We start from the raw sequence: 114,171 nt of genomic DNA, 5'->3' as shown, positions 1-114,171 counted from the left end.
AAACTGCCGCGATTAGGGCTTCGACGGCATCAGCCAGATAATTTCCGCCGGAGCCGCGCGATCGCGTCTTCAAGGCGGCGTCGGCCCGGACCAGATTCTCCAGCTGCATCTCGATGCCGACTTCCGAGCATGTCTTTGCATCGACCAGCGCATTGAAACGGGGCGCGATTTCACCTTCCGGTGCATCAGGGAATTTCTCGAAAAGCATATCGGCGACGACAAGACCAAGCACGCGGTCGCCAAGGAATTCAAGACGCTGATTGTTGCTTGCCGCCTTGACCGCGCTGGAATGCGTCAAGGCGGTCTCAAGTAAGCGGATGTCCCTGAAAACATGGCCGGTCCTGGCCATCACCAAACCGGCCAGAGTCTCGCCTGTCGGGCGCTTCAAGGCCATCAGTTGACGAAGTGGAACAGGCGCGAAGCGCGCATCAGCGACGGCCATTTCCAGATTTCGAGCGGGCTAGCCTTGCCGGCGATCGAGAAGAAGACAAGGTTGGCGCGGCCGACCAGGTTCTCGGCCGGAACATAACCGACGGTGAAACGGCTGTCGGCGGAATTGTCCCTGTTGTCGCCCATCATGAAATAGTGGCCGGGGGGCACGTCGAATTCGCGGGTGTTGTCGCCAATCGAGTTCGGCGACAGGTCGAGCGTGTCATAGCTGACACCATCGGGCAGCGTCTCGCGATAGACGTCGATCGGATAATCCTTTTCCGTGATGTCGGGATTGTCGATCTGGCCCGTCTTGACGCGCGGCACGCCAACGCCATTGATGAAGACTTGGCCATCCTTCATCTGGATCTTGTCGCCGGGCAGGCCGATGACGCGCTTGATGTAGTCGACGGACGGATCAGGCGGGAACTTGAACACCACCACGTCGCCACGCTTGGGCTCGGAGCCCCAGATGCGGCCCGAGAAAATGTCCGGTCCAAAAGGCAGCGAATAGCGTGAATAGCCGTAGGACCATTTGGTGACGAACAGATAGTCGCCTTCCAGAAGCGTCGGCCGCATCGAGCCCGACGGGATCGAGAACGGTTGGAACAGCAGCGTGCGAATGACCAGGGCGAGCAAAAGCGCCTGGACGATGACGCTGACGGTTTCGCCAAGCCCGCCGGATTTCTTCTGAGATTTTTCAGCCACGCTCATGTCGTCCTCGATTGTGCGTTGGATGGTATAGAGTCTCGGCGCGCGCTGGGCAACGTCCATGCCGGTCGTCAGATGCAATCAATGTGGCGCTTCTTCGACCGGTAACGCCTCTATGATCACAAAGGCTTGAGCGAGCGGGAAATCATCCGTGATGGTGAGGTGGATCGCCGCCCGATGACCTTGAGGCAGGATCTTTTCCAGCCGCGCCAGCGCCCCGCCGGTCAGCGCCATCGTCGGCGCACCGCTGGGCAGGTTGACGACACCCATGTCACGCCAGAAGACCCCTTGTGCCAGACCAGTGCCCAGTGCCTTGGCGCACGCCTCCTTGGCGGCAAAGCGCTTGGCGTAGGAAGCTGCGCGGGCGCGCCGGTTCTCCGAACGCGCCTGTTCCACCTCGGTGTAGATCCTCTGGATGAAGCGCTGGCCGTGACGCTCAAGCGATTTCTCGATGCGTGTGATGTCGATCAGGTCGCTGCCGATGCCGATGATCATTGGGCGGCGGAACCGACGCTTCCGCCGGGATGAGGCGAATGCTCACGGCGTCTCGCGCGCTCGGCCAGCCGCTTGCGCCGCTGTTCGCGGAAGACATTCATGCCCCAGCGCGTGATGCCGTAGAACACCAGGCCGAACACCAGCCCGAGCGGCACCGCGCCGATCAGCATCGGCTCCAGGACGGGATGCCATAGTTTGGCGAAGGACAGCGTGTGCAGCATCTCGCCCAGATGCGCCGGCGGACCGTGTGTCGGCAGGCGATCGTGCAGGATGAGCTTGCCGGTTTCCCAGGATGCGCCCCACAAGAGCGGAAAAGTCAGCGGATTGCCGAAGAATACGGCTCCCAGAGCGGCGGCCACCAGATTGCCGGCGATCACCCAACACAGAACGGCGGCAATGATGAAGTGGAAACCGACGGGGAAGAACGAAGCAAAGACACCCGCGGCGACGCCGGCCGCCACCGCATGCGGGGTGGCCTTCAGCCGCAGAATGCGCTTGGAGAAATATTGAAGCGAGCGCGAAAACGAACGGCGCGGCCACAGATAGGTACGCACCCGCTCGAAAAGGCCATCAGGCTTGCGGCGACGAAAAAGCACTCTCTTCCTATTCCCGACAGTTCACAGCTTACACGCCGGCTGTTTCCAGCCAGGCTTCGACCGCCACATCTTGCGCTTTACGGTCGCCAGAAGGCAATCGCGACTTTGATATAGCCATCCGCAAGCCCAACAACAACCGAAGGCCGTACGCTCAGCGTCCGCAGCGCCAGATTTTTGGTCAGATCCATCTTCTCCACATCGGACAATCGCGGCGAATTTGAGAAGTGGTTTCGGCTAATTGTCGCAGCCGGATGACCGATATGCGGCCAGGGGTTCCGGCCGGCGCGGTGCCTACTTCAGATATTCGCTGACCTCGACCAGATTGTCGTCGGGATCGCGGAAATAGACCGACATCATAGGTCCTCGCGCGCCGATGCGCTCAACCGGACCGACTTCGATGGCAACGCCGTCGGCCGCGAGGCCGGCCTGGATTTCGGCGAGAGGCACCGCCGACACGAGGCAGAAATCGCCAGAACCCGGCGTCGGCGTCCTCGCCTTTGGCTCGAAAGTGCGGCCGACTTCGTGCAGGTTGATCTTCTGCGAACCGAACAGAAGCGCTGTCGGCCGGTTCGGCTGATCCAGGCGCCGCATGCCAAGCACGCGCCGGTAGAAGTCGCAGGTCGCTTCAACCGAGCGGACCGTCAGCACGAAATGGTCGATGCCGGCGATCATTTCGACCTCCTCGTCAGATGTTGCGGCTGCCCGGCTTGATGGCCGGGATGGCGGCAAGCTCCGGCGGCAACCTATCCGGCGGGTAGGCTGGAACTTCATATTCGGCAAGCGCGATCAACGGCACGCCGACATGGGTCTTGCCGGCCGAACGGTCGATGATGCAGGCGGCCGCGACCACCTCTGCGCCAACGTCGCGCAGGCAATCAATGGTTTCGCGGATCGACAGACCGGTGGTGACGATGTCCTCGACGATGACGACGCGGGCGCCTCGATCGATCTCGAAGCGGCGCAGGCGGAACTCGCCCCCTTCCCGCTCCACCCAGATCGCCGGCACGCCAAGGTGGCGCGAGGTTTCGTATGCCGGGATCAAGCCGCCGATCGCCGGCCCGACGACATAGTCGATCTTGCCTGGCACGGCGGCGCGGATCTTCTTGGCCAGCGCCTTGCACAGCCGCTCGGTCTTGTCGGCATGCATGAAGACGCGTGCCTTCTGCAGGAAAACTGGACTGCGCAGGCCCGACGTCAGGATAAAATGACCCTCGAGAACAGCGCCAGCCCCGCGGAATATGTCCAGCACTTCGTCGGTATTCATCTCGTCCCCCATGGTCGGCTATCGCTAGCCGTTGACGCGCCGCGCATCGCTGACGCTCGAATTGTCCTTGAGCTGCGACAGCAGCCGGTTGAGATGCTTCAGGTCCCAGACTTCGAGATCGATCAGCATTTCGGTGAAATCGGGCGCGGTGCGCACCATCGACAGCGTATGGATGTTGGCGTCGTTGGAGGCAACGACCTGGGCGATATCGGCAAGCGAACCCGGCGCGTTGATGGCGGTGACCGAGACGCGCGCGGGGAACCGTTCCTTGGTGCGCTCGTCGATGTCCCAGCGCACGTCGATCCAGCGCTCCGGCTGATCGTCGAAGGCCTGCAGCGCCGGAGACTGGATCGGGTAGATGGTGATGCCGGTGCCCGGCTGGACGATGCCGACGATACGATCGCCAGGGACCGCGCCTTCCGGCGCGAAGCGCACCGGCAGGTCGCCGCGCACGCCGCGGATCGGCACGGCGCCGGCGCCTGGCTGGTCCTTGTCCTTGCGCGCGGCCCGGCCAGGTATCTGGAACAGCATGCCTGCGGCGTTGCGGATCTTCGACCAGCCCTCCTCGCGCTGCTTGGGCGCTGCCGGCGTGACGCGCTCGTCCTTGTAGTCGGGGAACACCGCCTTCATGACATCGGTTGAGGCCAGTTCGCCGCGGCCCACGGATGCCAGCACATCCTCGATGTCCTTGCGTGCCAGCCTGTGCAGCACGGGCTTCAGGTTTTCCCTGGTGAAGGTCTTGCCGGCTCGTTCGAAGGCACGCTCCAGGATACGCGCGCCAAGGCCAGAATACTGCTTGCGGATCGCATTCTTGGTGGCGCGGCGGATGGCGGCGCGCGCCTTGCCGGTGACGACGACCGATTCCCATGCGGCTGGCGGCACCTGCGCCTTGGAGCGGATGATCTCGACCTCGTCGCCATTCTTCAGTTCCGTCATCAGCGGCATGATGCGGCCATTGACCTTGGCGCCGACGCAGGTGTCGCCGACATCGGTGTGAACCGCATAGGCGAAATCGATCGGCGTGGCGCCGCGCGGCAGGGCAATCAGCATGCCTTTCGGCGTGAAGCAGAACACCTGGTCCTGGAACAGCTCCAGCTTGGTGTTCTCCAGAAAATCCTCGGGATTGTCGCCCTCGGCCAACTGCTCGATGGTACGGCGCAGCCAAGCGTAGGCGTTGGTCTCCTTCGAGATCGCATGGCCGGCGCCGTTCGTCTTGCCGCCGGTGTCCTTGTAGATCGAATGGGCGGCGACGCCGTATTCGGCGATCTTGTTCATCTCGCGGGTGCGGATCTGCAGTTCGACGCGCTGGCGCGAAGGCCCGACGATGGTGGTGTGGATCGAACGGTAGTCGTTCTGCTTCGGGGTCGAGATGTAATCCTTGAAACGGCCGGGCACCATCGACCAAGTGGTGTGGATGGCACCCAGCGCGCGATAGCAGTCCTCGACGCTGTCAACGACAACACGGAAGCCGAAAATGTCGGACAGCTGCTCGAAGGACAGCGCCTTGGCCTCCATCTTGCGGAACACCGACCATGGCTTCTTCTGCCGGCTCTTCACGCCGGCGTTGATGGCGTGCTTTTCAAACAGGGCCGACAGCGCCTTTTCAATGTCGGTCAGCACGCCCTTGTTGCGCTCGAATATCTCGGCGAGCCGCGCGGTGACGGCCCGGTAGGCTTCCGGATTGATGAAGCGGAAGGCGATCTCTTCCAGCTCCTCGCGCATGCCTTGCATGCCCATGCGCCCGGCCAGCGGCGCGTAGATATCCATCGTCTCCTCGGCGATGCGCAGGCGTTTGGCCTCGGGCATGTGATCGAGGGTGCGCATGTTGTGCAAACGGTCGGCGAGCTTGACCAGCAGCACGCGAACATCTTCCGAGATCGCCAGCAAAAGCTTGCGCAGGTTCTCCGCCTGCTCGGCCTTCTTGGAGACGAGGTCGAGTTTCTTGAGCTTGGTCAGGCCCTCGACCAGCTTGCCCATTTCGGGGCCGAACAGATCGTCGATCTCGGCCCGCGTCGCCGTCGTGTCCTCGATGGTATCGTGCAGCAGGGCGACGGCGATGGTCGCCTCGTCCATGTGCATCTCGGTGAGGATAGCGGCGACTTCGAGCGGATGCGAGAAATAGGGATCGCCGGAAGCGCGCTTCTGGTGACCATGCTTCTGCATGGCGTAGACATAGGCCTTGTTGAGCAACGCCTCGTTGACGTCAGGCTTGTAGCGCTGGACGCGCTCGACAAGCTCATACTGACGCATCATGGGCTAAATCTCTCGGCGATGAAATGAATCATGCGCCGCACTGTTGTACGGCGCATGCCGGTACCAACTGTCGCAAATACCAGATTCACGCATTATGCCAAGTGCGGCCAAAGCTGCATCTGGTATTTGCGACAGTTGGTACTAGATAGCCACGAAACCGCCGGGACGGAAGTGCCGGAAGATTGTTCCAGCGACCGCCGGAACGGAGGGCTTAGTAGTCGTCGCTCTTTTCCGGGGGCACCAGGCCTTCGATGCCAGCCAGGAGATCTTCCTCGGTCATCCGGTCGAAGGTGACGTTCTCCTCGGCGTCGTCGGCTTCGGCGGCCGCAACAGCGCCGCCGGTCTGATCGGCGATCACTTCGCCATCGGCTTCGGGCTCGTCGACCTCGACATGCTTCTGCAGCGAATGGATCAGATCTTCCTTGAGATCATCGGGCGACAGCGTCTCGTCGGCGATCTCGCGCAGTGCGATGACGGGGTTCTTGTCGTTGTCGCGCGGGACGGTGATCTGCGCGCCCTGGCTGATCTGACGGGCGCGGTGGCCGGCCAGAAGCACCAGCTCGAAGCGGTTGTCGACCTTGTCGATGCAATCTTCAACGGTTACGCGGGCCATGGACTGCCCCTTTCATGCCTGGATTTGATGGAAAACAGGCGCGGTCCATAACCCGAACGGCGCCAAAATACAAGCATCATGGCAATGCGGGCCCACAGGGCACTCAATCCCAATATCGAACTCCCGATCTAGCAAAGCAGCCGGGTCCAGGGTTCGGCGCCACGATCACAATTGCTTGCAGTGCGCCACATGCCCTTGGATTGCCACCAAACTGGCGTTATCTCGATTGGTCCAAGGTCGGCCGGTTATTAGAGCCTGACCGATAGTCGCTACCGCATTTCGTTTAGACGGCCGTTTTTTCGAAAAGGATTATTTCCATGTTCGACCCTCGTGAAAAAATCGCCCTGTTCATCGACGGCGCCAATCTCTACGCCACATCGCGCGCGCTCGGGTTCGACATCGATTATCGCAAGCTCCTGGCGAGCTTTCACAAGCGCGGTTACCTGTTGCGCGCCTACTATTACACCGCGCTGGTCGAGGACCAGGAATACTCCTCGATCCGGCCACTGATCGACTGGCTCGACTATAACGGGTTCAAGGTGGTCACCAAGCCGGCCAAGGAATTCACCGACTCGACCGGCCGCCGCAAGATCAAGGGCAACATGGACATCGAGCTTACCGTCGATGCGCTGGAACTCGCCGATGTCGTCGACCACTATGTCATATTCTCCGGAGACGGTGATTTCCGAACGCTGGTCGAAGCGCTGCAACGGCGTGGCCGCAAGGTGTCGATCGTCTCGACCATGGCCTCGCAACCTCCGATGATCTCAGACGACCTGCGCCGGCAGGCCGACCATTTCATCGACCTAGCGACGCTGAAGAACGAAGTCGGCCGCGATCCCTCCGAACGACCGGCACGGCGGCCCGAACCGGCTGAAGTCGACGAGGACGACTACTGAGGCCGGTCGACTTGACCGCCCCTTCACTTTCCGAACCCAGCCGCGATTGCCCGCTCTGCCCGCGGCTGCATGATTTCATCGCCGAATGGCGGCAGCGCGAGCCGTCATGGTTCAACGCGCCGGTGCCGACCTTCCTGCCACTGGGTGGCGAAGATACCGTCCAGCTTCTGATCGTTGGTCTGGCGCCTGGCCTGCGCGGCGCCAACCGCACCGGGCGCCCCTTTACCGGCGACTATGCCGGCGACCTGCTCTATTCGACACTGATTGCCCACAACTTCGCACGCGGCGAGTTCAAGGCGCGGCCCGATGATGGGCTGGAACTCCTCGGCACTGCGATCACCAACGCGGTGCGCTGCGTGCCGCCGGAGAACAAGCCGGTCGGTGCCGAGATCGCCACCTGCCGGACATTCCTGGTGCCGACGATCGCTCGCTTTCCCAACCTGCGCGCCGTGCTGGCGCTGGGATCGATCGCGCACCAGTCGACCGTGCGGGCACTGGGCGGGCGCGTCGCCGCCTATCCGTTCAAACATGGCGGCCAGTTGGAAGCCGACGGCATCATGCTGTTTTCGAGCTACCATTGCTCGCGCTACAACACCAATACCGGTGTGTTGACCGAAGACATGTTCGTCAGGGTGTTTGGCGAGATCGCGGCATTCCTGAAGAACTGAGCTCTCGGATACCGTGCGGTCTGCGGTGCGAGCTCACACCGGCAGCAAGGCATCCGGCTTCACGTCGCCGATCGAGGCATAGGTATGTGTCTCCTTCACCCCGGGCAGCGGCAGGATGACGCGTTTGAGAAAGTCCTGATAGTCGGCCATCTCGGCAATGCGGGCCTTCACGAGATAGTCGAAGCCGCCGACGACCATATGGCATTCCAGAACCTCGGGCGCCTTTGCCACCGCCTCGGCGAAGCGGTCAAAGATATGCGGGGCCGCGTGATCGAGCCGCACCTCGATGAAGACAAGCATGCCGCGGCCAATCTTTGCCGGATTGAGCACCGCCCTGACGGCGGTGATAAACCCGTCGCGAAACAGGCGTTTCACGCGCTGGCTGGCGCCGGTCGGTGACAGGCCGACGCGCGCTGCCAGGTCGAGCGTGGTGCGGCGCCCATCTTCCTGCAGCAGTCGCAGAAGACTGCGGTCGACGGCGTCCAGGTCGACTGGTTCAGGATTCACGTTCAAGTCCTCCTATTTGCGTGAATTACACTTCAAATTCTAAAAAACAGCGTATTTTGTCGCGACCATTTCGACCATAGGCTGCGCTTCATCGCAAGGTCGGGGGCTGTCTCCTCCTGGCGGCATGAACATGCGGCGGAACTGACATGGCGGACGGACGAGACACGGGAGACACAAGACTGGCGGTGATCGCCGGCCTTGTCATGATCGCCATCTATGCGGCGCAGTTCGTCGCCGCCCGCTTCAGCCTCAGGGAGCATCTGACGGCCACCGACATGGCCAGCCTGCGCTTTGCAGGTGCCGGCGCGGTGTTCCTGCCGATCGTCTGGAGACGCGGCCTGGCGACCATGAAGGCGCTGGGCTGGCGGCGTGGACTGACGTTGGCTGCACTGGCCGGATTGCCCTATCCGCTGATCATCAACTGGGGTCTAACCCACGCGCCCGCCGCCCATGCCGCGGCGCTCTGCCCGGCCTCGATCGTGTTCTTCTCGTTCCTATTGTCGCTGTTCCGGGAAAGCGCGTCGCGTCGGCGGATCATCGGTGTCGTCACGATCATCGCCGGCTTGTTGCTGTTCATAGCACCGGCGCGCACCGGCGCCAGTGATGTCCTGTTCGGGGACCTGCTGTTTATCGGATCGGGCGCGATGTTTTCCACATATGCCATTCTTGTGCAGCGATGGCGTGTCGACCCGGTCACGGCGACCGCGAGCGTCGTGCTTTTGTCCTGCCTGCCGCTGCCACTTCTTTATGTCTTGGCGCCAAGCGGCCTCCATGCCGCCGCAGGCGCCGAAATCGCCAGCCAGATCGTCATTCAAGGTCTTCTCGCGGGCGCTGCGGCAATGTTCCTCTACACTTACATTGTCGACCGATTGGGCTCACAGGCTGCATCGCTGTTCCTGCCGGGTGTGCCGGTCGCCACCGTGATGGTCGGCATGGTCGTGCTTGGCGAGACCCCGCTGGCTATCCAATGCGTGGCCATCGCCATCATGGCCGCCGGGATGGGTTATTCGGCGATGGGTCGACGCAGCACCAGGGAAAATCTGGCTGTCTCGACATCAGCTGGATCGTGAATGGTTTCAGGGGCATGGCAGGCTGCCGAAGAACGGGACCGGCATCGGATCGGGCCTGTTCATCAAGGTGTGGAGGCGAGCAGCGCCGCCAACTTCTCCGGCCCGCCCTGCAAAACGTTCAGATCGACGTCCCCCTCGATGCCGTTCACGCGCCCCTTGTTGTGGTACTGCCAGTAGATCCAGTCACGACGGTCCGGTTCCATGAGCAGTGAGCGTAGCCAGAGTGGGCGAGCGGCGATTTGCCCGGCATAAGCGGCCTCGGCTTCATCCGTAAGATAGACGATCGCCGGCTTGCCGAATGCCGCCTCGACAAGTCCGAGGAAGGCCTGGAGTTCGGCATTCAACTGTTCGGGCGACGGACGCCGCGGACAGTTGCCGCCGAACTCGATGTCGACCACGGGCGGCAGCAGCGGCTGATCGTGCGGCACCACCGAGATGAAATTCCTCGCCTGGTCGGCGCCCGGCCGGCAGAAGGTGAAGAAATGATAGGCGCCGACGGCGAGGCCGGCGGCGCGGGCCTCGCGCAGATTGCCGGCGAAGGCGTCGTCGACATGGTCGCCGCCTTCAGTCGCCTTGATGACGACGAAAGCCACATCATCGGCGGCAACACGCCGCCAGTCGATCCGGCCCTGATGATGGGAGACGTCGATGCCCCTGACCGGATATCGGTCGCGGTCGGGAGAGTAGGTGCGGAAATAGGCCACTCCTCCCACAGCAATGACACATGCCAGGGCAAGACTGGCCGCGCCCCAGAGAACAATCCGCTTCTTCAAGACCACCCCTGTTGGACTTGCCGGTTGTTCGGCGTTGAAAACCCGACCGTTGGCTTTCCAGGCTATCTCCCGATCACCCGCGCTCCTTCAGCAGCCGGCCTTTTTCGCGCGACCAGTCGCGTTGCTTTTCGGTCTCGCGCTTGTCGTGCAGTTTCTTGCCGCGGCCGACGGCAAGCAGCAGCTTGGCGCGTCCCTGGTCGTTGAAATAGATTTTCAGCGGCACCAGGGTCATGCCTTCGCGGTCCACGCTCTGCGACAGCTTGGCCATTTCGCGCTTGTTGAGCAGCAGTTTGCGGCGGCGGCGCGGCTCGTGGTTGAAGCGGTTGGCCTGCAGATATTCGGGCAGATAGGAATTGATCAGCCAGATCTCGCCGCCTTCGACCGAGGCATAGCTGTCCTGGATGTTGGCCTGGCCCTGACGCAGCGACTTGACCTCGGTTCCGGTCAGCACAAGGCCGGCCTCGATCGTGTCGAGCACCTCATAGGAAAACCGCGCCTTGCGGTTTTCGGCAACGGTCTTGTTGTTGGGATCGGCTTTTCTGACTTGGTTCATGAGGTCTAGAGTCCGTTTCGAAACCCGCTCCCGCGAGTCAGATGATGGTGCTACCGAGAACCGGAGCGGAGCGTACATATAGTACGGGAACACCGGAAGCGCAGGTGGCGCCTTCAGATGACCGCGGGAGCAGACTTCCCAAACGGGCTCGCTAATTGATCAAGCCGGCGTGCTTCATGGCCGCATCGATCCTCTCGGCCGTTGCCGGCTCGACAGTCACCAGCGGCGAACGCAGCACGTTCTCGACCTTGCCCAGCTTCGACAGTGCATATTTCGCGCCGGATACGCCGGGCTCGATAAAGATCGCCTTGTGCAGCGGCAAGAGACGGTCCTGCAGCTCCAGCGCCTTCGCACTGTCGCCCGAAAGCGTTGCTTCCTGGAATTCGGCGCAGAGCCGTGGCGCGACGTTCGAGGTCACCGAGATACAGCCGACACCACCATGCGCGTTGAAACCCAGTGCGGAAGCGTCCTCACCCGAAAGCTGGATAAAATCCTTGCCGCAGGTCATGCGCTGCTCCGACACGCGCTCGACCTTGCCGGTGGCGTCCTTGACGCCGACGATGTTCTTGAAGTCGTGCGCCAGCCGGCCCATCGTCTCCGGCATCATGTCGATGACCGAACGCGGCGGAATGTTGTAGATGATGATCGGCAGCTTGGTCGCCCGGGCGACAGCGGCGAAATGCTCGTAGAGGCCGCGCTGTGTCGGCTTGTTGTAATAGGGCGTTACGACCAGGGCAGCATCGGCGCCGGCCTTTTCGGCATACTGCACGAGCCCGACGGCTTCCTCGGTGTTGTTGGAACCGGCGCCGGCAACAACCGGGGCGCGGCCCTTGGCCACCTCGATGCAGACCTTGACGACGTGGCGATGCTCGTCATGCGACAGCGTAGGCGACTCGCCCGTTGTGCCGACAGGAACCAGGCCTGTCGTGCCCTCGCCAAGCTGCCAGTCGACGAACGCGCGAAAGGCTTTCTCGTCGAAACGCCCGCTCTTTTCGAACGGTGTCACGAGCGCGGTAAGCGAGCCTCTCAGCATGTCGTCCAACTCCTTGGGACTTCTCGGTTCACGCATGTCGCTGTCCCAAAACCGGTATCCACTTTTGGGCGCCATGCACTTTGTTGGTTATGCATGTCGTTACCCCCAAAACCGGTATCCACTTTTGGGCGCCATGCACTTTGTTGGTTATGCATGTCGTTACCCCAAAACCGGTATCCACTTTTGGGCGCCATGCGTCGGTGTTTCGTGGTGCGCGCCTTCTAACCGAAAGCGAAGCCGCGCACCATAGTCTCGACATTGTTGCGCGGCAAGCATTGCCATGGTGCCAGCAAGCGTAATTCGAACGGCCTCGATAACCCTTTGTTTACGAGCCCTTCACGACCTAAGTTTAGGCTTCAAGGCTTCTTCGCCGCCGGTAAAATACTGGATTAAGGAAAGACACGCGATCATGCCGACCAGTCGGCCCCATCTCTTCGCGCTGCTTGGCGCCGTCGCCGCGCTGATGCCCGGCGTGGCGATCAGCGGCAGCGTCGATGTGCGGGTCACCTCGGCCATCCCGGTGCCTGGTGTACAGGACAAGGCGCAACAGGCCCCCTCACCCAGCGTCGCGCGGTTGAAAAGTGGGCTGGATGCGCTGGCGGCCGGCGATATTGCCGGCGCGCGCGGCGTGCGTGATGCACTGCCCGCACAATCGCTCGACCAGCACATATTGGCCTGGGCGATCGCGCTTTACGGCGGAGACAAGGTTCCGAGCGGCGACATCGCGGCGGCCGCGAAGATGCTGCCCAACTGGCCGGGCACCGTCGCCTTGCGCAAGAACAGCGAGCGCGCGCTCTACCGCGAAAACCCGGCGGCGGATGTCGTCGTCAAGGCATTCGACGGCAGCCAGCCGCAGACATTCGAAGGCGTGATGGTTCTCGCGCGCGCCTATGTGTCGTCCGGCAACGCCAAGGCGGCGCGATCGGTGCTGTCGCCGTTCTGGCGCACCGCGATCCTGGAGGCCAAGGACGAGACGGCTCTGATCAAGGAGTTCGGCAGCCTTGTTCCTGCCGCCGACCACCGTTTTCGCATGGAGCGCATGTTCTATGCCGACCGGGTGAGTTCCGCCTTGCGTGTCGCCGGCCTCGCCGGCGCCCAGCAGCTTGCCGACGCCTGGGCGGCGGCCGACAGGAGCGACAAGAATGCCGCCAACCTCCTAAAGGCGGTACCGGCGGCGCAGCGTTCGGCCGGCTATTTCTTCGCGCAGGCCGAGTATCTGCGCAAGCAGCAGGATTTTGCGGGCGCCGCGGCGGTTGTCATGAAGGCGCCGGCGGACCGTGACTCCCTGGTCGATCCGGATGCCTGGTGGGTCGAACGCCGGGTGCTGTCGCGCGAACTGGTCGACCAGGGCGACATGAAGACGGCATACAAGATAGTCGCCACGCATGCCGCCGAAAGCGCGGCCAATGCGGCGGAAGCCGAGTTCCATGCCGGCTGGTACGCGCTGCGTGGCCTGAACGATCCCAAGCTCGCGGCGACGCATTTCGCGCGCATCGCCGACCTTGCCCAGGGACCGATGACCCTGTCGCGCGCCTATTACTGGCTCGGCCGCGCGGCGGAAGTCGGAGGCCCCGGCAATGCCAAGGATTATTTTGGACGTGCGGCGACCTACGGCACCACGTTTTACGGCCAGCTCGCCGCCGAACGTGTCGGCCGGCAGGCGCTCAACATCGTCTATCCCCAGCCAAGTGCCGCCGACCGGCAGAGCTTTGCCGGCCGCGAGGCCGTCTCCGCCATCAAGCGACTGCAGGAGGCGGGCTACGACCGCTATGCCGAAACGCTCTACCGCGACCTTGCCGGCCAGTTGACCAGTCCGGGTGAACTGGCGCTGCTCGCCGTCCTGGCGGAAAAGCAGGACAACCATTTCATGGCGCTGAAAATCGGCAAGATCGCCGGAGCGCGGGGCATCGACGTCGGAGCGCTGTCGCATCCGCTCGGCGTCATCCCCGATTCGGCCAATATTTCCGGTTCCGGCAAGGCCCTGGCCTACGCGATCGCCCGCCAGGAAAGCGAATTCAATATCGGGGCCATATCCAGTGCCGGCGCGCGCGGGCTGCTGCAGCTGATGCCGGCAACCGCCAGGCAATTGGCGAAGAAGGCTGGATTGCAGTTTTCGCAGACCAGGCTGACAACCGACGCCGCCTATAATGCAACGCTTGGTTCGGCCTTCCTCGGCGAACAGCTGGATCGCTTCAACGGCTCGTACGTATTGACCTTCGCGGGCTACAATGCCGGCCCGGCCCGGGCCGGCCAGTGGGTGGCGAAATATGGTGACCCGCGCGGCAAGGACATCGATGCGGTGGTGGACTGGATCGAACGGATTCCCTACACGGAAACAAGAAGTTACGTGCAGCGCGTGATGGAGAATTACGAGGTCTACCAGATGCGTATCTCCGGCAAGTACGACATCGTCGGCGATCTCGTGAACGGGCGGAGTTGAAGTTTTTGCTCTTCCTTCGTGAGGAGAAGGAGGAGCCTTTCCCATTTGACCCTCCCGCGCTCCGTCTATAGCAGACGTGGACGATCCCTTCGGCTAGAGAACCCGTCCCATGTCGAGCAACCCAGGTTTCTCCGACTTCTTCTATGCCGCGCCAGATGGGCTGAGACTTCACGCGCGCGTCTATGGCAAAGCGAATTCCGCACATTGGCCGGTCGTCTGCCTGCCTGGCCTGACACGTAATGCGCGGGATTTTCACGAGCTGGCGCTCTATCTCTCAACGCGATCCGCCTTGGCGCGCAAGGTCATCGCCTTCGACTATCGCGGACGCGGACAGTCGGCCTACGATCCCGATGTCAGTCACTATAATGTCGGCGTCGAGGCGGGGGACATCCTTGCCGGGCTGACGGCGCTCGGCATCGATCAGGCGGACTTCATTGGCACCTCGCGCGGCGGGCTGATCATCCATGTGCTTGGCGCGATGCAGCCGGCGGCACTGAAAGCCGTCGTGCTCAACGACATCGGGCCAGTGATCGAAGCCGCCGGCCTTGCCCATATCCTCACCTATCTTGATCCCACGCCAAAACCGAAGAGCCGTGCCAAGACTGTCGATGCCCAGCGCGACACGCATGGCGGCGACTTTCCCGCCCTCGCTTCGGCGGATTGGGAGCGGATGGCGTCAGCGCTCTATCGCCAGACGGATCAGGGGCTGATGCCGGATTTCGACCCGAGGCTGGTTGAAACGCTCGCCGCCCTCGACCTAAGCAAGAAACTGCCGGATTTGTGGGCGCAATTCGAGGCGCTGGCCGCCATGCCTATGCTGGTCATACGCGGCGCCAACTCGAGACTTTTGTCCGTCGAGACGCTTGAAGAAATGAAGAAGCGCCACCCAAACCTCGAGGCGATCACGGTCGAGGGCCAAGGCCACGCGCCTTTCCTAGAGACCGGCAGCCTGCCCAGCGCCGTTGCTGTTTTTCTCGATCGCGCCGAGAGGCAATAAGCGGCAAATAAGCCCCAAGACCAGATCAGATCCCGGGGCTGTTACGGCAGCAAAGGCAAGCTGTCGGAACTACTTGGCCTTGGAGCTTTTGCGGGTCGCTTTTGGCGGCGCCTTCGCCGAAGCGCCCTCATCCGCCTGCTTCCGCTTCGCCGACGGCGTCGTCACCGGCGACGAAAACAGAGAGCTTTCCGCGTTGCCGGCCGGTTGCTCGCCGCGAGGCTTCTCCAGCACGACAACGCAGCCATCGAGATCATTGGTGGCCAGATGCGCGTAGCGCATGGTCATCGACAAGGTCTGATGGCCAAGCCACATCTGAACGCGGCGGATGTCGATGCCGCCCTGGACAAGACGCGAAGCGCAGGTGTGGCGCAGGATGTGCGGCACGACCTGGTCGTCGGCACCGAGGCCGACTTCCGCCTTGGCATCGTTCCAGATGGCGCGAAATTGTGCCTGGCTGAGCTTGGTGAACGGCCCCTTAGGCCGGCGCCCTTCGGCCGGAGGCAGCTTGATGACCTCCTTGACCCGCTCGGTCATCGGAATGGTGCGGCTGCGACCGGACTTGGTGATCCAGAAGGAGACGCGATGTTCCTGGATATCGTTCCAGATCAGCCCGAGCGCCTCTCCGAGGCGGCATCCGGTGTCGACCAGGAAGACGGAAAGCCGGTAAGCATCCTCGCTGCGGCTCTTGATAGCGGCAAACAGCCTTGCCTCTTCCTCCCTCTCGAGGAAACGAATTCGTCCCGCCCGCTCCTTCTGGCGGCGAAACTCGGGCAAGCTGTGGATATCTCCCATCTTGTAAGCCTTGCGCAGCAGTTTGCTGAGAGCAGCCATCTTTCGATTGATGGTCGCGTTGCTGTTGCCGCGCTGGCGCAAGGTGCCGATAAGGTTGTCCAGGGTACTCTGGTCAAAGGCGCTGAAACGCTCCCCAAGGAGGATCTCGTCTATCTCGCCGATGAAGGAGCTGACATTATATTTATGTCGCCCATCATCCCACAATATGTCTCGATAAGCTGAAAAAAGCTCTCCGACCCGGTATGACTTTACTTCTCTTATCTTATTATATGTGTAGTTGATCTTCGAGTTCTGAGAAGAAAACGTCGAAAACTGATCAGAGGGGTATCCCTCTTGAATCGCTTCGTTGGTCATTATCCGTCACTCCCCCGAGTGGATTGGGATCAGCCCTATCCGCTTGGGAGCGTCCTTTCAAGAGATTAAATCACGCAGTTGTGATCTCACCCGCCGACCGCGGATCCCACGAGACCAGCCTACGGATCTGTTCAGCTACCGATTCCCCCTCTTCCTTCGTTTGCGTTGACCCAGTCACGAAACAAAAACAGCCCGGGCGTTTGTGCGCCCGGGCTGGATTTCACCTGTAAGGAACCAGCCCTTAGAAGGAGCGCTGGAAGCGGAGGATACCCGCGATGTTGCTCTTCTTGTCGGCGCCGACCCAGCCCTGCGACAGGTCGTCAGCACCGCCGACGTTCTGGTAATCGACTTCGGCCGTGACCGTGAAGCCGGGAACCACGTCATAGGCGATGTTCGCCGCGATGCCGAGGTTCTTCCAGTCGTCATACGAGATCTGAGCGTTGAACGAGGTCTTCTCGTTGAACTTGTAGGTGCCACCGCCCCACACTGCCCAGTTGCCGCCCCACTGCTTGTAGAAGCCGCGGCCCGTACCAAAATCGTTGAGGTTATCGTCAGTGCCATAGCCGCCCATGATCCAGAGCGACAGTTCGTTGGAGACGTTGACGTCCAAACGAACCTTGCCGGCAACTTCTTCGTAGTTGCTGTCATAGGAGACGACGCCGGTCAGAGCGCCCCAGCCCTGGGTCCACTTCAGACCACCGACGACATGCGGAACGTAGCTGTCGATCGTGTCGTCGCCAGCGCCTTCTTCGAGCGAGACCACGGCCGAGAAGCCGTTGCCGGCGTCGAAGTAGTACTGAACGACGTTGGTGTCGAAATTGCCGTAGGGGACGATCGTATCCTGGATGACGTTGCCGGCGTAGCCGATGAACGTATCGAAGGCCGATTCGTCTTTACCGACGCGGAGACCACCGAGCTGGATCCAGGCGAAGTTCAGCGAAACCGGCTTGTTGTGTGCCTGCCAGCCGTCGCCGCCAGTCAGCGGGCCGGTACCATCCGGATCCGCGTAGTTGCCGTAGCTGTTGCCGAAGTTGAAACGGGTCTCGGTGTAGGTCTTCAAGGTGCCGAGTTCGGTTTCCTGGCCGGTCCAGGTCTTCAGCGTGAAGCGGGCGTTCTTCCAGTAGGTGTCGTGATCGCCATCGTCCATGTGGTCCGGAACGTTCTGGGCGCCACCGAACGCACCATGATCACCCACGCCGATGTCGTAACGGATATAGCCGCCGATGCGCAGGCAGGTTTCGGTGCCGGGGATGTAGAAGTAGCCAGCGCCGTAGACGTCGCAGATCTTGACGTATTCAGCGGGCTCCGGCTCGGCGACGACGACGGCGTCGGCGGCGCGCGCACCGGAAACTGCGATCAGGGCCGCAGCGGAGCCGAGAAGAAGGCTCTTGATGTTCATTTTCTGACCTCCAGTCAAAAGTTAAAAAACGGGTCTGGGTATTCTTTGCTGAAGGACAGCGTTCCCTGCCCCATCCCCACTACCGAAAAAGATGCGCACCGCGCCGCTTCCTCGAAACCGACATTACCCATGAGCCGGCGGCGTTCAACAACGATCGTACCGGCGAAAGGGCTGTTCGGCTGCTATCCCCCAGCGTTGTTGCACAAATGACACGATTTGGCCTCACTCAGAAAGCTCTCGTTAACCATCAGGCCCGCCATAGCCGGCTATTTCCGGCCGAATCCGGCACTCGGCCGACGGAATCATGGCGAGGCCGCGAGTCACCGGCCAGGGATTTGCCGCATAACCGCCGCATCGCGGAAAATCCGCGGCGCCGGCGCGCCGTTATTTTCCATATTAATGACGCGAGCTTGTTGATTGTGCCGGCGCTTTTCTTTATCCAGCGCCTCAACGGAGAGGTGGCCGAGTGGTCGAAGGCGCTCCCCTGCTAAGGGAGTAGAGGTCAAAAGCTTCTCGTGGGTTCGAATCCCATCCTCTCCGCCACCCTACGCCCTGCGGGCTTTGGGTGGCAGGCCACCCGGAACCGCATTTGGGCGTAGGAGTGTCGCCCGAAGCTACGAAGTAGCTTAGGGGGACCATGTGGTACGTCTATTTCCTGGAGCTCCGTAACGGCGATATCTATGTCGGATCGACAAACGACCTTCGACGCCGCACCGAATCGCACCGATTGGGCAATGTTCCATCGACAAAGGCCTACCTGCCCGTAGCCTTGAAGAGCTACATCGCGGTCGAAACCGAGGCCAACGCTCGCCAACTCGAGAGATATTTCAAGACCGGATCGGGCAAGGCTTTCGCGACCAAGCGTTTCTTGCAGACCGCGCCTCGCTGACCGCCACCATATTATCTACCTGAAATAAAAAGGAAAGCGGCTCTCCTGGCAGCTTTTCGTCGGCCTTCGCTCGCGATTCTGACTGGAGGTCAGAAAATGAACATCAAGAGCCTTCTTCTCGGCTCCGCTGCGGCCCTGATCGCAGTTTCCGGTGCGCGCGCCGCCGACGCCGTCGTCGTCGCCGAGCCGGAGCCCGCTGAATACGTCAAGATCTGCGACGTCTACGGCGCTGGCTACTTCTACATCCCCGGCACCGAAACCTGCCTGCGCGTCGGCGGCTATATCCGTGAGGATATCGGCGTGGGCGACGGCGGCTCGTTCGATGGCGTAAATCACGTCACGGATCACCAGCACGGTGATGACGACTCGACCTACTGGAAGCAGACCCGCTTCACGCTGAAGACCTGGACCGGCCAGGAAACCGAACTCGGTACGTTGAAGACCTACACTGAGTACCGCATCAACTTCGGCAACAGCTACGGCGACTATGGCACCCCTGGTCTCGCAGGCAACACCGAAGCGAACCCTAACGCTGGCGGCGACGGCTGGCAGGCGCGCAACAAGACCAGCGCCTTGGAATTTGCCTGGATCCAGCTCGGCGGTCTGCGTGTCGGCGCTGACGAATCAGCCTTTGATACGTTCATCGGCTACGCCGGTAACGTCATCAACGACACGATCGTCCCTTACGGCAATTTCCAGACCAACGTCATCCAATACTACTTCGACGCTGGAAACGGCTTCTCGGCCGTGGTCTCGCTGGAAGAAGGCTCCGGTGAGGTTGGCACCATCGACAGCTATGTCCCGCATGTCGTCGGCGGTGTGAAGTGGACGCAGGGCTGGGGCGCCATCACCGGCGTCGTTGCCTATGACAGCAACTACGAAGAAGTCGCCGGCAAGGTTCGCCTGGATGTCAACGTCTCCAACGAACTGTCGCTGTTCGCTATGGTCGGCTATGGTTCGGACAACAATCTCAACGACCCGACCAACAACATCGATGCGCTCGGCCGCGGCTTCTACAAGCAGTGGGGCGGCAACTGGGCAGCGTGGGGCGGCGGCACCTACAAGTTCAACGAAAAGACCGCGTTCAACCTCCAGGCGTCGTATGACGACTGGAAGAACCTCGGTGTCGCGGCGAACGTTGCCTACACCGTCGTTCCCGGCCTTACGGTTACGGCCGAAGTCGACTGGCAGCGCGTCGGTCAGGGTGCCATCGACAACCAGTCCGTGTGGGTCAACGCGACCAAGAAGGACAATGTCGGCGGTCTCCTCCGCTTCCAGCGCGACTTCTAATCAGTCGCCTAGGCGAAATCGAAAACCCGGCGGGCAACCGCCGGGTTCTTTTAAGCCGCTTGCAACTATCGCAGGTAGGGGGCCTGTTTGTCGCGCGCAGGAAGTCAGTTCGAGCAACTGAGAAAGGCTAGCCTTCAGCCAGATCCCCCAAGGCATCGATCAATGGCCGGAGCCTGCTTTCGTAGTGCTTCCAACGCTTGACCGATGATTTGTAAATCGGCTGACGAACCTGCCAGCGGCTGAGTGTTCTAACGGAGCCAGCCCTTTCAAAGAAACGGAGGCAGGCATCGTTCCACTCCAAACCAAGATGCTCCACAAGCCGACGTGACTGCCCCTCCTGGTCGGAAACAAGGTCTTCATAGCGATTCTCGAAAATGCGTCCCGGAAAAAGCGACTTCCAATGGCGCATGAGGCGATCGTACTCGCGGTAGTAGAGCCCAAGCACTGCAAGATTCGAACTATACTGATGCGCATCGTTGAGATTCGAGGTGAAGCAAGAAAAACAATTATCGACGGGATCGCGTACGCAATGAACAATCCGTGCGTTAGGGAAGAGAAGGGCGATGAGGCCCAAACGTTCGAAATTGTGAGGCATCTTATCGACGATACGCAATGCGTCGGGCGCGTTGAGACGCAAGCTGGATAGATATTCGCTGGCGAGCGCCATGGATTGCGGTCGCGTCATCGATATGACCGGCCGCCCCAACGGGCGCCCTGGCTGCAATTTGAAACCGTTGACAACCGCGATTCGCCTCAGCTTGGAGAGTTCCCCCGCGCCGTGGACATCGGGATGGCTCGAGCAGATCTGTTCCGTCAGCGTTGTGCCGGAACGCGGCATTCCAAGCACGAATACAGGCGTTTCGGATGGATCACCATATCCCGCCCTCGCCGCGAAGAACTCCGGATTGAAGAGCTCGATCCACGCATCCACCTGTCGACGATAGGATTCGATGTCAAAATCGAACCCCTTGTTCGTTGCGGCTCGAAGAAAATGGTCCATGGCCTCATCGTGGCGACCAAGATCATCCAAGACCTTACCCGCGGCCATATGAAGCTGATACGGCGCATCGGCGGGATTCGCCGTTTTTTGAAGCTCGTCCAGAATGGCTTTGAGTTCAGGCGGTTCGGCGGAGAATTTTCGAACCGCCACAAGCGTATTGTAGGAGGATGGCACGCTGATCCGCCTAGCTATGCTCTCCTTCAGGTAGACCGTAGCTTCGTCCATGCGGCCGAGGGCAACGAGAGTATCCGCAAGGGCCATCCGGACGAATGCGTTGTCGGGCTCTATTTCGAGCGCTTTTTCATAGAGCGGCACAGCCACGTCGGCCTTTTCGAACATGAAATATGCTTCGCCAAGCCGGCGAAGGGCATCCGTGAGATCCGACTTCAGCTCGCAGGCACGCTGCAAATGATGAATCGCAAGCGGATAATCGCCGACCTTTAGAAAGGCCTCCCCCAGACTGAGCTGATAGTATGGATTGTTCGGCTCCTTCGCTGCCGCGCGGGCGAAATACTTGATCGCCAGTTCGTCGTCGAAACCGAGCCCCAGCGTGCCAAGAATGTAGAGGGCAAGCGCGTGATTGGGCGAGCGCGTCAGAACACGATGGCAGAGTTCTTCGGCTTCCGGCAGCTGTCCGGCTTTCTGTAGTTCCAGCGCTTGTCTAAGCAGCATGTCATCGGTTGGCCCAAGCAACGATCCAGGCTTAGCCGGTTGGGCGAAGGGTCTGGCCTTTTGCACTGGCTGTGCCTTGAGATGCTTGGACCAGGTTGGGGGCAGCCGTGAGTTCATCGTGCCTCGCTAGCAAAAACGGCCGACAGAATCCAGCATGGGATAGACCACCGGCCGTTGCCTGGAGACTTGCCAGAACTATTTGATACCGAAATCTTACTCCCCTACGCCTGCAGATCTGATCCAGTCCTGCACTCGCGTGCATCTACCCGCTTAACGGATTTAGGCCAGAGGGGCAGGACGTCTCGCGCAGCCACGGCCAAATCTCGACATCGTTCCGGCGCAAGCGTGCCAGACTAAGTCTCAGCCAAGTCTCCAAGGGCCTCAATCAGCGGCAGGATTGAACTTCCATAGCCCTTCCAGCGATTGACAGACGAGGTGTAGATCGGTTGTCGAACCTGCCAGCGGCTAAACGTGTTCACCGAACCTGGCTTGTCAAAGAACCGCAGACAGGCGTCGTCCCAGGGCAGCCCCAGATGGTCGATCAAGCGGCGCGATTGCGCTTCCTGGTCGGAGACCATGTCCTCATAGCGGGTCTCAAGCATTTGGCCTGGAAAGACCTTATCCCAGTGCCGCATAAGCCGGTCGTATTCGCGATAATACAGTCCGAGCATATGGAGATCCGCGGTATAACTATTGTCGTCATTGAAACCCAGGAAATAACACGAGAGGCAGTTGTCGATAGCATCTCGACGGCAGTGAATGATGCGTGCCTTGGGAAACAGAAGCCTTATAAGGCCGATAAGTTCGAAATTATGCGGCAATTTGTCGACGATACGCTGGGCGTTGGGGGACCGTTGACGGATATGGGCAAGATAGTCTTCAGCCAAAGCCTTCGACTGATTCACCGTCATGGTCAGGATCGAGCTTCGCAATTCTTCGGGCGAGCGCGTTTTGGGCGCGAGACTGTTTGTGATGCGCCGGAGTTTTGTCAGCTCGCCAGCGCCATAAGCATCGGGGTGGCTCGCACAGATTTGCTCGGTCAAAGTGGTGCCTGAACGTGGCATGCCAAGCACGAAGACAGGCACTTCCGAAGAGCTTCCATGTCCTGTCTTGGCGGCCAACATCTCGGGGCTGAACAGTTCGATCAAGAAATCGATGCCGCGGCGGTAAGCCTCAAGGTCAAAGCCGCGGGTCGAGCGCTTTGCCTGCTGAAAATGGCCCATCGCCTCCTCATAGCGCCTGATATCGTTGAGCACCTTCCCGGCCGCGTAGTGGAGTTGTTGTATACTTTTGTTATCAAGCGCCGGATTCTTCAGTTCAGCCAGAATGGATTTTAACTCCGTCGGCTCTTCCTTGAATTTTCGTATACCGACCAGGCCGTTGTAAGCAGCGGCGACATCCTGGCCACGGGCGATCGCCTCTTTCATGTAGTTTGCCGCCTCATCCATCCGGCCGAGGCTTACAAGCGCGTTGGCCAACCCTATTCGGATAGCGGAACGGCCGTCATCGATCTTGAGCGCTTTCTCATAGAGGGGCACCGCGAGGTCGGCTTTGCCGAATCCGGTGTAGGCGCGGCCCAGCGCACAAAGCGCCTCGACCCAGTTGGCCTTCAATTCGCAAGCACGCTCGAAATGCCTGATTGCATCCGTATGCTCGCCGACTTTCAAATAGGTTTCACCCAGGGTCAGATGGTAATGCGGATTTTGAGGTGCCTCCTTTACCGCTCGCTCAAAACAGCGAATGGCCATCTCGTCATCCAGCCCGAGCGCAAAGGTTCCAAGCAGATACAAGGCAAGGGGGTGTCGCGGGGCATGAGCCAATACACGCTGACACAGCGCCTCCGCCTCCGGCAACCGATTTGCCCGATGAAGTTCTACCGCCCGCCTGAGCAGTGCGTCATCGGCCTGCGCGTGTGATAGCGACCCCGCTTTGGGTTCGGCGATTTTCGACTGCGGGTTTTTCGGTCCGGACGGAGTTTTCAGATGCTTGGACCAGGCAGGCGGCAGACGATTGTTCATCGTGTCTGGCTACCAAAAAGACACGGCCGAATCCAGCATGACAAATTGCTGCCTGCGAGCAACTTGCACCTAATAAGCCGGCGCGTTAGCAAGAAGGTCCCTTCGAAGCGAGCTTCCGACATGCCTGTGCGCCCTGCCCTCTCACCCCTCATCGCAGCGCTTCCGTCGACCGTGCCGTTTGTCGGTCCCGAAGCGCAGGAGCGTGAGCGCGGGCGCGCTTTCCGTGCCCGCATCGGCGCCAATGAGAGCAGTTTTGGCCCCTCGCCGCGCGTGATCGTCCGCATGGAGAGCGTCGCGCGCGACCAGTGGATGTATTGCGACCCCGACAATTACGATCTGAAGGTCGCGGCTGCCGCGCATCACCATGTGGCTGTCGAGAACGTCGTTGTCGGCGAAGGCATTGACGGTCTGCTCAGCCTGGTGGCGCGCATGTACGTGGCGCCTGGCGATGCCGTGGTCACCTCGCTCGGCGCCTATCCGACGTTCAACTTCCACATTGCCGGTGTCGGCGGCCGGCTGGTGACCGTCCCTTACGAGAATGACAGGGAAAGCCTGGACGGTCTGCTCGCGGCAGTCGTCAGGGAGAAGGCGCCGCTGGTCTATCTATCCAACCCGGACAATCCGATGGGCAGTTGGTGGGAAGCCGACGAGGTCATCCGCTTCATCGAAGCCTTGCCGGAAACCACCATGCTGGTGCTCGACGAGGCCTATGGCGAATTGGGACCAGCCTCGGCCCTGCCGCCGATCGACATCTCGCGGCCGAACGTCATCCGCATGCGAACCTTTTCGAAGGCCTATGGACTTGCCGGAATACGCTGCGGCTATGCCGTCGCGGAGACGCAAGTGATCAGCGACTTCGAGAAGATCCGCAACCACTATGGCGTCAACCGCATGGCGCAGATCGCCGGCGTCGAGGCGCTCGCCGACCAGGCCTATCTCGAGACGGTGGTGGCCCGGGTCGCCGCCGGACGTCGGCGCATTGCCGATATCGCCGAACAGAACGGGTTGAAGCCGCTCGCCTCGGCGACCAATTTCGTCACCATCGACTGCGGCCATGACGGTGCTTTCGCCCTGAAAGTGCTGCAGGGGCTGTTGTCGCGCGACGTCTTCATCCGCAAGCCGATGGCGCCACGGCTCGACCACTGCATCCGCGTCAGCGTCGGTCTCGCCCACGAACTGGACATCTTCGCCGAGGAATTGCCTGGCGCCTTGGCAGCGGCGCGCGGAAACTAGGGCACGTCGCGGCGCTCGGGAGCCATCGCGGCGCCGAGCAGATGCCCGGCACGCGCCAGCACATCCGACAATTCCGCGGCTTCCCTGTCATTCAAGCCCGCGGTCAGGCGGGCGAGATCACGATCCGTGGCCGCATGAAGTGCCGCAAGCGCGGCCTGGCCGCGCGCGGTGAGCGAAAGAACGCGCGGCCGGAGTGGCGCGGGACCGGTACACATCTCGGTCAGGCCGGCGGCAGAGAATTTGGAACGGAGGCCCTCGATTTTCATCGCGGTCACCGTTTCAACCGTTGCCTTCGTTCGATGCTGCGCCAGACTCTATGGAACGGGAGCGAGCCCATGAATGATCGGAAAAGGGCAGTGCAGGCGCACATATACGGCACGGTCCAAGGGGTCGGCTACAGGGCGTGGACGCGCGATGAAGCGACAAGGCTCGGGCTGTTGGGCTGGGTGCGCAACGAAAGAGACCGCTCGGTGACGGCATGGCTTACCGGCGCCGACGCGGCGATTGCGGCCATGATTGAACGGCTTCGGCAAGGCCCGCCGGGCGCATCCGTCTCGCGGATCGATGTGGACGAATTGGCGACCTGGACTACGCCTGGAGATTTCAGAATCATAGCATAGGCGGATTTCCGCCCACTTGAATTAATTGAACGTTTGTTTTATTATTCTGCCGTCAACGAGGCGACGATGGCGCGCACCACAGGATCACACGGCGAGCGAACCGAAGCGGCAGTCCGTGAAGCGGCGGCCACCCTGATTGCGCGTTACGGTTATGAAGCAATGTCGATGCGCCAGCTGGCCGCCGAGGTCGGCGTGCAGGCGGCCGCGCTCTATCGCTATTTTCCGACCAAGGAAGACCTGCTGTTCACGCTGATGCGCGACCATATGCAAGCGCTTCGCGAGGCCTGGGAGCGTTCCAGGCCGGCCGACGCGGATCCGGTGCGGCAGCTTGCCGCCTATGTGCGCAACCACATCGCCTTTCATATCGGGCGCCGCCACGCCACGCATGTGTCGAACATGGAATTGCGCAGCCTGTCGCCCGACAGGCTGACACAGATCCTGCGCATGCGCACGGCCTACGAAAAGGACCTGCGTTCGATCCTGCGCGATGGCGCCGAGGCGGGTATTTTCCGCATCGAGGACACCGGCCTGACGGCCATGGCTCTGATCCAGATGATGACCGGCGTCATCGTCTGGTTCCGGCCGGGCGAGCGATTGTCGATCGCCGAGGTCACGCAGACATACCTTTCGATGACAATGCGCCTGGTCGGCGCGAACATCGGCGTTGGTACCGGGGAGGAACGGCATGTACACGAACACGCTCAGCTTCGGGCATGATGAGGACGTCGAGGCGTTGCGCGACCTGGTGCGCCGCTTCGCCCAGGACAGAATCGCGCCGATAGCCGCTGACATCGATCGCGAGAACGAATTCCCGGCGCATCTATGGGGAGAACTCGGCACTCTTGGCCTGCTCGGCATAACCGCCGATCCCGATTTCGGCGGCAGCGGCATGGGCTATCTCGCCCACGTGATCGCGGTCGAGGAAATCTCACGGGCCTCGGCATCGGTCGGCCTTTCCTACGGCGCCCACTCCAATCTCTGCGTCAACCAGATCAACCGCTGGGCAACGCCGGCACAGAAGGAAAAATACCTGCCGCCGCTATGTTCAGGCGAGCACGTCGGCGCGCTGGCCATGTCGGAGCCCGGCGCCGGCTCCGACGTGGTGTCGCTCAAGCTGCGCGCCGAAAAGCGCAATGATCGCTATGTGCTCAACGGCACCAAGATGTGGATCACCAACGGCCCGGATGCCGAAACGCTGGTCGTCTACGCCAAAACCGACCCGGACCGGAAATCGCGCGGCATCACCGCCTTCATCGTCGAAAAGGCGATGCCGGGGTTTTCGGTGGCGCAGAAACTCGACAAGCTCGGCATGCGGGGGTCCAACACCGGCGAACTGGTCTTTTCGGACGTCGAGGTGCCGTTCGACAATGTGCTGCACGAGGAAGGACGCGGCGTCGAGGTGCTGATGTCCGGCCTCGACTATGAGCGCACCGTGCTTGCCGGCGGCCCGATCGGCCTGATGGCGGCCTGCCTCGACGTAGCGATCCCCTATGTTCACGAGCGCAAGCAGTTCGGCCAGCCGATCGGGGAATTCCAGCTGGTGCAAGGCAAGCTTGCCGACATGTATACGGCGATGAACGCCGCGCGTGCCTACGTATACGCCGTCGCCGCCGCCTGCGACCGCGGCCAGACCAGCCGCAAGGATGCAGCTGGATGCGTGCTGTTCGCCGCCGAGAAAGCGACGCAGATGGCACTCGACGCGATCCAGCTGCTTGGCGGCAACGGCTATATCAACGACTATCCGACCGGCCGGCTTTTGCGCGACGCGAAGCTCTACGAGATCGGCGCCGGCACCAGCGAGATCCGTCGCTGGCTGATCGGCCGCGAGATCATGGCGGAGGGGGTGTAGCATGGCTATCCTCCAAACCCAGATCTCGCCCTCCTCCGAAACCTTCCGTGCCAATGCCGAGCGCATGCGCGCGCTGGTTGCCGACATCGCTGAAAAGGCCAGGACAGTCGAGCGCGGCGGCTCGGATGAGGCCCGCGATCGCCATGTCGGTCGTGGCAAGCTGCTGCCGCGCGAACGCCTGGCGCAATTGCTGGACACCGGTTCGCCCTTCCTCGAGATCGGCCAGTTCGCGGCATGGTCCATGTATGGCGAGGAGATTGCGTCGGCCGGCCTGATCGCCGGCATCGGCCGCGTCGAGAGCACCGAGGTGATGGTCGTTGTCAACGACGCCACGGTGAAGGGCGGCACCTACTATCCGCTGACGGTGAAGAAGCATCTGCGCGCGCAGGAGATCGCGCTGCAGAACAATTTGCCATGCGTCTATCTGGTCGACAGCGGCGGCGCCAACCTGCCCAACCAGGACGAGGTCTTTCCCGACCGCGAGCATTTCGGCCGCATCTTCTACAACCAGGCCAACATGTCGGCGGCCGGCATTCCGCAGATCGCCTGCGTCATGGGCTCCTGCACCGCTGGCGGCGCCTATGTGCCGGCGATGTCGGACGAGACGATCATGGTGCGCAACCAGGCGACCATCTTCCTCGGCGGACCGCCGCTGGTGAAGGCGGCCACCGGCGAAGACGTCAGCGCCGAGGAATTGGGCGGCGCGGATGTACACACCAGGCTTTCCGGCGTCGCCGATCACTATGCGCTGGACGACGAACACGCGCTCGCCATTTGCCGGCGCATCATCAAGAACCTGAATCGGAACAAGGCTGTAAGCCTGAGCTTACAGAAAGCTCATCAGCCGCTTCATCCCGCGGATGAGCTCTATGGCATCGTCCCGACCGACCTGCGCCAGCCCTATGACGTGCGCGAGGTGATCGCGCGCATCGTCGACGGCTCCGAATTCGATGAGTTCAAGCAGAACTACGGCACCACGCTGATTACCGGTTTCGCCCACCTCCATGGCATGCCGGTCGGCGTCATCGCCAATAATGGCGTGCTGTTTTCCGAAAGCGCGCTGAAGGGCGCGCACTTCATCGAGTTGTGCTGTCAGCGCAAGATTCCGCTGGTTTTCCTTCAGAATATCACCGGCTTTATGGTCGGCCGCAAATACGAGGCGGGCGGCATCGCCAAGGACGGCGCCAAGCTGGTGATGGCGGTGGCGACCGCCAGGGTGCCGAAGGTGACCGTCATCATCGGCGGTTCGTTCGGCGCCGGCAACTACGGCATGTGCGGCCGCGCCTACTCACCGCGCTTCCTGTGGATGTGGCCGAACGCGCGCATCTCGGTGATGGGCGGCGAACAGGCGGCAACCGTGCTCGCCATGGTCAAGCGCGAAGGCATCGAGCGAAAGGGCGGCGAGTGGAGCGCCGAGGAGGAAGCGAAATTCAAGAAGCCGATCCTGATGAAATACGAGCATGAGGGCCATCCGCTCTACTCGTCCGCCCGCCTCTGGGACGACGGCATCATCGATCCGGCGAAGACGCGCGAGGTGCTGGCGCTTAGCCTGTCCGCCGCGCTCAACGCCGAGATCGAGGAGACACGCTTCGGCGTGTTCAGGATGTGAGATGAGCAAGGCCCAAGACAGGATTCAAGTCCACACCGGGGACATCACGAAGCTCGACGTAGACGCCATCGTCAATGCCGCCAACACTTCGCTTCTTGGTGGCGGTGGAGTCGATGGCGCCATTCATCGCGCGGCAGGCCGCGAGCTCGAATTCGAGTGCCGGATGCTCAATGGCTGCAAGGTCGGCGATGCCAAGATAACCAGGGGTTACAAGCTGCCGGCTCGACACGTCATCCATACTGTCGGGCCCGTCTGGCAGGGCGGCGGTAAGGGCGAAGCCGAGCTGCTGGCGTCCTGTTACCGGCGTTCGCTTGAACTAGCCGTCGCCAATGATTGCCGCTCAGTGGCGTTCCCAGCCATCTCGACCGGTGTATACCGCTATCCGAAAGATGACGCGGCCAAAGTCGCCGTCTATGAGGTCAATGACTTCACCAAGCGCAACGCGCTTCCCGAAATCGTTGTTTTCTGCTGCTTCGACGAAGCGATGGCGGAACTATACCGACAACATCTGGCAACATTGGGTGGAGATTGAATTTTATAGACCAGGCCTTTCGTTCGCTCACGAAATCGCGAGCTCATCCCGCAGCTCTGGCGGCGCCGGAGAATATTCGCTATCGCTCCTGCTGCACTTTGCAATGGGGATGGGGTGAGAATGAAACGGAAATATTCACGGAATGTGTCTACTTTAATACTTTCGGCATTGCTGCTAACCGCCGCGCATGGCGCGGGCGTGGCCGGATCGCTGGCGGGAAGCGAGGGAGACAAGCGTTTCCCGCCCTATTTGCCACGAAATTTGAAAGATCCATGTACCAAGACCTACAAGGCCTATGTGGCGGCCGGCGGCCATTCGGCCTACGCCACCACGCCCTATGCCCGGATCATGTCATCATACATAATCTGCGGCGGGCATCTGAACGCGCCGTCACAAAAGGCAGCGGAAGAACTGGCTATGAAATCCTGTCTGACCACGCGCGCGCACTACAAGGTAACCACCGGCGGCGCCTGCGAGATCGCCGCTTCGAAATAGGCCGGTGCCTACCAAAATGGCGCCGCCCGATACTGACCCGGGAGGCTCCATGTTCAGCAAAATCCTGATCGCCAATCGGGGCGAGATCGCTTGCCGCGTCATCCGCACGGCTCGCAAGCTGGGCGTGCACACTGTCGCCGTCTATTCGGATGCCGACGCGAGATCCCTGCATGTCGAGATGGCCGACGAGGCGGTCCATATCGGTCCTTCGCCCGTCGGCGAGAGCTATCTGCGCGGTGACAGGATTGTCGCCGCGGCCCTGGCCACGGGTGCGCAGGCTATCCATCCCGGTTACGGCTTCCTGTCGGAAAACCCCGATTTCGTCGACCAGGTGGTGGCGGCCGGCCTCATTTTCATCGGCCCGTCGGCGACCTCGATCCGCGCCATGGGGCTGAAGGACGCCGCCAAGCGGCTGATGGAAAAAGCCGGCGTTCCGGTCGTTCCGGGCTATCATGGCGAGGCACAGGAAATCGTGCTGCTTGCGTCAAAGGCCCGCGAGATCGGCTATCCCGTGCTGATCAAGGCGCGCGCTGGCGGCGGCGGCAAGGGCATGCGCCGCGTCGAGCATCCCGATGACTTTTCCGAGGCACTCTCCAGCGCCCGGCGCGAAGCAAAGGCCGCTTTCGGCGACGACCGCGTGCTGGTTGAGAAATATGTCGACAAGCCGCGCCATATCGAAGTGCAGGTGTTCGGCGATAATTTCGGCAATGCGGTGCATCTCTACGAGCGCGACTGTTCGGCGCAACGCCGCCATCAGAAGGTAATCGAGGAGGCCCCCGCCCCCGGCATGACGCCGGCTTTGCGCAAGGCAATGACCGAGGCGGCGGTAAAAGCCGCCAAGGCAATCAACTACTCCGGCGCCGGCACCATCGAATTCATCGTCGACGCCTCGCAAGGCCTCGAGGCCGATCGCTTCTGGTTCATGGAAATGAACACCCGGCTGCAGGTAGAGCATCCGGTCACCGAGATGGTCACCGGCACCGATCTCGTCGAATGGCAGTTACGGGTCGCCAGCGGCGAAAAACTGCCGAAGACACAGAGCGAGATCACGCTTTGCGGCCATGCTTTCGAGGCGCGCATCTATGCCGAGGATGCGGCCAAGGGGTTTCTGCCGGCGACAGGCACGCTGCACCACCTTAGATTTCCGGACGTTGTCCCCGAAGGCGCCGCGATGCGCATCGAGACCGGCGTGCGGGCTGGCGATGCCATCTCGCCCTACTACGACCCGATGATCGCGAAGCTGGTCGTTCATGCCGGAGACAGACGGCAGGCGCTGGAAGCGCTCCGCACCGCGCTCGCGCAAACCGAGATTGCCGGCTCCACCGTCAACACCGCTTTTCTTGCCGCTCTTGCCGCCGATCCGGATTTTGCGGCTGAAGACATCGATACCGGCCTGATTGGCAGACACCAGGAGGCGTTGACGGCGGTCGCACCGCCGACCGGCGAGATCATCTCGGCTGCCGCCATGGCGGCCTCGGGTGCCGGAGCATTGCCGCCGTCGAACGACCCATGGTCGGCACTCGCCGGCTATGCGCATTTCCACGGCGTGGCGCGGCGCATGCGGCTGACGTTCGGCGATGAAGCCATTCAGGCAAAGATTTCAGTGCGATCGGACGGGCGCTTCCAGGTGGCGCTCGATGCGCCTTATGACAGCACCAGTTCGCATGATATTCGCACCGTTCCCCGCCTCGCCCGCTGGCCTGGCCACATCACGGTGTTCGAAGGCGCCGTCGGCTATATTTTCGCGGTGCCGGACCCCTTGGCCAGGAGCGATGAAGCGGCCACCGGCAGCCTGCGCGCGCCAATGCCGGGCCTGGTCAAGCTTGTGCGCGTGGCGAAAGGCGACGCTGTGATCAAAGGGCAACCTCTGCTGATCCTCGAGGCGATGAAGATGGAGCACACCATCGCCGCCCCGCATGACGGGGTGATCGCCGAGATCGCCGGGGAAGGCGCACAGGTCACCGACGGCGCGGTGCTGGTGCGGTTCGCCGAGGACCAGAACGCATGCACCGCGGCCGCCGGCGGATAGAAGGAGCGACCGCAAACTGAAATGGCCGGGACGAACCCGGCCATTCCCTTGGATTACCCGAGTGCCAGGGCGATTACTGCGCGATCGGCGCGTACTTGCCGTCATGCCACTGGTTGATGTCGTAGCTGGCATTCTTGAGGTCGCCCTTCTCGTCGAAGGTGACGTCGCCGACAACGGTGCTGATCGCCGTGCCATTCTTCAGCGCCTCGGCAACCTTGGCCGGATCATCGCTGCCAGCACGCTTGATGCCTTCGGCGAATGCCTGGACCACGGCATAGGAGAACAGCGTGAAGCCTTCCGGCACGAAGCCGCCGGCCTTGATCTTTTCGACGGCTGCCTTGGCTTCCGGCTTTGCCTGCGGATCCGACGGGAACACGAACATCGTGCCCTCGCCGGCCGGGCCGGCAACCTGCCAGAATTCCGGCGACGCGATCGAGTCCGGCATGATCAGCTGGAACTTGAAATTCTGTTCGGCCGACTGACGCAGGATCAGGCCCGCCTCGGGGTGGTAGCCGCCGAAATAGACGACATCAGCCTTGAGATCCTTCAGCTTGGTGACAAGCGCCGAATAGTCCTTCTCGCCGGGGTTGATGGCGTCATAATAGACCTCCTTGAGGCCACCGGCATTCATGGTCGCCTTGACGGCATCAGCCACGCCCTGGCCGTAAGCGCTCTTGTCGTGCAGGATGACGACGTTCTTGCCGGCGTATTTCTTGGCGATCCACGGGCCGATGAAGGCGCCCTGTGCGTCGTCACGCGTATAGAGACGCATGATCGTCGACCAGCCGGCCTTGGCGGCCGCATCGGTCAGCACCGGGTTCGAGGAAGCCGGGCTCATCATCAGCGCGCCGGCTTCGGCATAGACCGCCGAGGCCGGAATGCTGGAACCCGAGCAGGCATGCCCGTCGATGAACTTGACGCTGTTGGCGACGATGCGATTGGCGACCGACACCGCCTGCTTGGGATCGCACTGGTCGTCCTCGATGTCGAGCTTGATCTGGGAACCGTTGACGCCGCCAGCCGCGTTGATGGCATCGGCGGCGGCCTGTGCGCCCTGCTTGAACTGATCGCCGATGGTGGCGAGCTGTCCGGTCATCGGGCCGACCACCGAGATGGTGATGTCATCGGCGAACGCGACCGGCGCGCTCATCATCAGGCCGAAAATGGCCGCGCTCAAAACACTCATTTTTTTCATGACAATAGAACTCCTCCACTCACGCGCGGCCGCCCGGCCGCGCTTCTTCCAGAGAGGCGGGACAATTTCATCCTTCATCGGACCTGTCTAGGCGCATTGGCGCCACTCGATTGGGCCTGCGCGGCCTCATCCACGCAAAAAGCCACGCCAGCCTTGTTCCGGCCGGTCGTGGCTTTTTTTGCCGGTCAGGCTGTTTCCCCGGCGCCCCCGCGCTGTGAACCCAACCCACCTTTCCTGTCTTCCTGTTGGCCATGATCCTTCCGAAAACCGGAGTCTTCGGGATCATGGTCCGTCGCGCGGCTTGGACCTGTCGGCGTGCCGCATTCTCGTTGTCGATGGCCGTGGCCTGGCTGTCTGCGCAGCCTTTTCCCTGTTGGCCCGACCGTCTTTCTGCGGTCTTGGCCGGAGCGTCCCCGTCTGGCGGAACTCAGTGCATGGTCATCCATTCGCGGGCTTCGCGCAGCGCCTTGGCGATCTCGACCTTCGACATGGCCGCCGAGAGTTCCGAGCGCAACTCGGCGGCGCGGGCCGATCCCTTGATGGCGGCGATGTTGAACCATTTGTGGGCGGCAACGACGTCGGTTTCGCAATCGCGGCCGGTCGCATACATCATGCCCAATTCGAAAAGAATGTCGGCCTGGGCAGTTGCCCCCATGGCGCCGAAGCCTGCTTCAAGCATTTCAAAACGTGCCATTTTTAGTCCCCTGTCTGGCTCCCGAGAGCTGCCTCCGTTCGTCTTGTCCGGGCCGCTCTTTCGATGCTTTCGAGAATGCCGCGCAGGCTTGAATCCGTCGTTAAATGGCGTGCTTAATTTGAGGAAAACAAAGCTAAAACAAGAGGTAAACGCGAAAATTCGTTAAGGATACGAAGCCAGCAATTCAGCTGGTTTTCGCCAAATTTGACGAAAATTTTCGAGCGCGCGGTCAACACTCTGCTAACCCTCGAAAGCAAACACGAGGCGCTGGTCGTTTTCATTTCCGGGCCGACAGGGCGAATTCAGGCGCTTTCGAAATGCCAAAACCTTCCGTCGCGGCACCGCTTTCGTTTTGACGGAAGCTGGATTAGCTTACGTTTGCGTAAGCGGCAGACCGGCGAGGCGGAGCATTCGGCCGGCTATCCAAAGGGAGGAAGACATGTCTCGAAAAGTGAGCCTGGCCCTGGCGGCCACTTTGATCCTGAGCGGCGCGGCGTGGGCCGATCCGATCGAGGGCAACTGGAAAACGCAAGCCGGCGACACCGCTGCCATTTCAGGCAGCAGCTCGTTCTCCATCACGCTCAAATCAGGCAAATATGCCGGCAAGACCATCGGCTCGCTCAAGGCGGCCGGCGACAACAAATACACCGGCAACATCACCGATCCGGCAAATGACAAGACCTATTCGGGCAAGGCAACCTTGTCGGGCGCCTCGCTCAAGATGAGCGGTTGCGTGCTCGGCGGACTGATCTGCAAGAGCCAGACCTGGCACAAACTCTAAGCGACCATTTCCGTGTGATCTCTAAACGGGGCCTGGCGGGCCCCGTTTCCGTTCTGTCGACGAGCAGGCAGCGCTCGGTCGGCATTCTGGTTGCCGCAACCCAGTCAACATCCCTTCAATCAATTTGAACGGCAGATGAACGCCGGCATCAGAGCCGGTTCAGAGGCGTCAGGGCATTCTCATGCGTGTTGAAGGAGACACGGACCCAATGCTTGCTCGCCGCTTCACCATCGTCTGCCTGCTGATGAGCCTGTTTGGAATGCTCTTCGCCATCCTCGTCGCCGAAGCGGGCCGTTCGCGCTCCTGGGACGACGCCGCCAGAATGTGCCACCTCGCCTGCCCGACCGATTTTCGTCACTGAAACAGAGAACCGGACCTCGAAAAGAAAAGCCCAGAGATCATGAACCGCATCGCCGCCAACCTCTCCAAGACCCTCCGGCTCCTGCCGCGGGCGGCGCTCATCCTGATACTTCTGGCCGCTCCGGTCCTGGCGGTGCCGATGATGCGCGCCGATAGCGGCTCGACGATCGAGGCGCCGGCGCTCAGAAAGTCCGGCGTCGGGTTCGTGCTGCTGGTCAGCCTGCAGCGGGGTTGAAGAAAAAAGCGCGCTTTGAGCGCCTTCGGCGGCGAGCCCCCTCCCAACCGCCCGTCCAAGTCTCTATATTGAGCCATGGAAAAGCGAATCTATCCCCAAGCCATCGAATCTGTCGTCATGCCCGAGCCCTTTGGCCGGCAAAGCTTCGATAACGCCGAAAAGGCCGTTGCCGCGCTGCAGGTGCTCTACGACCGCAATACCAAGTTTCTGCGCGATTCCTTCGCGGCCCTAGCCGCCGGCGGCGACAGCAGCAAGCGCTACCGGGCCTTCTACCCCGAGATCGGCGTCACCACGAGTTCGTTCACCCAGGTCGACTCGCGCCAGGCCTATGGCCACATGCCAACACCAGGGCATTTCGCCACCACGGTTACCCAGCCGGACCTGTTCGAGACCTACCTCATCGAGCAGCTTCGGCTGATCATGCGCAATCACGGCGTGTCGGTAACCGTCTCGGAATCGACCACGCCGATCCCGCTGCATTTCGCTTTCCTGGAAGGCACCTATGTCGACGGCGCCGCTGCCGAACGGATCAAGCGGCCGATCCGCGACCTGTTCGACGTGCCGGATCTCGACGGCACCGACGATCAGATCGCCAATGGCACGTTCGAAGTGGCCTTCGGCGAGCCCCGGCCGCTGGCGCCGTTCACGGCGCAGCGCATCGACTATTCGCTGCACCGCATGACGCACTACACCGCAACCAGCCCGCAGCATTTCCAGAACTTCGTGCTGTTCACCAACTATCAATTCTATATCGACGAGTTCGTCGCCCGCGCCCGCGACCTGATGGAAAAGGGCGGTGACGGCTACACGGAATTTGTCGAACCTGGCAACGTTATCACCCGGGCCGGGCAGAGCGCGCCCAGCGAAGGCGTAGCGCCACAGCGCCTGCCGCAGATGCCGGCCTACCATCTGAAGAAGCCGAACCATGGCGGCATCACCATGGTCAATATCGGCGTGGGTCCTTCCAACGCCAAGACCATCACCGACCATGTCGCGGTGCTTCGGCCACATGCCTGGGTGATGCTTGGTCACTGCGCCGGGCTGCGCAACACCCAGGCGCTCGGCGACTATGTGCTCGCGCATGCCTATGTGCGCGAGGACCACGTGCTGGACGACGATCTTCCGGTCTGGGTGCCGATCCCGCCGCTGGCCGAGATCCAGGTCGCGCTGCAGGAAGCCGTCGCCGAGGTCACCGGCCTGTCGGGCTATGATTTGAAGCGCATCATGCGTACCGGCACCGTCGCCACCATCGACAACCGCAACTGGGAACTGCGCGACCAGCGCGGACCGGTGCAGCGCCTGTCGCAGTCGCGCGCCATTGCGCTCGACATGGAATCGGCGACCATCGCCGCCAATGGCTTCCGCTTCCGCGTCCCCTACGGCACGCTGCTGTGCGTTTCCGACAAGCCGCTGCATGGCGAGTTGAAGCTGCCTGGCATGGCAACCGAATTCTACAAGCGGCAGGTGGCGCAGCACCTGACTATCGGCATCAGGGCGATGGAGAAGCTGGCGGAGATGCCGATGGAGCGGCTGCATTCGCGCAAGCTCCGGAGCTTTTCGGAAACGGCATTCCAGTAGGCGACCGCGAAGCCTCGGCGAGGCAATTCGTCGTCTTGCTCAGACCGCAATTTGGCCGATAAGCAAATCGAACGGACCGACAGGCGGCATTCAGCGGATACAACCTCGCAGACACGACCTCAATGGCAACAGGCGCGCGCTTGAACATGACGGCTGGGCTGGCATTCCTGGCGATGACGGCATTGTCGGCCGCTTTGTTGGCCGGATTTTTCGGCGCACTGCACCCGGCGTTCGATTCCTTCTCGCATTTCCGCATTCATCTCAGCGTGCTGATGGCACTTCTGGCGCTGCCGCTGCTCGCCAGCTCGTTTCGGCTGCAAGCGGCGGGTGGACTGCTTTTCGCCATTTCCTGCCTGGCCACAACGACGGGTGCGCTGCCCAAATGGTGGCCACAACAGGCGGCCGCCAAGCCGACCGGCCAGATCGTCTACAGCCTGCTGCAGATGAATCTGCGCTTCAACAACGCGACACCGAAGAAAGTGCTCTCACTGATCGGCCGCACCAATCCGGACGTGATCACGCTCGACGAGGTGTCGCAGATGTGGACGACCGAGCTTGGCTACATCGCCAGCGCCTACCCCTACCGAATCCTCTGCCCCTACCCAAACGGCATGTTCGGCGTGGCGCTGCTGTCGCGCCGGCCCTTTGCCGCCGACGCCGCGCCGCGCTGCGAGCCGCGCGGCGCGATGGCCATCGCCACGGTCGACTTCGGCGGCACCGATGTCGATGTCGCCGCGATTCATTTGAGCTGGCCCTGGCCGAAGGAGCAATACTGGCAGATCGGCGAACTGGCGCAGCCACTGGCCGCGCTCGGCGAGACCGCGATCATGGCAGGCGATTGCAACGCCGTGCCGTGGAGTGCCGCAGTGCGGCGGGTCGCGGCTCTCGGCGGGCTGACACTCATGCCTTCCGCCGGCCCGACGTGGATCCACCGGACGCTGCCCGACTTCCTGCGCCGCTATGCAGGCCTGCCGATCGATCAGGTGTTCAGCAAAGGCGGCGTGACGATCCTGTCTTCGACGCGGCTGGAAGATGCCGGCTCCGACCACCTGCCGGTGCTGGTCGAATTCTCGGTCCGGTCCGATGAGAAACAGCCTGAGGATGGGCACGCCACCGCGCTCGCGGCGCACGATTTGCCTGCTGAGCCGCAGGGCTGACGCATCAACGAATGGAGCACCCGCGCCGCGGCGAAGCGTTTGAGATGGCGAACGGATTGCTCGTTCAAGGTTTCCCGATCAAGGCAGCGATCAGATGTTCGACATGGCCGCCATCGCGATGCTCACGCCGATCGAAGGCGTTTTGCCTCGCCTCATATTCTGCATAAACGGCCTTGATGCGAAGCCGAGCCTCGCCGCGCGCCTTGTCGCATGACGGGTCGTTGGCGACCCGCAGGCCAGTTATCGACCTTTCTGTCACGCGCATCATCTCCCTGGCGATGCGCCCATGTGTTTCCTCATGGGCGCGAACACCGGCGAAAAACCTGTTCCAACGCCTCTTCAACGTCGGCGCCATGGGCGAGCCGACGCGAGGGAAGGTGTAGAACAGATTGAGCGTGCCGTTGACCCGCCGCAGCCGGCAGACGCCGTTGTCCTGGCCTCCGCCGAGATCCCAGTCGACCGTATAGGCGGTTGTGGCTATGGCATGCGTCATGAAGCCGTGCTTGGGCCCCTTGCTGTCCATCGCGTCGATGAAGGCCGTACCCGAGTTTCCCGTGATGTCGTAGGTCCGCGTCTGGACGATTGCCCTGGTGCCGGCCAAGGCCTCAGGCGCGCACAGTGTCCCGATGACGGCGAGGCATGTCAGAACTGTCCGGCGCATCGGCCTTCTCCTTGTCCCCGGAGAAGGGAACCATAAGCCGGTGATAGTTTCAACGGTTCTGCTGCGCTGCATGCTCTCGCAGCCAGAACTCCGCTGCAATTTTGCTGCCGCGCCCTGGACGGCCCGGCGGCGCAGGGGTCACATGCCCTGGTAGACCGGTCCTTCACCGCCTTGCGGGGGCACCCAGTTGATGTTCTGGTTCGGGTCCTTGATGTCGCAGGTCTTGCAGTGGACGCAGTTCTGCGCGTTGATGACGAAGCGCACATCCTTAGCCTGCGGATCGGCGGCGGCGTTGCCGTCCTTGTCGACCCATTCGTAGACGCCGGCCGGGCAATAGCGAGTGCAAGGTCCGGCAAAGACATCATGTTCCGAGCGTTTCTGCAGGTCCATGTCGCCGACCAGCAGATGGACCGGCTCGTTTTCCTCGTGATTGGTGTTGGACAGGAACACCGAGGAGAGGCGGTCGAAGGTCAGCACGCCATCCGGCTTCGGATAGACGATCTTCTTGTGCTTGGCGGCCGGCTCGAGCGTGGCATAGTCGGCCTTGCCGTGCTTCAGCGTGCCGAAGGGCGAGACGCCGAACAGCGTGTTCAGCCACATGTCGAGGCCGCCGAGGCTGACGCCGATGATGGTGCCGAAGCGCGACCACAGCGGCTTGACGTTGCGCACCTTCTTCAGGTCCTTGCCGATGTCGGTCGCCCGCCAGGCATCCTCATAGGCGGAAAGCTCGTCATTGGCACGGCCGGCGCCGATCGCCTCGGCGACATGCTCGGCCGCCAGCATCCCCGACAGCACCGCATTGTGGGAGCCCTTGATGCGCGGCACGTTGACGAAGCCCGCCGCGCACCCCATCAGCGCACCGCCCGGGAACGACAATTTCGGCACCGACTGCCAGCCGCCCTCGGTTATGGCGCGCGCGCCGTAGCCCAGGCGCTTGGCGCCGTCGAACGTGCCCGCGATCGCCGGATGGGTCTTGAAGCGCTGGAATTCCTCGAAAGGCGACAGATAGGGATTCTTGTAATTGAGGTGGAGGACGAAGCCGACCGCCACCTGGTTGTCCTCCAGATGATAGAGGAACGAACCGCCGCCAGTCTTCATGTCCAGCGGCCAGCCGAAGGAATGCTGCACCAGACCCGGCCGATGGTTCTCCGGCTTGACCTGCCAGAGTTCCTTGAGGCCGATGCCGTATTTGCCGGGCTCGCGGCCATCGGAGAGTTTATATCTAGCGATCAACTGCTTGGCCAGCGAACCGCGCGCGCCTTCGCCGATCAGCACATATTTGCCCATCAACGCCATGCCCGGCGCGAAGCCTGGACCATGCGTGCCGTCCTTCTCGACGCCCATGTCTCCGGTGACGACGCCGGTGACGGCACCTTCTTCATTGTAGAGCAGGCCGGCCGCGGCAAAGCCTGGGTAGATCTCGACGCCGAGCGCCTCGGCCTTGCCAGCCAGCCAGCGGCAGACATTGCCGAGCGAGACGATATAGTTGCCGTGGTTGTTCATCAGCGGCGGCATGAAGATGTTGGGCAGGCGGAACGAACCGGCGGGGCCGAGCACCAGGAAATGGTCCGCCATGACCGGCGTCTTGAAGGGATGACCATCCTCCTCGCGCCAGCCAGGCAGCAACCGGTCGATGCCGATCGGATCGACGACGGCACCCGACAGGATGTGGGCGCCGACTTCGCCGCCCTTTTCCAGCACGACGACGGAGAGCTCGGGATTGACCTGCTTGAGGCGGATGGCCGCGGCAAGGCCGGCCGGTCCGGCACCGACGATGACCACGTCGAATTCCATGCTTTCGCGTTCGATATCGCTCATCAACCCCTCCGCACTGGCTTGCCGCCGTTGGCGTATCTTGCTGGCTCCTGCGCTGCATAGCGCATCAATTGGCGACATGAAACCGGCGCATACGTGACAATGCCGATTTGGCCAAAAAGTCGCGCTTTCCGCGGCAGAGAAGCCATTTCCGCGCCGCGCGACCCGCCAGGCTTGCGTTTTTTATTGTTCGACGGCTTGCTTATCGGCCATACTTCCCGCCATGCGCATTCCCGGGCCAGGCGGCTTCTCTTCGACGCGCTTTCCATCAACGCCCGGCCGGGCCTGCCGGGCGCTTATTTTGGCCCTTCTGGCGTTGAGCCCGGGTCATGCCGTCGCGGATGAAGTGAAGGTCTGGGCGACAGGCGCGTACTCGTTCTCCGACGAGCTTGGCGGTTTCCGCATCACCGGAGCCTCCGGCATCGGAACCAAGGACGATCCGCTGGTCATCACCGAAGAGCTGAATTCGGCGACACCCGTGACGCTGACCATCCGCACCACAAAGCCGATCCAGGCATTCGGCAGAGCAGCCGAGTTCGCCAATGGCATCATGTATATGCGCATCGACGCGCTCAACAACAGCGGCCAGGCCTGGATCGAGTTCCAGTTCGAGCTTCAGGAAATACTGGACCAGCCAAGCGTGTTCGGAGACGGGCTTTCGTTCGACCAGCGCAACAAGACGCCCGACAATATCTGGTCGAGCAATTTCGCCGATTTCGACCGCGATTTCGAGCCCTATGACCGGCTGCTGTTCAAAAACGGCAAGGTGGACCCGCTGAAGACCGCCAGCTTCGAATTCCTGATGACCGACTACACGCCGCGATGGACCTTCTATTTGGTTCAGGATCCACGCATACCCACTGGCTAGACCGCGACCTCGCCTTGGCAAGCGGGATTGGCTGCCGCGACCGACTTCGCCGAGGTTGCAAATTGGTCCCGCCCGGACGATGGTGCGGCCATGACTGCCGCCTCTCCCAACAATCCGGTCGATTTGGCCGATCTGCTCGCCTTCTATGCCAGCGCGGGTGTTGACGAGGCGTTGGAGGATGCGCCGGTCAATCGGTTCGCGGAGGCCGTGCCGAAGCCGGCGGAGCGCACGCCGGCGGCGGCGCCACGCGAAAGCAAGGCACCGGAGCCGGCCACGGGTCCACCGCGCCTCGATGCGCGCGCCTTGCCGGATGCTCCGGCCCCGCGCCCGCCCACCTCGGCCGTGCCCGACGAAGCGCAGGCGGCGCTGGCGCGCCAGCTGGCGACCGCGGCAATGTCGCTGGACGAATTACGCCAGCACATGGCCGCTTTCGAGGGCTGCAATCTCAAGGCGACCGCCAAGAATCTCGTTTTCGCCGACGGCAACCCGCAAGCGGCAGTCATGCTGGTCGGTGAAGCCCCCGGCCGTGACGAGGACATTGAAGGACTGCCCTTCGTCGGCCGCTCGGGCCGCCTGCTCGACCGGATGCTGGCGGCGATCGGCCTCGACCGTAGCTCGGTCTACATCGCCAATGTCATTCCCTGGCGCCCACCCGGCAACCGCACGCCGACGCCGCACGAAACCGAGATCTGCCGGCCGTTCATCGAGCGTCAGATCGAGCTGGTCAATCCCAAGGTGCTGATCAATCTCGGCGGCCCGTCGGCCAAGACCTTGCTCAACACCTCGGAAGGAATCCTGCGGCTGCGCGGCAACTGGCGCATCCACACCACGGGTTCCGGCATTGCCATTCCGGCCATGCCGACACTGCACCCGGCCTATCTCTTGCGCACGCCCGCGCACAAGAAGCTCGCATGGCGGGATTTTCTCGAGGTGAAGGCGAAGCTTAGGGAAGTGAGCTAGCGATGACCTTGCAGGTAATTGAAATACATTCAGCGTCAGCCTAGTCGTCCTGCATGACAGCGCCCCAAACCTCCGCCGGCAGCCTGATCCGCGAATGGCGCACGCGCCGCCGCATGAGCCAGCTCGACCTCGCCCTGGAGGCCGAGATCTCGCAACGGCATCTCTCCTTCGTCGAAAGCGGGCGTGCCGCACCCTCGCGCGACATGGTGCTGCATCTGGCCGAGCAGCTTGCGATCCCACTGCGGCAGCGCAATCAATTGCTGCTGGCCGCGGGCTTCGCGCCGAGCTTCAGCGAACGGTCGCTCACCGACACGACGCTGGCACCGGCAATGGCGGCGGTCGAGATGGTGCTCAAGGGGCATGAGCCGTTTCCGGCATTGGCGGTGGACCGGCACTGGAACCTGGTTGCGGCGAACACGGCGATCGGGCCATTCCTGGCCGATGTTTCCGAGCCCTCTCTGCTCCAGCCACCCGTCAATGTGCTGCGGCTCAGCCTGCACCCAGGTGGTGTGGCACCGCGCATCGTCAACCTCCAGGAATGGCGCACCCACCTGCTCGAACGGCTGAGGCATCAGAACGATGCCGCCGGTGACCCGGTGCTGGTGGCATTGGAGCAAGAGCTTCGCGGCTACCCCTCTGGCCTGCAGAGCAGCCGGCCGGCGCCGGTCGAGCCGAATGCGATCGTGCATCCGCTGCGGCTTGCCCATGGCGATACGGTGCTTTCCTTCATCAGCACCATCACCGTGTTTGGCACGCCACTGGATGTCACCCTTTCGGAACTGGCGATCGAATCCTTTTTCCCGGCCGATGAGCAGACACGGGCGATGCTGGTACGCTTGGCGAAGGAACGGGCCTGATCACCCTTGCGGCAAGGCCGCCTTACGGGTGCGCGTCCGCTCCAGACCCAGCTGCCGTTCGCGCCAGATGATGAAGATGCCGGCGGCGACCACGATCACGCCACCGACCAGCGTGGCGGGCGAGGTCACGTCGCCGAAAACGAAATAGCCGACCACGACGCCGAGGATCATCGAGGTGTATTCGAAAGGCGCCACGACCGAGGCTTCGGCATGACGGTAGGCCGCGGTCATCAAGATCTGGCCGAGGCCGCCACAAAAGCCGGCGACGATGAGCAACGTGGCTTGTATTGGCGTCAGCGATTGCCAGCCGAAGGGCAGCGTCAGCAGCGAGAGCACGCTCGCCGTCGACGAGAACCATAGCACGATGGTCGCCGTCTTCTCCGTCTGCACGAGATTGCGCACCAACAGCATGGCGATAGCCGAGATTGCCGCGGCCGCCAGCGCGGCCATGACGCCCAGGACCTCCTGGTCGTCGAGACCTTCATCCGAATTGAGCAGCGTCAGTTCCGGCCAGGAAATGACGAGCACGCCAATGAGGCCGATCGCGACAGCGCTCCAGCGATAGACGCGGATCGTCTCGCCAAGGAAGACCGACGAGAACACCACGACCAGCAGCGGCTGTGCATAGTTCAGGGTGATCGCCTCGGGAAGAGGCAGCCTGGTGAGCGCGAAAAAGCCGAGCCCCATGGCACCGACGCCGACGACGCCACGCGCGACGTGGTTGAAGGGACGTTTCGTGACGAATGCCGTGGCCAGATGTCCCTTCAACGTCAGGAAGACAATGATCGGGAAGATGGCGAAGAAGGAACGGAAGAAGACGATCTGCCCGGCAGGCACATCGCCCGCCGCCTTGATACAGGTTTGCATGCCGACAAAAACCGCCACGGAGACGATCTTCAGCACGATGCCTCTCAGCGTGCCGTGGCCGCCCGTCGTCTCTGGTTGCGCCCCCGCTCCTGATGTCACTTTGGCAATGCGTCTCTGCCCGCGGTCGAGGACACGTTGCGGTTCTCGAAATGGCAGAACGGGAAATTGTCGGGGCGCCGAACGAAAGCGCCCATCCCGAATTTCGGTGTGACGGCCGTCATGACTGCCTCGCGACAAGGAAAGGATGACCTGAATTAGGCCCTGCCGCAGTTTTGTCGAGGGAGTGTTTCGTGTAAAGAGCGCGGACTTCGAATTTTTGGACCGGTCAGATCATGTCCGGTCCCCGGAAAAGACAGGAAAAGCCAGGGAATGCGCACCGATACCGGCCAGGTCTTCAAACTCGAGGACTATCGCCCCAGCGACTACCTCATTCCGGAAACCCACCTTGAATTCCGTCTTTCGCCGCAGGCAACGGTCATCACCGCGATACTGACCGTCGAACGCCGCGAGGACATATCCACGTCGGCTCCGCTGGTGCTCGACGGCGATGGGTTGACGCTCAAACGCGTCGAGGTCGACGGCAAGGTGGTGAGACCGGCGGATCTGCTGGCGAGCCCCGACCAACTGACCCTGCTCAAACCGCCGGCGGCACCTCGTTTCCAACTGCTGATCGAAACCGAACTGGCCCCAGCCGGCAACGAGGCCTTGATGGGCCTTTACCGATCGAACAACGTGTACTGCACGCAATGTGAGGCGGAGGGTTTTCGCCGCATCACCTATTTCCTCGACCGCCCCGATATCCTGTCCGTCTACACGGTGCGCATCGAGGCGCGACGCGACGAAGCGCCGCTGCTCCTGTCGAACGGCAATCCGGTCGAGAGCGGCGATCTCGCCGAAGGCTGGCACTACGCCACATGGCACGACCCCTTCCCCAAACCATCCTATTTGTTCGCGCTGGTGGCCGGCAATCTCGGCCAGGTCGCCGACAATTTCGTCACCATGTCCGGCCGCAAGGTCGAGCTCGGCATCTATGTCGAGCCCGGCAAGGAGGCGCTCGCCGGCTACGCCATGGACGCGCTGAAGCGGTCGATGCAATGGGACGAGGAGGCGTTTGGCCGCGAGTACGACCTCGACGTCTTCAACATCGTCGCCGTGTCGGACTTCAACATGGGCGCGATGGAGAATAAGGGTCTCAACATCTTCAACGACAAATACGTGCTGGCCGACCAGGAGACGGCGACGGACGCCGATTTCGCCAATATCGAGGCGATCATCGCGCATGAATATTTCCACAATTGGACAGGCAACAGAATCACTTGCCGCGACTGGTTCCAGCTTTGCCTGAAGGAAGGGCTGACGGTCTTCCGCGATCATGAATTCTCCGCCGACCAGCGCTCGCGCGCGGTCAAGCGTATAGCCGAGGTGCGCACGCTGCGGGCCCACCAGTTTCCCGAGGACCAGGGCCCGCTGGCGCATCCCGTGCGGCCGCGCCGCTACCGCGAGATCAACAATTTCTATACGGCGACGGTCTACGAGAAAGGCTCCGAAGTGGTGCGCATGATCCGCACCATTCTCGGAGCCGAGGTCTTTCGCGCCGGCATGGACCTTTATTTCGAACGCCACGACGGCGAGGCCGCGACCATCGAGGATTTCATAAAGGTGTTCGAGGACGCGTCCGGCCGCGACCTGTCGCAATTCGCGCTATGGTATCATCAGGCGGGCACACCCAACCTGACGGTAAGTTCGACGCACAATCCGGCCGCACAGGAATTCACGCTTGAGATCGAGCAGTCGGTGCCGCCGACCCCCTCCGAAAGCCGCAAGCGGCTGATGCATATCCCGCTCGCCTTCGGCCTGATCGGCGCCGGCGGCAAACCTGTCGCGTATAGCGGCGTCGAGGGCGCCAACGTCGAGGACGGCGTCATCCATGTCCGCAAGCGTCGCCATGTGGTGCGTTTCTCGGGCGTGGCCGAGCGCCCGGCGGTGTCGCTCAACCGTGGCTTTTCGGCGCCGGTGACGCTGTCGGCCGAGCAGAAGGCGGCCGACCAGTACTTCCTCGCCCGCCATGACAGCGACGCCTTCTCGCGCTGGCAGGCCTTCAACACGCTGTTGACCGATGCTCTGATCGCTGCCTTCCGCCAGATCCTTGGCGGCAAACAGCCGGACTTCGCCCCACGGCTGACCGAGCTTGCCGGCAGCATCGCCAGCGACGAGACGCTGGAGCCAGCCTATCGGGCCCTGGCCCTGGCGCTGCCTGGAGACGCCGACATCGCCCGCGACATCGGCAAGAACATCGATCCCGACGCCATCCATGCGGCCCGACAGGCGCTTGCGCTGGCGATCGGCATGGCCAATGGCGAGGCATTTTCCGGCCTCTACGACAGCCTTGCCGACAAGAGCGCTTTCAGCCCCGACGCGGCGAGTGCCGGACGGCGTGCCTTGCGCAACATTCTGCTGGATTATCTCTCGCTGCTGCCAGGTGGAGCGGCGTTGGCGGCCGGGCATTTCCAGTCCGCGAGCAACATGACCGACCGGGCGGCCGCATTGGCCGTGCTCGCGCATCGCCACCACGGATCGCCGGAGGCAAGCAAGGCGCTGGCGGCTTTCGAACAGACATATGCGTCGGACCCGCTGGTGATGGACAAATGGTTCCAGATACAGGCCAGCGTGCCTGGGCCGCAGGCGGTGGAGACGGTTCGCGCCCTGACCGCTCATGCCGGCTTCTCGATGGGCAATCCGAACCGGGTGCGCTCGTTGATCGGCACATTCTCCAGCGCCAACCAGACCGGCTTTCACCGCGCCGACGGCGAAGGCTACCGCTTCTTCGCACGAACGGTGCTCGAGGTTGAAAAGCGCAATCCGCAAGTGGCGGCAAGGCTGGCGACGGCGCTCAGGTCATGGCGCTCGCTCGAACCGGGCAGGCAAGCCCAGGCTCGGGAAGTGCTGGTTTCGATCGCCAATGCCGAAAACCTATCGGCGGATCTGCGCGACATCGTCGAGCGCACGTTGGCTTAGGCGCTCCCGCCTTCTTCCCTGCGGAAGAAGGCCGGGTTCTAAAAGCCCATTATTTTAGTCGATTTTTAATCTTTTTTCGCCCGACCACTGGACAAGGCGAATCACCTTTGATTCTTTAATGGCGATTCGGAAGTGCGGTGTTGCCGGATCACCAGCACATAGAAATGCGGCATACTGAAATCGGGGAGTGCCATTTATGGCAAAGGCGGACGCGTGGGGCGCGCCCGGTGGGATGGTTTTTGCGCGTCGGGAGACGCGCGGCGACGGCCTTGCCGGGAATACGCGGCTCATTGCCGAACCCGCCTACAAGCGGCTTCTGGCGGCCGAACCGCTGCTGCGCCGGTCGATACCGGCCCTCATCGTCATCTTCCTGCTCGTCATCGCGGCGCTGCGTGTAATCTCGCTGATGAACGAGCGCGACGACGTGGAGCGCGATGCCAAGGCTATCCTGACGCTAGCCGCCGCGCAGCTCGCCAGTTCGCTCGCCACCACATCGGACACGCTGCCGGGCGCCACCCAGGACCTGCTGGAGACCACCAGCCGCCAGGGCGCCATGGGCCGCAGCCATGTGCTGGTCATCACCGACAGCGCCTTCAGGATCACCGCGGTGACGCCGCGTTCGGCGCCCTGGCAAGGCCATTCGCTCGACGGCCTCGTCCAGGGCGGCCAACCTCTGTTCATGTTCGGCGACCGGGCTGGCGTCATGGAGGTCAACATCGGCGGGCAGGACTGGTACGCGGCGGTCAGCCTGAGCAAGGACAGGAAGGGAGCCGCGGCGGCGCTCGTCCCCCAAGAGGCGGTCTTCGACACGTGGCGCAAGACCGTGTCGCTCAACGTCACCCTGTTTGTGCTGACGGCCGGCGTGCTGATCATCATCCTCTACGCCTATTTCGGACAGGCGGCGCGCGCGCAGGCAGCCGACCGCATCTATGTCGAAGCGCATCAGCGTATCGACATGGCGCTGGTCCGCGGCCGCTGCGGCCTGTGGGACTGGGACATGGTGCGCGGCAAGATGTACTGGTCACGCTCGATGTACGACATGCTCGGCTATGAGCCCTGCGAGACGATGCTGTCCTTCGGCGAGGTCGACGAGATCATCCATCCCGAGGATGGCGACCTGTTCGAACTCGCCAACAGGATCGTCGCGCGCGAGATCGACCACATCGACCAGGTGTTCCGGATGCGGCATGCCGATGGCCAGTGGGTGTGGATGCGCGCCCGCGCCCAGGTCATGGACCCGGAAGCGCCGGAGATCCAGCTCATCGGCATCGCCGTCGACGTCACCGAGCAGCGCCATCTGGCGCTGCGCTCCGAAGCGGCCGATCTTCGCCTCAGGACCGCGATCGAGAACATCAATGAATCCTTTGTGCTGTGGGATTCGGCTCAAAACTTGATCATGTGCAATTCCAAATACCAGCAGGACAATGGGCTCTCGGACCGCGACGTGATGCCAGGTGTGACGCGGGCTTCCCTGGAAGAACGTATGCTGGCCTTCGCTTCGGAGCGCCGGCTCGCCAATACCAACGGTCCGCAGGGCGGCGCCACGTTCGAGCGGCAGCTGTCCGACGGCCGCTGGCTGCAGGTCAACGAGCTCAGGACCAGGGACGGTGGCATCGTCTCGGTCGGGTCCGATATCACCCAGATCAAATTGCACCAGGAGAAACTCGTCGACAGCGAACGCCGGCTGATGGCGACGATCCATGATCTCAGCCTCGCCCGCCGGGCCGAAGAGGAACGGGCGCGCGAACTGGTCGACCTCAACCGCAAATACATGAAGGAAACCGAGCGCGCCGAAGCGGCGAACCGGGCCAAATCCGAATTCCTGGCCAACATGTCGCATGAACTGCGCACACCGCTCAACGCCATCATCGGCTTCTCCGAACTGATGGAACAGAGGCTGTTCGGTCCGTTGGGCTCGGAGCGCTACGAGGAGTACGCCACCGACATCAACAGCAGCGGCAAATATCTGCTCGGCGTCATCAACGACATTCTCGACATGTCCAAGATCGAAGCCGGCCAGTTCTCGCTGGACCAGGAACAGATCGACCTCGGTCCGCTGATCAGCGAGACGGTGCGTGTCGTCTCTCTGCAGGCGGCGCAGAAGGCGATCACCGTGGAAACGCGCATTGCCGACGCCTTGACTTTGTTTGCCGATCGCCGGGCGATCAAGCAGATCGTCATCAATCTTCTGTCCAACGCGGTGAAATTCACCGGCCAGGGCGGCCACATATCGGTCAGGGCCCGCAACACGTCAGGCGCGCTGGTGCTGACGATCGAGGACAATGGCTGCGGTATCCCGAAGGAAGCCCTCGGCAAGCTGGGGCGCCCCTTCGAGCAGGTGCAGAACCAGTTTTCCAAGAACCATGCCGGCTCCGGCCTTGGCCTTGCCATTTCGCGCTCGCTTGCCGAGTTGCAAGGCGGTGCACTGAAGATCCGCTCGACCGAAAGTGTCGGCACGATCGTATCGGTGCGCATTCCCGTGAAGAACGCGCCAACAGCGGTCAAGGCCGCGGCCTGAGCGGCAGGCTCCGGTCGACGACCTCGGTGTCCGTATCAACCAAATCTTACTGCACGCCGCCTTCGTTGCCTTCGCCATCCCATTGACGGTCGTCGCGCCCGTCCTTCGGCAGTTCGCCCTTCTCGATCTTGCCGTCATTGTTCTTGTCGAGCATCGCAAAAAGCTTCTTTTCGCGGCCGGTGATGTCATCCGATGTCAGTGTGCCGTCGCCCTTGCTGTCGTAACGGGCGATGATGCGCCTGGCCATGCGTTCGAAGCGCGCCTTCTCCAGCGCCTCGGCGAGTTGAGCGACAGTCAGCTTGCCGCCATTGTCAGCGACAAGCTTCTTGAGCCGCGCGTCCATGACATCGGAGAACTGGTCGAAGGTGATTTTGCCGTCATTGTCCTTCATCGCCTTTTCGAGCCGCATCATGGTGCGCTCACGCACGTTGGCGCTGTCGAGGTTCTCGGCATAGGCCGCGCCGCCGACGGCTCCGGCCAGGGCGATGTATGCAAGTGCGAGCTTGGTTGTCTTTCTCATGGTTTTCTCCTGTTGCATCGTCACCCCCGATGCGGCCGAACGGTCGTTGGTCACGACCCTCCGGCACGAAGCAGAAGGTCGAAATCCTTCCTGACCTTTTGCGACGTCTCCTTGAGATGTGCTTCCAGCACACCGAAATCCGGCAGGTCGGTGACCGCCAGAAGCAGATCCGAAAGCCCCGGCGGAACGTCGTCACGTTCGAATGGTCCGGTGAGGCACAGCCGCGTCATCTGGGTCAGTGCCAGATAAAGGGAGTAAGCCTCGCCAAGGTCCTGCCGGATCACGGCATTGGCGAAACGGGGCGTCAGACGAGACAGGATCTCGGCCGTACCGGTGGCGCGTGGCCCGGCCTCGACCTGCCCAGTGATGACAGCCACCTGGGCGATGAATTCGAGATCGATCAGACCGCCCGGTATGAGCTTGATGTCCCACAGGTCGCGGGGCGGTTTTTCCTGCTGAATCATGGCGCGCATGTCGGAAGCTTCGGTTTTCACCTTCGCCGCGTCGCGCGGCTGGCCGAGCAGCGCGGCGACTTCCGTTTCCACCTCGGCGCAGAGGTCGGAGTGGCCGGCAATCGGCCGCGCCCGCGACAGCGCCATGTGTTCCCACGTCCAGGCTTCCTGGCGCTGGTATTTCTTGAAGGCATCGATATGGGTGGCGACCGGTCCCTTGTTGCCGGACGGCCGCAAACGCAGGTCGAGCTCGTAAAGCACCCCCTCCGCCGTCGGCGCCGATACCGCGGATATCAGCCGTTGTGTCATGCGGGTGTAGTAGTGCGACGGCGCCAGCGGCTTTTCACCATCGGAGTCCTCGGCGTCCGCGTCGTGATCGTAAAGCAGGATGAGATCGACATCCGATCCGGCTGTCAATTCGCGGCTGCCGAGCTTGCCCATGCCGAGCAGCGAAACTGCGCCACCGGCGATCGTGCCGTGGCGCACCGCGAATTCGGCGATCACCGCTTGCAACGCCGCCGCAATGGTCAGGTCCGCCAGATCGGAGAAAGCGCGGCCGGCGCGAGCTGGGTCGATCGAGCCCGCGAGCAGCCGCACACCGATGAGGAATTTCTGTTCGGAAGCAAATATGCGTAAGCGATCGAGCACGTCCTCATAGGCCCTGTCGCCCTCGAGAAAGGCGGAAAGCCGCCCCGAGAGATAGGCGCGGTCTGGCAGCTCGGTCAGCAATGCCGGGTCGAGCAAGCCGTCGAAGACATGCGGCCGGCGAGTGATGATGGCCGCCAGCCTTGGTGCCGCGCCCATGATCGTCGCCATCAGCTTGAGCAGTGCGGGATTCGACTGCAGCAGCGAAAACAGCTGGATGCCGGCCGGCAGGCCGGCGAGGAACTCGTCGAAACGGACCAGCGCCTCGTCGGCCCGGCGCGTCTGGCCAAAGGCCTTGAGCAGTGCCGGCGTCAGTTCCGTCAGCCGCTCGCGCGCCTCCGCCGACTGGGTGACGCGATAGCGGCCGAAATGCCAGCCGCGGATGACACGGCAGATATCGCTCGGCCGCTGAAAGCCGATGCCGTGCAGGGTCTGCAGCGTGTCCGGGTCGTCGACGTCACCGGTGAAGACCAGGTTGCCGATGCCGGCCGAAAGCTCGGGCGCGGTTTCGAACAGCGCCGCATAGTGGCGCTCGACCTGCTGCAGCGAGGCACGGAAGGCCCCGGCGAACGCGGCGGCGTCGGCGAAGCCCAGCATGCGGGCGATGCGCTCCAGCCCTTCATTGTCTTCCGGCAGCGTGTGCATCTGCTCGTCGGCCACCATCTGGATGGCGTGTTCGACCCGGCGCAGGAACCAGTACTGGAGGGCGAGTGCGTCTCTTGCGTCCGATGTGATCCAGCCTCGGGCCGCGAGCTGACCGAGCATCGGCACGGTTTCGCGGCCGCGCAGCTCCGGAAAGCGGCCGCCGGCGATGAGCTGCTGGGTCTGGACGAAGAACTCGATCTCGCGGATGCCGCCGCGCCCGAGCTTGACGTTGTGCCCCTTCACCGCGATCTCGCCATGGCCCTTATGGGCATGAATCTGGCGCTTGATCGAATGGACGTCGGCAATCGCCGCGTAATCCATGTATTTGCGCCAGATATAGGGCTGGAGCTCCTTGAGGAAGGCATCGCCCGCGGCGAGATCGCCGGCCACCGGGCGGGCCTTGATCATCGCGGCACGCTCCCAGTTCTGGCCGCGCGCTTCGTAGTAGCGAAGCGCGGCTTCAACCGGGATAGCCAGCGGGGTGGAGCCGGGATCGGGACGCAACCTCAGATCGGTGCGGAAGACATAGCCGTGCTCGGTGCGGTCCTGCAGGATGCGAACCAGCCGGCGCGTCAGGCGTGAGAACAGGTCGGTGGCGTCGAGAGGATCGACCACGGCGGGTGCCTCCGGATCGAAGAACACGACGAGGTCGATGTCGGAGGAGAAGTTCAGCTCATGCGCGCCGAGCTTGCCCATGCCGAGCAGGATCCAGCCCGATCGATGCGAGGGGTTGTCGAGGTCGGGCAGCTTGAGCTTGCCCTGGCCATGCGCGTCACGCAGCAGGAAATCGACTGCCGCGCGGGTGCAGGCGTCGGCGAGATCGCTCAACCGCCTTACGGTCAGCGAGGTTTCGGCTTCGCCCGAAAGATCGGCGAGCGCGATCAGGAAATGTGCCTCTGCCTTATGCCGGCGCAGCGCCATCATCAGGCCGGATTCCGAGACCGTTTCGGCCAGCGGCGCCTGGTCGATCGCGGCGGTGATCGCCTTCAGACGGGCCTCTATCGGCAGGTCGAACAGCCCGTCCAGGATTTGCGGCCGGCGGCGCGCCGTGTCGCGCAGGAATGGCGAAAGGTCGAAGACAGCGGCGAGGAGATCCTGCGCCTTGCCTTTGCCGGCCAGGAATTTGGCCACCCGTGTCAGCCCCTCTTCGCGCGCTGCATCCGCGATTTCGGCCAGCTCCTGTCGTGCCCGGGCTGCGTCGAGCGGGACAAGCGGGGTTTCCAGGCTGAGCAGCCAGTCTGTCTTGCTCCGCTTGGCGACGGCCGCCATCAGTGATCCTCGCGTGCCGGGAAACTCATGACCACGGATAGTCCTGGATTGCCAGGCAGCAGGTCAAGCCGGCCGTAATGGAATGTCATGACCGCCTTGGCGAGACTGAGGCCAAGGCCGGAACCAGGCTGCGAACGGCTCTTCTCCAGCCGCACGAAGCGCTCCGTCGCCCGGGCGCGATCGGCGTCGTCGGGAATGCCCTGGCCATTGTCCGTGACGGAAAGCCTGATCTCGCCATGCGTGCGTTCGAGCTTTACACGGACCGCCGGCTTGGACGTCGAATCGGTCGAGTACTTGATCGCATTGTCGACGATGTTGGAGAGCGCCTGGCCGATCAGCTCGCGGTTGCCGTCGACGACAAAAGCACCATTCACCTCGGCGTCCAGCGAAACGCCAGCCTCCTCGGCCACCGGCTCATAGAGTTCGACGACATCACGGACGGCCACCGCCAGATCGACGCGGCTGGTGTGCTCGGAAGAATAGCCCGCCTCCAGGCGGGAGATCATCAGGATGGCGTTGAAGGTCTTTATCAACTGGTCGGACTCGGCGATGGTGCCTTCCAGCGCCTGTCGATAGTCCGATGTCTTCTGCTTGCCGGAAAGCGTCGCTTCGGCCCGGTTGCGCAGCCGGGTCAGCGGCGTCTTGAGGTCATGCGCGATGTTGTCGGAAACCTGCTTGAGGCCTTCGTTGAGCGTGGCGATCCTGGCCAGCATGGCGTTGAGGTTTTCCGAAAGCCGATCGAACTCGTCGCCGGCGCCGGTTACCGGCAGCCGGCCGGAGAGATCCCCGCCCATGATGCGCCGGCTTGCCTCCGATACGCCATCGATACGCTTCAGCGCCGCGCGGCCGACAAAGAACCAGATCAGGATGCCACCCAGGGCCATCATGCCGAGCGCCAGCATCAGCGAACGGCGGATGACGGCACGGAACCGCTCTGGTTCCCCGAGATCGCGGCCGACCAGCATGATCATCTGGTTCGGCAGCCGCAGCACCAGGGCAATGGCGTTGTGGCCCTTCTCGCCCTGCGCTTGCGTGTCGCTCTGGTCGGGCTGTGCGGTCCCCTTGTCGGCAGGCAAGTTGCGTAGACGGTCGAGTTCTCCCTCGCCAAAGCGCTGATAGGAAAAAGGGCTGGTGGTCCAGCCTTCGTTTTCGAGAACGCCCGGCTCGAGGCTCTGCACGTTACCGGTCAGGATCTGGCCGTTGGCATCGGCGATCAGATAGAGATTGGCGCCGGGCTGCCGCGAGCGGGCCTCGACCACGCGGACCAATACGGGAAGGCCACCGCGCTGATAGGCGCGGGCAAGGCCGAGCACCTCGTCGTTGATGGTCTCCTGCGTCTGCCCGGTCAGCATGCGCGCCGAGAGCGAAGTCATATAGAGGACGAGCAGCACCGCGCAGAGCGCGAAGAGCAAGAGATAGAGCGCCGAAAGCCGCGCGGCCGTCGTCTTCATGATGGCGGGCACGGAAAGCGCCATGCCGCCGCCTAGCCGCCCTTCAGCATGTAGCCGGCGCCGCGAACGGTATGCAGGATCGGCTTGTCGAAGCCCTTTTCGATCTTGCCGCGCAGCCGAGAGACGTGGACGTCGATGACATTGGTCTGCGGATCGAAATGATAGTCCCAGACATTTTCGAGCAGCATCGTGCGCGTCACAACCTGGCCGGCATGGCGCATGAGATATTCGAGCAGGCGGAATTCGCGTGGCTGGAGCGTGATCTCACGGCCCGCCCGGCGGACAGAATGCGATAGCCTGTCGAGTTCAAGATCGCCAACCCGGTAGACGGTCTCGGCCTCCTTGGCGCTGGCGCGTCGGTTGAGCACCTCGACACGAGCCAGAAGTTCGGAAAAGGCATAGGGCTTGGTCAGGTAATCGTCACCGCCGGCGCGCAGGCCGGTGACCCGGTCATCGACTTCGCCCAGCGCCGAAAGGATGAGCACCGGCGTCGTGTTGCCCCTGGAGCGGAGGGCGGCAATAACCGACAGGCCGTCGCGGCGCGGCATCATCCGATCGATGACCATCACATCGTAGTCACCCGCATCGGCAAGCGCGAAGCCGGTCTCGCCGTCACCCGCAACATGCGCGGTATGACCGGCTTCGGTGAAGGCTTTCTGCAGATAATCCGCAGCCTCGCGATCGTCTTCTATGACGAGAATCTTCATAGGGCCGTTATACGCGATTTCGCTTGAAGGTTGAGTAGCCGGCATCTGCATTTTAGCCTTTGCCAAAGCGCATCGCGATCAAGACGATCGAGAGCGTACGCGATAAAATCTTTGTTCCGTGGCGTCATTAGGCCGAACATACCAGTTCCCGGTCATGTCGTTACCTGCAACCCGGGACCAACCGGCATCGGGCACGAGGGCCTGAGTGGGCAGCCACATACGGGCGCGGGGGGGGGCGATGGGAAGCCCGCTGCCGCTGAAGGAGAGCGCGATGACTGACTAACGGGCTCTCCTTCTTACTTTCCCCATGCGGCGACTCGGGGGTGTTGAAACCGCCGCATTGGAAAAGTCGTCTCAGCCCTTGGCCACCGGCACCGCGACGAAGCGGTTGTTGTCGTCACGGGTGATTTGCATCAGCACCGCCTTGCGTCCGGATTTGACCGCATCGGCCATGGCCTTGGTGACGTCTTCGGTGCCATTGACCTCCGCCGAGTTGACCGCGGTGATGACGTCGCCCGGCTGGATGCCGCGATCGGCGGCGGCGCTGTCGGGGTCGACGTCTGTCACCACCAGACCCTTGCCGTTTTCAGACTTGGTGACGGTGAGACCGAGATCGGCCAGCGTGTCAGGCTTTGCCGGAGCAGCAGGCTGCTGTTGCTGGTCGTTCGAGGCCTGCTTGTCGCTCGCCGGCAGTTTGCCGAGATCGACCTTGACCGTCTGGCTCTTGCCGTCGCGCCAGACCGTGACATCAACAGACTTGCCGGGCGAATAGGCGCCGATCAGGCGGGCGAGCTCCTTCGGCGACGCAACGTCCTTGCCGTCGACCTGGGTGATCACGTCGCCGGCTGATATGCCGGCCTTCTTGCCGGGGCCGTCGTCCTGGGCGCTCGAAACCAACGCGCCGTTGTTGGACTTCAGGCCGAGCGATTCGGCGATGTCGGAGGTGACCGGCTGGATTTCGACGCCGAGCCAGCCACGCTGCACCGCACCGCTCTTCATCAGGTCCCCGACGACCTGCTTGGCGGTCGAGGCCGGAATGTCGAAGGCGATGCCGACGCTGCCGCCGGAAGGCGAGAAGATGGCGGTGTTGATGCCGACCACCTGGCCGTTGAGGTTGAAGGTCGGGCCGCCTGAATTGCCGCGGTTGACCGAGGCGTCGATCTGGAGGAAATCGTCATAGGGGCCGGCGCCGATATCGCGGCCGCGCGCCGAGACGATGCCCGCGGTCACGGTGCCGCCGAGACCGAACGGATTGCCGACAGCCACGACCCAGTCCCCGACACGAACCTTGGAATCGTCGGCGAAGTCGACATAGGTGAACTTGCCGCCACCATCGACCTTGAGCACGGCGAGATCGGTGCGCGGATCGGTGCCGACCAGCTTGGCGTCGAGTTCCTTGCCGTCATTGGTCACAACGGTGAAGGCGGTGCCCTCTTCGACGACGTGGTTGTTGGTGACGAGGTAACCGTCTTCGGAGATGAAGAAGCCGGAGCCCTGCGCTACCGGGCGCGGCTCGCCGTTGTTGCGGTCGCGATGTCCGAAGCGACGATGACCTTCGTCGTTCTGGCCGCCCTGGTCACCAAAGCCGCGGAATTCCTTAAAGAAACGACGCAGCTGCGGATTGTTGGGAAGATTGTCGAGGCCGTCCTGATCGTCGGAGCCATCATCGGCGGTCGGCTGGATCTTGGCCTTGACCTTGACGCTGACCACGGCTGGCGACACACGCTCCACGACATCGGCGAAGCTCGGAACCTGCGGGGCCTCGACGCGCACGGCGTCAGCGAGAACGGGGCTGGTTCCGCTGGTCAGCGCGCCAACGCCGATCGCACCGGCGACCGCGATAGACGCGGCAGCAGCCAGAAGACGCTTGCGTGTGCGAAAATATGAATCGGGGGCAATATTCATGGATCTCTTATCCTCTTTCAAGCGGACGCGCCTTGATCGGCATCCTCAAGGAACGAGAATTAGGGAAGCGCACATTACGACGCCATTTCCGGCACATGAAACTTTGGTAATGTTGGCGGGCGACGGCAGCCGTCAGTCGCGGCGGAGGATCGCGTCCAATGCGGCCCGCTCTTCGACCGAAAGCGCTGCCGTTGCCGGAAGCCGGCGCGACCGCGCACTGAGCACTATAAACACGCCGCCGGCCAGAAGCAGGAGAACCGGCGTGCCCCACAGCAGCGCGTTGCGCAGATCGAAGCGTGGCTTCAGCAGCACGAACTCGCCGTAACGCGAAACCACATAATCCATCACCTGCCGGTCGGTATCGCCCGCGACAAGGCGTTGTCGCACCAGGATACGCAGGTCCCTGGCAAGGTCCGCATCGGATTCGTCGATCGACTGGTTCTGGCAGACCATGCAGCGCAGGCCTTCCGACAGCGCCCGCGCCCGCGCCTCGAGTGCCGGGTCGGCCAGCATCTCGTCGGGCTTCACCGCCATTGCCGTTCCGGCGAAGAACAACGCCAGCAACAGGACTATCGACGTCAACGAATGCCTTGCCCTCATGGCATGCCCGCCGGCGCCACCGCCTGCTTGCGACGGCGCGAAGGCGCGCCGACCCGCAGGCGCCTGTCCATAAGCGACATCGCCGCACCCGCCATCATCACCAGGCCGCCGCCCCAGATCAGCGTTACCAGCGGCTTCCACCACAGACGCACCACTACCGAGCCGTCCTTGCCCTCGTCGCCGAGCGAAATGTAGAGCTGGGAAAGGCCAATAGTCTTGATGCCGGACTCCGTCGTCGTCATCTGCCGCACCGGATAGAAACGCTTGGCGGAGCTGACTTCACCGACAGGGCTGCCGCTGACGCCGATCAGCTCGAAACGCCCGCGATCCTCGCTGTAGTTCGGTCCCTGCGCAGGATAGAGCCCGACGAACCGCACCGTGCGGCCGGAGATTTCGACGGTTTCACCGGCATGCATGGACAGGATCTTCTCCGTCCCGAAGCAGAGCGTGCCAACAATGCCGAGCACGGTCAGGCCGAGGCCAAGATGCGCGAAAGCAGTCCCGAAGACCGAGCGTGGCAAACCAACCAGACGCCTGACCATTGTCGGCGCGGCGACATTGCCGACCCCCGCCTTGGTGGCGAGGTCGGTCAGCGCGCCGAGGATCAGCCAGACGCCGAGGCCGACGCCAAGCGCGGCAAGCACCGAAGCGCCGTCGATGAACAGGACCGTAACCAGCGTCGCAAGAAGTGCGGCCGCGAACGCGGCCATCAGCCGCTGCGCAACACCGAAGACATCGCCGCGCTTCCAGGCCAGCAGCGGCCCAAAGGGAACCATCACGAGCAGCGGCACCATCAGCGGCGCGAAGGTAAGGTTGAAGAACGGCGCTCCGACCGAAATCTTGTCGGCCGAAAAAGCCTCGACCGCCAGCGGATAGAGCGTGCCGACGAGCACCGTGGCGGTCGCCGTGGTCAGGAATAGATTGTTGAGGACGAGCGCGCCTTCACGCGAAACCGGATGGAAGAGGCCGCCTGCCGTCAGCTTCGAGGCGCGCAGCGCAAACAGCGCCAGCGAGCCACCGATGAACAGCGTCAGGATGCACAGGATAAAGACGCCACGCGTCGGATCGGTGGCAAAGGCGTGGACGGAAGTCAGGACGCCCGAACGCACCAGGAAGGTGCCGAGCAGCGACAGCGAGAAGGTGAGGATGGCGAGCAGCAGCGTCCAGATCTTCAACGCCGAGCGCTTTTCCATGACGATGGCCGAATGCAGCAGCGCGGTGCCAGCCAGCCACGGCATGAAGGAAGCGTTCTCGACCGGATCCCAGAACCAGAAACCGCCCCAGCCGAGTTCGTAATAGGCCCAATACGATCCCATGGCGATGCCGCCGGTCAGGAACATCCAGGCGACCAGCGTCCATGGCCGCACCCAGCGCGCCCAGGAGGCATCGATGCGACCCTCGATGAGGGCGGCGACCGAGAAGGAAAAGCAGATCGAGAAGCCGACATAACCGAGATAGAGCATCGGCGGGTGAATGGCGAGGCCAAGATCCTGCAGGATCGGGTTGAGATCGCGGCCTTCGATGGGCGCCGGATTGAGCCGGATGAAGGGATTGGAGGTCACTAGGATGAACAGGAAGAATGCAGCGCCAATAGCGCCCTGCACGGCGAGCACATTGGCGCGCAGCGTCGCCGGCAAGTTGGAGCCGAAAGCGGCCACAAGCGCGCCGAAGAAGGTCAGGATCAGCACCCAGAGCAGCATCGAACCTTCGTGATTGCCCCAGGTTCCAGTGATCTTGTAGATCAGCGGCTGCAGCGAATGCGAGTTCTCCCAGACGTTCGCCAGGGAAAAATCAGAGCTTGCATAGGCGCTCGCAAGGGCCGCGAAGGACAGCGCCGTCAACGCGAAACCGGTCACTGCGACCGGACCGCCGACCGCCATCAGGCGCTGGTTGTTCAGCCTCGCGCCAAACAGCGGCACGATCGTCTGCACCAGTGAAAGCGCGAACGCCAGAACCAAGGCGAAATGTCCGGTTTCAACCATTCGCGCGGCTCACACTTGCTCTTCCGCCAGAGTCACTCACTCTTGCTCTCCTGCCAGACGCCCTTGGCCTTCAGGCCGTCGGCTACTTCCTTGGGCATATAGCGCTCGTCGTGCTTGGCCAGAACGCTGTCGGCGACAAAGACGCCGTCGGGGCCGAAGGTACCCTCGGTGATGACACCCTGCTCTTCGCGGAAAAGGTCGGGCAAGATGCCGGTATAAGTCACCTTGACCGATTTGTGGGTGTCGGTGACCGAAAAGGCAACCGTTGCGCCCTGGCCGCGCTGGATGGTGCCTTTTTCGACCAAACCGCCGAGCCTGATGCGCTGGCCCGGCTGAACGCTGGCGGTGGTCAGATCGGCCGGCATGTAGAAATAGGACGCCTTCTGGCCAAGCGCATAAAAGGTCAGCCCGGTGGCGGCACCCAGAAAAACCAATCCGCCCGCGATCACCGACAATCGTTTCTGCTTGCGCGTCATACCCAATTCTACTCCGTCGCCGTCAGGCCGAGCGAGGCGGCAAAGGCGGTGAATTTCTTGGCTTCGTCACTATCGGCGCCAAAGACCGCAATGGCGCGGCCCAGCGCATCGCGCGCCTGATCGGCCTTGCCCAGCACGACATAGGAACGAACCAGCCGCATCCATCCTTCCGGGTCGCGCGGATTTTGACGAAGTTTGTCGTCCAGGCCGGCGACCATGGTGTTGATCATGGCTTCCCTGTCCTGCTGCGACATGGAGGACGCCGCGTCGACATCGGCGGCATCGGGGCCTTTCGCGGTCGTGCCGGAGGCGACTTCCGGGCCGCCGGATTTGGCCAGCGCCTGTTCGACAGCGCCGCGCCACGGCGAATCCGGCGGCAGCGTACCAAGCATAGCCTGCCAGGCCGCGGCCGCTTCCTTGCCACGACCCTCCTGCGCCAGTGCCATGGCCAGATAGAAACCGGCTTTCGCATTGGCCGGGTCAAGCTTCAAGGCCGCCTCGAAGGCATCCTGGGCATCGGCCGAAACAATGCCGCCCGCCGCACCGGCGATCGCCTCGCCGAGACCGGCCTGACGGACAGCGCTGTCGCCGTCGAGGCGAATGGCGTTGCGGTAGGCCGCCGCGGCGTCGGCAAAGCGCTGTATGCGCAGATAGACCGGCGCCAGCACGTCCCAGCCCCTGCCGTCGGAAGGATTGGCGGCAAGATGGGCCTCGGCGCGCGCCACCAGCTCATCGACCGAACTGTCGGCGGGATTCTTGGCCAACCGCTCACTGAGCGGCTGCGACGGCAGGTCAGGCGAGCCGATCTGACTGTAGAGCCCCCAACTGACCAACGGAACCGCCAGCACCGCAACGGTCGCGACAAGCCGTACGGTGCCCGATGACCTGCCGGACGCCTTGGCCGCCATATCCGCGTTGCCCAGGCGAAGGATGCGGCGGGCGATCTCGGCGCGCGCCTCGGCCGCTTCAGCGGGCCCGATCAAACCGCGCCCGGCATCGCGGTCGAGTTCGGACAGTTGATCGCGATAGACTTCCAGATCGTGATCGCCGCTCGATGATGCGCCCTTGGAGGCACCAGCCAACGGCAAAAGCACCGCCAGGCTGGCGCCCAGCGTGAGAATTGCGGCTATGACCCAGAACAGCATGGTTCTTCCAATAACGGCAGAGCCCTGCCCTGCCAACACAGGCATCCTGCGACGCTTTGACGGCACGCGCCGAATGTCGCGATCGAAATCCACCGGCCGGATCGCAACGAGACCCGGCTGGCTAGGTCAATGGCGTCCAACTGCCGTCGGCATTGCGGCAGGCTGTTCCGTGCGCCGTGACGCTGGCGCCGCCCGTGAACACCGTCTGCGTGTATTGGCGGCAATCCTGCGAACCGACGCGGTAAGGCTGGGCAGGGACGACCTCGCCATAGCGTGAGGCCTGATCGCCCTTCCAGGTCACCTTCTGGCCGCTGGTGTTGTATTCGAGCGCCTTGTATTCGGCCTCGAGCGCGCTGCGCTTCTCCATGTCGCTCAGACCGTTGCCGATCGACCCGCCAATGAGGCCGCCGCCCATGGCGGAGATGATCGACTTGGTAACGACCTTGCCGCCGGCCGGAGGCGTCGAGGCCGGTGTCGCCGCCACGGTCGGACCCTTGCCGCTCAAGGTGGTGCAGCCCGACACGGCCAGCAATGCGGAAACAAGCGCGACGCGAATCTTCATGCCAACAACCGGTTTTCTTGAGTTGGAGCCTGCCATGGATGCGCCGGGGGCCGCGTCATCGGAGAAGTAGGCGTGGCCATAGTGTTGATATTTGTCGGAAATTTGGCCACTGGCGGCTGCTCTGGGGTCAATCGATATGCCGCCACAATATGCGCCTTCCATTGCTGCCGATTGGCCTGGGTAGCATTACTGCAGGCTCCGCAATCGCACCGTCGCCTTCAGTCCGCCCATGCCGGACCGCTCGAGTGCCAGGACGCCTCCATACTCGTTGACGAGATCGGCGACAATGGCAAGGCCCAGGCCTGTCCCAGGCTTGGTCTCATCGAGGCGCCGCCCTCGCTTCAGCGCTTCACGGGCTTTGTCCTCGGGAATACCCGGTCCGTCGTCCTCGATGCTGATCTCGAACAGGCTCTCATCCTTGCCGGCGAAGGGCACGACCGAGATCGCGACAGCACTCCTTGCCCATTTCACCGCATTTTCGAGAAGATTGCCAAGCAGTTCCTCGAGGTCCTCGCGTTCGCCGGCAAAGACGATCTCGGTGGCCGGCAGCGACAGCGACAGGCTGGTCCGCGGGTTCAGCTTCTGCAAAACGCGCAGCATGCGCTGCACCAGCGGTGCCACCGGCGTGCGATAGACGACGCTGTCGCGCTGTGCCGCGACGCGGGCACGCTGCAGGTAATGGTCGATCTGCTTTTGCATGGAGGCGGCCTGCTCGGCGATCAACTGTCCCTTGGCGCCGCCAAGCGCCCGGCCCTCGTTGAGCAGAACGGCAAGCGGTGTCTTCAAGGAATGGGCGAGGTTGCCGACCTGGGTCCGAGAACGCTCGACGATGCGTTTGTTGTTTTCTATCAAGGCGTTGGTTTCGTTGGCTAACGGTTCGATCTCGGCCGGGAAGCGGCCGTCGAGCCTCTGTGCGGTGCCCTCGCGCACCATGGCGAGTGCGTTCCGGACCCTGCGCAACGGCTGCAGCCCGAGCAGGATGGCGATGGCGTTGATGGCGATCATGCCGATTCCGAACAGGCTGAGATAGGTCAGCAGGCGGCGCTGGAACGTTGCTATTTCCTGCTCCAACTCGGTCTTGTTGCCCATGACGCGGAAGCGCGCGGCGCGGTTCTTCGCGTCGAGAACGAATTCGCTCTCGAACACGACCAGCTCCTCGCCATTGATGCCTTGCGCGGCATAGCTGCGCTGGAAATTGGCGTTGAAGGGAACATCCGCCACGTCCGGCGACGGGATGGTCCGGGTCATGGACGACGAGTGAAGATCGCCGTGAACGCCTTCCGAGGCGGGCTCGACGGACCAGTACCAGCCCGAATTCGGTTCCGAGAAACGGAGATCGCCAAGATCGGGGGAGCCGGTCAACGCGCCGCTGTCGGAGATGCCGATGGAGCCGATCAGGTTGAACAGATGCGCCGACAATAGACTGTCGAAGCCCCGCTCGCTGGCCTGCCGGTAGAGCGTTGTGATCAGGGTGAAGATGACGACCAGGGTCAGGATCGCCCACACGGTGGAGAAGGCGATGACGCGGAACGTCAGCGATCGCGGCCACGCGCGCAGCGAGAGCCGTCTGCCCACGGTCGGGTTGGTGGGGAGCGGTTCCGCCTTACGCCTCCGGCTCACGCATGCGGTAGCCCATGCCGCGTACGGTTTCGATCATGTCGATGCCCATCTTCTTGCGCAATCGTCCGACAAAGACCTCGATGGTGTTGGAATCGCGGTCGAAGTCCTGGTCGTAGAGATGCTCAACCAGTTCGGTGCGCGAAACGACCTCGCCCATGTGGTGCATCAGATAGGCAAGCAGCCGGAATTCGTGCGAGGTCAATTTCAGCGGCACGCCGTTGACATCGGCCTTCGAAGCCTTGGTGTCGAGACGCAGCGGCCCGCAGGTCAGTTCCGACGAGGCGTGGCCGGCCGCGCGGCGGATCAGGGCCCTGACGCGCGCCAGCACCTCCTCGATGTGGAACGGCTTGGTGACGTAGTCGTCGGCGCCGGCGTCGATGCCGGAGACCTTGTCGCTCCAGCGGTCACGCGCGGTCAGGATCAGCACCGGCATCTTGCGGCCGCCGCGACGCCAGCGCTCGACCACGCTGATGCCGTCCATCTGCGGCAGGCCGATGTCGAGCACAACGGCATCGTAAGGCTCTGTGTCGCCGAGGAAATGGCCCTCCTCGCCGTCGAAGGCACGATCGACGACATAGCCGGCATCGACCAGCGCATCCGAGATCTGCCGGTTGAGATCCTTGTCATCCTCGACGACGAGTACGCGCATACGGGGACCAATGCCTGTTGATTGAAGATTTCAGATATAGGCCGATTCCGCCGGCCTGGGAAACGGAGGGAAGAGCGGTCAGTTCTGCGGAACGACGATTTCGGAGCGGCGCGGACGTTGTCCGTCCTTGCCGGGCACGAGCACGACGATGACGCAGACCGGCTGGCCGCCACGCGTCGATGCCGAAGCCTTGGCGAGCGTTCCGCCATTCTGCTGAGCCACCTGCTGACCGATCGCATAGCAGTCGGATGCAGCCAGGACGATCGGGCTGGCCTGGTTGGGCTCGATGACCGGTATCGCCATTGCCTGCGACGCAAACAGCCCGGCGGCACTAAGCGCCAGGGTCGCGGTTCGGAAATGGGAGCGAAGCGTTTTCATGACCCGCGTTGTAACGCATCGGTGCTGAACGTGAAATGAACAGTGAACGGCCCTGAAACCATGCTCGCCACACCCCTGCAACGCGAGACAGACATCTTGGATTTCACCGCCCCCCAGTGAAACCCGCGAAAGCAGTCTAGACTCCGTTTCGGTGATATTGAAAGTGCGTCAGGCGTTTTCCTGCGTCAGCGCACGGAATCGCAGCAGGCCATGGTGGACAAGGAGTTCCTCATCGTAACGCGCCTCGCTGAATTCCAGCGACAGCCGCGTCTGGCCACGCGGGCCTATAACCAACACCGCTCCGGCAAGCCGCGCCTTGATGGCATCCATGATCGCCCGCGTCTCGGCCTCGCCATGCGCCTTCGACCAGACATGCAGCGTGATCAGCTGGTCGTCGTTGTTCTCGGCGCCGGTGTCCCAGTCAAAGGCAGAAGTCTGGCCTGAAGTCACATAGGGAAAGGCGACGTTGTCGGTTGCCCGCTCGAGCAGTCCGGCGCCACCCAGCAGCGCCGACAGCGACGCATCGCTTTTCAATCTTAGAAACAGGGCCTGCTGCAAATCGCCGGGCGCGGTCATCGTCCATTTCCTCAAGCCGTTGCGCCACCGACAATGCTTTTCCAAAGCCTGCCCATGTCCGCATCCCTTCTCAGATATAGCGGTTCGCCACGCGAAGACGATGGCGATTCGTCATCGGAATGATGAACGCCGATGATCTCGAAAATACGACTTGCCGACAATCTCGTCAGCCGGCGCGGTAGGGCCTGGCAAATTGACCATGAGCTTGCCTCTGATTGTCTGGTCACGCGATTTCCCCCATATAGGCTGGTCCACACGATGGAATGTTCCTTGCCGGCTTGGCCGGACAGAGGGGCATGTTCCCGATTTCCGGAGCTGACCATGCTCGATCCAGAAAAGGCCAGGGCCGCGTCACGTCTGCTGGTAGGCCATTGGGACAATGGCACCCATCTCGACGCCATACCCGAGGAACTGCGGCCGAAAACGCGCACCGAAGGTTACGCCATCCAGTCGCATGTCATGGAGCATTCGGCGGCCCCGCTTTTCGGCTGGAAGATCGCGGCAACCAGCCTGGCCGGTCAAAGGCATATCAACGTCAACGGCCCGATGGCCGGGCGTCTGCTCGCCGAAAAAGCGGTCGAGGTCGGCGGGATCGTCTCGCTGGCGACGAGCAAGATGCGGGTCGCCGAGGTCGAATTCGCATTCCGTTTCGGCCGCCGGATCCCACCTCGCGCGGCACCTTTTGAAATCGCTGAAGTCATGGGCGCCGTGGCGACCCTGCATCCGGCGATCGAAATACCGGACTCACGATATGATGATTTCTGCGCTGTCGGCGCGCCGCAGCTGATCGCGGACAATGCCTGCGCCAATCTGTTTGTCATCGGCCAGCCTGCCGAAGACGATTGGCGCGACGTGAACCTCGCGGAGTACCCGGTGACCGGTCTCGTTTCGGGTAAGTCGCGGCACGACGGAACGGGCGCGGCTGTCCTCGGCGACCCGCGCATCGCCCTGACATGGCTGGTCAATGAGCTATCGGGGCTTGGCATAGCGCTCCAACCGGGACAAGTGGTGATCACCGGAACTTGCGTGACACCGATCAGCGTCGCCGCCGGTGACGAAGTCATTGGCGATTTGGGCAGGTTCGGCAAAGTCTCGGTGCGGTTCGTCTAGACCGGCTTGCTACCCCGGTTCAGCCTGACCACGACGCTCCTCACCGCCAGAACCAGCACGGTGATGATGATCAAAATCACCGACAGGGCGGCGATCGCCGGGTCGATGTTGTCACGTAGTCCCATCCACATCAGGCGCGGCAGCGTGATGGCGTTGACCGAGGTGATGAACAAAGTGACGCCGATCTCTTCCCAGGACAGCACGAAGGACAACAGCGCCGCGGTGACGATGCCGAACTTGATGTTAGGCATGATGACACGCGTGGCGCGCTCCCAGACACTTGCGCCAAGCCCCCGCGCGGCAAGGTCGATGCGTCGGTCTAGCTGGCTGAGCGAGACCAGGATCAGCACCGTCGCGAATGGCACCGTCATAACCGAATGCGCCATGGCAACGCCGAGCCAGGTATCGTAGCCGAGGAAGGAGCTGACGCCCGAGATCGAGGTGAGCAGGAAGTAGAGCGTGACCGCCGAAACCACCGGCGGCACCACCATCGGCAGCAGCACGAAGCCGACCAGGGTCGCGGTGAAGCGCGGCTGGAACATCCAGGCGCCGAGGCTGAAGCAGAGCGCCAGCACAGTTGAAATGGCGCTGCTGACGATGCCGATGCGGATCGAAAGCAGGATCGACTGGAGCCAGCGCGGATCCTCGATCAACGATCGGTAGTGGCGCAACGACAATTCGCCCGTCGGCATCGCCAGCATGCGGCTCGGCGTCAGCGACACGGGGATGACGGCCAGCAGCGGCAACAGCAGGAACAGCGCCACCAGGGCGGCGATAACCAGCGAGACAGGACCGGGGCGATAAGTCGGCATCAGATCAGCTGCTTCGGTCTGACATAACGAAACAAGAGCGCCATCAGTGCGCCGACGAACAGTACCAGCACGACGCTGATCGCAGCCCCCAGCCCCCAGTCCGGGCTCTGGAATATCCTGAGATAGATCAGTTCGGCGATCATCACGCTGCGCCCGCCGCCGAGAATCGCCGGCGTGACGAAGAAACCGAGCGAGAAGACGAACACGATCATCGCGGAGCCGATAATGCCGGAGCGCGTCATCGGCACGAACACCGTCCAGAAGGTGCGCATGCGGCTGGAGCCGAGGCCGCGCGCGGCGAGCAGAACACGCTCGTCAAGGCTGCGCATGGCGGACGCCAGCGGAAAGACAGCAAAAGGAATGAGGAAATGCGTCATGCCGACAATGACGCCGAATTCGTTGCGTACCAAAGTCAGCGGTTCGGAGATAAAACCGATCAACTGCAGCCAGGTGTTGATCAGGCCGCGATTGGACAGCAGCGCCACCCAGCCGAAGGCGCGTGTCAGCACCGAGATCCAGAACGGCACCAGGATGCAGAATTCGGCGATGAGGCGCTGCGCCGGGCTGCCGCGAACCCAGACGACCGTGATGGCATAGGCGGCGGCGACCGACACAATAGTGACGATGGCGGCGATGCGCAGCGTGCGGATGAACACCGACTGGACCAGATCGTCGGTGAGCAATGCCTCGTACTGACCAAGCCCAGGCGTCGGCAAGGTGAAGCTCCACTTCACCACGCCGAGAAATGGCCAGGCATAGGCGAGGCCGAGAAAAAGGAGCAGCGGCGCCATCAACAGCGCCGCGCCCATCCTGTCAGAGAGAACGCCTCTCATGTCAGATCAGCATCGCCGCCGGTCAGGCGGAGATGATCTTGGTGTATTCGTCGAGCGCCGGCCCATAGTTCTTGGCGTACCAGTCCATGTCGAGCGGGATCTGCTTCTTCATGTTCTCGGGATCGACGGGGTTGATGCGCTTCTTGTCGGCGGGGATCAGCGCGTCGGCCGCCGGATTGGCCGGACCTTGGCCAAGCTTGTCGAACATGACGAGCTGCTTTTCCGGATCCTGGGCGCTGGCGATGAACTTCATCGCCGCATCCTTGCCGCCTGGGTTGTTCTTGAGCACGGCCAGCGCGCCGGGCGAGATCAGGCCCTGGTCCCAGATGAACTTGATCTTGCCGCCGGAATCCTGCTCGATCAGCGAGGCGCGCGTCGACCAGACGATCGCCATGGAGGCTTCGCCATTGAGCAGCACGCTCTGGCTCTCGGCGCCGCCGCCCCAATAGGCGACGACGTTTTCCTTGAAGGCTGATATCTTGTCATGCGCACGTTTTAGGTCGAGCGGGTAGAGCGAAGCCGGCGCGATGCCGTCGGCCAAAAGGGCCGCTTCCCAGCTCGACACGCCCCATTTGTAGAGCGAACGCTTGCCCGGAAATTTCTTCACATCGAAGAAGTCGGCCATGCCGGTCGGTGCATCCTTGCCGTATTTCTCGGAATCGTAGGCGATGACATAGGAGAAGAAATAGGTCGAGGCGGCATAGTCCCAGCCGAAGCCCGGCCGCATCTTCTTCTTGTCGACGATGTTGTAGTCGATCGGCTCGAGCATGCCTTGGGCGCCGAGCGTAATGGCCGAGAACGGGTCGACGTCGACCAGGTCCCAGGTCGGGGCGCCGCTCTTGGACTGCGCGGCGATCGCGCCTTCGGTCGGGCCCGACCCGTCCATCTTGACCGTAATGCCGGTATCCTTGGTGAAGGCCTGGCCATAGGCCGCGTCGTAGGCCGTGATGGCATCGCCGCCCCAGTTGACCAGCACAAGTTCCTTTGCTGCGGCAAAGGCACCGGTCGAGCGCAGCAGCATCGGCGTGCCGGCGAGCACGAGGGCAGCGAGTTGCGCGAACTGCCGACGCGAGATCTCGCCGCGTCTCGTCCTTTCGGACAGCGTTTCGATGGCCTGTTTCTTGGTGTCGTTCATGTCAGTTCCCCTTTGTTTTCGTTGATTTTGATTCCGGAAGCCGGTGCGGCTGATCAGGCCGCGCCGGCGCTCATTGTCCTCCGTCCGGAAGGAGGAAACCCTTTTCCGCCGGCCATGTCAGCCACACGGAATTGCCCTTGCTGAGCGCCGCCGCCGCGACCTCGTTGGGCACCGAGACGGTGACTTTGGCACCTTGGCGCGTGGTGAGGTCGAGCTTGGTCGCCGCACCCAGATAGGTCGAGGCGATTGCCGTCGCGGCAATGCCGTTCTCTCCGGCGGCAGCCTCGCGCGCTATCGACATGTGTTCGGGCCGGATCGCCAGGATGGCGTCGCCACGTACCTTCTCAGCCTTGCAGTGCATGCTGACCGCGCGGTCCTCACAAAGGCCCGTCGAGCCGTTGTCGACGGCCTTAACCCCCTTCAGCGGCAGCATGTTGATCTCGCCGAGGAACTCGGCGACGAAGCGATTGTCCGGCCGGTCGTAGACCTCGTCCGGCGCGCCGACCTGCAGCAGTTTGCCATGATTGAAGATGGCGACGCGCGAAGACAGCGCCAGCGCCTCGCTCTGGTCGTGGGTAACGAAGACGAAGGTGGTGCCGGTCTCCTGGTGCAGGCGCTTCATCTCTGCCTGCATCTGGCCGCGCAGGCTCTTGTCCAGCGCCGAAAACGGCTCGTCGAGCAGGAGCACGCCCGGCTCGAACACCAGCGCGCGGGCAAGCGCGACGCGCTGCTGCTGGCCACCGGAAAGCTGCGAGGGCAATTTCCTCTCGTGGCCGACCAGACCGACGCGCTCGATCATCTCGCCGACACGCTTCTTGATCTCGGCGGCCGATTTCTTGCGGACCTTGAGCGGGAAGGCGATGTTGGCTTCGACGCTCATATGCGGAAAGAGCGCATAGCCCTGGAACACCATGCCGGCGGCACGCTGCTCGGCCGGGCGGTCGGTGATATCGGCGCCGTCGCTGAAAAGCCTGCCCTCGCTCGGCTGCACGAAGCCGGCCAGGATCATCAGGAAGGTGGTCTTGCCGGAGCCGGAAGGCCCAAGCAGCGTCAGGAACTCGCCGCGGCCTATGTCGAGCGTCAGATTGTCCAGAGCACGGAACGAGCCGAAGCTCTTGCCGATCCCGATTGCCTTGATCTCTGCGGCCCGGCCGGGTTGCTGCATCCTGCCTCTATCCTTACCGTTGAGCCAAATCGTAGGCAGGGCGGAAGCTCACCGCAACCGAATAGTTTTCGCCTGATCGGCAAATTTCATTCATCTATGGCGGGCTGGCGCCACGCTGCCTCTCAATAGGGCTGAATGCGGTTCTCGGAGAGAGTCGACCTCAGCCATCCCGCGAACGCTTCCAGGACCGGGTGCGAGGCCTTGGCGTGTTCGGAGACCAGAAAATAGGAGCGCGGCGATTTGATCGCGATGTCGAAAGGCCTGACCAGACGGCCTTCGCTCAGCGCACGGCGGCTGGTCAGTTCGTCACCCATGGCGATCCCCTGCCCGGCAATCGCCGCAGAGAAGACGAGGTTCATGTCGGAAAAGAAGATGCCGCCTTCGGTGTCCGGGTTTTCGACCTTGGACAGCGCCAGCCAGCGGGCCCAATCCTCGGTGTCGTCGAGATGGAGCAGATTGGCGCGCAGCACGTCCGCCGGCCGGGAAAAGCCGCCGACCTTGTTGAGCAGCGTCGGGCTGCAGAGCGGCGTGAACGAGATTTCGCACAACAGCTCGGCCATGCGGTTCGGCCAGTTGCCCACGCCAAAGGCGATGAAGGCGTCTGCGTCGGCATTGCTGACATCGTCGAGCCGTCGGGGCGTCAGGATGCGCAGCGCGACATCGGGGTACATCTGCCGGAACTCGCCGATATGGGTGCACAGGAACAGCGAGGCGAAGCCCGGCGTACAGGAGACGGCGAACGAGCCGCCGACGCCATTGCCGGCATCGCGCGTCACCGCGTCACCCAGCACGGTCAGCGCCTTGCGCACGTCGCTGGCATAGCGCTGCCCACGCGGGGTGAGCGCCACCCCCTTCCCGATCCGCTCCAGCAGATCGAAGCCGAGATCTCGCTCGAGCAGCCGCAATTGGTGGCTCACCGCGCTGCGGGTCAGGTGCAGTTCGTCGGCGGCGCGCCAGACGCTGCCATGTCTGGCAAAACTGTCGAGCGCGCGTAGCGCCTGTGTCGATGGGATTCTCAAGAGGTGAACCGAATTTGCATGAACCAGGAAAACATATCACTTTTTGGCGAGCCGCTTCACTGCTTTCTTCTAGAGCATGGAGAAACCGGTGACGACATCGGCGCAAGAGACCGCGCTTGCCTGCCTGGACGGCATCCAGCCCCTGCTGTCGGCATGGACACGCACCATTTTCGATTTCGGCGAGACCGCCTGGCGCGAGTACCAGTCGGCCGCCTGGTATGTCGATCGACTCAAGCGCGAGGGATTTTCGGTCGAGGAAGGCTCGGGCGGCATGCCGACCGCCTTTTGCGCCCATTGGACGAACGGTGCCGGACCGACAGTGGGCATGTATGCCGAATATGATGCCGTGCCCGGCAATTGCCAGGACGCCGTGACGGTGAGGCAGCCGCGACCTGGCCTTGGCGCCGAGGCCGGCGGCCATACCGACCCGCATTCGGGGCTCGGCATAGCAAGTCTCGGCGGCCTGCTCGCCACCAAAGCCGCCATGCAGCGCCACGACATTCAAGGCACGCTGCGCTTTACCGGCGAGCCGGCTGAGAAAGTGCGCGGTTCGAAGCCGATCCATGCGGCAAAAGGCTACTATGACGGCCTTGCCGGCATGATCTCCTTCCATCCCTTCTACATGCTGCCGCTCTGCAATACCGCGCGCTGGGACACGCATTGCGGCGCGGCCTACGCGATGATCTATCGCTTCGTCTGCGACGAACCCGAAAATTGGGTTCGCGCAAGCGACGGCGCACCGATCCCGCAGGCGCATTCGGCGGTCAGGGCACCGGGCGCCAACGATGCACTGATGACCATGTACATGGCTTCCAAGGCGTTGCGCGATTCCATGCTGCCACACCAGGGCGGCTGGTCGATCAGCGAGGCGATCCTGACGGCCGGCCAGGCCACGGCCGACAATCTGCCGGCGGGACTGGCCGAGATCCAGTACATGATCCGCGTGCCCGCCATCGGCATGGCCGAGCAGGTAACGGCGGTGCTCGACCGCAACGCCGCGGCCGCGGCCGCGATCAGCGGCTGCCGCTACGAGCGGCACTGGGTATCGAAGTCACGGCCTGGGCTCGCGAACCACGCCATGGCCGGGATTGCCTATGAAGCCCTGTCGACAGTCGGGCCGCCACGCTGGGACGAGGCCGCCAGAACGATCGCGCGGGAAATCCAGGTCAATGCCGGCGGCACTGCTACCGAAAACCCCTTTATCGACGAGCTTGAGCGGCTGATTTCGCCACAAGAGGCTGAGGCGATCCTGCGCCGCGACCTGCCGCCGTCCCAGGTGAACTCGACCTCCGACGACTACACCGACATGAGCTGGCACGCGCCGACCGCCCGCTTCTATGTCGCCCGCCCAGCGCTCCGCTCGGCGAATGGCAGCGCCTATCCCTCCTGGGTGATGAATGCGCTGGGCGGCATTCCCGCGACGATCGACCCGATGGTCATCTGCGCCGCCAAGACGGTCGCGCTGACGGCGCTGCGCCTGTTCGAGGACGAGACCGCCCGCGATGCGGCAATGGACGAGTTCACCACCCGTACCGGCGGCGGCGTCTGCGGTTCCAACTGGATCGCGCCGCTCTGCGACTACGACCCGCCGATCAACTTTCGCTGGCCGGAATATGTCACCACAGCGCGCGGCCGCGACTGGTGGATCCCAAGCAACGCATGACCTGACCAACCCTTTAGAACGAGCCCACGAGGAGAACCCGCATGACCGTCCATGACCGCATCATCGCCGAGCCGTTTTCGCTTCAACGCCGCAACCCGGCCGGCGGCACCCAGCCGCTGACCGTCTGGGGCTTCGCCAACGAAACCGACGTGTTGACCGACGTGCTGCTCGGATCGCCGAATTTCCTGCGCCACCTGTCGACCAGTTCGCTGTCGCGCAAGCACCTGCGTGAAGCCCCTTGCAACGTTCAGATCGCGCAGGCACAGCACAAGGATCTTGTCGCGGCCTACGAGCATTTCGGCGTCAACATTCACTGGCACGAGCCGACGCCGGAACTGCCGATGCAGGTCTATTCCCGCGATTCCAGCGTCATGACGCCTTATGGCGCCATTATCACCGCCATGGCCAACTGGTGGCGGCGCGGCGAGAACTACGCCGCCATCCGCACCTATGAAAAGCTCGGCATCCCGATCTACGACATGGTGACAGCCGGCACTTTCGAGGGCGGCGACTTCAATGTCATCGAGGACGGCGTGGTGCTGATCGGCTGCGGCGGCGCCCGCACGCAGGAGGAAGGCGCCCGGCAGGTGCAGGCCTGGTTCGAGAAGGAAGGCTGGGAGACACGCATTGCCTTCATCGACGAATATTACGTCCATATCGACCTGATGGTGGTGCCGATCGCCGAAAAGCTCACTGCCGTCTGCCTCGCCTGCACCGAGCCTGGCATCGTCGACTGGCTGAAGGGCAAGGGGCACGAGATCATCGACGTTCCCTTCCAGGACACGATGGCGCTCGGCTGCAACTTCATGTCGCTGGGCAAGGACCGGGTGATCGCGCCGACGTCCAGCAAGACGCTGATCGAAAAACTCAAGGCGCGCGGCTTCGAGGTCGCGGCCGTCGACATGAGCGAAATCTCCAAGACCGGCGGCGGTATCCATTGCATGGCACAGGCGCTGAAACGCGAGGCGGCCTGATAGTCGGGAAAACGGCAAAACAGCTCCCGCTCGCCGGATCGAGCACCTGGCGGGCGAGGAACCGGCCGCCGGCTACCTGGCTCTTCCATCAACAAACCGTGCCCCTGTGTCCTCGCCGCCCTTGTGAGTGTCCGTAAATGGATGAATAGTCGGACAGGGCGCCGCCCTGAAATTGCCCGCTTGCGGTTTTCAGGTCGCGCCAGAACCGAGCCGGGTTTTTTGAATGGTCAGCCCTGAACCACGCAAGAGAAGAGGTCCGATCGCCGCCTGGTTGCTGGCGCTGGACGCGTGGCTCGATTCCTCGCTCTATGAGATCGGGTTCAAGGCACGCCAGTTCTGGGAGGCCGCGACGATCTTCTCGCGGCGCTTCCGTCTCAAGGGTTGGCGCCGCGGCTTCATCGAACTTTTGAGCGAAGGTTTTACACTCGGCGCCGGCGGCATGGTGGTGATGCTGGCGCTGGCGATACCCGCTTTTCAGGACACTACCGGCGACTGGCGTGCCCAGGGCGACTTCGCCGTCACCTTCCTGGACCGCTATGGCAACGAGATCGGCCAGCGTGGCATCATCCAGCGCGATTCCGTGCCGGTCGACGAGATGCCGGACCATGTCATCAAGGCGGTGCTCGCCACCGAGGACCGCCGGTTTTTCGATCATTACGGTATCGACGTGCTCGGCCTGTCGCGCGCGATCTTCGAGAACGTGCGGGCGAATTCGGTCGTCCAGGGTGGCTCGAGCATCACCCAGCAGCTGGCCAAGAACCTGTTCCTGACCAATGAGCGCACGTTCGAGCGCAAGATCAAGGAGGCGTTCCTGTCGCTGTGGCTGGAGGCCAATCTGTCGAAGAAGGAAATCCTGCAGCTCTATCTCGACCGCGCCTATATGGGCGGTGGCACGTTCGGCATCGAGGCGGCGGCGGACTTCTATTTCGGCAAGAGCGTCAAGGACCTGAACCTTGCCGAGGCGGCGATGCTGGCCGGTCTGTTCAAGGCCCCGACCAAATACGCGCCGCATATCAACCTGCCGGCGGCGCGCGCGCGCGCCAACGTGGTGCTGTCCAACCTCGTCGATTCCGGCTTCATGACCGAAGGCCAGGTGCTGCAGGCCAGACTGCACCCGGCCGACGTCGTCGACCGCGGCGAACAGAAGAGCCCCGACTACTACCTTGACTGGGCCTTCGACGAGGTCAAGAAGATCGCCAAGCCAGGCCAGCACTCGCTGGTTGCCCACACCACCTTCGACGCCAACATCCAGAAGGCGGCGGAGGAGTCCGTCGAGTTCCACCTGCGCCAGTTCGGCAAGGAGTACAACGTCACCGAAGGGGCCGTGGTGGTCATCGAGACCAATGGCGCGGTGCGGGCGATCGTCGGCGGCCGCGATTACGGCGCCAGCCAGTTCAACCGCGCTACCAAGGCACTGCGCCAGACCGGCTCATCGTTCAAGCCCTATGTCTACGCCACGGCGATGGAACACGGCTTCACGCCGAACTCGATCATTTCTGGCGGGCCGATCAGCTGGGGCAACTGGTCGCCGCACAATTACAGCGGCGAGTCGGCGGGCAACATCACGCTGATCATGGCGATGGCCAAGTCGATCAACACCGTGCCGGTGCGGCTCGCCAAGGACCATCTCGGCATCGCGCCGATCAAGGCATTGGCGGAATCGTTTGGGGTGGAATCGCCGCTCGAAGGGCACAAGACGATGGTGCTCGGCACCTCGGGCATGACCGTGATGGACCAGGCGACGGGCTACAGCGTGTTCGCCCAGAATGGCTTCGTCGGTTCCCGGCACGGCATCACCCAGCTCGTAACCCGCACCGGCGACGTGGTGTATGACTGGACCAAGGACGCGCCGCCGCCGCATCGCGTCCTGTCCGAGCAGGCGCTGAAATCCATGAACACCATGCTGGCGGCCGTGCCGGTGATGGGCACGGCGCGGCGGGCGCAAATTCCCAACATCGTCGTCGCCGGCAAGACCGGCACCACGCAATCCTACCGCGATGCCTGGTTCGTCGGCTTTACCGGCAACTACACGGCCGCCGTGTGGCTGGGCAATGACGATTTCACCCCGACCAAGAACATGACCGGCGGCTCGCTGCCGGCGATGGTGTGGCAGCGGTTGATGGTCTACGCGCACCAGAACATCGACCTGAAGCCGATCCCGGGGATCGACAAGCCCTTCGTCGACGAGGAGGTCGCGGCCAAGGCCGCCGAGGCACAGAAGAAGAGCGAGGAGCAGGCAGCGGCCGATGCCGCCGCCGAGCGGCCGCCGGTGCTGTCCAGTCGAACCACACAGACGTTGCGGGACATGAGCCAGATGTTCCAGGCGGCCCCCAAACTCGACGCCCCCGCTCCACCCGAAACGTTGTCGGCACTGTGATATCCGCCCGCTGAGACAAGACCGACTGGCAAATCCATCACGCCTGCTTGCCACAAGGCCCCGGGCCGCGATATCCCCGAACGGCAATTCTGCGCGCACCTGGCCCTTCATGCTCAAGAACGCCTTCCTGATGCTGATTTCGCTAGCCATAGCCATTGGCGGAGGCGGTGCCAGCGTCTGGTATGCGCTGAAGATCCAGGACGGTGTCGGCGCAATCAGGATCGGCCAGTGGACTGCCTTCCCCGACATCGGCACACCGGCCGCGGACCCCTATTCCAAGGCCCGCGTGGCGCGCGAGGGCGTGCTGGCGCTTGGTCGCGCCGAGGGCCTGTCCTTCGTGGCGGAAAAGGATGCCGCCGGCGACCAGCTCAAGCGGGAATGCATCTACAGGATCGAGGGCGGATTTCCGACAGCGCGGTTCTGGACGCTTTATGCCGCCGATCAGTCGCTCGGCGTCGTCGAGACCGGCAAATCGCGGCTTGCGGCTCTTCAGTCCTACGAGGTGCTACGCCAACCGGACAATTCCGTGATTATATCCGTGGGCCATCACCCGATGCCGGGCAACTGGCTGCTGACCGACGGTTCTGGACGGATGTATTTCGTCCTGACCCTCTACGACACGCCGATCGCCAGCAGCACCGGCCTGTCAGACGTTTCGCTGCCCAGGATCGTCAAGGCGGGCTGCGATGCGTAGTTTGCGTGCCGCATTGCGCAGGCTTCTCCATGCCATCCTGCTCGGCCTCGTCGGCGCCGGCATCGTCCACATTGTCGTCCTGCTTCTGGTGCCGGAATTTTCGGAACGCGACGCCTGGTCGCGTCTCTCCATGGCTTCGGATCTCTACAAGATGAACCGGCTCGATGCCGAAGCGGGCGGCGCACCGGTGGTGAAATCGGTTGACCCGCTGTTCTACGCAACGGCCTGCCGCTTCGACCTCGAGGAAGGAATGGTCCGGATCAAGGCGCCGGGGGACGTCCCGTTCTGGTCGGTGTCGGTCTATGATCGCAGCGGTCACAACATCTATTCCTTCAACGACCACACGGCGGCGGGCGGCAAGCTGGATGCCGTCGTGCTGACGCCGGCGCAGATGATCGACGTGCGCAAGGACCTGCCCGAGGATCTTCAGGGAGCGATCTTCGTCGAGGCGCCTATCGATGAAGGCATCTTCGTCATCCGCAGCTTCGTACCCGACGAGAGCTGGAAGCCGATCGTGTCGCGCTTTCTCGATCAGAGTTCCTGCGAGTTGCAGGATTTCTAAGCCGCGATCCTCGATCGCTGATCCGGAGCAGAGGGCCTGACGGACCACACCATGGCTTCAGCAAAGCTCAGTGGTGAGGGACTGCTCAGTGATGGGGGACTGGCGTCCGTGGCGATCCCGGCTTGTCCGGCCCTGCAGGCCGGGCTTCGCCGGTGCTGGACCGTTCATAACGGATGCCGGGAAATATGATCACCGCCGCCGGTATTTCGGTGGTTTGCTTGGCTCGATTGGCCGGTGCCGCACGCGGCACGAAAGACAGTACCATGCCCATGATTCGCGCATTCCTCTCGGTTTCCCCGGAGCACAACGCAACGCCTCCAAATATCATTAAGGCCGGCAGAGGGTTAACGGAGCGCTAACGGATCGCGGCTAAATTGATCTTTGTTCCCGGGTCAGTGAGTTCTGACCGAGGCAATCGCGAAACCGACATAGTCCCGGTGCGCGAGGTCGAGTGTGTATCTGGTGTCAGGCGTATCCTTCGTGTCATCTTCGGATTTCAGGCAAATCGCGATAAGGACGCAAGCGGGAAAAGCCGAAAGGCTGTTCCGCGCCGCCGTTTCCGCGTTCTGCTCTCTGACGCGGCCGTCGCGCCGGGAGATCGGCCAACTCGAAGACCTGACGCTGCCTCTGTTCGATGATGTATCCGTCGAATCGCGGCGCTTCGTGGCAGCCGCCCTTTCCGAATGCGAATACGCACCCGCGGCCCTGGTGCGGCGCCTCTGCGAGGAACCGGTCGACATTGCCGCTCCACTGCTCATCCGCTCGCGCGCCGTCAGCGACATCGACCTGATCGCGCTGATTGGCCGGCATGGGCTGCCGCATGCGCGCGCCATAGCGCGGCGCAAGGACCTGAACCCGACGATCGCCGATCTGATCAGGGCGCTCGAAAGGCCAACCCTGGTGCGGACGCGGGATCCGGAAGCTGCCCCGGCGCAGAGCCTTGTCGTGAAGGCGCAAGCGACGGCGGACAGCGCGGAAACTCAGCAGACACCCGGCGTTGCCGCCGAGAGCGCGCGGCGTAAGCTGCGCTCCATGATGCGCACCGGCGACCAAGCCTTGGCGGCGAAGGTCGACGCGTTCCCCGGTGCGGACACCTTTGTCAAACTGCGCGAGACGGCACTGACGGGAAATGCCGCGTTCTTCCACACCGCGCTGGCGGACGCTCTCGACATTGATTTTTCGATTGCGCAATCGCTGACCTTCCACCAGAACTATGCGCCGCTGCTTGCGGCGCTGCGTTCGCTCGACTTCAGCGAGGACCGGGCATTCCTGATCACTGTCGCCGTCTATCCCGGCCTGTTCCCGCATCCCCAGGCCATCCGCGCCTATCTCGACCGCTACCGCCTGCTGCATCGCGACGCGGCCCTGGACAAAGTGCGGGAGTGGAAGGCCGAAACCCTGTCCAAGACGGTTCGCGGCAAGCCACCGGCAAACGGCGACAGCCGCAGGGCCTCCAACAGCGACGAAGCCGACGCCCCCGGCCTCAGGGCGTCTTCACGGAAATAAGCTCCTCGACGGGAACGCTCCCGGCCTCGATCTCGACCACCCAGATGTCGGGATCGAATTTTTTCTCGCGCTCCAGTCTCGCATCCAGCACGGCGGCATCATTGCCGGCGGCGAGAAGGCTGAAAAACCGGTCTTCGGGCTTGGCCGAATCGTAGCTTGTCTGCGGTGCCGGCCCGTAGAGAGCCGTTTCACCCAGCCTGCCCCGCGCCAGGATGAACACGGCCCCGGCCTCCGTCGCACCGCGATTGACCACGGCGGCAAATCCGCCGGCGCCGAAAACCCGGCGCAACAGGGCCGAGACCCACAGATCAGCGGTTACGCGCATGGAAGACTCCCGACGACATGCGGGCTCTCTACCGAAATTTCCCGTGCAGGGCGAGCCGTCGTTTTCTGCCGTCAGTTGGTGAGGCCGATCTCGCGCATCTTGACGTAGACGATCTCGTCGGGCTCGCCGGTCTGCGGCAAGCCGAACAGCGACTGGAATTCCTTGATCGCCGCCTTGGTACGTGCACCGACGACGCCATCCAGTTGCATGTCGTCATTGCCGAAGGCCTTCAGCCCGGCCTGGATCTTGACGATGCGGGGGTCAGGCCCCTGCAAAGCGGCGTTCGCCTGTGCCTCGTTGGTTTGCAAGGAAACGGGAACGGCGGCTGGCGGCATGTCAGGACGAGGTTGCGGTTTCGGCACGGCAGCCGTCTTCGGCGTTGCACCCAGTTGATCCAGGAGCAGTGCGTCGATCTCGCCCGAGGCGTTCAGCCCGACCCTCTGTTGATAGGCCTGTATGGCCTTGCGCGTGTTGGGGCCGGAGATGCCGTCGACGGTGCCGGAGTAGAAATCGAGGTCCTTCAATATGCCTTGCACCTGCTCGACCACCGGGTCGCCCTTGATCGGGGCGGGCGCGGCATTGGACCGCACGATGTTGATTGTCGTCTCGGGCTCGTCGGCGGCGGCGTGCGGAAAGCCCTGGAAATTGCGTGTGGCGAAAAACGCTCCGGCGTGCGGGAAAGGCTGATACCATAGCGCATTCGCCGAGACGTAGAACAGCGTCACCAGGAATGCGGTCGATCCTCCCACCAGGACGGGATTGCGCGAAATCATGCCGCCGACGGCGATGGCGCCGTCTTGAAAGGCATTGCCGCGGCGTTTGAGCGCCTTAGCCTGTTTTGCGGAGCGAGCCATTTCCGTCCCCTTTCGCCCTCGTCACCGGCATTGTCAGCACTCCGGTCGGGTTGGCGGGGCGCCCCTTCGGCCCGCCGACCGGCAGGCTGATGGTCACCGTGGTGCCCTCGCCCGGCATGCTTTCGATCGACATGGTCCCTTCATGCAAGGCCACCAGCCCCTTCACCAGGGAAAGGCCGAGACCCGTGCCCTCGAAACGGCGGGTATAGTCGTTCTGGATCTGCGTGAAGGGTTTGCCGAGATTGGCGAAATCCTCCTCGGCGATGCCGATACCGGTGTCCCTCACCCAGAAATGCAGACGTGAGCCGATCCGCTTGGCGCCGACGACGACATCGCCGCCGTCGGGGGTGAACTTGATCGCGTTGGAAACGAGGTTGATGAGCATCTGCTGTACGGCGCGGCGATCGGCATTGATATCGCCGGCGTCAGGGGCGATCTGCGTCTGCAGGTCGATATTCTTGGCCTGCGCCTGCAGCCGCATCATCGACTGGCACATGTCTACGGCTTCTACGAACCGGAACGGCTCCGGCTCGGTGGCGTAGACGCCCGATTCGATCCTCGACACGTCGAGTATGGATGTCACGACTGCCAGCAGATGCTGGCCCGAGTCCCGCACCAGACCGACATATTCCTTCTGGCGCGGATCCTTGAAGGTGCCGAACATCTCGTGCAGCAGCATGTCGGAGAAGCCGATGATGGCGTTCAACGGCGTGCGCAGTTCATGGCTCACGACTGCCAGGAACCGGCCCTTGGCCACTTCGGCGGCGGCCGCCGTCTCATTGGCTTGCGCCAGTTCTTCGCGCAGCCGCGCGGTCTCGTCATTCTGGCGCAGGACAAGCGTGAAGACGTCGCCTTGTTTCTCGCCACGCACCAGTTCGAGCGCGAATGGCTGGTAATTGTCGGCCACAAAGCCATTTCCATTGTGGGCGCCGTTGCCACTCTGGGGCAGCCTGATGCGCAAGTCGAGGCGGCGCGACCGTGCGCCGTCACGCATGTCGGCCAGGGCGCTGAGATAGGAGACGCGGTCCGACAGGTGCACCCGATCGAAGAGGCCCGTTCCGGACAACAGTTCAGGCGGCAATTTCAGAAGCGTACGCGACTTGGCGGATGCATCCACGATCTCGCCGTGGCGGGCGACCCGCAAGACCACCGCGTCGATGATGTCTTCCAGTCGATCACCCGCATCGAGCGTATCGGCCGCGCCGGCAGTGCCGCGAAAAGCCGATATGCGCGGGATGAGGGCCAGCGCCCAGGCCAATGGCACCAGCCAATGCCAGGCGGCGATGTGCGCATCCGTGAATGGAAGGAAGGCGGCCGACAAGGACTGAAGGGCGATGGCGATGACGGCTGTCGCGCCCCCCCACAATGCCGCACGCCGTGACGCGCCGATCCACCAGGCTTCGAATGGCAACGCCAGGGCAAGCATGGCGACAGGTGAACTCAATCCGCCGGCGGCACCGATGAGACCGGCAAGGGCAAGCGCCGCCATCGCCAGGGCGATCGGCCCCGCGGCAGCCATCTTGCCGGTAGCGGCTACCAGCAGGGCGACGAACCAGCACAGGCCGAAGGCCGCGAAAATGGCGGCCATGGTCACCGCGGCGCCCATCCCCGATGTAACCAGCGTGACCGCGGCACCCGCTGCAAAAAACGGCGCGGCCAGCATCACGCCGATGAAACGGCGCTGGCGCTCGCGGTCGCTCCGTTCGAGAACGCTGGGATGAACCATGCGCTCACAACCGGCCGCTATTGCACCAGGCAATTCAGCGTATCTGGCCTCGATCGGCATCAATTCAACGCACTCGCACTCGTCGTGAACAGCTCTGCTTTTGCAGATTGTCTTGGTTGGCTTTGAAACTCGCATCCAGCGTTTAAGGAATGGATAAGGCAGGGGCCGACCAAGGCCCGCCCTGCGGCAAATATCGGGATGACGGCGGCCGAAAACCCGGTCAAATGCAGCCATAGTAAACGGAGGGTTATCCTGGCGGCCCTGTCGTCGGACCGCGGGCCAAGTCGTCGAAGCCGCTTTATTTCCTCGAAGACACAATTCATTCAACGGGATAGATGGTTATCGAATGGTGAGAAGGATCGTTCCGATATGAAACAAATCGACAGCAAAACGCTTCGTTTCGAATTTGCCTAAAATTTGAGGAAAATTCTCGGCGATCGTGCAAGCCGTCCTTCGTGCCTGTGTGTCAACATCCTGCCCATAAAAGAGGTCATGCCATATGATGCATGATCCGGTCACGACGAGAGGCAAGGCATGTTCTTCCTGATAAGAATGGCTTTCTGGTTTTCACTGGTGCTGCTGGCGCTGCCGCTGGGTGTCGGGTCCGATGAAACGGGCCAGGAAAGCGTCGGGCCGATCCAGGCCCTGTTCGCGGCGCGAGACGCCGTCGGCGACATCGCCGGTATCTGCGAACGCAAGCCCGATGTCTGCGAGACGGGCAAGTCGGCGATGCACACCATCACCGCACGCGCCAAGGAAACTGCCAAGATCGCGGCGGCCATGCTGGACGACAAGTCCGCCGGCCCCGATACCTCGACAATGACGGGCAGCGTGCCGGAAGTCGTCCTGCCTGAAACGGTCAACCTGCCGATAAACAATTAAGCCGTCTCGACGGCGCACCGCGGGCAGTCTGCCCTCTCGACGCCCGCGGTGTCCTTGTTTTTTCCGTGACGCGGCGCCGCCGCGTGACTATATCCGGGTCATGACGACGACGATCCAGACGATCCGCGACGACTTCTCGTTCCTTGACGAATGGGAGGATCGTTATCGTTACGTCATCGAACTCGGCGAAGCGCTGCCGCCCTTTCCCGATGCGGAGCGCAACGCCACCAACAAGGTGCCAGGTTGCGTCAGCCAGGTCTGGCTGACCACCGAACGGGGTCCGGGCGCCGACCCCGTCATCACCTTCACCGGCGATTCGGACGCCCATATCGTGCGCGGACTGGTTGCGATCATGCTGGCGCTGTTTTCCGGAAAGACGGCCAGCGAAATCCAGAAAATCGATGCGGAATCGACGCTGAAGGCACTCGGCCTCGACGAGCACCTGTCGCCCCAGCGTGCCAACGGCCTTCGCTCGATGGTCAAGCGCATCAAACGCGACGCCGAGATGGCGCTCGCCCAGACTGCCTGACCGACCTGTCGATCTTCCACCCACCCCTGAAATCAAAACGGCGCCCGAAGGCGCCGTTTGATTTCAATCCAATCTGGCAAGCAGCGACTACCGCGCCGCCTTGCGCTTGCGGCCGAGGCCCATCTTCTTGGCAAGCTGCGAGCGGGCCGCCGCGTAATTCGGGGCAACCATAGGATAGCTTGGGTCCAGGTTCCACTTTTCACGATACTGATCGGGCGTCAGATCGTAGTGGGTCATCAGGTGACGCTTGAGCGACTTGAACTTCTTGCCGTCTTCAAGACAGACAATGTAGTCGTCATGAACCGAACGCTTCGGGTTGACAGCCGGCTTCTGCTTGTCGGCAGGCGCCTGTTCGACGGTTCCGCCCACACGCCCGAGGGCGGCATGGACATCGGATATCAGGTTCGGCAGTTCGCCGACCGGCACCGGATTGTTGCTGACATAGGCAGCCACCACGTCGGCGGTGAGCTCGATCAGCGCATCATTGTTTCTGGAAGGTGTTTCGACAATATCCATGGTCTTCAGGCCCCAACAAGAGTTACGTCGGTCTGTGCCCCTTTTTACAGGCAGGGCATTGCACGAATTTGCGCAGATAGAGCTGCCACGATTCGTGTCACGGGGACATCAATGCGGCCGCAGGTCAAGTAAGTCAATTCGTTGCGCGCATTATATTTATGAATCTTGATCAACTATTCCGCGATCAGCTTCAATCTTTCGTGCATCATGTAATTTTTCGATATTTCGCCCGCCAAACCGATAAAGCCTGACGTAACGTCAGTTCACCGTTACATTCGCGATAACTCACAAATCAGGTTTCAATGCTCTCGTTTGCTTTGCCGTCGCTTCGGCAAACTTGGTTGTTCGCATCTGTCCTCAAAACCACAGGTTGCCGCTCCTCTCTGTCGGGCAGGCAACCAGGCGACATGCCCGCCGGCCGAACCAGTCGGGGCCAAAATCGATGGTCGTTCAATACGGGATGATATATCTGCCATAGGCCCAGCCGGTCACGAAGGTGCCGTTCTTGGCCGGCTCATGCCAGACTTCGCACCAGCGATAGCGAACCGTCTGCTGCTGTTTCCATGCCGGTTGATTGGCGATATCGAGCAGGTTTATGCCGCCGGTGCATCGTCCGGTCATCTGCAGGACGATCCCGTTCGGATAGGCTGCCTGCTTCTGGGATGTTCCCGACGGATATTTGCGCACATTGAGCGTGTCGCCGAACGGCACATTGGCCACTTGCCAAGCCGAAAATACGGTCGCATGAGACTGGCCGGCAAAGACCAGACTTAGCGAAGCGACGGCGAAAGCCGCAGCAATACGAGACCGAATAGTCATCTTCTCTCCCCCGGCCGTCGCATGGGCCGACACCAACTCTACGCCACGGCTCTTGAACCTGCCCTGATCGGCGTGTTCATTCGTCATTCAAGATATTTCCAGAGCGAGACGCAATGACCAGGACTTCCCGATTTCCAATCGCCAGCGCCCCTGCCCCCGAGAAAAGGCCCGTCTCGGACACGCATCACGGCATCACGCGAACCGATGAATATGCCTGGCTGCGAGCGGATAACTGGCAAGAAATGTTCAGGGATCCTTCCTTGCTCGATCCTGGGATCCGCGCCGAACTCGAAGCCGAGAATGCCTATCAGTCGACGCTGATGGCCGACACGTCAGATCTGCAAAAGCAGCTTTTCAAGGAAATGAAGGGCCGCATCAAGGAAGATGATTCTTCCGTTCCTATGAAGGACGGGCCTTATGCCTACGGCTCTTCCTTCAAGCTCGGCGGCGAGCAGCCGCGCTATTTCCGAACGCCGCGCGGCGGCGGACCCGAGCAGATCCTGCTCGACGGCGACGCCGAGGCCGAGGGCAAGGCCTATTTCCGGCTTGGCGGCGTCGATCATTCGGCCGATCATAGCAAGTTGCTATGGGCGTTCGACGACAAGGGTTCGGAATTCTACACGCTGCGTGTGCGCGACCTTGCCGACGGCAAGGAGCTGGCGGACCAGATACAGGCCACCGGCGGTTCGGGGGTCTGGGACGCGGGCAATGACGGGTTCTTCTATACGCGTCTCGACCCAAACCACCGGCCGTCGAAGGTGCTGTTCCACGCACTGGGGCAGGCCCCTGAAAACGACCGGCTGATCTACGAGGAAACCGACCCCGGCTTCTTCATGAACGTCGACGGGACCCGCAACAACCAATGGATCATGATCGGCATCAACGATCACGAGACTTCGGAATACCGCCTGTTGAGCGCCAGCGATCCATTTGCCGAGCCGAAGCTGGTTTCGGCGCGCGAGACCGGCCTTCAATATGAACTTGAGGAAGGCGGCGATATCTTCTTCGTCCTGACCAACGCGGACGGTGCCAAGGACTTCAAGATCATGACGGCGCCGGCGAGCGACCCGGTCCGCGCCAACTGGCAGGAACTGGTGCCGCATGAACCCGGCCGGCTGATCCTGTCGGTGATCGGCTTCAAGGACCACATGGTGCGGCTCGAGCGCAAGGAAGGCCTGCCGCGCATCGTCGTGCGGGATCGGGCCAGCGGCGAAGAGCATCTGATTTCCTTCGATGAGGAAGCCTTCTCGCTCGGCCTTTCAGGGTCCCTGGAATACGGCACCGAGATGATGCGTTTTTCCTACTCGTCGATGACGACACCGTCGCAGATGTTCGACTACAACATGCGCACTCGTGAGCGTGTGCTGCTCAAGACCCAGGAAGTGCCGTCCGGCCACGATCCGCATCTCTACGTCACGAGGCGGCTGATGGCGCCGGCGGCCGATGGCGAACTGGTGCCGATCTCGCTTCTGCATCACCGCGACACGCCGCTGGATGGCTCCGCGCCATGCCTGCTCTACGGTTACGGCTCCTACGGTATCACCGTGCCGGCCGCCTTCAACACCAACTGGTTCTCGCTGGTGGACCGTGGGTTCGTGTTTGCCATTGCCCACGTGCGCGGCGGCAAGGACAAGGGATATGGCTGGTACGACGACGGCAAGCGGGCGCACAAGATGAACACCTTCACCGATTTCATCGCCTGCGCCCGCCACCTCGTTGCCGAGCGCTATACCGCGCATGACCGAATCGTCGCGCAAGGCGGCTCGGCCGGCGGTATGCTGATGGGCGCCATCGCCAACATGGCGCCGGATTGCTTCGGCGGCATCGTGGCCGAGGTTCCCTTCGTCGATGTACTCACCACCATGCTCGATGCAACGCTGCCGCTGACCCCGCCGGAATGGCCGGAATGGGGCAATCCGATCGCGTCGGCCGACGATTACCTGACGATCGCCGCCTATTCGCCATACGACAATGTCGCCGCGCTCGACTATCCGCCGATCCTGGCGCTCGCCGGTCTCACCGATCCGCGCGTCACCTATTGGGAGCCGGCCAAATGGGTTGCGCGGCTGCGCGACCGCAAGAGCGGCGACAATCCGGTACTGTTCAGGATCAACATGGATTCCGGCCATGCCGGTGCCTCCGGCCGGTTTTCACGCCTGGAGGAGATCGCCTATACTTATGCCTTCACGCTGAAGGTGACGGACAAGGCATAGCTCACGGAGGAACGCCGCGATGATCGATCTGGCCACAGCGATAGCTTACATCGCGGTTGTGCTCGGCTTTGTCTTCATTCCTGGCCCGGCCACGCTGTTGACGATCGCCCGCGCAACGAGTTCGGGGACGAGAGTCGGAATCGCCACAGGCGGCGGGATCGCGGCCGGCGATGTGTTTCATACCGCCATGGCGATGGTTGGGATCTCGGCGATCATCGCCACATCGGCGACGCTGTTCAGCATCGTAAAGTATATCGGCGCAGCCTACCTCGTTTACCTCGGCATTCGGGCCATCATCGAGAAAGCGCCAACCGATCCGACCGCCGGCGCGCTTGCAAGCTCCGCCGGCAAGGCGTTTCGACAGGCTGTCCTGACCGAGGTGCTCAACCCCAAGACCGCGCTTTTCTTCCTGGCGTTCCTGCCTCAGTTCGTGCGGCCCGAAAACGGATCAGTGATGGTTCAATTGGCCGTATTGGGGATCATCTTCGTCATGCTGGGGCTTTTCAGCACGGTCGTGTTTGCCGTGAGCGCAGGGCGGCTCGGCAGTTTCCTGCGCCGAAATCCGACAGTGCTGAAATGGCAAGGCAAGGTTGTCGGCGGCATCTACTGCGCCCTGGGTGTCCGCCTCGCCTTGCAAGAGCGCTGAGGCCAGGCGACCCACGTCTGCTGGCAGGCCTGATGATCATCACTTTTGAATTCCGCGCGGCTCATTTCCGCTCGCAATTGCGACGGTCGCGCGCTACCCAAGGCACGGTTTTCCCGGGCACGAAGTCCGCACTTGCACAAGGGTCCATTATGCTGCTCGTCGACGTCTATCTCGACAAATCGCCGATCCAGGGCATCGGTGTGTTTGCCAAGAACCATATTGCCAAGGGCACGCTGGTCTGGAAGCTCGACCCCCGGTTCGATCGGATCATCGACGTCGAGACCTATGAGAGCGAAACCGGGCCGGTGAAGAACTACCTCGACCGCTATTCCTACCCCGACCGTCGCGATCCCGCCTATATCGTCTTCGAAGCCGACGACGCCCGCTACATGAACCATGACGACGAGCCGAATTGCGATGTCTCGTCGCCCGAGGAGACCTACGCCTTGCGCGACATCGCGCCTGGCGAGGAGATGACCTGCAACTACAACCTTTTCTTCGAAACGGGCTTCGATTTCCTCGGCGATCGCCACCTGCAGTCCGAGGATTAGTTCGTACTTTTCTTGCGCGCCGGATAGCCGTTGGGATGCGGCGGCACCGCCTTCAGATAGGCAGCAATCGCCGCACGGTCGTCCGCCGTCAGCTCGGCCATGTTGCGCTGCACGTCGACCATGGCGCCGCCGACGGAATCGAAATCCGGCGTGAATCCAGTTTCGAGGTAGTTTGCGATGTCGGACGCGGACCAGCTGCCGATACCTCCCTCGCCCGAAGTGATGTTCGGCACGACGCCCGAGCCCTCGGCGGCCACCGCACCGGCCAGCCATTCGCTTTTCCTGGTGCCTCCAGCGAGGTCGCGCGGCGTGTGGCATTCGCCGCAATGGCCCGGTCCTTCGACCAGGTAGCGGCCTGCCATCACAGGGTCTGGCGCGCCATCAGGCAGGGGCACGACAGGCTTGTCACTGAGATAGAGCCGCTTCCACAGGCCAATGCCGCGCCGGATGCTGAACGGGAACGCCAGCGAATTGCCGGGCGCCTTGCCTGCGACGGCGGGAAGCGTCTTCAAGAAAGCGTAGAGGTCGGCGACATCTGACGGTTTCATGCGAGCATAGGAGGCATAGGGGAATGCCGGATAGAAATGCTCGCCCGAAGGCGACACACCTTTCAGCATGGCGTTAGCGAGATCCCCGGCCGACCATGCGCCGATGCCGTCCTTAGGATCTTGCGAAATATTGGGCGGAACAAAGATCCCGAATGGCGTCTTGAGTTCGAGCCCGCCTATGAGCTGAAGCCGTGCATCGCCCTGCGACCCGGGCTTGGCATGGCAGGAGGTGCAGCCGCCGGCATAGAAGATGCGCTTGCCCCGGGCAACATCGCCTGGGCCGAGTTGCGCCAGGGTCGCCGCATCAAGCGTGACCGGTGCCGACAGCAGCCACCCCGCCGACGCGCCGGCGACGCCCAGGACGAGGGCCGCGCCGACGAGCTTCTTCAGCCATGCCATGGCTGGCGATCAGCCCTTTTTGACCCTGTAGCCCTGGTGGCAGGTACCACAGTCCGAGCCGATGGTGCCGATCTGCGTCTTCAGCGCATCGACGTCGGCCGGAGCCGCCGCGACCGCAGCCTTGACATCGGCGAGATACTTGTCCTCGGTCGCCTTGAAGCCGGCCATGTCTTCCCAGATTTTTGGCGCCGCCGTGGTGTCGCCGGTGTCGGTGCCCTTCGGGAACAAGGCCTCTACGTCGAAGTTCTCGGCATTTGCCTGCAGTGCCTGCAACTGCGTCAGCACCGCGGCGGCATCAAAGGGCTCCTCGCCCTTGACCACTTTCGACAGGCCGCCGACGATCTTTCCGCGTTCCTTCATCAGAGCCTGCCGATCGAGGATCGGATCGGCAAAGGCCGCCGATGCGGCGAGTGCGAGCATGGAGATGGCGATGACAAGCTTTCTCATTCATTTGGCTCCGTGGTGAAGGCATTTCAGGACAGGACGTTAACGGATGCGGGAGGTGGAATATTCCCATTCTCCCGCATGAAATTGCATGACCCTAGCCGTGGGGTTCGAGACGAAAAGAAAAGGCCCGGGAGTGCCGGGCCTTTCGGAAGATTGATCAGGCATTCGCCTTTTCGTAGAGTTCAAGCACGTGATCCCAGTTGATCAGGCTATCTACGAAGGCCTCGAGGTATTTCGGCCGGGCGTTGCGATAATCGATGTAGTAGGAGTGCTCCCAGACGTCGACGCCGAGGATCGGCGATGCGCCATGAACCAGCGGGTTCTCGCCGTTCGGCGTCTTCGATATCGCCAGCTTGCCGTCCTTGACCGAAACCCAGGCCCAGCCCGAACCGAACTGCGTTGTGCCGGCGGCAATGAAATCAGCCTTGAACTTGTCGTAACCGCCGAGATCGCTGTCGAAAGCCTTCTGCAGCGCGCCAGGGAGCTTGTTGCCGCCGCCGCCCTTCTTCATCCATTTCCAGAAATGGATGTGATTGTAGTGCTGGGCAGCATTGTTGAAGAGACCGGCATTCTTGCCGAACGATTGCTTGACCACCTCTTCGACCGAAAGATCGCCAAGGCCGGCTTCGGCGGCGAGCTTGTTGCCGTTGTCGACATAGGCTTTGTGATGCTTGTCGTGGTGATACTCCAGCGTCTCTTTGGACATATAGGGCTGCAGGGCCTCATAGTCGTAGGGCAGAGCGGGCAATTCGAAAGCCATAGGTAGTACTCCCTCGTGGAAAATCCGGTGTGGATACCGGAGTAAGATAGGTCGGGATTGAGCTGGAGCAACTCCGGAAGTGAAGCGCCGGTTCCCTTTCTAAGCGGGTTCCCGGGAACTGTCACACGCTTTTCCTGTGACCAGCCGCGCGCAGACAAAAGGCGGGCTATCTCAGCCAGCCGAGGTCGAATGCGCCCACTCCCAATAGAGTTCACGTGCCTTCTTGGCCACCGGGCCGGGTTGCATATCACGGCCCTCCATGCGGGTGACCGGCACCACCTTGGAGTGGTTGCCGGTCGAGAAGATTTCGTCCGCTTCGAGGAAATCCCGCACCGACAGCGTCTTTTCAGTCGTCGTGAACCCATAGTCGCCAAGCAGCGTCATCGTGCGCGCGCGGGTAATGCCGGACAGGAAGGTTCCGTTCGGCGCCGGCGTCAGCACATGGCCGTCCTTGACCAGGAAGATGTTCGAGCTTCCGGTCTCCGCGACATTGCCCAGCATGTCGAGCACAAGCGCGTTGTCGAAGCCGCGCGCCTTGGCCTCGAGGATGGCGCGGCCGTTGTTGGGATAGAGGCAGCCGGCCTTGGCGTTGGTCGGCATGGTTTCGATGGTCGGGCGCCGGAATGGCGACACGGTCACCGAAAAGCCGGTCGGTGAGATCATCGGCGATTCATAGAGGCAGAGGCAGAAACGGGTCGAGGCGGGATCGGCCGGCACGCCCATGTAGCCGCCATGCTCGGCCCAGTACATCGGCCTCATGTAGACCGCCGTCTTGCCGTCGAATTTCTTCAATCCGTCCCAGGTCAGCCCGACGATCTGCTCGGGCGTCATGTTCGGCGCCAGCCCAAGCCCGATCGCCGAGGCATTGACGCGTGCGGCATGGAGTTCGAGATCTGGCGCCACGCCTTCGAACCAGCGCGCCCCGTCGAACACGCTGGTGCCGAGCCACATGGCATGGCTGCGCGGCCCCAGAATGGCGACATTGCCTTCGTACCAATCGCCATCGACGAAAGTCCATGTCGCGGATTGCGCCGCCGCCGCCAGTGTCATCGCGTTTTCCCGTTCCGGTCAATCTTGTGTGACAACATTGGATGATGCTTTGACCGCCGCCGTCAACCAGCATCGGGGAGTTTTGTTGAGGCCAGCGACGGGTGCGCTGCAATCAAGGCTTGCACCTTGTCCCGCCTCGCCTCAAAACTGTTGCCATGCAATACGCCGCCTACGTGTTCGACGCCTATGGCACGCTGTTCGACGTGCACGCCGCCGTGCGCCGCCATGCGGACGCGATCGGCCCGGACGGCCAACTCCTGTCCGAAATCTGGCGCGCCAAACAGCTCGAGTATTCCTGGGTTCGCACGCTGATGGGCGCCTATGCCGATTTCTGGCAGCTGACCGAACAGGCGCTGGACTTCGCCTTGCGCAAGGTCCCTTCGGCCGATCCGAGCCTCAAGGCGAAACTTCTGGAAGCCTACTGGCGGCTGGACTGTTATCCCGAAGTGCCGGCCGTGCTGAAAGCGCTCAAGGCTTCGGGCGCCAGGCTGGCGATCCTCTCCAACGGTTCGCCCGAAATGCTGCAGGCAGCGGTCAAGTCGGCGGCACTCGACCAGGTCCTGGACGACATCTATTCGGTCGATGCGGTGCGTCGCTTCAAGACCGATCCTGTTGTCTACGACATGGTCGCCACCGGATGGCGCCTCTACCCCGGCGCGGTCTCCTTCCAGTCCTCCAATCGCTGGGACATTGCGGGCGCCACCAAATTCGGCTTCCGTACGGTCTGGATCAACCGCTCCAACCAGCCGGAGGAATACCAGGACTTGCCACCGGCCCTGATCCTGCCATCGCTGGAGGCACTCGTATCCGGTGCCTAACTGACCTGTGGCCCCAGCGCCACAGTGGCGGCGCAGTCACACCTTCGCCTTTGTTTGTCCACGTTCGAGCCAGAATCGGAACCGCCTATCGCCTCAGGTGTTGTCAGGCACCCGCAGCGAACGTCGCGTGTTGACGCTTTGTTGCGATTTGAGTCTTAAAGAAGGCAGCCATGTCCATAACCGAAATCGAATCCTATCGCCTGAGCCGTCGCGGCTTCCTCAACGCCGCAGCCCTGGGCGCCGCCTCGATAGCGGTTTCCGCATGCGCCACCACCGGACCGGGACCAGTCGAGCCGCCGCCGCCACCAACGTATGTCGAGCCTCCGCTCGCCGACTATGCGTCGATGTACGCTGCGGTCAACGATGGCGGTTTCGATCTGCCGGCCATCCCCGTCGACAGGATCGATCCGCAGTTCCTGCGCCAGATCGTACCCGACCCGACCGGGCAGAAGCCGGGGACCATCGTCGTCGATACGACAGGCCACTTCCTCTATCTGGTTCGCCCGGGCGGCCAGGCCATTCGCTATGGTGTCGGCCTTGGCCGCGCCGGCTTCGAATGGTCGGGCGACGCCGTCGTCCAGTGGAAGCAGAAATGGCCGAAGTGGACGCCGCCGGATGAGATGATCGCCCGCCAGCCGGAATTGAAGCAGTACAGCGCCGACAATGGCGGCATGCCCGGCGGCCTAAAGAACCCGCTCGGCGCACGTGCGCTCTATCTCTTCCAGGGCAATGTGGACACGCTCTATCGCCTGCACGGCTCGCCGGAATGGCGCTCGATCGGCAAATCGGTGTCGTCGGGCTGCGTGCGCCTGATGAACCAGGACATTATCGACCTTTATGACCGCGTGCCCTCGAAGACGCCGGTCATCGTGACCAGCGACGCTCGCCAGCCGATGGTGGCGACGGCCAACCACAAGGCGATCCCGATCGATGCCGGCGTGCCGGATGGATCGGTGCTGCTCGGCCCAGTCAAAGCGGTCACGAACGCGATCTTCTGAGTTTCACGGGGCTTCTGAGTTTCAGGGGGCTTCTGAGTTCAGGGGGCAGCAGCGTTGCCGCTGCCCTGATCTACCGTCCCCGCGACAAACTACCCAGAATCCCGCGCACAATGGCACGTCCGACCGACGAGCCGATCGAGCGCACCACCGACTTGATCGCGGCCTCGGCCACCGTCTGGCGATTGGAGGGGCGCGGCGCAGGCGCGCGCCGGCCACCGGACTGCGGCGCGGGATCGTCATTGCCGAAGCCTGGAATGGTCCAGCGCGAGCCGCCGGTGCCGGTCTGCTGCGCCTGCGCCTCGGCGTCCTGCGCCTGCTTTGCCTTCTTCTGCAGCATTTCGAAGGCCGATTCGCGATCGACAACCTGGTCATACTGGCCGGTGACCGGGCTTTCCCCGATCAGCTTCTGCCGCTCGGCAGGGGTGATGGGTCCAAGCCGCGATGACGGCGGACGGATCAACGTGCGCTGGACCATGGACGGAATGCCCTTGGCCTCCAGGGTAGAGACCAGGGCCTCGCCGGTGGCGAGCTGGGTGATGGCGGTGGCGCAGTCGAAATCCGGATTGGGCCGGAAGGTTTCGGCCGCCGTCCTCACCGCCTGCTGCTCGCGGGGCGTGTAGGCGCGCAGCGCGTGCTGCACGCGGTTGCCGAGCTGGGCCAGGACCTTTTCGGGGATATCCAAGGGGTTTTGCGTGACGAAATAGACGCCGACGCCTTTCGAGCGGATCAGGCGGACCACCTGCTCGACCCGGTCGATCAGCACCTTCGGCGCCTCGTCGAACAAGAGGTGCGCCTCGTCGAAGAAGAACACCAGCTTCGGCTTGTCGGGGTCGCCAACCTCCGGCAGTTCCTCGAACAGCTCCGACATCAGCCAGAGCAGGAACGTCGCGTAGAGGCGCGGATTCATCATCAGCTTGTCGGCGGCCAGCACGCTGATGGCGCCGCGACCATCGCGGGTGGTGCGCATGATGTCGGCAATGCGCAAAGCCGGCTCGCCGAAGAAGTTCGCCGCGCCCTGCTGCTCAAGTACCAGCAGCGTGCGCTGAATCGCCCCCACCGACGGCTTGGTGACGTTGCCATAACGGGCGCTGATTTCCTCGGCGCGCTCCGCGATGTTGGCGAGCAGCGCCTGCAGGTCCTTGAGGTCGAGGAGAAGAAGGCCCTCTTCATCGGCAATGCGGAAGGCAATGTTCATGATGCCTTCCTGCGCGTCGGTCAGGTTCATCAGCCGCGACAGGAGCAGCGGGCCCATTTCCGAAATGGTGGCGCGGATGGGGTGGCCCTGCTCGCCGAACAGATCCCAGAAGATGACGGGAAATTCCTGGAAGTCGTAAGGGTCGAGCTTGACCTGTTCTGCCCGCTTGACCAGGAAATCCTGGGCGGTGCCTATCATGGCGATACCGGAAAGGTCGCCCTTGATGTCGGCGCAGAAGACCGGAACGCCGGCGTTGGAAAATCCCTCGGCCAGGATCTGCAAGGTGACGGTCTTGCCCGTACCGGTGGCGCCGGTCACCAGGCCATGGCGATTTCCGTATTGCAGCAGCAGGTTTTCGGCGCGCTGATAGCTGTCGTCGGGCTTGCGGCTGGCGCCGATAAAAATACTGGTGTCGTCAGCCATAGCTCGGGTCTCCGCAAAACTGATGTGTCTAAAGCCAGCCTGTGCCCGAAGGTATAGTGAGGCTGCCGGACAGCGACAATGACAATTGTCCAAGGCGGGGCCAATCATCCAATCAGGGCTATCGTCCAAATCGGACCAATCGCCAAAATCGGATTTTGGAACTTGCGGATTTCGATGGTGTTTGGCAATCGTCCATGGTCCGTCCACGCAAGCGACCTATATCAGGTGGATCGAATATCAGGTGGTCGAATTCAAGCCTGGGCGTGCATTGCGATAACTGACCGGGGACCGTAGATTAGGCTGCCCGGGCTGGTGCGGCCACATAGAACGAGGACGATGAATGGGCGCCGGAGCCTTGACCAGGGATGTTGAGCCAACGAATGCGGAGCGTCAGCGATGGCTGACCCTGGCGGGAAAAGCGTTGGCCGGCGCCTCCTTCGAGGAACAGCTGGTCTCGCATACCGACGACAATATCCGCGTCGAGCCGCTCTATGAACGCGCGGCCGGAACGGAACCGATCGTGCGCGCCAATCCTCAATCGCCGTGGATCGTCAGCCAGCGCGTCGACGACCCCGATGTCGGACGCGCCAAGAGGCAGGTCCTGGAAGATGTCGCCCAGGGCGCGACGGGATTGTCGCTTGTCTTCGAGGGCGCCCCGAACGCGTTTGGCTACGGCCTGCCGAGGACGGCGCAGGCGCTTGAGACGGTGCTGGAGGGCGTGCCCCTCAACCGGGTCCAGATCCGTATCGACACCCACCCCTGGAGCCGCCCCATGGCCGACTGGCTGGTGGCGTTCCTGAGCAAGCGCCGCTCCGATCCGGCAAAGCTCAACCTGTCTTTCGGCATCGATCCGGCTGCTATCCTCGCCGGCACCGGCCGGCTGCGCATGTCGATCGAGGCGCTGCAGGAGTCCATGCCGCAATCGCTGGCGCATTTCTTCTCGATGGGCGTTCCGGGTGTGCTTCTGGAGGCAGACGGTCGCGTCTTCCACAATGCCGGCGCCACGGAAGCGCAGGAACTCGGCATCATGCTGGCCTCGGCGGTCTCGTATCTGCGAATGTTCGAGAAGGCGCGGCAGCCGCTCGTCTATGCCGCGCCTCATATCGGTTTCGCGCTCAGCGTCGACCAGGACCAGTTCCTGTCGATGGCCAAGGTGCGAGCCCTGCGCAGGCTGTGGGCACGGGTGCAGGAGGCCTGCTCGATCCCCAATTCCACGGCCAACATCCATGCCGAGACATCATTTCGCATGATGACGGCATTGGATCCCGAAACCAACATCCTGCGCACGACGATCGGCTGCTTCGCCGCGGCGGCGGGAGGCGCCGATTCGATCTCAATCCTGCCGCATACGATCGCGCACGGCCTGCCGGCCGCCTTTGCCCGCCGCGTCGCGCGCAACGCGCAGCTGATCATGGCCAATGAAAGCCATGTCGATCATGTCGCCGATCCCGCCTATGGCTCCGGCGCCGTCGAAGCGCTGACCTCAGACCTTTGCGAAGCCGCGTGGGCGGAATTACAGGCCATCGAGGCTGAGGGTGGCGTGCTGTCCAGCCTTCGGGACGGACATATCCAGCAGCGCGTCCGCAACGCCGCCGCCCATCGCGCCATAGCCTTCAAGTCAGACGAGCGGGCCATTGTCGGCGCCACGCTTTATCCGTTGAAAAGCGAGCGCCCGGTCGAGACGCTGGACGCAGAGAAGCGACCTGCCTTCACCGAGGGCGTCGTCCTGTGCGAAGCGTTGTCTCCGGTCCGCATCGATCAATCCATCGGGGCCGCTTCTTGATTCCGGATTTCAGTCAGATCGGCTGGGTGCCGCCGCGCCGCGCGCCTGTCGAGGTCAAGGGACAGCGAACAACGCCGGAAGGCCTTGTCGTCAAGCAGCTGTACAGTCAGGGCGACCTCAAGGGATTGTCGCATCTCGACACCTATCCGGGCCTGCCGCCCTTCGTGCGCGGCCCCTACCCGACCATGTATGTCCAGCAACCCTGGACCATCCGGCAATATGCCGGTTTTTCGACCGCCGAAGAATCCAACGCCTTCTACCGGCGCAACCTTGCCGCCGGCCAGAAAGGCCTTTCGGTTGCCTTCGATCTCGCCACGCACCGCGGCTATGATTCGGACCATCCGCGCGTCGCCGGCGATGTCGGCATGGCGGGTGTGGCTATCGATTCCATCCTCGACATGCGGCAATTGTTCGACGGCATTCCGCTCGGCGAGATGACCGTGTCGATGACGATGAACGGCGCGGTGCTGCCGATCATGGCGCTCTACATCGTGGCGGCGGAAGAGCAAGGCGTCGCGCAGAAGGATTTGGCCGGGACCATTCAGAACGATATTCTGAAGGAGTTCATGGTCCGCAACACCTACATCTATCCGCCGAAGCCCTCGATGCGGATCGTCTCGGACATCTTCTCCTACACCTCGAAGAACATGCCGAAGTTCAACTCGATATCGATCTCCGGCTATCACATGCAGGAGGCCGGCGCGACCGCCGACCTGGAGCTCGCCTATACGATCGCCGACGGGATCGAGTATGCCCGCGCCGGCGTCGCGGCGGGGCTCGACATCGACCGTTTCGCGCCGCGCCTGTCGTTCTTCTGGGCAATCGGCATGAATTTCTTCATGGAAGTGGCCAAGCTCAGGGCCGCACGCCTGTTGTGGGCGACGCTGATGAAAAAGAACTTCGCGCCAAAGGACGAGCGGTCGCTGTCCCTGCGCACCCATTGCCAGACCTCCGGCTGGTCGCTGACGGCACAGGATCCCTACAACAACATCATCCGCACCATGATCGAGGCGATGGCCGCGACCCAGGGGCATACCCAGTCGCTGCACACCAACTCGTTCGACGAAGCAATGGCGCTGCCGACCGACCATTCGGCGCGCATCGCCCGCAACACGCAACTCGTCCTGCAGAAGGAATCCGGCACCACGCGCATCATCGATCCGTGGGGCGGTTCGGCCTATCTCGAACGGCTGACACACGATCTGGCGGCGCGTGCGCTCGCCCATATCGAGGAGGTTGAGGCTCTCGGCGGCATGGCGGCGGCGATCGAAAAGGGCATACCCAAGCTGCGCATCGAGGAAGCAGCGGCCCGCACGCAGGCGCGCATCGATTCCGGCGAGCAGATGCTGGTCGGCGTCAATGCGCATCGCCCCGGAACCGATATCGAGGTCGACGTGCTGAAGATCGACAATGCCGAGGTCAGGGCCCGGCAACTCTCGAAGCTGCAACGGCTGAAGGGCACGCGCGACGTCGCTGCCGTCGAAAGCGCGCTAGATGCGCTGACCCGTGCCGCACAGAGCGAGGACAACCTCCTGGAGTTCGCCATCCGCGCCGCGCGCGCCAATGCCACTGTCGGCGAAATCTCGTTCGCCCTGGAAAGAGCTTATGGCCGCCATGTGGCCACGGTGCAGACCATTTCCGGTGTCTACCGCAAGGCGCTTGGCGACAGTCCGGTGATCGACCGCCTGCAGGACAAGCTCGGTGCCTTCGAAAACAAAAACGGCGGCAAGCCGCGCATCCTCGTGGCCAAGATGGGACAGGACGGCCACGACCGCGGGCAGAAGGTGATCGCCACGGCCTTCGCCGATCTCGGCTTCGACGTTACCGTCGGCGCCATGTTCCAAACGCCGGAAGAGATCGCGAAACTGGCTGTCCAGAATGACGTCCACATCATCGGCGCCTCATCGCTGGCAGCGGGTCACCTGACGCTGATCCCAGAATTGCGCGACACGCTGAAGAAGCTCGGCCGCGGCGACATGCTGATCGTGGCCGGCGGCGTCATCCCGCCGCAGGACTATGATGCGGTGCTGCAAGCCGGCGCGGCGGAAATCTTCCCGCCGGGCACGGTCATTCCGGAAGCGGCGGAGCGGCTGCTGGATCGGCTGCTATCCTCGTGACGAATCTGTTATAATATCTGTTGCAACACCCGGCGCACCGCGTTATAATTAGCGTTGCAACAGGATGTTTCATCATGAACACCACAATTCGCAAGATCGGGAATTCGGACGGCGTGATTCTGCCGAAAGAGCTTCTCGATCGATTGAATCTCAAGACAGGCGACAACGTGGTCGTCGTCCAGGAAGGTCAAGAGCTTCGCTTGCGCCGATTGGAAGATTCTGCCGAAGAATTCGAGCGCAAGATGAAGGTAGCGCGCGAGCGGATGAGGAAATACGAGGTTGCCTACCGCGCGCTCGCAAAATGACGGCACATCATTCGCGAGAGTTCGTGGAGGCGATGCATGCCGAGCAGTTGCGTCTTCACGGCGGCGCGTCGGGTATCCGCGATGAAGGCCTGTTGGAATCGGCGCTCGCACGTCCGCAACAGAAAGAAGCATACGGCGAGCCGGATCTGAGCGAACTCGCTGCCGCCTATCTCTTCGGCATCGCAAAGAACCATCCGTTCGTCGATGGGAATAAGCGCACGGCTTTCGCTGCGGCCGACTTGTTTCTCTATTTCAACGGATTAAGCATCGAAGCCGAACAGGAGGAGGTCATCCAATTGGTGATGATGGTCGCTGCCGGCGAGATAGACGAAGCGGGTGCGGCCGCATTCTTCCGCGAGCATGTCGTCAAGCTTGAAGACTAACTCTCCGAGAGCTTGACGATCTCCCACTCCTTGCCGTTGACGCTGGCCACGTCGCCAACCTTCTTGCCGAACAGCGCGACCGCCATAGGCGAGACGTGCGAGATGCTGCCCTTGGCCGGATCGGCTTCATCCTCGCCGACAATCTTCCAGTGCACCTTCCTGCCGTCGTCACTTTGCAGCGTGACACCCATGCCGAAGCGGACGACATCGCTGCCGGGCTCCGGCACGGAAAGCTCGGCACTCTCGCGTCGCGCGGTCCAGTAGCGCAGATCGCGCGACACGACCGCGATGCGCTCGCGGTCGGCTTTCCGCTCCGCTTTCGCCATGATATCGCGCAGATCGGCCAGATTGTCGTCGATCTGCGCCAGGCCGCGCTCCGTCACCAGGTTCCGGTGCGTGCTGATCGGCCGCTCGCCAACACCGGCGATCGCGTTTTCGCTGTCTTCTTCGCGGGTAAAAGCTCTGCTCATCCCCTGAACTTAGGCGCCGAGTGGCTGCCCGACAAGTCATTGCCGCCGAGAAGAGGCGCGTTGAACGTCTGGCATGATTCCTGCGGTGTCGGGGCGGAACACTGGGATTCTGTGCCGATGTTGAACAGACGAACCCTGCTGACGCAGACCACCTGCTTTGCCGTCATGGACCTCGCGCTCGGCAAGGCGGCGGCCGCCCGCCTGACCGGCATCGAGAAAGCCTCGATGCGCGGCTCGATCAACGCCACCGAACTTGGCGTCCAGCCCGGTACGTTTGACGACCAGAGCAAGGCCTTCGCCAAGCTGCTGCGCGACGCGAATGGCCGTGACATGCCGGTCTTCCTGCCGCCCGGCACCTATGTGGTGTCCAATCTCTCGCTGCCTGGTCGCGTGCGTCTTTCCGGCGTGCCGGGCGCGACGCGGATCGTCTATGGCGGCGACGGCCATTTGTTCATGGCCGAACAGGCCGACCATATCGAACTCAGCGGACTGGTTTTCGACGGCGCGAACCGCTCTATGGGCGACTACGCGCAAGGACTGCTCGATCTGCGCCGGGTGGCGCATCTCGTGGTTGACAACTGCCAGATCACGGGCAGCGGCAAGAACGGGCTGGCGCTGGAACACGCCGCGGGCCTGATCGAGCGTTCGGACATATCGGGGGCGGCGGACGCCGGCATCTATTCGGTGGAGGCCGCAGGGCTGGCGATATCAGGCAACACCGTCTCCGATTGCGCCAATGGCGGCATCCTAGTGCACCGCTGGCAAGCTGCGGAAGACGGCACCATGGTCACCGGCAACCGCGTCGAACGCATTGGCGCGCGCAGCGGCGGCACCGGCCAGAACGGCAACGGCATCAATGCCTTCCGCGCCGGCAATGTCGTCATCTCGGGCAATGTGGTCTCCGACTGCGCCTTCTCGGCGATCCGGGCCAACAGTTCCAGCAATTTGCAGATATCGGGCAACACCTGCTCGCGCTCGGGCGAGACCGCGGTCTATTCCGAGTTCTCGTTCGAAGGTGCTGTCATCTCCAACAACATCGTCGACGGCGCGGCCAACGGCATCTCGATCGTCAACTTCAACGAAGGCGGCCGCATGGGTATCTGCTCCGGCAACATCGTGCGCAATCTGTCGACATCAGGCCCCTATACCGCGGATCCACCCGGCTTCGGCGTTGGGATCGCCGTCGAGGCCGACACCGTCGCTTCCAACAACGTCATCGAGAACGCGCCGCTCTACGGCATGTCGATCGGCTGGGGGCCGTATCTGCGCAACGTCGTGGCCACCGGCAACATCATTCGCAAGGCAGGCACCGGCATCGTCGTCAGTGTGGTCGAAGGTGCCGGCACGGCCGTCATCTCCGACAACGTCATCGATGGCGCGTCGAACGGAGCGGTTGTCGGCCAGCGCTGGGCCGAGCCGGTGACATCAGACCTCACCCAGACCAGCCGCAGCGGCTATGCGCACCTGACCGTGGAGCGCAACCGCGTCAGCTGATTACCGCCTTCAATTCAGGGCCGGCGTCGGCCTCAGCGCCCCGACCTTGGCGCCAATCCGGCTTTCGATAGGCGCATTCCCCAGTTCGAGCAGCTTCGCCGCCAAGGCCTCGTCCGCCCGCAGCAGCCTGGCGAGGACCGCGGCGGCGATTGCATCGCCGGCGCGCCCGGCACCGTCATCGCATTTGACCGCGATGCCGAGGCCGAGTTCCGGAATTGCGGCACAATGGACGCCCTCGGCCCCGCCTTTGGCGAAAATTCGCCTCGGAGCGGCTTCCATCAGCAACAGGTCCGCGCGGCCGGTGCCGGCCACGAAGAACGGCTCCGCCATGCAGGCCGAAAGCAGCCGCTTCGCGGCCTTCGCCCGCTCCGGGCCAAAGCCTTGGGCCGTGGCCATGCGAGCAAAGCCGAGCGCGAAACTCCTGAGCGGCACCGCATAGGTCGGAATCGAGCAGCCGTCGACCGCGCGTGCGTCGGGGCCGTGGACAGCGCCGGTGACTGCCTGCATGGCGTCGCGCACCATTTCCTGCAGGGCGTGATCCGGTCTGACATAGCCGCGATGCGCGATGCCCAAATGGACGCAGGTACAGAGGAAACCGGAGTGCTTGCCGGAACAATTGTTATGCAACGCATTCGGTGAGCCGCCGGCACGCGCGAGCGCAATCTCCGCGTCATGGTTCGAGGGCCAGTGGACCCCGCATTCGAGCGCCGACCCGTCCAGCCCGGCCCTGGCCAGCATGGACCGCGCCAGTTCGACATGCGCCGGCTCGCCGGAGTGGGAGGCACAGGCCAGCGCCAGTTCGCGGTCACCGAAGCCATAGGCATCCGCGGCACCCGTTTCGACAAGCGGCAGGGCCTGGATCGCCTTTACGGCGGAACGCGGAAAGACCGGCTTCGACGTATCGCCGATCTCCAGCACCGGCTTGCCGTCGGCATCGAAGACGGCGACGGCGCCGCGATGGGCGCTCTCGACAATGGCGCCGCGCAAAACTTCGATCAGAACCGGATTTGCCATGTTACCTCCCGCGAATGCCGGGGCGGTTTACCTGATCCGGTCGAGAATGGAAACGTAGTTGGCGACCGCCGCACCGCCCATGTTGAAGATGCCGCCGAGTTTCGCGCCCGGCACCTGGATGCCGCCGGCTTCGCCGACAAGCTGCATGGCGGTCAAGACATGCATGGATACGCCGGTGGCGCCGATCGGATGGCCCTTGGCCTTCAGTCCGCCGGAGGGATTGACCGGCAGGCGGCCGTCTTTTGCCGTTGTGCCATCCAGCGCCAGTTTGGCGCCCTCACCCGGCTTGGCCAGTCCCATCGCTTCATACTCGATCAATTCGGCGATAGTGAAGCAGTCATGCGTTTCGACGAAGGAGAGATCGTCGAGCGTTACGCCGGCGTTCTTCAGCGCGCGGGTCCAGGCCTGTTCGCAGCCTTCGAAGGTCAGGATGTCGCGCTTCGACATCGGCAGGAAATCCTGCACATGCTCGTTGGCGCGGAAGGCGACCGCGCGGCGCATCTTCAGCGCCGTTGCCGTGTCGGCAAGGACAAGGGCAGCGGCGCCGTCGGAGACCAGCGAGCAGTCGGTACGCTTCAAGGGTCCTGCGACGAACGGGTTTTTCTCGCTCTCCTGCCGGCAGAAGTCATAGCCGAAATCCTTGCGCATCTGCGCATAGGGATTGTCGACGCCATTCTTGTGGTTCTTGGCAGCGATCATGGCGAGCGCATCCGACTGGTCGCCATAGCGCTGGAAATAGGCCTGCGCGATCTTGCCGAAGACGCCGGCGAAGCCGGCTGGCGTGTCGCCGTCCTCGGGCAGATAGGAAGCTTTCAGCAAATTCTTGCCGATTTCGGGCCCGGGCGTCGTCGTCATCTGCTCGGCGCCAACCACCAGCACGATGCGGGCGGCGTTTGCATCAATGGCGCGGATACCTTGCCTGACCGCCGCCGAACCGGTGGCGCAAGCGTTCTCGACGCGTGTCGCCGGCTTGAAGCGCAGCCGGTCGTCCGCCTGGAGAACCAGGCTTGCCGTGAAATCCTGCGCCGAAAAACCGGCATTGAAATGGCCGAGCAAGATCTCGTCGACCTCGTCCGGGCCAATGCCGGCATGGTCGAGCGCGTCCGTCGCGACCTTGACGATCAGGTTTTCGAGCGTCTCGCCCTCAAGCTTGCCGAAGCGCGAATGCGCCCAGCCAACGATGCATGCGGTCATGGCGGTCTCCATCCTTGGCGCCAGCGCCCACGGCTCGTGACGCACTTCGCCTTTATTGTTCAAATATAAACATTCTCGCCCGGGCCGTGAAGGGCCGCAACGCAACAATCGCTTGGTACAGGTCGCGTCGAGGTCGATTTTTTATTGATTGACGCGTCAATAAAAAATAATCTCCCGCAAAAATCGGAAACGGCATGCCAAAAGTCGGAATGGAGCCATTGCGCCGCAGGGCGCTCATCGACGCGACGATCTCGGCGATCGGCGAGCGTGGCTCGCTTGACGTGACCATGTCCGAGATCGCCGGACGCGCCGGTGTGTCTTCGGCGCTCGCCCACCACTATTTCGGCGCCAAGGACGAGCTGCTGTTCGCGACGATGCGGCACATCCTGGCCGAACTGACCATCGATATGCGCCGCGCCCTGCAGTGCGCCTGCACCGCGCGCGAGCGCGTCTCGGCCGTGGTCGCCGTCAACTTCTCCGATGTCCAGTTCCAGGCTGAAACCATTGCCGCCTGGCTCGCTTTCTATGTCGAGGCGCAGCAATCGTCTTCGCTGCGCCGGCTGCTCAGAATCTATGCCCGGCGGCTGCATTCCAACCTGATGAGTGGATTGACCGGCATCCTGCCGAGGACCGAAGCCGACCGCGCCGCGGAAGCGACGGCGGCGATGATCGACGGGCTCTACATCAGGCGCGCGCTGAAGGATGGCGTGCCTGACGCCGCGACCGCGATCGCGCTGGTCGAAGATTATCTCGAAACCAAACTTGGCGGACGGCACAAGCAGTGACAGCGAAGCGACCCAATTTCCTGATCGTCATGGTCGACCAGCTCAACGGGACCTTGTTCCCGGATGGGCCGGCGGAATTTCTGCACACACCGCATCTGAAGGCACTGGCGGCGCGTTCGGCGCGCTTTGCCAACAACTACACCGCCTCGCCACTCTGCGCGCCGGGCCGTGCCTCGTTTATGAGCGGCCAGTTGCCGTCGCGCACCGGGGTCTATGACAATGCCGCCGAGTTCGCCTCGTCGATCCCGACCTTCGCCCATCATTTGCGTGCGGCCGGCTACTACACCTGCCTGTCGGGCAAGATGCATTTCGTCGGACCGGATCAGCTGCACGGTTTCGAGGAACGGCTGACCACCGACATCTATCCGGCGGATTTCGGCTGGACGCCGGACTACCGCAAACCCGGTGAGCGCATAGAGTGGTGGTATCATAATCTGGGTTCGGTGACCGGCGCCGGCGTTGCGGAAACAACCAACCAGATGGAGTATGACGACGAGGTCGTGTTCCTTGCGTCTCAGAAGCTCTATCAGCTTTCGCGCGAACAGGACGATGCGAGCCATCGGCCCTGGTGCCTCACCGTCTCGCTGTCGCATCCGCACGATCCCTATGTCGCGCGCAAGCAGTATTGGGATCTCTATGAGCATTGCCAGGTGCTGGATCCGGAAACCGGGTACATCGCCGAAGACGAGCAGGATCCGCATTCTCGGCGGCTGTACCATGCCAGCGACTATTCCTCTTTCGAGATCACGCCTGAAGAGGTGCGTCGTTCGCGGCGCGGCTATTTCGCCAACATCTCCTATGTCGACGACAAGGTCGGCGAGCTCCTCGACGTTCTCACGCGAACGCGCATGTCCGACGACACGATCATCCTGTTCTGTTCGGATCACGGCGACATGCTCGGCGAGCGAGGCCTGTGGTTCAAGATGAGCTTCTTCGAAGGCTCGGCGCGGGTGCCGTTGATGATTGCCGGCAAGGGCATTCGTGCCGGGTTGATCGAGGCGCCGGTCTCCAATCTCGACGTGGCACCAACGCTTTGCGACCTTGCCGGCATCGACATCGGGGCGATCGCGCCGTGGACCGACGGCCAGTCGCTGCTGCCGCTCACCAAGGGCGGGCAGCGCACGACACCGGTGCTGATCGAGTACGCGGCGGAGGGCTCCTATGCGCCCTTGGTGGCAATCCGCGAAGGCAGGTACAAATTCGTCCATTGCGAACTCGATCCGCCGCAATTGTTCGATCTCGAAGCCGATCCGCTCGAGCGGGACAATCTGGCCGACGACCCCGCCAATGCGGGTCTTGTGGCGGCATTCCTGGAAAAGGTCCGGGCGCGTTGGGACATGGCCGGCTTCGATGCCGCCGTGCGCGAAAACCAGGCACGCCGCTGGGTCGTCTATCCGGCGCTGCGCAACGGCGCCTACTACCCCTGGGATTTCCAGCCGTTGCAGAAGGCGTCAGAGCGGTACATGCGCAATCACATGAACCTCGACAATCTCGAAGAAAGCAAAAGGTATCCGAGAGGCGAATGATGGCAGACCTTCTCGTTCCCACTCTCGACCATCTCAGGCAGGCCTATGCGGTAACGTCACGGGCGACACAGGTCACGCCGCTGCTGGAATCGGCGGCGCTCGCCAGGGAAACCGGCGCGGCCCGGGTCTTCATCAAGCCGGAATCGCTGCAATGGGCCGGATCCTTCAAGGTTCGCGGCGCTTATTGGCGGCTGAAGCGGCTTTCGCCCGACGAGGCGAAGAAGGGCGTCGTTGCCTATTCCTCGGGCAATTTCGCGCAAGGGCTGGCCGCGGCCGGCCAGGCGCTCGGCATTCCCGTGACCATCGTCATGCCGATCGACGCGCCGGCCGCCAAGCGCGATGCTACCGCGGGTTATGGCGCGCGCGTTGTGCTGACCGACCATGGCGATCGCGCGCGTGAAGAGGTCGCGGCGGCCAAGGCGCGCGAAATCGCTGAAACAGAAGGGCTAGCGCTCCTGCATCCATTCGACGATCCCGAGATCGTCGCCGGTCAGGCGGGTGCCGGCCTCGAGGCGCTCGACCAGCTGTCGGCTAAGGATGCCAGCGCCGATCTCTTGTTCTGCTCGGTCGGCGGCGGTGGGCTGATCGGCGGCGTTTCGCTCGCCTTCCACTATCTGTCGCCGGCGACCGAGATCATCGGCGTAGAGCCCGAAGGGTTCGACGGCATGGGCTCGTCACTGGCGCATGGCAGTATCGAGACCATGCCGATCGGTCCGAAATCGATCTGCGACGGACTGATGTCGCGCCGGCCCGGCAACGCGCCGTTCGCCGCGGTCAAGACCGCTGGCGTGCGCGGCATCACGGTCGACGATCAGTCGGTGCGGCGCGCGATGCGGATCGCTTTCGAGCGGATGAAGCTGGTGCTCGAACCGTCAGGTGCGGCGTCGCTGGCGGCATTGCTCGGTGGCAAGGTGGATGTGGCGAGAAAAACCGTCCTGGTGGTGGCTACCGGCGGCAACGTTTCGCTCGCCGATTTTATGGCGCATATGAACCATGCTTGAAGCGGATTTCGTTATCATCGGCTCCGGCTCCGCCGGCTCGGCCATGGCCTATCGCCTGTCGGAAGACGGCAAGCATTCGGTCATCGTCATCGAATTCGGCGGCACTGATATCGGGCCGCTGATCCAGATGCCTTCGGCGCTGTCGATACCGCTCAACATGAGCCTCTACGACTGGGGATTCGCCAGTGAACCGGAACCGCATCTGGGTGGCCGCGTGCTGGCGACGCCGCGCGGCAAGGTGATCGGCGGCTCGTCCTCGATCAACGGCATGGTCTATGTGCGCGGCCACGCCCGCGACTTCGACCATTGGGCCGAACAGGGCGCGGCCGGCTGGGGCTTCGCCGACGTGCTGCCCTACTTCAAACGCATGGAGGATTCAGATGGCGGCGAGGATGGCTGGCGCGGGCACGGCGGCCCGCTGCATGTGCAGCGCGGCTCCCGGCGCAATCCGCTCTATGGCGCCTTCGTCGAAGCGGGCCGCCAGGCAGGGTTTGAACTGACCGACGACTACAATGGCGCCAAGCAGGAAGGCTTCGGCCCGATGGAGCAGACCATTCTGGGCGGCCGCCGCTGGTCGGCGGCATCAGCCTATCTGAAGCCGGCGCTCCGGCGCAAAAACGTCAGACTGGTCAAAGGCTTTGCGCGCCGGGTGATCATCGAGAATCAACGCGCCATCGGCGTCGAGATCGAAGCTCACAAACAGATTCAGGTCGTTAAGGCGCGACGTGAAGTAATCGTCGCGGCGTCGTCGATCAACTCGCCGAAGATCCTGATGCTGTCCGGTATCGGCCCGGCCGGGCATTTGCACGAAAACGGCATTGCCGTCGTGGCCGACCGGCCTGGCGTCGGCGGCAACCTGCAGGACCATCTGGAGCTCTACATCCAGCAGGAATCGACCAAACCGATCACGCTGAATTCAGTGCTGAACCCGTTCTCCAAGGCGATGATCGGGGCGCAGTGGCTGTTCTTCAAATCGGGCCTTGGCGCCACCAATCATTTCGAGGCGGCCGCCTTCGTGCGCTCGCAGGCAGGCGTCGACTATCCCGACATCCAGTACCACTTCATCCCGGCGGCGGTGCGTTACGACGGCAAGGCGGCGGCGAAGTCGCACGGCTTCCAGGCGCATGTCGGACCGATGCGCTCGAAGTCGCGCGGCTCGGTGACGCTGCGCTCGCCGGATCCGAAAGCGAAGCCGGTCATCCGCTTCAACTACATGTCGCATCCGGACGACTGGGCGGAGTTCCGCCACTGCATCCGCCTGACCCGCGAGATCTTCGGCCAGTCGGCCTTCGATGCCTATCGCGGACAGGAACTCTCGCCGGGCAGCCATGTCCAGTCGGACGACGATCTCGACTTGTTCATCCGCGACCATGCCGAAAGCGCCTACCACCCCTGCGGCACCTGCCGAATGGGCCGCGTCGATGATCAATCGAGCGTGGTCGATCCGGAATGCCGGGTCATCGGCGTCGACGGATTGCGGGTCGCCGACTCCTCGATCTTCCCGCGCGTGACCAACGGCAACCTCAACGCGCCATCGATCATGACCGGCGAAAAAGCGTCCGATCACATCCTTGGCCGCACGCCGCTCGCGCCGTCCAACCAGGAACCATGGATCAATCCGCGCTGGCAGGCTTCCGACAGATAGGCCATGATCCGCCGATAGAGTGAGCTGCCCGACAGGCGCCCGCCCAATAGCCGTCTTGGGCACAACGATTGGAGACCTCCCATGCGCGCCCAGCCCACGGCTTCGCACTATGTCAACGGACGCTATATCGAGGACGAAGGCGGCGCGCCGCTGCCGGTGATCTATCCAGCCACGGGCGAGACCATCGCCATGCTGCGATCGGCGACGCCGAACGTGCTGGAACTGGCGGTCGAGGCCGCCCGCGCCGCACAGCCGGCCTGGGCGCGGCTTAAGCCGGTCGAGCGCGGCCGCATCCTGCGCCGAGCCGCCGACATTTTGCGCGCCCGCAACGCCGATCTTGCCCGCATCGAGACGCTCGACACCGGGAAGGCGATCCAGGAGACACTGGTGGCGGATGCACCTTCCGCCGCGGACTGCCTTGAATATTTCGCCGGCGCGGTCGCTGTCTTCAACGGCGAAGCGGTCGACCTCGGCGGGCCGTTCGCCTATACGCGCCGCGAGGCGCTCGGCGTCTGTGTCGGCATCGGCGCATGGAACTATCCGATCCAGATCGCCGGCTGGAAATCCGCACCCGCACTCGCCATGGGCAATGCCATGGTGTTCAAGCCATCGGAAAACACGCCGCTTTCGGCGCTGGCGCTGGCCGAGATCTACTCGGAAGCCGGCCTGCCCGATGGGCTGTTCAACGTCGTGCAAGGCTATGGCGACGTCGGCGCCGGCCTTGTCGGCCATGATGTCGTGGCCAAGGTCTCGGTGACCGGCTCGGTGCCGACCGGGCGCAAGGTGCTGTCGCTAGCGGGCTCCAGGATGAAGCACGCGACGATGGAACTCGGCGGCAAGTCGCCGCTGATCGTCTTCGACGATGCCGATCTCGAAAATGCCATTGGCGGCGCCATGCTCGGCAACTTCTATTCGACCGGCCAGATCTGTTCCAACGGCACGCGCGTCTTCGTCCAGAGCGGCATTCACGACCGCTTTGTCGAGCGACTGGTCGAGCGGACCAAGAAAATCCGCATCGGCGATCCGCTCGACCCGGAAACGCAGATGGGGCCGCTGGTCTCCAAGGCACAGCAAGACAAGGTCGTCGGCTATATCGAGGCCGGCAAGCAGGATGGGGCGACGCTGGCCTGTGGCGGCAATGTGCCGTCGCTGCAGGGCTTCCAGGGCGGCTTCTTCGTCGAGCCGACCGTATTCACCGCCGTCACCGACACGATGCGGATCGCCCGCGAGGAGATTTTCGGCCCGGTCATGAGCGTGCTGAAATTCAACAGCGAGGACGAGGTGATCGACCGCGCCAACGACACCGAGTTCGGTCTTGCCGCCGGTGTTTTCACGCGCGACCTGCCGCGCGCCCATCGCGTCATCGCCGAGTTGCAGGCCGGAACCTGCTGGATCAACGCGTACAATCTGACCCCGGTGGAAATCCCCTTCGGCGGCGTCAAGCAGTCCGGCATCGGGCGGGAGAATTCGCTGGCGGCGCTGGCACTCTATTCGCAGCTGAAGTCGATCTATGTCGAGACCGGGGACGTCGCCAGTCCGTATTGATCCCGCCTACTTCTCCGCCGTTCCATCCAGATACTGCGTCAGCGCACAGACCAGATGGTAGAAGATGCTCGCCGGCACGTCAGATGCCAGCGAGCGGCCGCGCTCGTCGATGCGATCGATCCACAGGCCGAGCGGCGCCGGGTCGACGTGCCAGCGGAACAGCCGGCCGACCCTCGCCTCGATCTCCGGCTTCAGATCGGGGCCGCCCGAGCCATCCAGGGCGATCGCCGCCTTGAGCGCCTCGGCCTGCGGCCAGCTGCGCGATATCAGGTCGAGCGGCAGTCCTTGCCGCGAGACTGCGCCATAAGCAAGGCCGGTGGCCCGGTTGAGGCCATTGGCGATTGCCGAGGCGTAGAGTTTTCGGGCAAAGACGCTCAGTTCGGCCTGGCCGCTGCGGCCGGCGAAATCGACCAGCAGCGAGGCCCATTCGAAGTGATGGCCAGGTTCGGTCCAGGCCCCCTTCTCTCCCGGTACCGGTTTCCATTCTGCATCGAAATACTCGCCGAGCGTCCAGCTCTCGGCGTCGAAGAAATGGCTGCGGAAGAGGTCGATGATGCGCGCCGCGCGACGCAGATGCGCACGCTCACCGGTTGCCTGGTGCCAAGCCAGGAAAGCTTCGAGCAGATGCATGTGGGGGTTGGAGCGTCGCTCGCCCGCCCCGTCCGAGGTGTCGAGGAAGCCGGTCATGCGGCTGTCCTCCAGATGCGCATCGAGGAAGGTGAAGGTCTCTTGGCCGAGCCGCAAGGCATCGGCATTGCCCGACAAATGCGCATGCGCCAGCGCCAGCAGGATGCAGGAATGATCGTAGGCGTCCTCGACGGGATCGGCGACGGAGCCATCGACATTCAGCGTGCGCACCCAACCGCCCCGTTCGGTGCGGCCCTGCCCCGCCATGAAGTCGATGCCATGCGCGATCAGCCGGTCGGCCGGCCCGGTCCAACCGCGCTCCTTGGCAACCGCGAAGGCATAGACCTGCCTGGCCTGGGTGCGCATGCGCTTGGGCTTGACGAGCGGCTTGGCGTCGAAACCCAGCGCCTCGTGGAAGCCACCGTGGCGCTCGTCGACGCCTGATGTCGACCACAACGGCAAGGTCTCCTGGAACAGCCAGTGATGAACGCGCTGCCGCCAGGCGCCACTTTCGATGACGCGGTCATGCGCCGGCGTGAACCTGGTTTCCAGCCGTCCCGATTTTTCGAGTTGTTCGACGATCTTCTTGACGTGCTGGCTGTGGCTCACCGGGGCAACGAAAGTGGCATCCGCCGTCGAGACAATGGCAACGTCCTTCATGCCGATCGCCGACAGCAGCCGGCCGTCGCTGCGGATATAGGAATTCTCGCAATCTATGGCGACGACATCGCCGACAACGACGTTGCCCCGGTCGTCGGCGGGACCGACATCGAGGAGCGATTGCCAGGAGCCGAGATCGTTCCAGCGGAAGCCGGCCGGCACCATGGCTATGTCTTTTGCCCGTTCCATGATGGCATAGTCGATCGAGTTCGACGGGATCGCCGCGTAAAGTTCCAGCGGCATATAGAGGCCGGACAGGTCCGTCGTGGCCGCCTCGTAGGCCGCTTCGGTGGCGTGCCAGATGTCGGGCTGGAATGTCTTGAAGGCGTCGCGCATGGCACCGGCCCGAAACAGGAAGATGCCGGTATTCCAGTAGAAATTTCCCGCCTTGAGATAGTCGTTGGCCGTCGCAAGGTCGGGCTTCTCGACGAAGTGCGAAACGTCGAACACCCCGCCCTTCTCGGCCGATACCTCGATATAGCCGTAACCGATTTCCGGCTGAGTCGGTTTGATGCCGAACACCACCAGACGACCGGCGCGCGCCGCCTGCGATCCCGCCTCGATACTTTGCCAGAATTGCCCTGCCGTCGCTATTTCATGGTCCGAGGGCACCACCAGAACCAGGCTGTCGCCGAATTCCGACAGCGTGCGCAGGGTCGCCAGTGCGACGACGGCGGCCGTGTTGCGTCCCGCCGGCTCGAACAGCGGGCCGCCGCCGGCAAGATCGAGACCGGCCAAGTCGACATGGACACGATCGGCGTGACGCTCCGATGCGATCAGGAAGATCGGCGTCTCGCCAGCCGGTCTCGCCGTCAGGCGGCGCAAGGTCTTGGCGAGCATGGAACCGTCGCCCGACAGATCGTGGAACTGCTTGGGGTTGTCCTCGCGTGACAGCGGCCACAGCCGAGAGCCGACGCCGCCGCTCATGACAAAACTGACGATGCGCTGGCCCATGGATGCCCTGTCAAAAAGTCTGGTTGTAAGCGCCGACTTCCGGACTGCGGCGCAGCACGGCATCGACGGCATCGAACATCTGCCGGCGACGCTCGGACGAGACCGGACTTTCGACGACCACGACCAGTTCCGGCTTGTTCGACGAAGCGCGCACCAGACCCCAGGTACCGTCCTCGGCAACGACGCGCACGCCATTGACGGTGATGAGATCCACGATCTTCTGGCCGGCGAAACTGGAGCCGTCACGCTTCATCGCCTGAAAATCAGAGACCACCCGCTCGACCACGCCATATTTCACATCGTCCGCGCAGTGCGGGGACATTGTGGGCGTGCCGAAGGTCAGTGGCAGTGCCCCGTAGAGATCGGCCATCGAACTGGCGGGGTTACGGTCCAGCATCTGACAGATGGCGATTGCCGTGACCAGTCCGTCGTCATAGCCGCGCCCGATCGGGGGGTTGAAGAAGAAGTGGCCTGATTTTTCGAAGCCGGCGACCGCGCCGAGTTCGGCAACCCGGCGCTTGATGTAGGAATGGCCGGTCTTCCAATAGTCGGTAACGGCGCCATTGGCGCGCAGCACCGTGTCGGTGTTGAACAGTCCGGTCGACTTGACGTCGACGACGAAGGTCGAACCCGGATGGAGCCGCGAAATATCCCGCGCAAGCATGACGCCGACCTTATCGGCAAAGATCTCGTTGCCTTCATTGTCGACGACACCGCAGCGGTCGCCGTCGCCATCGAAGCCCAGACCGACATCGGCCCCTGTCTCCAGCACCTTGTCCCTGATTGCATGCAGCATCTGCATGTCCTCCGGATTGGGGTTGTAGTTTGGAAACGTATGATCAAGCTCGACATCGAGCGGGATCACTTCGCAGCCGATGCGCTGCAGGGCTTCCGGGGCAAAGGCGCCAGCAGTGCCGTTGCCGCAGGCGGCGACCACTTTCAGCTTTCGTGTGATGCGCTTGTCCCTTGTCACATCGTCGAGATAGGTGGCGCGAAAATTGTCGACGAAATCATAGGAGCCGCCGCCGGTAAGGTCGAAATCGGCGGCCAGCACGATCGCCTTCAGCGCGCTCATCTCCTCGGGGCCGAAGGTCAGCGCCCGCGCCGCTCCCATCTTGACGCCGGTCCAGCCATTCTCGTTGTGCGATGCGGTGACCATGGCCACCGACTGCGTCTCCAGCGCGAATTGCGCGAAATAGGCCATCGGCGACAGCGCCAGACCGATATCCTTCACCCGTGCGCCGGCCGCCATCAGCCCGGAAACCAACGCCAGCTTGATGCCGAGCGAATAGGATCTGAAATCATGCCCGGTGACGATGTCAGGCCCAGCGCCGAGCCGCCGGATCACCGTGCCGAGCCCCATGCCAAGCGCCTGGACGCCGATCAGATTGAGTTCAGGCGGCACTGCCGAACCGGGATGGCCGAACCACCAGCGCGCATCATATTCACGAAAACCGGATGCCTTGATCAGCGCCGCGGTTTCGAATTCGAAGCTGTTTGGCCACGCTTCGCCGACAATATTTAGGGGCAAGACGGCAGGGCTCCAAGCGGCAGAAATACGATCCATCAAGGCAGCGGCTTAGCACACAAGGCTTTAAGCCGCGTTTATCCCGGACGGAAATTCGGGCCTTCCGGCAATGCCCGCAGAAAGCGGACGAAATGCGACAGAAGGGCTGCCATTGCCGCTTGCAGGAACGATGTGTGGCGGCTATAAGCCCGCGATCTGGTCACGGAGTGTAGCGCAGCCTGGTAGCGCACCTCGTTCGGGACGAGGGGGTCGCAGGTTCAAATCCTGCCACTCCGACCAGAAAAAACAAGGTCCGTTCCGGACACATAGGTTACGGTTTATACCGGAGACATGGGTAACACTTTTGGCCCGAAGGGGTTTTGGAGT

105 protein-coding genes and 2 tRNA genes (1 of these 107 only partly in view) are annotated in these 114,171 nt (G+C 62.8%); 51 read left to right on the top strand and 56 right to left on the bottom strand.

The window, feature by feature from the left end:
• The 8 genes from rnc to rpoZ form a co-directional block, all read right to left on the bottom strand.
• Positions 1–394: the 5' portion of a ribonuclease III gene (rnc, locus tag LB554_RS11245; protein WP_140663269.1), read on the bottom strand. It extends 323 nt beyond the left edge of the window; only the first 394 of its 717 coding nucleotides appear in the window; the start codon lies at positions 392–394; the stop codon falls past the left edge of the window.
• On the bottom strand, positions 394–1,143 hold the full coding sequence (lepB, locus tag LB554_RS11240) for a signal peptidase I (RefSeq protein WP_027144187.1): 750 nt from the start codon (positions 1,141–1,143) through the stop codon (positions 394–396). The genes rnc and lepB overlap by 1 nt, the downstream gene beginning before the upstream one ends.
• A 78-nt stretch (positions 1,144–1,221) precedes the next feature.
• Positions 1,222–1,635 carry a holo-ACP synthase gene (gene acpS, locus LB554_RS11235; RefSeq protein ID WP_015318576.1) on the bottom strand — a complete coding sequence of 138 codons (414 nt, stop codon included), beginning with the start codon at positions 1,633–1,635 and terminating at the stop codon, positions 1,222–1,224.
• Positions 1,632–2,231, bottom strand: a complete 600-nt coding sequence (locus LB554_RS11230) for a DUF2062 domain-containing protein (RefSeq protein ID WP_015318577.1) — start codon at positions 2,229–2,231, stop codon at positions 1,632–1,634. The genes acpS and LB554_RS11230 overlap by 4 nt, the downstream gene beginning before the upstream one ends.
• A 291-nt stretch (positions 2,232–2,522) precedes the next feature.
• Entirely contained in the window at positions 2,523–2,903 is a 381-nt protein-coding gene (locus LB554_RS11225; RefSeq protein WP_015318578.1) for a VOC family protein, read from the bottom strand.
• 13 nt (positions 2,904–2,916) lie between these two features.
• Positions 2,917–3,495, bottom strand: coding sequence for an orotate phosphoribosyltransferase (pyrE, locus tag LB554_RS11220; RefSeq protein ID WP_015318579.1), 579 nt, complete (start codon positions 3,493–3,495; stop codon positions 2,917–2,919).
• Between the two features lie 24 nt (positions 3,496–3,519).
• Complete coding sequence (locus LB554_RS11215; RefSeq protein ID WP_224584580.1) at positions 3,520–5,748, bottom strand: RelA/SpoT family protein; 2,229 nt, start codon at positions 5,746–5,748, stop codon at positions 3,520–3,522.
• Between the two features lie 211 nt (positions 5,749–5,959).
• The gene (gene rpoZ, locus LB554_RS11210; RefSeq protein ID WP_015318581.1) at positions 5,960–6,361 is read right to left on the bottom strand and encodes a DNA-directed RNA polymerase subunit omega; all 402 of its coding nucleotides are present in this window, start codon (positions 6,359–6,361) and stop codon (positions 5,960–5,962) included.
• A 317-nt stretch (positions 6,362–6,678) separates the two neighbouring features.
• On the opposite strand from rpoZ, the gene LB554_RS11205 reads away from it, so the two are divergent.
• Positions 6,679–7,260 carry an NYN domain-containing protein gene (locus LB554_RS11205; protein ID WP_015318582.1) on the top strand — a complete coding sequence of 194 codons (582 nt, stop codon included), beginning with the start codon at positions 6,679–6,681 and terminating at the stop codon, positions 7,258–7,260.
• A gap of 11 nt (positions 7,261–7,271) precedes the next feature.
• Positions 7,272–7,928, top strand: coding sequence for a uracil-DNA glycosylase (locus LB554_RS11200; RefSeq protein ID WP_224584577.1), 657 nt, complete (start codon positions 7,272–7,274; stop codon positions 7,926–7,928).
• A 33-nt stretch (positions 7,929–7,961) separates the two neighbouring features.
• Here LB554_RS11200 and LB554_RS11195 read toward each other — a convergent pair whose 3' ends face one another.
• Positions 7,962–8,435, bottom strand: coding sequence for an Lrp/AsnC family transcriptional regulator (locus LB554_RS11195; RefSeq protein ID WP_015318584.1), 474 nt, complete (start codon positions 8,433–8,435; stop codon positions 7,962–7,964).
• Between the two features lie 146 nt (positions 8,436–8,581).
• Between LB554_RS11195 and LB554_RS11190 the strand changes: the two genes are divergently transcribed.
• Positions 8,582–9,505 (top strand): DMT family transporter, encoded by a 924-nt coding sequence (locus LB554_RS11190; protein ID WP_224584575.1) that lies wholly within the window; start codon positions 8,582–8,584, stop codon positions 9,503–9,505.
• 62 nt (positions 9,506–9,567) lie between these two features.
• Here LB554_RS11190 and LB554_RS11185 read toward each other — a convergent pair whose 3' ends face one another.
• From LB554_RS11185 to dapA, 3 genes are all read right to left on the bottom strand, one after another.
• Positions 9,568–10,278, bottom strand: coding sequence for a GH25 family lysozyme (locus tag LB554_RS11185; protein ID WP_224584573.1), 711 nt, complete (start codon positions 10,276–10,278; stop codon positions 9,568–9,570).
• 73 nt (positions 10,279–10,351) lie between these two features.
• Positions 10,352–10,831, bottom strand: a complete 480-nt coding sequence (smpB, locus tag LB554_RS11180; RefSeq protein ID WP_006202221.1) for an SsrA-binding protein SmpB — start codon at positions 10,829–10,831, stop codon at positions 10,352–10,354.
• 151 nt (positions 10,832–10,982) lie between these two features.
• The gene (gene dapA, locus LB554_RS11175) at positions 10,983–11,864 is read right to left on the bottom strand and encodes a 4-hydroxy-tetrahydrodipicolinate synthase (RefSeq protein WP_140663271.1); all 882 of its coding nucleotides are present in this window, start codon (positions 11,862–11,864) and stop codon (positions 10,983–10,985) included.
• Between the two features lie 409 nt (positions 11,865–12,273).
• Here dapA and LB554_RS11170 point away from each other — a divergent pair, with 409 nt between their 5' ends.
• A complete protein-coding gene (locus tag LB554_RS11170; RefSeq protein WP_224584571.1) occupies positions 12,274–14,304 on the top strand; it encodes a lytic transglycosylase domain-containing protein in 2,031 nt (676 codons plus the stop codon).
• Positions 14,305–14,413: 109 nt separating this feature from the next.
• Entirely contained in the window at positions 14,414–15,301 is an 888-nt protein-coding gene (locus LB554_RS11165; protein WP_224584569.1) for an alpha/beta fold hydrolase, read from the top strand.
• Between the two features lie 69 nt (positions 15,302–15,370).
• On the opposite strand, the gene LB554_RS11160 is transcribed toward LB554_RS11165, so the two are convergent.
• Both LB554_RS11160 and LB554_RS11155 read right to left on the bottom strand, forming a co-directional pair.
• Positions 15,371–16,447: a tyrosine-type recombinase/integrase gene (locus LB554_RS11160; protein ID WP_224584567.1), complete on the bottom strand. Its 1,077-nt coding sequence runs from the start codon at positions 16,445–16,447 to the stop codon at positions 15,371–15,373.
• 241 nt (positions 16,448–16,688) lie between these two features.
• Positions 16,689–17,846 (bottom strand): porin, encoded by a 1,158-nt coding sequence (locus tag LB554_RS11155; RefSeq protein ID WP_224525756.1) that lies wholly within the window; start codon positions 17,844–17,846, stop codon positions 16,689–16,691.
• A 452-nt stretch (positions 17,847–18,298) separates the two neighbouring features.
• Here LB554_RS11155 and LB554_RS11150 point away from each other — a divergent pair.
• The 3 genes from LB554_RS11150 (at position 18,299) to LB554_RS11140 (ending at position 20,025) form a co-directional block, all read left to right on the top strand.
• A tRNA-Ser gene (locus tag LB554_RS11150) sits at positions 18,299–18,389 on the top strand.
• Positions 18,390–18,483: 94 nt separating this feature from the next.
• Positions 18,484–18,735 carry a GIY-YIG nuclease family protein gene (locus LB554_RS11145; RefSeq protein ID WP_140618505.1) on the top strand — a complete coding sequence of 84 codons (252 nt, stop codon included), beginning with the start codon at positions 18,484–18,486 and terminating at the stop codon, positions 18,733–18,735.
• A 96-nt stretch (positions 18,736–18,831) separates the two neighbouring features.
• The gene (locus tag LB554_RS11140; protein WP_224584565.1) at positions 18,832–20,025 is read left to right on the top strand and encodes a porin; all 1,194 of its coding nucleotides are present in this window, start codon (positions 18,832–18,834) and stop codon (positions 20,023–20,025) included.
• Between the two features lie 127 nt (positions 20,026–20,152).
• Here LB554_RS11140 and LB554_RS11135 read toward each other — a convergent pair whose 3' ends face one another.
• Together LB554_RS11135 and LB554_RS11130 are read right to left on the bottom strand one after the other, a co-directional pair.
• A complete protein-coding gene (locus LB554_RS11135) occupies positions 20,153–21,814 on the bottom strand; it encodes a tetratricopeptide repeat-containing sulfotransferase family protein (protein ID WP_224584563.1) in 1,662 nt (553 codons plus the stop codon).
• A gap of 236 nt (positions 21,815–22,050) precedes the next feature.
• On the bottom strand, positions 22,051–23,715 hold the full coding sequence (locus tag LB554_RS11130) for a tetratricopeptide repeat-containing sulfotransferase family protein (RefSeq protein ID WP_224584561.1): 1,665 nt from the start codon (positions 23,713–23,715) through the stop codon (positions 22,051–22,053).
• Between the two features lie 120 nt (positions 23,716–23,835).
• On the opposite strand from LB554_RS11130, the gene LB554_RS11125 reads away from it, so the two are divergent.
• Positions 23,836–24,948: a pyridoxal phosphate-dependent aminotransferase gene (locus LB554_RS11125; protein WP_224584560.1), complete on the top strand. Its 1,113-nt coding sequence runs from the start codon at positions 23,836–23,838 to the stop codon at positions 24,946–24,948.
• Here LB554_RS11125 and LB554_RS11120 read toward each other — a convergent pair.
• Positions 24,945–25,214 (bottom strand): hypothetical protein, encoded by a 270-nt coding sequence (locus tag LB554_RS11120; RefSeq protein WP_224584559.1) that lies wholly within the window; start codon positions 25,212–25,214, stop codon positions 24,945–24,947. The two genes, LB554_RS11125 and LB554_RS11120, sit on opposite strands and share 4 nt — an antisense overlap.
• Before the next feature lie 69 nt (positions 25,215–25,283).
• Between LB554_RS11120 and LB554_RS11115 the strand changes: the two genes are divergently transcribed.
• The 7 genes from LB554_RS11115 to LB554_RS11085 all read left to right on the top strand — a co-directional run bounded on the left by LB554_RS11115 (position 25,284) and on the right by LB554_RS11085 (position 32,082).
• On the top strand, positions 25,284–25,568 hold the full coding sequence (locus tag LB554_RS11115; RefSeq protein WP_140663109.1) for an acylphosphatase: 285 nt from the start codon (positions 25,284–25,286) through the stop codon (positions 25,566–25,568).
• A gap of 66 nt (positions 25,569–25,634) precedes the next feature.
• A complete protein-coding gene (locus tag LB554_RS11110) occupies positions 25,635–26,285 on the top strand; it encodes a TetR/AcrR family transcriptional regulator (protein WP_224584557.1) in 651 nt (216 codons plus the stop codon).
• Positions 26,254–27,417 carry an isovaleryl-CoA dehydrogenase gene (locus LB554_RS11105; RefSeq protein WP_140618516.1) on the top strand — a complete coding sequence of 388 codons (1,164 nt, stop codon included), beginning with the start codon at positions 26,254–26,256 and terminating at the stop codon, positions 27,415–27,417. Before LB554_RS11110 ends, LB554_RS11105 begins: the two co-directional genes overlap by 32 nt.
• A 1-nt stretch (position 27,418) precedes the next feature.
• On the top strand, positions 27,419–29,026 hold the full coding sequence (locus tag LB554_RS11100) for a carboxyl transferase domain-containing protein (RefSeq protein WP_224584556.1): 1,608 nt from the start codon (positions 27,419–27,421) through the stop codon (positions 29,024–29,026).
• Between the two features lies 1 nt (position 29,027).
• Entirely contained in the window at positions 29,028–29,558 is a 531-nt protein-coding gene (locus LB554_RS11095) for an O-acetyl-ADP-ribose deacetylase (protein WP_224584554.1), read from the top strand.
• 120 nt (positions 29,559–29,678) lie between these two features.
• A complete protein-coding gene (locus LB554_RS11090; RefSeq protein WP_181171094.1) occupies positions 29,679–30,053 on the top strand; it encodes a hypothetical protein in 375 nt (124 codons plus the stop codon).
• A 49-nt stretch (positions 30,054–30,102) separates the two neighbouring features.
• Complete coding sequence (locus tag LB554_RS11085) at positions 30,103–32,082, top strand: acetyl/propionyl/methylcrotonyl-CoA carboxylase subunit alpha (protein ID WP_224584552.1); 1,980 nt, start codon at positions 30,103–30,105, stop codon at positions 32,080–32,082.
• 73 nt (positions 32,083–32,155) lie between these two features.
• On the opposite strand, the gene LB554_RS11080 is transcribed toward LB554_RS11085, so the two are convergent.
• Positions 32,156–33,277 (bottom strand): branched-chain amino acid ABC transporter substrate-binding protein, encoded by a 1,122-nt coding sequence (locus LB554_RS11080; protein ID WP_015318602.1) that lies wholly within the window; start codon positions 33,275–33,277, stop codon positions 32,156–32,158.
• A gap of 427 nt (positions 33,278–33,704) precedes the next feature.
• The gene (locus LB554_RS11075) at positions 33,705–33,971 is read right to left on the bottom strand and encodes a sel1 repeat family protein (RefSeq protein WP_010915070.1); all 267 of its coding nucleotides are present in this window, start codon (positions 33,969–33,971) and stop codon (positions 33,705–33,707) included.
• A 439-nt stretch (positions 33,972–34,410) separates the two neighbouring features.
• On the opposite strand from LB554_RS11075, the gene LB554_RS11070 reads away from it, so the two are divergent.
• The 5 genes from LB554_RS11070 (at position 34,411) to LB554_RS11050 (ending at position 38,082) form a co-directional block, all read left to right on the top strand.
• On the top strand, positions 34,411–34,752 hold the full coding sequence (locus tag LB554_RS11070; protein ID WP_140618524.1) for a DUF2147 domain-containing protein: 342 nt from the start codon (positions 34,411–34,413) through the stop codon (positions 34,750–34,752).
• Between the two features lie 208 nt (positions 34,753–34,960).
• Entirely contained in the window at positions 34,961–35,113 is a 153-nt protein-coding gene (locus LB554_RS11065) for a hypothetical protein (RefSeq protein WP_181174659.1), read from the top strand.
• 39 nt (positions 35,114–35,152) lie between these two features.
• Entirely contained in the window at positions 35,153–35,347 is a 195-nt protein-coding gene (locus LB554_RS11060; protein WP_015318605.1) for a hypothetical protein, read from the top strand.
• A 117-nt stretch (positions 35,348–35,464) separates the two neighbouring features.
• Positions 35,465–36,925, top strand: a complete 1,461-nt coding sequence (locus LB554_RS11055) for an AMP nucleosidase (protein ID WP_224584541.1) — start codon at positions 35,465–35,467, stop codon at positions 36,923–36,925.
• 146 nt (positions 36,926–37,071) lie between these two features.
• Positions 37,072–38,082 (top strand): endonuclease/exonuclease/phosphatase family protein, encoded by a 1,011-nt coding sequence (locus LB554_RS11050; RefSeq protein ID WP_224584715.1) that lies wholly within the window; start codon positions 37,072–37,074, stop codon positions 38,080–38,082.
• Positions 38,083–38,146: 64 nt separating this feature from the next.
• Here LB554_RS11050 and LB554_RS11045 read toward each other — a convergent pair whose 3' ends face one another.
• A complete protein-coding gene (locus tag LB554_RS11045) occupies positions 38,147–38,743 on the bottom strand; it encodes a DUF922 domain-containing Zn-dependent protease (RefSeq protein WP_140823785.1) in 597 nt (198 codons plus the stop codon).
• A 138-nt stretch (positions 38,744–38,881) separates the two neighbouring features.
• Positions 38,882–40,561, bottom strand: coding sequence for an electron transfer flavoprotein-ubiquinone oxidoreductase (locus LB554_RS11040; protein ID WP_224584538.1), 1,680 nt, complete (start codon positions 40,559–40,561; stop codon positions 38,882–38,884).
• Between the two features lie 220 nt (positions 40,562–40,781).
• Between LB554_RS11040 and LB554_RS11035 the strand changes: the two genes are divergently transcribed.
• The 3 genes from LB554_RS11035 to LB554_RS11025 all read left to right on the top strand — a co-directional run bounded on the left by LB554_RS11035 (position 40,782) and on the right by LB554_RS11025 (position 43,243).
• Positions 40,782–41,426, top strand: a complete 645-nt coding sequence (locus LB554_RS11035) for a hypothetical protein (protein WP_224584536.1) — start codon at positions 40,782–40,784, stop codon at positions 41,424–41,426.
• Positions 41,427–41,516: 90 nt separating this feature from the next.
• Positions 41,517–42,386: a uracil-DNA glycosylase family protein gene (locus tag LB554_RS11030; RefSeq protein ID WP_224584535.1), complete on the top strand. Its 870-nt coding sequence runs from the start codon at positions 41,517–41,519 to the stop codon at positions 42,384–42,386.
• Between the two features lie 53 nt (positions 42,387–42,439).
• The gene (locus LB554_RS11025; RefSeq protein ID WP_224584533.1) at positions 42,440–43,243 is read left to right on the top strand and encodes a helix-turn-helix domain-containing protein; all 804 of its coding nucleotides are present in this window, start codon (positions 42,440–42,442) and stop codon (positions 43,241–43,243) included.
• Here the strand turns inward: LB554_RS11025 and LB554_RS11020 are convergent, their stop codons facing one another.
• On the bottom strand, positions 43,244–44,209 hold the full coding sequence (locus tag LB554_RS11020; RefSeq protein WP_224584531.1) for a DMT family transporter: 966 nt from the start codon (positions 44,207–44,209) through the stop codon (positions 43,244–43,246).
• Between the two features lie 270 nt (positions 44,210–44,479).
• On the opposite strand from LB554_RS11020, the gene pepN reads away from it, so the two are divergent.
• Entirely contained in the window at positions 44,480–47,125 is a 2,646-nt protein-coding gene (gene pepN / locus LB554_RS11015) for an aminopeptidase N (RefSeq protein WP_224584529.1), read from the top strand.
• A gap of 196 nt (positions 47,126–47,321) precedes the next feature.
• The gene (locus LB554_RS11010; protein WP_224584526.1) at positions 47,322–49,643 is read left to right on the top strand and encodes a PAS domain-containing sensor histidine kinase; all 2,322 of its coding nucleotides are present in this window, start codon (positions 47,322–47,324) and stop codon (positions 49,641–49,643) included.
• Positions 49,644–49,689: 46 nt separating this feature from the next.
• On the opposite strand, the gene LB554_RS11005 is transcribed toward LB554_RS11010, so the two are convergent.
• The 14 genes from LB554_RS11005 to LB554_RS10940 all read right to left on the bottom strand — a co-directional run bounded on the left by LB554_RS11005 (position 49,690) and on the right by LB554_RS10940 (position 65,225).
• Complete coding sequence (locus LB554_RS11005; protein ID WP_224584524.1) at positions 49,690–50,163, bottom strand: hypothetical protein; 474 nt, start codon at positions 50,161–50,163, stop codon at positions 49,690–49,692.
• A 50-nt stretch (positions 50,164–50,213) separates the two neighbouring features.
• Entirely contained in the window at positions 50,214–53,174 is a 2,961-nt protein-coding gene (locus LB554_RS11000; RefSeq protein ID WP_224584522.1) for a bifunctional [glutamine synthetase] adenylyltransferase/[glutamine synthetase]-adenylyl-L-tyrosine phosphorylase, read from the bottom strand.
• Complete coding sequence (locus tag LB554_RS10995) at positions 53,174–54,649, bottom strand: ATP-binding protein (RefSeq protein ID WP_140618542.1); 1,476 nt, start codon at positions 54,647–54,649, stop codon at positions 53,174–53,176. The genes LB554_RS11000 and LB554_RS10995 overlap by 1 nt, the downstream gene beginning before the upstream one ends.
• Positions 54,650–54,657: 8 nt before the next feature.
• Entirely contained in the window at positions 54,658–55,332 is a 675-nt protein-coding gene (locus LB554_RS10990; RefSeq protein WP_041163488.1) for a response regulator transcription factor, read from the bottom strand.
• Positions 55,333–55,686: 354 nt separating this feature from the next.
• Positions 55,687–57,237 (bottom strand): Do family serine endopeptidase, encoded by a 1,551-nt coding sequence (locus LB554_RS10985; protein WP_140618544.1) that lies wholly within the window; start codon positions 57,235–57,237, stop codon positions 55,687–55,689.
• Positions 57,238–57,369: 132 nt separating this feature from the next.
• Entirely contained in the window at positions 57,370–57,837 is a 468-nt protein-coding gene (locus tag LB554_RS10980; protein WP_224584520.1) for a cytochrome c-type biogenesis protein, read from the bottom strand.
• The gene (locus tag LB554_RS10975; RefSeq protein ID WP_140663146.1) at positions 57,834–59,819 is read right to left on the bottom strand and encodes a heme lyase CcmF/NrfE family subunit; all 1,986 of its coding nucleotides are present in this window, start codon (positions 59,817–59,819) and stop codon (positions 57,834–57,836) included. Before LB554_RS10975 ends, LB554_RS10980 begins: the two co-directional genes overlap by 4 nt.
• A gap of 32 nt (positions 59,820–59,851) precedes the next feature.
• Positions 59,852–60,295 (bottom strand): cytochrome c maturation protein CcmE, encoded by a 444-nt coding sequence (gene ccmE, locus LB554_RS10970; protein WP_015318623.1) that lies wholly within the window; start codon positions 60,293–60,295, stop codon positions 59,852–59,854.
• 8 nt (positions 60,296–60,303) lie between these two features.
• Complete coding sequence (gene ccmI / locus LB554_RS10965; RefSeq protein ID WP_224584518.1) at positions 60,304–61,440, bottom strand: c-type cytochrome biogenesis protein CcmI; 1,137 nt, start codon at positions 61,438–61,440, stop codon at positions 60,304–60,306.
• A 121-nt stretch (positions 61,441–61,561) separates the two neighbouring features.
• Positions 61,562–62,002 carry a hypothetical protein gene (locus LB554_RS10960; protein ID WP_224584516.1) on the bottom strand — a complete coding sequence of 147 codons (441 nt, stop codon included), beginning with the start codon at positions 62,000–62,002 and terminating at the stop codon, positions 61,562–61,564.
• 186 nt (positions 62,003–62,188) lie between these two features.
• Positions 62,189–63,622 (bottom strand): ATP-binding protein, encoded by a 1,434-nt coding sequence (locus LB554_RS10955; protein WP_318013202.1) that lies wholly within the window; start codon positions 63,620–63,622, stop codon positions 62,189–62,191.
• Positions 63,606–64,271, bottom strand: a complete 666-nt coding sequence (locus tag LB554_RS10950) for a response regulator transcription factor (protein ID WP_015318627.1) — start codon at positions 64,269–64,271, stop codon at positions 63,606–63,608. The genes LB554_RS10955 and LB554_RS10950 overlap by 17 nt, the downstream gene beginning before the upstream one ends.
• 78 nt (positions 64,272–64,349) lie before the next feature.
• The gene (locus LB554_RS10945; protein ID WP_140718139.1) at positions 64,350–64,649 is read right to left on the bottom strand and encodes a hypothetical protein; all 300 of its coding nucleotides are present in this window, start codon (positions 64,647–64,649) and stop codon (positions 64,350–64,352) included.
• A 168-nt stretch (positions 64,650–64,817) separates the two neighbouring features.
• A complete protein-coding gene (locus LB554_RS10940) occupies positions 64,818–65,225 on the bottom strand; it encodes a DUF3168 domain-containing protein (protein ID WP_015318629.1) in 408 nt (135 codons plus the stop codon).
• 321 nt (positions 65,226–65,546) lie between these two features.
• On the opposite strand from LB554_RS10940, the gene LB554_RS10935 reads away from it, so the two are divergent.
• Positions 65,547–66,335 carry a 2-keto-4-pentenoate hydratase gene (locus tag LB554_RS10935; protein ID WP_224584514.1) on the top strand — a complete coding sequence of 263 codons (789 nt, stop codon included), beginning with the start codon at positions 65,547–65,549 and terminating at the stop codon, positions 66,333–66,335.
• Here the strand turns inward: LB554_RS10935 and LB554_RS10930 are convergent.
• The 5 genes from LB554_RS10930 to LB554_RS10910 form a co-directional block, all read right to left on the bottom strand.
• Complete coding sequence (locus LB554_RS10930; protein WP_224584512.1) at positions 66,332–67,147, bottom strand: ABC transporter permease; 816 nt, start codon at positions 67,145–67,147, stop codon at positions 66,332–66,334. The two genes, LB554_RS10935 and LB554_RS10930, sit on opposite strands and share 4 nt — an antisense overlap.
• Positions 67,147–67,980 carry an ABC transporter permease gene (locus tag LB554_RS10925; RefSeq protein WP_224584510.1) on the bottom strand — a complete coding sequence of 278 codons (834 nt, stop codon included), beginning with the start codon at positions 67,978–67,980 and terminating at the stop codon, positions 67,147–67,149. Before LB554_RS10925 ends, LB554_RS10930 begins: the two co-directional genes overlap by 1 nt.
• A 22-nt stretch (positions 67,981–68,002) precedes the next feature.
• On the bottom strand, positions 68,003–69,115 hold the full coding sequence (locus LB554_RS10920; RefSeq protein WP_015318633.1) for an ABC transporter substrate-binding protein: 1,113 nt from the start codon (positions 69,113–69,115) through the stop codon (positions 68,003–68,005).
• A 70-nt stretch (positions 69,116–69,185) separates the two neighbouring features.
• Positions 69,186–70,280, bottom strand: coding sequence for an ABC transporter ATP-binding protein (locus tag LB554_RS10915; protein ID WP_224584508.1), 1,095 nt, complete (start codon positions 70,278–70,280; stop codon positions 69,186–69,188).
• Positions 70,281–70,402: 122 nt separating this feature from the next.
• Positions 70,403–71,299 (bottom strand): LysR substrate-binding domain-containing protein, encoded by an 897-nt coding sequence (locus LB554_RS10910; RefSeq protein WP_224584506.1) that lies wholly within the window; start codon positions 71,297–71,299, stop codon positions 70,403–70,405.
• 76 nt (positions 71,300–71,375) lie between these two features.
• Here LB554_RS10910 and LB554_RS10905 point away from each other — a divergent pair, with 76 nt between their 5' ends.
• The 6 genes from LB554_RS10905 (at position 71,376) to LB554_RS10880 (ending at position 79,075) form a co-directional block, all read left to right on the top strand.
• The gene (locus LB554_RS10905; RefSeq protein WP_224584495.1) at positions 71,376–72,962 is read left to right on the top strand and encodes an amidohydrolase; all 1,587 of its coding nucleotides are present in this window, start codon (positions 71,376–71,378) and stop codon (positions 72,960–72,962) included.
• Positions 72,963–73,003: 41 nt separating this feature from the next.
• The gene (locus LB554_RS10900; RefSeq protein ID WP_140618562.1) at positions 73,004–73,936 is read left to right on the top strand and encodes a dimethylarginine dimethylaminohydrolase family protein; all 933 of its coding nucleotides are present in this window, start codon (positions 73,004–73,006) and stop codon (positions 73,934–73,936) included.
• A gap of 223 nt (positions 73,937–74,159) precedes the next feature.
• Positions 74,160–76,313 carry a transglycosylase domain-containing protein gene (locus LB554_RS10895; protein WP_224525848.1) on the top strand — a complete coding sequence of 718 codons (2,154 nt, stop codon included), beginning with the start codon at positions 74,160–74,162 and terminating at the stop codon, positions 76,311–76,313.
• A 109-nt stretch (positions 76,314–76,422) separates the two neighbouring features.
• Positions 76,423–77,007 (top strand): DUF1214 domain-containing protein, encoded by a 585-nt coding sequence (locus tag LB554_RS10890; protein WP_224525852.1) that lies wholly within the window; start codon positions 76,423–76,425, stop codon positions 77,005–77,007.
• A complete protein-coding gene (locus LB554_RS10885; RefSeq protein WP_140618565.1) occupies positions 77,000–77,569 on the top strand; it encodes a DUF1254 domain-containing protein in 570 nt (189 codons plus the stop codon). The genes LB554_RS10890 and LB554_RS10885 overlap by 8 nt, the downstream gene beginning before the upstream one ends.
• Positions 77,570–78,049: 480 nt before the next feature.
• Complete coding sequence (locus tag LB554_RS10880; protein ID WP_224525854.1) at positions 78,050–79,075, top strand: hypothetical protein; 1,026 nt, start codon at positions 78,050–78,052, stop codon at positions 79,073–79,075.
• Here LB554_RS10880 and LB554_RS10875 read toward each other — a convergent pair.
• From LB554_RS10875 to LB554_RS10865, 3 genes are all read right to left on the bottom strand, one after another.
• Positions 79,053–79,400, bottom strand: coding sequence for a DUF1491 family protein (locus LB554_RS10875; protein WP_224525857.1), 348 nt, complete (start codon positions 79,398–79,400; stop codon positions 79,053–79,055). The genes LB554_RS10880 and LB554_RS10875 overlap by 23 nt on opposite strands.
• A 71-nt stretch (positions 79,401–79,471) precedes the next feature.
• On the bottom strand, positions 79,472–80,254 hold the full coding sequence (locus LB554_RS10870) for a peptidoglycan-binding protein (protein WP_224525860.1): 783 nt from the start codon (positions 80,252–80,254) through the stop codon (positions 79,472–79,474).
• Complete coding sequence (locus LB554_RS10865) at positions 80,229–81,980, bottom strand: PAS domain-containing sensor histidine kinase (RefSeq protein WP_224584493.1); 1,752 nt, start codon at positions 81,978–81,980, stop codon at positions 80,229–80,231. Before LB554_RS10865 ends, LB554_RS10870 begins: the two co-directional genes overlap by 26 nt.
• Positions 81,981–82,514: 534 nt before the next feature.
• On the opposite strand from LB554_RS10865, the gene LB554_RS10860 reads away from it, so the two are divergent.
• Together LB554_RS10860 and LB554_RS10855 are read left to right on the top strand one after the other, a co-directional pair.
• Entirely contained in the window at positions 82,515–82,862 is a 348-nt protein-coding gene (locus tag LB554_RS10860; protein WP_015318646.1) for a DUF5330 domain-containing protein, read from the top strand.
• Positions 82,863–82,962: 100 nt separating this feature from the next.
• Complete coding sequence (locus LB554_RS10855; RefSeq protein ID WP_224584491.1) at positions 82,963–83,391, top strand: SufE family protein; 429 nt, start codon at positions 82,963–82,965, stop codon at positions 83,389–83,391.
• 87 nt (positions 83,392–83,478) lie between these two features.
• Here LB554_RS10855 and LB554_RS10850 read toward each other — a convergent pair whose 3' ends face one another.
• The gene (locus tag LB554_RS10850) at positions 83,479–83,907 is read right to left on the bottom strand and encodes a MucR family transcriptional regulator (RefSeq protein ID WP_015318648.1); all 429 of its coding nucleotides are present in this window, start codon (positions 83,905–83,907) and stop codon (positions 83,479–83,481) included.
• Positions 83,908–84,357: 450 nt separating this feature from the next.
• Complete coding sequence (locus tag LB554_RS10845; RefSeq protein WP_224584489.1) at positions 84,358–84,726, bottom strand: SH3 domain-containing protein; 369 nt, start codon at positions 84,724–84,726, stop codon at positions 84,358–84,360.
• A gap of 113 nt (positions 84,727–84,839) precedes the next feature.
• Here LB554_RS10845 and LB554_RS10840 point away from each other — a divergent pair, with 113 nt between their 5' ends.
• From LB554_RS10840 to LB554_RS10830, 3 genes are all read left to right on the top strand, one after another.
• The gene (locus tag LB554_RS10840; protein WP_224584487.1) at positions 84,840–86,939 is read left to right on the top strand and encodes a S9 family peptidase; all 2,100 of its coding nucleotides are present in this window, start codon (positions 84,840–84,842) and stop codon (positions 86,937–86,939) included.
• A 19-nt stretch (positions 86,940–86,958) separates the two neighbouring features.
• On the top strand, positions 86,959–87,585 hold the full coding sequence (locus tag LB554_RS10835; RefSeq protein WP_140618579.1) for a LysE family translocator: 627 nt from the start codon (positions 86,959–86,961) through the stop codon (positions 87,583–87,585).
• 149 nt (positions 87,586–87,734) lie between these two features.
• Positions 87,735–88,136 carry an SET domain-containing protein gene (locus LB554_RS10830; protein WP_015318651.1) on the top strand — a complete coding sequence of 134 codons (402 nt, stop codon included), beginning with the start codon at positions 87,735–87,737 and terminating at the stop codon, positions 88,134–88,136.
• On the opposite strand, the gene LB554_RS10825 is transcribed toward LB554_RS10830, so the two are convergent.
• The 4 genes from LB554_RS10825 to LB554_RS10810 form a co-directional block, all read right to left on the bottom strand.
• Entirely contained in the window at positions 88,133–89,083 is a 951-nt protein-coding gene (locus tag LB554_RS10825; protein ID WP_140618581.1) for a cytochrome c, read from the bottom strand. The two genes, LB554_RS10830 and LB554_RS10825, sit on opposite strands and share 4 nt — an antisense overlap.
• 9 nt (positions 89,084–89,092) lie before the next feature.
• A complete protein-coding gene (locus tag LB554_RS10820) occupies positions 89,093–89,530 on the bottom strand; it encodes a c-type cytochrome (protein ID WP_224584483.1) in 438 nt (145 codons plus the stop codon).
• Positions 89,531–89,687: 157 nt separating this feature from the next.
• Entirely contained in the window at positions 89,688–90,290 is a 603-nt protein-coding gene (locus tag LB554_RS10815) for a superoxide dismutase (RefSeq protein ID WP_015318654.1), read from the bottom strand.
• Between the two features lie 171 nt (positions 90,291–90,461).
• A complete protein-coding gene (locus LB554_RS10810) occupies positions 90,462–91,340 on the bottom strand; it encodes a branched-chain amino acid aminotransferase (RefSeq protein ID WP_224584481.1) in 879 nt (292 codons plus the stop codon).
• A gap of 155 nt (positions 91,341–91,495) precedes the next feature.
• Here LB554_RS10810 and LB554_RS10805 point away from each other — a divergent pair, with 155 nt between their 5' ends.
• Both LB554_RS10805 and LB554_RS10800 read left to right on the top strand, forming a co-directional pair.
• Positions 91,496–92,158, top strand: coding sequence for a haloacid dehalogenase type II (locus LB554_RS10805; RefSeq protein WP_140618589.1), 663 nt, complete (start codon positions 91,496–91,498; stop codon positions 92,156–92,158).
• A gap of 170 nt (positions 92,159–92,328) precedes the next feature.
• Entirely contained in the window at positions 92,329–93,156 is an 828-nt protein-coding gene (locus LB554_RS10800; RefSeq protein WP_015318657.1) for a L,D-transpeptidase, read from the top strand.
• Between the two features lie 70 nt (positions 93,157–93,226).
• Here the strand turns inward: LB554_RS10800 and LB554_RS10795 are convergent, their stop codons facing one another.
• Positions 93,227–94,774: a helicase HerA-like C-terminal domain-containing protein gene (locus LB554_RS10795; protein ID WP_224584479.1), complete on the bottom strand. Its 1,548-nt coding sequence runs from the start codon at positions 94,772–94,774 to the stop codon at positions 93,227–93,229.
• A 340-nt stretch (positions 94,775–95,114) separates the two neighbouring features.
• Between LB554_RS10795 and LB554_RS10790 the strand changes: the two genes are divergently transcribed.
• From LB554_RS10790 to LB554_RS10775, 4 genes are all read left to right on the top strand, one after another.
• Positions 95,115–96,557 (top strand): methylmalonyl-CoA mutase subunit beta, encoded by a 1,443-nt coding sequence (locus LB554_RS10790; protein ID WP_224584477.1) that lies wholly within the window; start codon positions 95,115–95,117, stop codon positions 96,555–96,557.
• Positions 96,554–98,674: a methylmalonyl-CoA mutase gene (scpA, locus tag LB554_RS10785; RefSeq protein ID WP_224584475.1), complete on the top strand. Its 2,121-nt coding sequence runs from the start codon at positions 96,554–96,556 to the stop codon at positions 98,672–98,674. Before LB554_RS10790 ends, scpA begins: the two co-directional genes overlap by 4 nt.
• A 74-nt stretch (positions 98,675–98,748) precedes the next feature.
• On the top strand, positions 98,749–98,979 hold the full coding sequence (locus tag LB554_RS10780; protein ID WP_015318661.1) for an AbrB/MazE/SpoVT family DNA-binding domain-containing protein: 231 nt from the start codon (positions 98,749–98,751) through the stop codon (positions 98,977–98,979).
• A complete protein-coding gene (locus LB554_RS10775; RefSeq protein ID WP_224584472.1) occupies positions 98,976–99,362 on the top strand; it encodes a type II toxin-antitoxin system death-on-curing family toxin in 387 nt (128 codons plus the stop codon). Before LB554_RS10780 ends, LB554_RS10775 begins: the two co-directional genes overlap by 4 nt.
• Here the strand turns inward: LB554_RS10775 and greA are convergent.
• Positions 99,359–99,832: a transcription elongation factor GreA gene (gene greA, locus LB554_RS10770; RefSeq protein ID WP_015318663.1), complete on the bottom strand. Its 474-nt coding sequence runs from the start codon at positions 99,830–99,832 to the stop codon at positions 99,359–99,361. The genes LB554_RS10775 and greA overlap by 4 nt on opposite strands.
• Positions 99,833–99,949: 117 nt before the next feature.
• Between greA and LB554_RS10765 the strand changes: the two genes are divergently transcribed.
• A complete protein-coding gene (locus LB554_RS10765; RefSeq protein ID WP_224584470.1) occupies positions 99,950–101,326 on the top strand; it encodes a TIGR03808 family TAT-translocated repetitive protein in 1,377 nt (458 codons plus the stop codon).
• A 9-nt stretch (positions 101,327–101,335) separates the two neighbouring features.
• On the opposite strand, the gene LB554_RS10760 is transcribed toward LB554_RS10765, so the two are convergent.
• A complete protein-coding gene (locus tag LB554_RS10760; RefSeq protein WP_224584468.1) occupies positions 101,336–102,340 on the bottom strand; it encodes an asparaginase in 1,005 nt (334 codons plus the stop codon).
• A 27-nt stretch (positions 102,341–102,367) separates the two neighbouring features.
• Positions 102,368–103,534, bottom strand: coding sequence for an acetyl-CoA acetyltransferase (locus LB554_RS10755; RefSeq protein ID WP_224584466.1), 1,167 nt, complete (start codon positions 103,532–103,534; stop codon positions 102,368–102,370).
• A gap of 194 nt (positions 103,535–103,728) precedes the next feature.
• Here LB554_RS10755 and betI point away from each other — a divergent pair, with 194 nt between their 5' ends.
• From betI to betB, 5 genes are all read left to right on the top strand, one after another.
• The gene (gene betI / locus LB554_RS10750) at positions 103,729–104,319 is read left to right on the top strand and encodes a choline-responsive transcriptional repressor BetI (RefSeq protein WP_224584463.1); all 591 of its coding nucleotides are present in this window, start codon (positions 103,729–103,731) and stop codon (positions 104,317–104,319) included.
• Complete coding sequence (gene betC, locus LB554_RS10745; protein WP_224584461.1) at positions 104,316–105,845, top strand: choline-sulfatase; 1,530 nt, start codon at positions 104,316–104,318, stop codon at positions 105,843–105,845. The genes betI and betC overlap by 4 nt, the downstream gene beginning before the upstream one ends.
• Positions 105,842–106,846 (top strand): threonine/serine dehydratase, encoded by a 1,005-nt coding sequence (locus LB554_RS10740; protein WP_224584460.1) that lies wholly within the window; start codon positions 105,842–105,844, stop codon positions 106,844–106,846. Before betC ends, LB554_RS10740 begins: the two co-directional genes overlap by 4 nt.
• Entirely contained in the window at positions 106,839–108,491 is a 1,653-nt protein-coding gene (gene betA, locus LB554_RS10735; RefSeq protein WP_140618605.1) for a choline dehydrogenase, read from the top strand. The genes LB554_RS10740 and betA overlap by 8 nt, the downstream gene beginning before the upstream one ends.
• 81 nt (positions 108,492–108,572) lie before the next feature.
• Positions 108,573–110,036, top strand: a complete 1,464-nt coding sequence (gene betB / locus LB554_RS10730; RefSeq protein WP_224584458.1) for a betaine-aldehyde dehydrogenase — start codon at positions 108,573–108,575, stop codon at positions 110,034–110,036.
• 6 nt (positions 110,037–110,042) lie between these two features.
• Here the strand turns inward: betB and LB554_RS10725 are convergent, their stop codons facing one another.
• Entirely contained in the window at positions 110,043–112,277 is a 2,235-nt protein-coding gene (locus LB554_RS10725; RefSeq protein WP_224584456.1) for a mannose-1-phosphate guanylyltransferase/mannose-6-phosphate isomerase, read from the bottom strand.
• 10 nt (positions 112,278–112,287) lie between these two features.
• Entirely contained in the window at positions 112,288–113,808 is a 1,521-nt protein-coding gene (locus LB554_RS10720; protein WP_224584454.1) for a phosphomannomutase/phosphoglucomutase, read from the bottom strand.
• Between the two features lie 199 nt (positions 113,809–114,007).
• On the opposite strand from LB554_RS10720, the gene LB554_RS10715 reads away from it, so the two are divergent.
• Positions 114,008–114,084, top strand: a tRNA-Pro gene (locus LB554_RS10715).
• Positions 114,085–114,171 lie beyond the last annotated feature (87 nt).

The sequence above is a fragment of the Mesorhizobium sp. CO1-1-11 genome (assembly GCF_020164995.1).
Taxonomy (GTDB): Bacteria; Pseudomonadota; Alphaproteobacteria; order Rhizobiales; family Rhizobiaceae; genus Mesorhizobium; species Mesorhizobium australicum.
The sequence above is the reverse complement of the archived record's forward strand: the minus strand, read 5'-3'. Positions and strand labels throughout refer to the sequence as shown.

Excerpts from the sequence above, each read along its gene's own strand:
- lepB (WP_027144187.1), bottom strand. The coding sequence starts at position 1,143 with ATGAGCGTGGCTGAAAAATCTCAGAAGAAATCCGGCGGGCTTGGCGAA.
- acpS (WP_015318576.1), bottom strand. The coding sequence starts at position 1,635 with ATGATCATCGGCATCGGCAGCGACCTGATCGACATCACACGCATCGAG.
- LB554_RS11225 (WP_015318578.1), bottom strand. The coding sequence starts at position 2,903 with ATGATCGCCGGCATCGACCATTTCGTGCTGACGGTCCGCTCGGTTGAA.
- pyrE (WP_015318579.1), bottom strand. The coding sequence starts at position 3,495 with ATGAATACCGACGAAGTGCTGGACATATTCCGCGGGGCTGGCGCTGTT.
- LB554_RS11215 (WP_224584580.1), bottom strand. The coding sequence starts at position 5,748 with ATGATGCGTCAGTATGAGCTTGTCGAGCGCGTCCAGCGCTACAAGCCT.
- rpoZ (WP_015318581.1), bottom strand. The coding sequence starts at position 6,361 with ATGGCCCGCGTAACCGTTGAAGATTGCATCGACAAGGTCGACAACCGC.
- LB554_RS11205 (WP_015318582.1), top strand. The coding sequence starts at position 6,679 with ATGTTCGACCCTCGTGAAAAAATCGCCCTGTTCATCGACGGCGCCAAT.
- LB554_RS11190 (WP_224584575.1), top strand. The coding sequence starts at position 8,582 with ATGGCGGACGGACGAGACACGGGAGACACAAGACTGGCGGTGATCGCC.
- smpB (WP_006202221.1), bottom strand. The coding sequence starts at position 10,831 with ATGAACCAAGTCAGAAAAGCCGATCCCAACAACAAGACCGTTGCCGAA.
- dapA (WP_140663271.1), bottom strand. The coding sequence starts at position 11,864 with ATGCTGAGAGGCTCGCTTACCGCGCTCGTGACACCGTTCGAAAAGAGC.
- LB554_RS11170 (WP_224584571.1), top strand. The coding sequence starts at position 12,274 with ATGCCGACCAGTCGGCCCCATCTCTTCGCGCTGCTTGGCGCCGTCGCC.
- LB554_RS11165 (WP_224584569.1), top strand. The coding sequence starts at position 14,414 with ATGTCGAGCAACCCAGGTTTCTCCGACTTCTTCTATGCCGCGCCAGAT.
- LB554_RS11160 (WP_224584567.1), bottom strand. The coding sequence starts at position 16,447 with ATGACCAACGAAGCGATTCAAGAGGGATACCCCTCTGATCAGTTTTCG.
- LB554_RS11155 (WP_224525756.1), bottom strand. The coding sequence starts at position 17,846 with ATGAACATCAAGAGCCTTCTTCTCGGCTCCGCTGCGGCCCTGATCGCA.
- LB554_RS11145 (WP_140618505.1), top strand. The coding sequence starts at position 18,484 with ATGTGGTACGTCTATTTCCTGGAGCTCCGTAACGGCGATATCTATGTC.
- LB554_RS11140 (WP_224584565.1), top strand. The coding sequence starts at position 18,832 with ATGAACATCAAGAGCCTTCTTCTCGGCTCCGCTGCGGCCCTGATCGCA.
- LB554_RS11135 (WP_224584563.1), bottom strand. The coding sequence starts at position 21,814 with ATGAACTCACGGCTGCCCCCAACCTGGTCCAAGCATCTCAAGGCACAG.
- LB554_RS11130 (WP_224584561.1), bottom strand. The coding sequence starts at position 23,715 with ATGAACAATCGTCTGCCGCCTGCCTGGTCCAAGCATCTGAAAACTCCG.
- LB554_RS11125 (WP_224584560.1), top strand. The coding sequence starts at position 23,836 with ATGCCTGTGCGCCCTGCCCTCTCACCCCTCATCGCAGCGCTTCCGTCG.
- LB554_RS11120 (WP_224584559.1), bottom strand. The coding sequence starts at position 25,214 with ATGAAAATCGAGGGCCTCCGTTCCAAATTCTCTGCCGCCGGCCTGACC.
- LB554_RS11115 (WP_140663109.1), top strand. The coding sequence starts at position 25,284 with ATGAATGATCGGAAAAGGGCAGTGCAGGCGCACATATACGGCACGGTC.
- LB554_RS11110 (WP_224584557.1), top strand. The coding sequence starts at position 25,635 with ATGGCGCGCACCACAGGATCACACGGCGAGCGAACCGAAGCGGCAGTC.
- LB554_RS11105 (WP_140618516.1), top strand. The coding sequence starts at position 26,254 with ATGTACACGAACACGCTCAGCTTCGGGCATGATGAGGACGTCGAGGCG.
- LB554_RS11100 (WP_224584556.1), top strand. The coding sequence starts at position 27,419 with ATGGCTATCCTCCAAACCCAGATCTCGCCCTCCTCCGAAACCTTCCGT.
- LB554_RS11095 (WP_224584554.1), top strand. The coding sequence starts at position 29,028 with ATGAGCAAGGCCCAAGACAGGATTCAAGTCCACACCGGGGACATCACG.
- LB554_RS11090 (WP_181171094.1), top strand. The coding sequence starts at position 29,679 with ATGAAACGGAAATATTCACGGAATGTGTCTACTTTAATACTTTCGGCA.
- LB554_RS11085 (WP_224584552.1), top strand. The coding sequence starts at position 30,103 with ATGTTCAGCAAAATCCTGATCGCCAATCGGGGCGAGATCGCTTGCCGC.
- LB554_RS11080 (WP_015318602.1), bottom strand. The coding sequence starts at position 33,277 with ATGAAAAAAATGAGTGTTTTGAGCGCGGCCATTTTCGGCCTGATGATG.
- LB554_RS11075 (WP_010915070.1), bottom strand. The coding sequence starts at position 33,971 with ATGGCACGTTTTGAAATGCTTGAAGCAGGCTTCGGCGCCATGGGGGCA.
- LB554_RS11070 (WP_140618524.1), top strand. The coding sequence starts at position 34,411 with ATGTCTCGAAAAGTGAGCCTGGCCCTGGCGGCCACTTTGATCCTGAGC.
- LB554_RS11065 (WP_181174659.1), top strand. The coding sequence starts at position 34,961 with ATGCTTGCTCGCCGCTTCACCATCGTCTGCCTGCTGATGAGCCTGTTT.
- LB554_RS11060 (WP_015318605.1), top strand. The coding sequence starts at position 35,153 with ATGAACCGCATCGCCGCCAACCTCTCCAAGACCCTCCGGCTCCTGCCG.
- LB554_RS11055 (WP_224584541.1), top strand. The coding sequence starts at position 35,465 with ATGCCCGAGCCCTTTGGCCGGCAAAGCTTCGATAACGCCGAAAAGGCC.
- LB554_RS11050 (WP_224584715.1), top strand. The coding sequence starts at position 37,072 with ATGACGGCTGGGCTGGCATTCCTGGCGATGACGGCATTGTCGGCCGCT.
- LB554_RS11045 (WP_140823785.1), bottom strand. The coding sequence starts at position 38,743 with ATGCGCCGGACAGTTCTGACATGCCTCGCCGTCATCGGGACACTGTGC.
- LB554_RS11040 (WP_224584538.1), bottom strand. The coding sequence starts at position 40,561 with ATGAGCGATATCGAACGCGAAAGCATGGAATTCGACGTGGTCATCGTC.
- LB554_RS11035 (WP_224584536.1), top strand. The coding sequence starts at position 40,782 with ATGCGCATTCCCGGGCCAGGCGGCTTCTCTTCGACGCGCTTTCCATCA.
- LB554_RS11030 (WP_224584535.1), top strand. The coding sequence starts at position 41,517 with ATGACTGCCGCCTCTCCCAACAATCCGGTCGATTTGGCCGATCTGCTC.
- LB554_RS11025 (WP_224584533.1), top strand. The coding sequence starts at position 42,440 with ATGACAGCGCCCCAAACCTCCGCCGGCAGCCTGATCCGCGAATGGCGC.
- pepN (WP_224584529.1), top strand. The coding sequence starts at position 44,480 with ATGCGCACCGATACCGGCCAGGTCTTCAAACTCGAGGACTATCGCCCC.
- LB554_RS11010 (WP_224584526.1), top strand. The coding sequence starts at position 47,322 with ATGGCAAAGGCGGACGCGTGGGGCGCGCCCGGTGGGATGGTTTTTGCG.
- LB554_RS11005 (WP_224584524.1), bottom strand. The coding sequence starts at position 50,163 with ATGAGAAAGACAACCAAGCTCGCACTTGCATACATCGCCCTGGCCGGA.
- LB554_RS11000 (WP_224584522.1), bottom strand. The coding sequence starts at position 53,174 with ATGGCGGCCGTCGCCAAGCGGAGCAAGACAGACTGGCTGCTCAGCCTG.
- LB554_RS10995 (WP_140618542.1), bottom strand. The coding sequence starts at position 54,649 with ATGGCGCTTTCCGTGCCCGCCATCATGAAGACGACGGCCGCGCGGCTT.
- LB554_RS10990 (WP_041163488.1), bottom strand. The coding sequence starts at position 55,332 with ATGAAGATTCTCGTCATAGAAGACGATCGCGAGGCTGCGGATTATCTG.
- LB554_RS10985 (WP_140618544.1), bottom strand. The coding sequence starts at position 57,237 with ATGAATATTGCCCCCGATTCATATTTTCGCACACGCAAGCGTCTTCTG.
- LB554_RS10980 (WP_224584520.1), bottom strand. The coding sequence starts at position 57,837 with ATGAGGGCAAGGCATTCGTTGACGTCGATAGTCCTGTTGCTGGCGTTG.
- LB554_RS10975 (WP_140663146.1), bottom strand. The coding sequence starts at position 59,819 with ATGGTTGAAACCGGACATTTCGCCTTGGTTCTGGCGTTCGCGCTTTCA.
- ccmE (WP_015318623.1), bottom strand. The coding sequence starts at position 60,295 with ATGACGCGCAAGCAGAAACGATTGTCGGTGATCGCGGGCGGATTGGTT.
- ccmI (WP_224584518.1), bottom strand. The coding sequence starts at position 61,440 with ATGCTGTTCTGGGTCATAGCCGCAATTCTCACGCTGGGCGCCAGCCTG.
- LB554_RS10960 (WP_224584516.1), bottom strand. The coding sequence starts at position 62,002 with ATGAAGATTCGCGTCGCGCTTGTTTCCGCATTGCTGGCCGTGTCGGGC.
- LB554_RS10950 (WP_015318627.1), bottom strand. The coding sequence starts at position 64,271 with ATGCGCGTACTCGTCGTCGAGGATGACAAGGATCTCAACCGGCAGATC.
- LB554_RS10945 (WP_140718139.1), bottom strand. The coding sequence starts at position 64,649 with ATGAAAACGCTTCGCTCCCATTTCCGAACCGCGACCCTGGCGCTTAGT.
- LB554_RS10940 (WP_015318629.1), bottom strand. The coding sequence starts at position 65,225 with ATGACCGCGCCCGGCGATTTGCAGCAGGCCCTGTTTCTAAGATTGAAA.
- LB554_RS10935 (WP_224584514.1), top strand. The coding sequence starts at position 65,547 with ATGCTCGATCCAGAAAAGGCCAGGGCCGCGTCACGTCTGCTGGTAGGC.
- LB554_RS10930 (WP_224584512.1), bottom strand. The coding sequence starts at position 67,147 with ATGCCGACTTATCGCCCCGGTCCTGTCTCGCTGGTTATCGCCGCCCTG.
- LB554_RS10925 (WP_224584510.1), bottom strand. The coding sequence starts at position 67,980 with ATGAGAGGCGTTCTCTCTGACAGGATGGGCGCGGCGCTGTTGATGGCG.
- LB554_RS10920 (WP_015318633.1), bottom strand. The coding sequence starts at position 69,115 with ATGAACGACACCAAGAAACAGGCCATCGAAACGCTGTCCGAAAGGACG.
- LB554_RS10915 (WP_224584508.1), bottom strand. The coding sequence starts at position 70,280 with ATGCAGCAACCCGGCCGGGCCGCAGAGATCAAGGCAATCGGGATCGGC.
- LB554_RS10905 (WP_224584495.1), top strand. The coding sequence starts at position 71,376 with ATGGAGAAACCGGTGACGACATCGGCGCAAGAGACCGCGCTTGCCTGC.
- LB554_RS10900 (WP_140618562.1), top strand. The coding sequence starts at position 73,004 with ATGACCGTCCATGACCGCATCATCGCCGAGCCGTTTTCGCTTCAACGC.
- LB554_RS10895 (WP_224525848.1), top strand. The coding sequence starts at position 74,160 with ATGGTCAGCCCTGAACCACGCAAGAGAAGAGGTCCGATCGCCGCCTGG.
- LB554_RS10890 (WP_224525852.1), top strand. The coding sequence starts at position 76,423 with ATGCTCAAGAACGCCTTCCTGATGCTGATTTCGCTAGCCATAGCCATT.
- LB554_RS10885 (WP_140618565.1), top strand. The coding sequence starts at position 77,000 with ATGCGTAGTTTGCGTGCCGCATTGCGCAGGCTTCTCCATGCCATCCTG.
- LB554_RS10875 (WP_224525857.1), bottom strand. The coding sequence starts at position 79,400 with ATGCGCGTAACCGCTGATCTGTGGGTCTCGGCCCTGTTGCGCCGGGTT.
- LB554_RS10870 (WP_224525860.1), bottom strand. The coding sequence starts at position 80,254 with ATGGCTCGCTCCGCAAAACAGGCTAAGGCGCTCAAACGCCGCGGCAAT.
- LB554_RS10865 (WP_224584493.1), bottom strand. The coding sequence starts at position 81,980 with ATGGTTCATCCCAGCGTTCTCGAACGGAGCGACCGCGAGCGCCAGCGC.
- LB554_RS10860 (WP_015318646.1), top strand. The coding sequence starts at position 82,515 with ATGTTCTTCCTGATAAGAATGGCTTTCTGGTTTTCACTGGTGCTGCTG.
- LB554_RS10855 (WP_224584491.1), top strand. The coding sequence starts at position 82,963 with ATGACGACGACGATCCAGACGATCCGCGACGACTTCTCGTTCCTTGAC.
- LB554_RS10850 (WP_015318648.1), bottom strand. The coding sequence starts at position 83,907 with ATGGATATTGTCGAAACACCTTCCAGAAACAATGATGCGCTGATCGAG.
- LB554_RS10845 (WP_224584489.1), bottom strand. The coding sequence starts at position 84,726 with ATGACTATTCGGTCTCGTATTGCTGCGGCTTTCGCCGTCGCTTCGCTA.
- LB554_RS10840 (WP_224584487.1), top strand. The coding sequence starts at position 84,840 with ATGACCAGGACTTCCCGATTTCCAATCGCCAGCGCCCCTGCCCCCGAG.
- LB554_RS10835 (WP_140618579.1), top strand. The coding sequence starts at position 86,959 with ATGATCGATCTGGCCACAGCGATAGCTTACATCGCGGTTGTGCTCGGC.
- LB554_RS10830 (WP_015318651.1), top strand. The coding sequence starts at position 87,735 with ATGCTGCTCGTCGACGTCTATCTCGACAAATCGCCGATCCAGGGCATC.
- LB554_RS10825 (WP_140618581.1), bottom strand. The coding sequence starts at position 89,083 with ATGGCATGGCTGAAGAAGCTCGTCGGCGCGGCCCTCGTCCTGGGCGTC.
- LB554_RS10820 (WP_224584483.1), bottom strand. The coding sequence starts at position 89,530 with ATGAGAAAGCTTGTCATCGCCATCTCCATGCTCGCACTCGCCGCATCG.
- LB554_RS10815 (WP_015318654.1), bottom strand. The coding sequence starts at position 90,290 with ATGGCTTTCGAATTGCCCGCTCTGCCCTACGACTATGAGGCCCTGCAG.
- LB554_RS10810 (WP_224584481.1), bottom strand. The coding sequence starts at position 91,340 with ATGACACTGGCGGCGGCGGCGCAATCCGCGACATGGACTTTCGTCGAT.
- LB554_RS10805 (WP_140618589.1), top strand. The coding sequence starts at position 91,496 with ATGCAATACGCCGCCTACGTGTTCGACGCCTATGGCACGCTGTTCGAC.
- LB554_RS10800 (WP_015318657.1), top strand. The coding sequence starts at position 92,329 with ATGTCCATAACCGAAATCGAATCCTATCGCCTGAGCCGTCGCGGCTTC.
- LB554_RS10795 (WP_224584479.1), bottom strand. The coding sequence starts at position 94,774 with ATGGCTGACGACACCAGTATTTTTATCGGCGCCAGCCGCAAGCCCGAC.
- LB554_RS10790 (WP_224584477.1), top strand. The coding sequence starts at position 95,115 with ATGGGCGCCGGAGCCTTGACCAGGGATGTTGAGCCAACGAATGCGGAG.
- LB554_RS10780 (WP_015318661.1), top strand. The coding sequence starts at position 98,749 with ATGAACACCACAATTCGCAAGATCGGGAATTCGGACGGCGTGATTCTG.
- LB554_RS10775 (WP_224584472.1), top strand. The coding sequence starts at position 98,976 with ATGACGGCACATCATTCGCGAGAGTTCGTGGAGGCGATGCATGCCGAG.
- greA (WP_015318663.1), bottom strand. The coding sequence starts at position 99,832 with ATGAGCAGAGCTTTTACCCGCGAAGAAGACAGCGAAAACGCGATCGCC.
- LB554_RS10765 (WP_224584470.1), top strand. The coding sequence starts at position 99,950 with ATGTTGAACAGACGAACCCTGCTGACGCAGACCACCTGCTTTGCCGTC.
- LB554_RS10760 (WP_224584468.1), bottom strand. The coding sequence starts at position 102,340 with ATGGCAAATCCGGTTCTGATCGAAGTTTTGCGCGGCGCCATTGTCGAG.
- LB554_RS10755 (WP_224584466.1), bottom strand. The coding sequence starts at position 103,534 with ATGACCGCATGCATCGTTGGCTGGGCGCATTCGCGCTTCGGCAAGCTT.
- betI (WP_224584463.1), top strand. The coding sequence starts at position 103,729 with ATGCCAAAAGTCGGAATGGAGCCATTGCGCCGCAGGGCGCTCATCGAC.
- LB554_RS10740 (WP_224584460.1), top strand. The coding sequence starts at position 105,842 with ATGATGGCAGACCTTCTCGTTCCCACTCTCGACCATCTCAGGCAGGCC.
- betA (WP_140618605.1), top strand. The coding sequence starts at position 106,839 with ATGCTTGAAGCGGATTTCGTTATCATCGGCTCCGGCTCCGCCGGCTCG.
- betB (WP_224584458.1), top strand. The coding sequence starts at position 108,573 with ATGCGCGCCCAGCCCACGGCTTCGCACTATGTCAACGGACGCTATATC.
- LB554_RS10725 (WP_224584456.1), bottom strand. The coding sequence starts at position 112,277 with ATGGGCCAGCGCATCGTCAGTTTTGTCATGAGCGGCGGCGTCGGCTCT.